The sequence below is a fragment of the Paenibacillus sp. JT22N1 genome (assembly GCF_059692155.1).
Map to the genome: position 1 here is coordinate 1 of NZ_JCAUAW010000017.1, position 115,343 is coordinate 115,343.

At 43.3% G+C, this 115,343-nt stretch carries 109 protein-coding genes, 1 tRNA gene, 1 rRNA gene and 2 pseudogenes (1 of these 113 running past the window's edge); 76 read left to right on the forward strand and 37 right to left on the reverse strand.

The genetic code is table 11. The features are described 5' to 3' along the window. The 9 genes from AC58UU_RS28335 to dnaA all read right to left on the reverse strand — a co-directional run. A 16S ribosomal RNA gene (locus AC58UU_RS28335) occupies positions 1–584 on the reverse strand; the annotation flags it as partial. Positions 585–933: 349 nt separating this feature from the next. Beyond that, positions 934–2,001: an HD-GYP domain-containing protein gene (locus tag AC58UU_RS28340; RefSeq protein WP_497320768.1), complete on the reverse strand. Its 1,068-nt coding sequence runs from the start codon at positions 1,999–2,001 to the stop codon at positions 934–936. 82 nt (positions 2,002–2,083) lie between these two features. After that, positions 2,084–4,597, reverse strand: coding sequence for a DNA gyrase subunit A (gene gyrA / locus AC58UU_RS28345; protein ID WP_497320584.1), 2,514 nt, complete (start codon positions 4,595–4,597; stop codon positions 2,084–2,086). A 45-nt stretch (positions 4,598–4,642) separates the two neighbouring features. Then, positions 4,643–6,559 (reverse strand): DNA topoisomerase (ATP-hydrolyzing) subunit B, encoded by a 1,917-nt coding sequence (gene gyrB / locus AC58UU_RS28350; RefSeq protein ID WP_497320586.1) that lies wholly within the window; start codon positions 6,557–6,559, stop codon positions 4,643–4,645. 152 nt (positions 6,560–6,711) lie between these two features. Continuing rightward, complete coding sequence (remB, locus tag AC58UU_RS28355) at positions 6,712–6,960, reverse strand: extracellular matrix regulator RemB (protein ID WP_047683999.1); 249 nt, start codon at positions 6,958–6,960, stop codon at positions 6,712–6,714. 5 nt (positions 6,961–6,965) lie between these two features. Then, the gene (gene recF / locus AC58UU_RS28360; RefSeq protein WP_047684002.1) at positions 6,966–8,084 is read right to left on the reverse strand and encodes a DNA replication/repair protein RecF; all 1,119 of its coding nucleotides are present in this window, start codon (positions 8,082–8,084) and stop codon (positions 6,966–6,968) included. Between the two features lie 28 nt (positions 8,085–8,112). Further along, positions 8,113–8,328, reverse strand: a complete 216-nt coding sequence (yaaA, locus tag AC58UU_RS28365; protein ID WP_047684005.1) for a S4 domain-containing protein YaaA — start codon at positions 8,326–8,328, stop codon at positions 8,113–8,115. A gap of 12 nt (positions 8,329–8,340) precedes the next feature. Beyond that, positions 8,341–9,483, reverse strand: a complete 1,143-nt coding sequence (gene dnaN, locus AC58UU_RS28370) for a DNA polymerase III subunit beta (protein ID WP_497320589.1) — start codon at positions 9,481–9,483, stop codon at positions 8,341–8,343. 179 nt (positions 9,484–9,662) lie between these two features. After that, positions 9,663–11,027, reverse strand: coding sequence for a chromosomal replication initiator protein DnaA (dnaA, locus tag AC58UU_RS28375; protein WP_497320591.1), 1,365 nt, complete (start codon positions 11,025–11,027; stop codon positions 9,663–9,665). Positions 11,028–11,657: 630 nt separating this feature from the next. On the opposite strand from dnaA, the gene rpmH reads away from it, so the two are divergent. The 12 genes from rpmH (at position 11,658) to AC58UU_RS28435 (ending at position 22,655) form a co-directional block, all read left to right on the forward strand. Further along, the gene (rpmH, locus tag AC58UU_RS28380; protein WP_029196162.1) at positions 11,658–11,792 is read left to right on the forward strand and encodes a 50S ribosomal protein L34; all 135 of its coding nucleotides are present in this window, start codon (positions 11,658–11,660) and stop codon (positions 11,790–11,792) included. A gap of 147 nt (positions 11,793–11,939) precedes the next feature. Continuing rightward, positions 11,940–12,299 (forward strand): ribonuclease P protein component, encoded by a 360-nt coding sequence (gene rnpA, locus AC58UU_RS28385; RefSeq protein WP_171644228.1) that lies wholly within the window; start codon positions 11,940–11,942, stop codon positions 12,297–12,299. 71 nt (positions 12,300–12,370) lie between these two features. Then, on the forward strand, positions 12,371–13,138 hold the full coding sequence (gene yidC, locus AC58UU_RS28390) for a membrane protein insertase YidC (RefSeq protein WP_497320593.1): 768 nt from the start codon (positions 12,371–12,373) through the stop codon (positions 13,136–13,138). Continuing rightward, the gene (gene jag, locus AC58UU_RS28395; RefSeq protein WP_497320595.1) at positions 13,135–13,752 is read left to right on the forward strand and encodes an RNA-binding cell elongation regulator Jag/EloR; all 618 of its coding nucleotides are present in this window, start codon (positions 13,135–13,137) and stop codon (positions 13,750–13,752) included. Before yidC ends, jag begins: the two co-directional genes overlap by 4 nt. A 71-nt stretch (positions 13,753–13,823) precedes the next feature. Then, complete coding sequence (gene mnmE, locus AC58UU_RS28400) at positions 13,824–15,200, forward strand: tRNA uridine-5-carboxymethylaminomethyl(34) synthesis GTPase MnmE (protein ID WP_497320596.1); 1,377 nt, start codon at positions 13,824–13,826, stop codon at positions 15,198–15,200. Between the two features lie 46 nt (positions 15,201–15,246). Beyond that, complete coding sequence (mnmG, locus tag AC58UU_RS28405; protein WP_497320597.1) at positions 15,247–17,142, forward strand: tRNA uridine-5-carboxymethylaminomethyl(34) synthesis enzyme MnmG; 1,896 nt, start codon at positions 15,247–15,249, stop codon at positions 17,140–17,142. A 3-nt stretch (positions 17,143–17,145) separates the two neighbouring features. Continuing rightward, positions 17,146–17,868, forward strand: a complete 723-nt coding sequence (rsmG, locus tag AC58UU_RS28410) for a 16S rRNA (guanine(527)-N(7))-methyltransferase RsmG (RefSeq protein ID WP_497320598.1) — start codon at positions 17,146–17,148, stop codon at positions 17,866–17,868. Between the two features lie 341 nt (positions 17,869–18,209). Next, the gene (gene noc, locus AC58UU_RS28415) at positions 18,210–19,025 is read left to right on the forward strand and encodes a nucleoid occlusion protein (RefSeq protein WP_307550993.1); all 816 of its coding nucleotides are present in this window, start codon (positions 18,210–18,212) and stop codon (positions 19,023–19,025) included. A 161-nt stretch (positions 19,026–19,186) separates the two neighbouring features. Further along, a complete protein-coding gene (locus AC58UU_RS28420) occupies positions 19,187–19,945 on the forward strand; it encodes a ParA family protein (protein WP_029196154.1) in 759 nt (252 codons plus the stop codon). Continuing rightward, the gene (locus AC58UU_RS28425; protein WP_497320600.1) at positions 19,942–20,814 is read left to right on the forward strand and encodes a ParB/RepB/Spo0J family partition protein; all 873 of its coding nucleotides are present in this window, start codon (positions 19,942–19,944) and stop codon (positions 20,812–20,814) included. The genes AC58UU_RS28420 and AC58UU_RS28425 overlap by 4 nt, the downstream gene beginning before the upstream one ends. Positions 20,815–20,987: 173 nt before the next feature. Continuing rightward, positions 20,988–22,148, forward strand: coding sequence for an aminotransferase class V-fold PLP-dependent enzyme (locus AC58UU_RS28430; protein WP_497320602.1), 1,161 nt, complete (start codon positions 20,988–20,990; stop codon positions 22,146–22,148). A 15-nt stretch (positions 22,149–22,163) separates the two neighbouring features. Next, positions 22,164–22,655, forward strand: coding sequence for a DUF4446 family protein (locus AC58UU_RS28435; RefSeq protein ID WP_497320604.1), 492 nt, complete (start codon positions 22,164–22,166; stop codon positions 22,653–22,655). Here the strand turns inward: AC58UU_RS28435 and yyaC are convergent. After that, positions 22,630–23,253: a spore protease YyaC gene (gene yyaC, locus AC58UU_RS28440; protein WP_497320605.1), complete on the reverse strand. Its 624-nt coding sequence runs from the start codon at positions 23,251–23,253 to the stop codon at positions 22,630–22,632. The two genes, AC58UU_RS28435 and yyaC, sit on opposite strands and share 26 nt — an antisense overlap. Positions 23,254–23,350: 97 nt before the next feature. Here yyaC and AC58UU_RS28445 point away from each other — a divergent pair, with 97 nt between their 5' ends. From AC58UU_RS28445 to AC58UU_RS28465, 5 genes are all read left to right on the forward strand, one after another. Further along, positions 23,351–23,587 (forward strand): putative Se/S carrier protein, encoded by a 237-nt coding sequence (locus AC58UU_RS28445; RefSeq protein WP_497320770.1) that lies wholly within the window; start codon positions 23,351–23,353, stop codon positions 23,585–23,587. Positions 23,588–23,605: 18 nt separating this feature from the next. After that, the gene (locus tag AC58UU_RS28450) at positions 23,606–24,445 is read left to right on the forward strand and encodes a mechanosensitive ion channel family protein (RefSeq protein ID WP_497320606.1); all 840 of its coding nucleotides are present in this window, start codon (positions 23,606–23,608) and stop codon (positions 24,443–24,445) included. 48 nt (positions 24,446–24,493) lie between these two features. Next, positions 24,494–24,709, forward strand: a complete 216-nt coding sequence (locus AC58UU_RS28455) for a DUF951 domain-containing protein (RefSeq protein ID WP_029196148.1) — start codon at positions 24,494–24,496, stop codon at positions 24,707–24,709. A gap of 69 nt (positions 24,710–24,778) precedes the next feature. Beyond that, positions 24,779–24,866 (forward strand) — tRNA-Ser (locus tag AC58UU_RS28460). A gap of 160 nt (positions 24,867–25,026) precedes the next feature. Then, positions 25,027–25,458: a hypothetical protein gene (locus tag AC58UU_RS28465; RefSeq protein WP_497320607.1), complete on the forward strand. Its 432-nt coding sequence runs from the start codon at positions 25,027–25,029 to the stop codon at positions 25,456–25,458. A 48-nt stretch (positions 25,459–25,506) separates the two neighbouring features. On the opposite strand, the gene AC58UU_RS28470 is transcribed toward AC58UU_RS28465, so the two are convergent. From AC58UU_RS28470 to AC58UU_RS28480, 3 genes are all read right to left on the reverse strand, one after another. Further along, positions 25,507–26,865 (reverse strand): right-handed parallel beta-helix repeat-containing protein, encoded by a 1,359-nt coding sequence (locus AC58UU_RS28470; protein ID WP_497320609.1) that lies wholly within the window; start codon positions 26,863–26,865, stop codon positions 25,507–25,509. A gap of 142 nt (positions 26,866–27,007) precedes the next feature. Continuing rightward, positions 27,008–27,280, reverse strand: coding sequence for a hypothetical protein (locus AC58UU_RS28475; RefSeq protein ID WP_171644215.1), 273 nt, complete (start codon positions 27,278–27,280; stop codon positions 27,008–27,010). A gap of 27 nt (positions 27,281–27,307) precedes the next feature. Beyond that, on the reverse strand, positions 27,308–27,499 hold the full coding sequence (locus AC58UU_RS28480) for a YjzC family protein (protein ID WP_497320610.1): 192 nt from the start codon (positions 27,497–27,499) through the stop codon (positions 27,308–27,310). 240 nt (positions 27,500–27,739) lie between these two features. On the opposite strand from AC58UU_RS28480, the gene rpsF reads away from it, so the two are divergent. From rpsF to AC58UU_RS28535, 11 genes are all read left to right on the forward strand, one after another. Next, positions 27,740–28,027, forward strand: coding sequence for a 30S ribosomal protein S6 (rpsF, locus tag AC58UU_RS28485; protein ID WP_028557223.1), 288 nt, complete (start codon positions 27,740–27,742; stop codon positions 28,025–28,027). A 34-nt stretch (positions 28,028–28,061) separates the two neighbouring features. Next, entirely contained in the window at positions 28,062–28,547 is a 486-nt protein-coding gene (gene ssb / locus AC58UU_RS28490; protein ID WP_029196140.1) for a single-stranded DNA-binding protein, read from the forward strand. Positions 28,548–28,570: 23 nt separating this feature from the next. Beyond that, positions 28,571–28,858: a 30S ribosomal protein S18 gene (gene rpsR, locus AC58UU_RS28495; protein ID WP_029196139.1), complete on the forward strand. Its 288-nt coding sequence runs from the start codon at positions 28,571–28,573 to the stop codon at positions 28,856–28,858. Positions 28,859–28,939: 81 nt separating this feature from the next. Beyond that, positions 28,940–29,278, forward strand: a complete 339-nt coding sequence (locus AC58UU_RS28500) for a cupin domain-containing protein (RefSeq protein ID WP_497320612.1) — start codon at positions 28,940–28,942, stop codon at positions 29,276–29,278. 73 nt (positions 29,279–29,351) lie between these two features. After that, positions 29,352–29,663: a MazG-like family protein gene (locus tag AC58UU_RS28505; RefSeq protein ID WP_029196137.1), complete on the forward strand. Its 312-nt coding sequence runs from the start codon at positions 29,352–29,354 to the stop codon at positions 29,661–29,663. A 6-nt stretch (positions 29,664–29,669) separates the two neighbouring features. Continuing rightward, positions 29,670–30,584, forward strand: coding sequence for a DUF2232 domain-containing protein (locus tag AC58UU_RS28510; RefSeq protein ID WP_497320615.1), 915 nt, complete (start codon positions 29,670–29,672; stop codon positions 30,582–30,584). Between the two features lie 18 nt (positions 30,585–30,602). Continuing rightward, positions 30,603–32,573 carry a DHH family phosphoesterase gene (locus AC58UU_RS28515; RefSeq protein WP_497320616.1) on the forward strand — a complete coding sequence of 657 codons (1,971 nt, stop codon included), beginning with the start codon at positions 30,603–30,605 and terminating at the stop codon, positions 32,571–32,573. Further along, positions 32,570–33,019 carry a 50S ribosomal protein L9 gene (gene rplI, locus AC58UU_RS28520; protein WP_056838752.1) on the forward strand — a complete coding sequence of 150 codons (450 nt, stop codon included), beginning with the start codon at positions 32,570–32,572 and terminating at the stop codon, positions 33,017–33,019. The genes AC58UU_RS28515 and rplI overlap by 4 nt, the downstream gene beginning before the upstream one ends. 640 nt (positions 33,020–33,659) lie before the next feature. Beyond that, positions 33,660–35,024, forward strand: coding sequence for a replicative DNA helicase (dnaB, locus tag AC58UU_RS28525; RefSeq protein ID WP_029196133.1), 1,365 nt, complete (start codon positions 33,660–33,662; stop codon positions 35,022–35,024). 442 nt (positions 35,025–35,466) lie between these two features. Further along, positions 35,467–36,753 (forward strand): adenylosuccinate synthase, encoded by a 1,287-nt coding sequence (locus AC58UU_RS28530; protein WP_497320618.1) that lies wholly within the window; start codon positions 35,467–35,469, stop codon positions 36,751–36,753. A gap of 171 nt (positions 36,754–36,924) precedes the next feature. Further along, complete coding sequence (locus AC58UU_RS28535; protein ID WP_497320619.1) at positions 36,925–37,587, forward strand: hypothetical protein; 663 nt, start codon at positions 36,925–36,927, stop codon at positions 37,585–37,587. On the opposite strand, the gene AC58UU_RS28540 is transcribed toward AC58UU_RS28535, so the two are convergent. Then, positions 37,584–37,844, reverse strand: a complete 261-nt coding sequence (locus AC58UU_RS28540) for a hypothetical protein (RefSeq protein ID WP_497320620.1) — start codon at positions 37,842–37,844, stop codon at positions 37,584–37,586. The two genes, AC58UU_RS28535 and AC58UU_RS28540, sit on opposite strands and share 4 nt — an antisense overlap. 272 nt (positions 37,845–38,116) lie before the next feature. Here AC58UU_RS28540 and AC58UU_RS28545 point away from each other — a divergent pair, with 272 nt between their 5' ends. From AC58UU_RS28545 to AC58UU_RS28570, 6 genes are all read left to right on the forward strand, one after another. Further along, entirely contained in the window at positions 38,117–39,661 is a 1,545-nt protein-coding gene (locus AC58UU_RS28545) for a peptidoglycan DD-metalloendopeptidase family protein (protein WP_497320622.1), read from the forward strand. Positions 39,662–39,873: 212 nt separating this feature from the next. After that, positions 39,874–40,593, forward strand: coding sequence for a response regulator YycF (yycF, locus tag AC58UU_RS28550; RefSeq protein ID WP_029196128.1), 720 nt, complete (start codon positions 39,874–39,876; stop codon positions 40,591–40,593). Positions 40,594–40,595: 2 nt separating this feature from the next. Next, entirely contained in the window at positions 40,596–42,428 is a 1,833-nt protein-coding gene (gene walK, locus AC58UU_RS28555; RefSeq protein WP_497320623.1) for a cell wall metabolism sensor histidine kinase WalK, read from the forward strand. Further along, positions 42,425–43,714: a YycH family regulatory protein gene (locus tag AC58UU_RS28560; protein ID WP_497320624.1), complete on the forward strand. Its 1,290-nt coding sequence runs from the start codon at positions 42,425–42,427 to the stop codon at positions 43,712–43,714. Before walK ends, AC58UU_RS28560 begins: the two co-directional genes overlap by 4 nt. A 79-nt stretch (positions 43,715–43,793) precedes the next feature. Then, positions 43,794–44,576: a two-component system regulatory protein YycI gene (gene yycI / locus AC58UU_RS28565; RefSeq protein ID WP_497320625.1), complete on the forward strand. Its 783-nt coding sequence runs from the start codon at positions 43,794–43,796 to the stop codon at positions 44,574–44,576. A gap of 65 nt (positions 44,577–44,641) precedes the next feature. Further along, on the forward strand, positions 44,642–45,442 hold the full coding sequence (locus tag AC58UU_RS28570) for an MBL fold metallo-hydrolase (RefSeq protein WP_497320627.1): 801 nt from the start codon (positions 44,642–44,644) through the stop codon (positions 45,440–45,442). Here AC58UU_RS28570 and AC58UU_RS28575 read toward each other — a convergent pair. Continuing rightward, complete coding sequence (locus AC58UU_RS28575) at positions 45,411–45,620, reverse strand: hypothetical protein (RefSeq protein ID WP_497320628.1); 210 nt, start codon at positions 45,618–45,620, stop codon at positions 45,411–45,413. The two genes, AC58UU_RS28570 and AC58UU_RS28575, sit on opposite strands and share 32 nt — an antisense overlap. Before the next feature lie 203 nt (positions 45,621–45,823). Between AC58UU_RS28575 and AC58UU_RS28580 the strand changes: the two genes are divergently transcribed. The 6 genes from AC58UU_RS28580 (at position 45,824) to AC58UU_RS28605 (ending at position 53,158) form a co-directional block, all read left to right on the forward strand. Then, positions 45,824–47,047 (forward strand): S1C family serine protease, encoded by a 1,224-nt coding sequence (locus AC58UU_RS28580; protein WP_497320630.1) that lies wholly within the window; start codon positions 45,824–45,826, stop codon positions 47,045–47,047. Between the two features lie 67 nt (positions 47,048–47,114). Continuing rightward, on the forward strand, positions 47,115–47,282 hold the full coding sequence (locus tag AC58UU_RS28585) for a CxxH/CxxC protein (RefSeq protein ID WP_497320632.1): 168 nt from the start codon (positions 47,115–47,117) through the stop codon (positions 47,280–47,282). 217 nt (positions 47,283–47,499) lie between these two features. Then, positions 47,500–47,979, forward strand: coding sequence for a 23S rRNA (pseudouridine(1915)-N(3))-methyltransferase RlmH (gene rlmH / locus AC58UU_RS28590; RefSeq protein WP_029196122.1), 480 nt, complete (start codon positions 47,500–47,502; stop codon positions 47,977–47,979). 146 nt (positions 47,980–48,125) lie between these two features. After that, complete coding sequence (locus AC58UU_RS28595; protein WP_497320633.1) at positions 48,126–48,587, forward strand: DUF8821 family protein; 462 nt, start codon at positions 48,126–48,128, stop codon at positions 48,585–48,587. A 513-nt stretch (positions 48,588–49,100) separates the two neighbouring features. Continuing rightward, positions 49,101–52,265 carry an ATP-binding cassette domain-containing protein gene (locus tag AC58UU_RS28600; protein ID WP_497320635.1) on the forward strand — a complete coding sequence of 1,055 codons (3,165 nt, stop codon included), beginning with the start codon at positions 49,101–49,103 and terminating at the stop codon, positions 52,263–52,265. Between the two features lie 251 nt (positions 52,266–52,516). Continuing rightward, the gene (locus AC58UU_RS28605) at positions 52,517–53,158 is read left to right on the forward strand and encodes a MarC family protein (protein WP_497320636.1); all 642 of its coding nucleotides are present in this window, start codon (positions 52,517–52,519) and stop codon (positions 53,156–53,158) included. A gap of 97 nt (positions 53,159–53,255) precedes the next feature. Here AC58UU_RS28605 and AC58UU_RS28610 read toward each other — a convergent pair whose 3' ends face one another. The 6 genes from AC58UU_RS28610 to AC58UU_RS28635 form a co-directional block, all read right to left on the reverse strand. After that, entirely contained in the window at positions 53,256–54,392 is a 1,137-nt protein-coding gene (locus AC58UU_RS28610) for a glycosyltransferase family protein (RefSeq protein ID WP_497320638.1), read from the reverse strand. Beyond that, positions 54,389–55,468: a glycosyltransferase gene (locus tag AC58UU_RS28615; protein ID WP_497320640.1), complete on the reverse strand. Its 1,080-nt coding sequence runs from the start codon at positions 55,466–55,468 to the stop codon at positions 54,389–54,391. The genes AC58UU_RS28610 and AC58UU_RS28615 overlap by 4 nt, the downstream gene beginning before the upstream one ends. Positions 55,469–55,473: 5 nt before the next feature. Further along, on the reverse strand, positions 55,474–56,319 hold the full coding sequence (locus AC58UU_RS28620; RefSeq protein WP_497320642.1) for a glycosyltransferase family 2 protein: 846 nt from the start codon (positions 56,317–56,319) through the stop codon (positions 55,474–55,476). Positions 56,320–56,323: 4 nt separating this feature from the next. Next, positions 56,324–57,118 carry a hypothetical protein gene (locus AC58UU_RS28625; protein WP_497320644.1) on the reverse strand — a complete coding sequence of 265 codons (795 nt, stop codon included), beginning with the start codon at positions 57,116–57,118 and terminating at the stop codon, positions 56,324–56,326. A gap of 153 nt (positions 57,119–57,271) precedes the next feature. After that, on the reverse strand, positions 57,272–58,531 hold the full coding sequence (locus tag AC58UU_RS28630; protein WP_497320645.1) for a sensor histidine kinase: 1,260 nt from the start codon (positions 58,529–58,531) through the stop codon (positions 57,272–57,274). Continuing rightward, entirely contained in the window at positions 58,531–59,208 is a 678-nt protein-coding gene (locus AC58UU_RS28635; protein WP_497320647.1) for a response regulator transcription factor, read from the reverse strand. The genes AC58UU_RS28630 and AC58UU_RS28635 overlap by 1 nt, the downstream gene beginning before the upstream one ends. A 216-nt stretch (positions 59,209–59,424) precedes the next feature. Between AC58UU_RS28635 and AC58UU_RS28640 the strand changes: the two genes are divergently transcribed. The 5 genes from AC58UU_RS28640 to AC58UU_RS28660 all read left to right on the forward strand — a co-directional run bounded on the left by AC58UU_RS28640 (position 59,425) and on the right by AC58UU_RS28660 (position 66,811). Continuing rightward, positions 59,425–60,162: a polyphosphate polymerase domain-containing protein gene (locus AC58UU_RS28640; protein WP_497320648.1), complete on the forward strand. Its 738-nt coding sequence runs from the start codon at positions 59,425–59,427 to the stop codon at positions 60,160–60,162. Then, the gene (locus AC58UU_RS28645) at positions 60,159–60,839 is read left to right on the forward strand and encodes a DUF4956 domain-containing protein (RefSeq protein ID WP_497320650.1); all 681 of its coding nucleotides are present in this window, start codon (positions 60,159–60,161) and stop codon (positions 60,837–60,839) included. Before AC58UU_RS28640 ends, AC58UU_RS28645 begins: the two co-directional genes overlap by 4 nt. A 21-nt stretch (positions 60,840–60,860) precedes the next feature. Then, positions 60,861–62,624, forward strand: coding sequence for a carbohydrate-binding domain-containing protein (locus tag AC58UU_RS28650; protein WP_497320652.1), 1,764 nt, complete (start codon positions 60,861–60,863; stop codon positions 62,622–62,624). 252 nt (positions 62,625–62,876) lie between these two features. Beyond that, entirely contained in the window at positions 62,877–63,893 is a 1,017-nt protein-coding gene (locus tag AC58UU_RS28655) for an SDR family oxidoreductase (protein ID WP_497320772.1), read from the forward strand. A gap of 494 nt (positions 63,894–64,387) precedes the next feature. Beyond that, entirely contained in the window at positions 64,388–66,811 is a 2,424-nt protein-coding gene (locus AC58UU_RS28660; RefSeq protein ID WP_497320654.1) for an EAL domain-containing protein, read from the forward strand. A gap of 90 nt (positions 66,812–66,901) precedes the next feature. Here AC58UU_RS28660 and AC58UU_RS28665 read toward each other — a convergent pair whose 3' ends face one another. The 3 genes from AC58UU_RS28665 to AC58UU_RS28675 form a co-directional block, all read right to left on the reverse strand. Next, a complete protein-coding gene (locus tag AC58UU_RS28665; RefSeq protein WP_497320656.1) occupies positions 66,902–68,641 on the reverse strand; it encodes a glycine betaine ABC transporter substrate-binding protein in 1,740 nt (579 codons plus the stop codon). After that, positions 68,641–69,843 (reverse strand): quaternary amine ABC transporter ATP-binding protein, encoded by a 1,203-nt coding sequence (locus AC58UU_RS28670; protein ID WP_497320658.1) that lies wholly within the window; start codon positions 69,841–69,843, stop codon positions 68,641–68,643. Before AC58UU_RS28670 ends, AC58UU_RS28665 begins: the two co-directional genes overlap by 1 nt. A 287-nt stretch (positions 69,844–70,130) precedes the next feature. Beyond that, a complete protein-coding gene (locus AC58UU_RS28675) occupies positions 70,131–70,685 on the reverse strand; it encodes a DUF3231 family protein (RefSeq protein WP_497320660.1) in 555 nt (184 codons plus the stop codon). Between the two features lie 101 nt (positions 70,686–70,786). Here AC58UU_RS28675 and AC58UU_RS28680 point away from each other — a divergent pair, with 101 nt between their 5' ends. From AC58UU_RS28680 to AC58UU_RS28725, 10 genes are all read left to right on the forward strand, one after another. Continuing rightward, positions 70,787–71,494: a response regulator transcription factor gene (locus AC58UU_RS28680; protein ID WP_497320662.1), complete on the forward strand. Its 708-nt coding sequence runs from the start codon at positions 70,787–70,789 to the stop codon at positions 71,492–71,494. Then, positions 71,491–72,492, forward strand: coding sequence for a sensor histidine kinase (locus AC58UU_RS28685; protein WP_497320663.1), 1,002 nt, complete (start codon positions 71,491–71,493; stop codon positions 72,490–72,492). The genes AC58UU_RS28680 and AC58UU_RS28685 overlap by 4 nt, the downstream gene beginning before the upstream one ends. 91 nt (positions 72,493–72,583) lie before the next feature. Further along, positions 72,584–73,348, forward strand: coding sequence for an ABC transporter ATP-binding protein (locus AC58UU_RS28690; RefSeq protein ID WP_497320773.1), 765 nt, complete (start codon positions 72,584–72,586; stop codon positions 73,346–73,348). Next, positions 73,323–75,206: an ABC transporter permease gene (locus AC58UU_RS28695; RefSeq protein WP_497320665.1), complete on the forward strand. Its 1,884-nt coding sequence runs from the start codon at positions 73,323–73,325 to the stop codon at positions 75,204–75,206. Before AC58UU_RS28690 ends, AC58UU_RS28695 begins: the two co-directional genes overlap by 26 nt. Before the next feature lie 156 nt (positions 75,207–75,362). Then, the gene (locus AC58UU_RS28700; protein ID WP_497320667.1) at positions 75,363–76,676 is read left to right on the forward strand and encodes an ATP-binding protein; all 1,314 of its coding nucleotides are present in this window, start codon (positions 75,363–75,365) and stop codon (positions 76,674–76,676) included. Next, a complete protein-coding gene (locus AC58UU_RS28705) occupies positions 76,651–77,544 on the forward strand; it encodes a response regulator (RefSeq protein WP_497320668.1) in 894 nt (297 codons plus the stop codon). Before AC58UU_RS28700 ends, AC58UU_RS28705 begins: the two co-directional genes overlap by 26 nt. Before the next feature lie 290 nt (positions 77,545–77,834). Next, positions 77,835–78,644, forward strand: a complete 810-nt coding sequence (locus tag AC58UU_RS28710; RefSeq protein WP_497320669.1) for a transporter substrate-binding domain-containing protein — start codon at positions 77,835–77,837, stop codon at positions 78,642–78,644. A gap of 97 nt (positions 78,645–78,741) precedes the next feature. Further along, on the forward strand, positions 78,742–79,398 hold the full coding sequence (locus AC58UU_RS28715) for an amino acid ABC transporter permease (protein WP_497320671.1): 657 nt from the start codon (positions 78,742–78,744) through the stop codon (positions 79,396–79,398). Next, entirely contained in the window at positions 79,395–80,117 is a 723-nt protein-coding gene (locus AC58UU_RS28720) for an amino acid ABC transporter ATP-binding protein (protein WP_497320672.1), read from the forward strand. The genes AC58UU_RS28715 and AC58UU_RS28720 overlap by 4 nt, the downstream gene beginning before the upstream one ends. Positions 80,118–80,241: 124 nt before the next feature. After that, positions 80,242–81,231 (forward strand): asparaginase, encoded by a 990-nt coding sequence (locus AC58UU_RS28725; protein ID WP_497320673.1) that lies wholly within the window; start codon positions 80,242–80,244, stop codon positions 81,229–81,231. A gap of 28 nt (positions 81,232–81,259) precedes the next feature. Here the strand turns inward: AC58UU_RS28725 and AC58UU_RS28730 are convergent, their stop codons facing one another. From AC58UU_RS28730 to AC58UU_RS28745, 4 genes are all read right to left on the reverse strand, one after another. Next, positions 81,260–81,769 carry a DinB family protein gene (locus AC58UU_RS28730; protein WP_497320675.1) on the reverse strand — a complete coding sequence of 170 codons (510 nt, stop codon included), beginning with the start codon at positions 81,767–81,769 and terminating at the stop codon, positions 81,260–81,262. Positions 81,770–81,773: 4 nt separating this feature from the next. Beyond that, the gene (locus AC58UU_RS28735) at positions 81,774–82,169 is read right to left on the reverse strand and encodes a VOC family protein (RefSeq protein ID WP_497320676.1); all 396 of its coding nucleotides are present in this window, start codon (positions 82,167–82,169) and stop codon (positions 81,774–81,776) included. Between the two features lie 62 nt (positions 82,170–82,231). Continuing rightward, positions 82,232–83,206 (reverse strand): helix-turn-helix transcriptional regulator, encoded by a 975-nt coding sequence (locus AC58UU_RS28740; protein WP_497320677.1) that lies wholly within the window; start codon positions 83,204–83,206, stop codon positions 82,232–82,234. Positions 83,207–83,325: 119 nt separating this feature from the next. Continuing rightward, positions 83,326–85,077, reverse strand: coding sequence for a sigma-54-dependent Fis family transcriptional regulator (locus AC58UU_RS28745; RefSeq protein ID WP_497320678.1), 1,752 nt, complete (start codon positions 85,075–85,077; stop codon positions 83,326–83,328). Positions 85,078–85,316: 239 nt separating this feature from the next. Between AC58UU_RS28745 and adh the strand changes: the two genes are divergently transcribed. From adh to AC58UU_RS28770, 5 genes are all read left to right on the forward strand, one after another. Beyond that, positions 85,317–86,837 carry an aldehyde dehydrogenase gene (adh, locus tag AC58UU_RS28750; RefSeq protein ID WP_497320680.1) on the forward strand — a complete coding sequence of 507 codons (1,521 nt, stop codon included), beginning with the start codon at positions 85,317–85,319 and terminating at the stop codon, positions 86,835–86,837. A gap of 12 nt (positions 86,838–86,849) precedes the next feature. Continuing rightward, a complete protein-coding gene (locus AC58UU_RS28755; RefSeq protein WP_497320681.1) occupies positions 86,850–87,215 on the forward strand; it encodes a DUF779 domain-containing protein in 366 nt (121 codons plus the stop codon). Positions 87,216–87,765: 550 nt separating this feature from the next. Next, entirely contained in the window at positions 87,766–88,962 is a 1,197-nt protein-coding gene (locus AC58UU_RS28760; protein WP_497320683.1) for an Alp7A family actin-like protein, read from the forward strand. Next, a complete protein-coding gene (locus tag AC58UU_RS28765; protein ID WP_497320685.1) occupies positions 88,959–89,405 on the forward strand; it encodes a hypothetical protein in 447 nt (148 codons plus the stop codon). The genes AC58UU_RS28760 and AC58UU_RS28765 overlap by 4 nt, the downstream gene beginning before the upstream one ends. Positions 89,406–89,439: 34 nt before the next feature. Beyond that, entirely contained in the window at positions 89,440–89,898 is a 459-nt protein-coding gene (locus AC58UU_RS28770) for a hypothetical protein (protein ID WP_497320686.1), read from the forward strand. A 194-nt stretch (positions 89,899–90,092) separates the two neighbouring features. Here the strand turns inward: AC58UU_RS28770 and AC58UU_RS28775 are convergent. After that, positions 90,093–91,643 (reverse strand): annotated as a pseudogene (locus AC58UU_RS28775) (catalase); the annotation flags it as partial. Between the two features lie 166 nt (positions 91,644–91,809). Here AC58UU_RS28775 and AC58UU_RS28780 point away from each other — a divergent pair. The 6 genes from AC58UU_RS28780 (at position 91,810) to scpC (ending at position 100,335) form a co-directional block, all read left to right on the forward strand. Further along, positions 91,810–92,799 carry a sugar-binding protein gene (locus tag AC58UU_RS28780; protein WP_497320688.1) on the forward strand — a complete coding sequence of 330 codons (990 nt, stop codon included), beginning with the start codon at positions 91,810–91,812 and terminating at the stop codon, positions 92,797–92,799. Next, positions 92,796–94,259, forward strand: a complete 1,464-nt coding sequence (locus tag AC58UU_RS28785) for a sensor histidine kinase (RefSeq protein WP_497320689.1) — start codon at positions 92,796–92,798, stop codon at positions 94,257–94,259. The genes AC58UU_RS28780 and AC58UU_RS28785 overlap by 4 nt, the downstream gene beginning before the upstream one ends. Then, the gene (locus tag AC58UU_RS28790) at positions 94,234–95,604 is read left to right on the forward strand and encodes an AraC family transcriptional regulator (protein WP_497320691.1); all 1,371 of its coding nucleotides are present in this window, start codon (positions 94,234–94,236) and stop codon (positions 95,602–95,604) included. Before AC58UU_RS28785 ends, AC58UU_RS28790 begins: the two co-directional genes overlap by 26 nt. 254 nt (positions 95,605–95,858) lie before the next feature. Further along, positions 95,859–97,310, forward strand: a complete 1,452-nt coding sequence (locus tag AC58UU_RS28795; RefSeq protein ID WP_497320692.1) for a sugar porter family MFS transporter — start codon at positions 95,859–95,861, stop codon at positions 97,308–97,310. 727 nt (positions 97,311–98,037) lie between these two features. Beyond that, entirely contained in the window at positions 98,038–98,682 is a 645-nt protein-coding gene (locus AC58UU_RS28800) for a LytTR family DNA-binding domain-containing protein (protein WP_497320694.1), read from the forward strand. A 138-nt stretch (positions 98,683–98,820) separates the two neighbouring features. Then, a complete protein-coding gene (gene scpC, locus AC58UU_RS28805) occupies positions 98,821–100,335 on the forward strand; it encodes a succinyl-CoA:acetate CoA-transferase ScpC (RefSeq protein WP_497320696.1) in 1,515 nt (504 codons plus the stop codon). Positions 100,336–100,411: 76 nt separating this feature from the next. Here scpC and AC58UU_RS28810 read toward each other — a convergent pair whose 3' ends face one another. The 3 genes from AC58UU_RS28810 to AC58UU_RS28820 form a co-directional block, all read right to left on the reverse strand. Then, entirely contained in the window at positions 100,412–101,611 is a 1,200-nt protein-coding gene (locus AC58UU_RS28810) for an MFS transporter (RefSeq protein ID WP_497320697.1), read from the reverse strand. 121 nt (positions 101,612–101,732) lie between these two features. Then, entirely contained in the window at positions 101,733–102,896 is a 1,164-nt protein-coding gene (locus tag AC58UU_RS28815) for an MFS transporter (RefSeq protein WP_497320698.1), read from the reverse strand. Between the two features lie 166 nt (positions 102,897–103,062). Then, the gene (locus AC58UU_RS28820; protein ID WP_497320699.1) at positions 103,063–103,512 is read right to left on the reverse strand and encodes a VOC family protein; all 450 of its coding nucleotides are present in this window, start codon (positions 103,510–103,512) and stop codon (positions 103,063–103,065) included. 157 nt (positions 103,513–103,669) lie between these two features. Between AC58UU_RS28820 and AC58UU_RS28825 the strand changes: the two genes are divergently transcribed. Continuing rightward, positions 103,670–104,104, forward strand: a complete 435-nt coding sequence (locus tag AC58UU_RS28825; RefSeq protein WP_171643636.1) for an Lrp/AsnC family transcriptional regulator — start codon at positions 103,670–103,672, stop codon at positions 104,102–104,104. Positions 104,105–104,282: 178 nt separating this feature from the next. Here AC58UU_RS28825 and AC58UU_RS28830 read toward each other — a convergent pair whose 3' ends face one another. Further along, the gene (locus AC58UU_RS28830; RefSeq protein ID WP_497320700.1) at positions 104,283–105,311 is read right to left on the reverse strand and encodes an NADH:flavin oxidoreductase/NADH oxidase; all 1,029 of its coding nucleotides are present in this window, start codon (positions 105,309–105,311) and stop codon (positions 104,283–104,285) included. Positions 105,312–105,358: 47 nt separating this feature from the next. Next, positions 105,359–106,078, reverse strand: a complete 720-nt coding sequence (locus tag AC58UU_RS28835) for a 3-ketoacyl-ACP reductase (protein WP_497320701.1) — start codon at positions 106,076–106,078, stop codon at positions 105,359–105,361. Positions 106,079–106,238: 160 nt separating this feature from the next. Here AC58UU_RS28835 and AC58UU_RS28840 point away from each other — a divergent pair, with 160 nt between their 5' ends. The 5 genes from AC58UU_RS28840 (at position 106,239) to AC58UU_RS28860 (ending at position 110,326) form a co-directional block, all read left to right on the forward strand. Next, a complete protein-coding gene (locus AC58UU_RS28840; RefSeq protein WP_171643633.1) occupies positions 106,239–106,559 on the forward strand; it encodes a winged helix-turn-helix transcriptional regulator in 321 nt (106 codons plus the stop codon). A 188-nt stretch (positions 106,560–106,747) separates the two neighbouring features. Beyond that, positions 106,748–107,383: a 3-hexulose-6-phosphate synthase gene (gene hxlA / locus AC58UU_RS28845; protein ID WP_171643632.1), complete on the forward strand. Its 636-nt coding sequence runs from the start codon at positions 106,748–106,750 to the stop codon at positions 107,381–107,383. A gap of 5 nt (positions 107,384–107,388) precedes the next feature. Further along, positions 107,389–107,946: a 6-phospho-3-hexuloisomerase gene (hxlB, locus tag AC58UU_RS28850; protein ID WP_497320703.1), complete on the forward strand. Its 558-nt coding sequence runs from the start codon at positions 107,389–107,391 to the stop codon at positions 107,944–107,946. A 210-nt stretch (positions 107,947–108,156) separates the two neighbouring features. Then, on the forward strand, positions 108,157–108,864 hold the full coding sequence (locus AC58UU_RS28855; protein ID WP_497320705.1) for a DUF421 domain-containing protein: 708 nt from the start codon (positions 108,157–108,159) through the stop codon (positions 108,862–108,864). A gap of 91 nt (positions 108,865–108,955) precedes the next feature. After that, a complete protein-coding gene (locus tag AC58UU_RS28860) occupies positions 108,956–110,326 on the forward strand; it encodes a sodium-dependent transporter (protein ID WP_497320707.1) in 1,371 nt (456 codons plus the stop codon). Between the two features lie 130 nt (positions 110,327–110,456). Here AC58UU_RS28860 and AC58UU_RS28865 read toward each other — a convergent pair. Then, positions 110,457–110,630 (reverse strand): annotated as a pseudogene (locus AC58UU_RS28865) (small acid-soluble spore protein H); the annotation flags it as partial. A gap of 224 nt (positions 110,631–110,854) precedes the next feature. Here AC58UU_RS28865 and rlmN point away from each other — a divergent pair. The 3 genes from rlmN to AC58UU_RS28880 all read left to right on the forward strand — a co-directional run bounded on the left by rlmN (position 110,855) and on the right by AC58UU_RS28880 (position 113,482). Beyond that, on the forward strand, positions 110,855–111,952 hold the full coding sequence (gene rlmN, locus AC58UU_RS28870; protein WP_497320708.1) for a dual-specificity RNA methyltransferase RlmN: 1,098 nt from the start codon (positions 110,855–110,857) through the stop codon (positions 111,950–111,952). Between the two features lie 73 nt (positions 111,953–112,025). Continuing rightward, positions 112,026–112,628 (forward strand): DNA-3-methyladenine glycosylase, encoded by a 603-nt coding sequence (locus AC58UU_RS28875; RefSeq protein WP_497320709.1) that lies wholly within the window; start codon positions 112,026–112,028, stop codon positions 112,626–112,628. A gap of 146 nt (positions 112,629–112,774) precedes the next feature. Further along, complete coding sequence (locus AC58UU_RS28880) at positions 112,775–113,482, forward strand: dioxygenase family protein (protein WP_497320710.1); 708 nt, start codon at positions 112,775–112,777, stop codon at positions 113,480–113,482. A 139-nt stretch (positions 113,483–113,621) separates the two neighbouring features. Here AC58UU_RS28880 and AC58UU_RS28885 read toward each other — a convergent pair whose 3' ends face one another. Beyond that, complete coding sequence (locus AC58UU_RS28885) at positions 113,622–114,128, reverse strand: hypothetical protein (protein WP_497320775.1); 507 nt, start codon at positions 114,126–114,128, stop codon at positions 113,622–113,624. Between the two features lie 220 nt (positions 114,129–114,348). On the opposite strand from AC58UU_RS28885, the gene AC58UU_RS28890 reads away from it, so the two are divergent. Beyond that, the gene (locus AC58UU_RS28890; protein WP_497320777.1) at positions 114,349–115,011 is read left to right on the forward strand and encodes a glycosyltransferase; all 663 of its coding nucleotides are present in this window, start codon (positions 114,349–114,351) and stop codon (positions 115,009–115,011) included. A gap of 49 nt (positions 115,012–115,060) precedes the next feature. On the opposite strand, the gene thrC is transcribed toward AC58UU_RS28890, so the two are convergent. Further along, positions 115,061–115,343, reverse strand: partial view of a threonine synthase gene (thrC, locus tag AC58UU_RS28895; RefSeq protein ID WP_497320712.1) — the 3' end only. 1,106 nt of this gene lie beyond the right edge of the window; 283 of the gene's 1,389 nt are visible here — the last part of the coding sequence; its start codon lies beyond the right edge, outside the window; it ends in the stop codon at positions 115,061–115,063.

A 115,343-nucleotide genomic window follows, 5' to 3' on the forward strand; every position in this document is an offset into this window, starting at 1 on the left:
CTGCGCGCGCTTTACGCCCAATAATTCCGGACAACGCTTGCCCCCTACGTATTACCGCGGCTGCTGGCACGTAGTTAGCCGGGGCTTTCTTCTCCTATACCGTCACACAAAGAGCAGTTACTCTCCTTGCTGTTCGTCTAGGGCAACAGAGCTTTACGATCCGAAAACCTTCATCACTCACGCGGCGTTGCTCCGTCAGACTTGCGTCCATTGCGGAAGATTCCCTACTGCTGCCTCCCGTAGGAGTCTGGGCCGTGTCTCAGTCCCAGTGTGGCCGTTCACCCTCTCAGGTCGGCTACGCATCGTCGCCTTGGTAGGCCGTTACCCTACCAACTAGCTAATGCGCCGCAGGCCCATCTATAAGCCACAGATTGCTCCGTGTTTCATAATTCTCTCATGCGAGAAAATCAGTTATCCGGTCTTAGCTATCGTTTCCGATAGTTATCCCAGTCTTATAGGCAGGTTACCTACGTGTTACTCACCCGTCCGCCGCTAACTTACCCCGAAGGATAAATCCGCTCGACTTGCATGTATTAGGCACGCCGCCAGCGTTCGTCCTGAGCCAGGATCAAACTCTCCATAATAGTAAAACTATCTGAAAGCTTAATTGCTCATTTGCGTTGCTAGCGAGATTTTGCAATCTCTTTTTTGAACGATTTCTCGTTCGTGCTTACTCACTCGTTGTTCAGTTTTCAAAGATCAATTTCTTTCGTTTTAATCCTTCGCCCCTCAAAGGCGACTTGATTAATATACCACATCAGCCTATTCGATTGCAAGAACTTTTTTTAATTTCTTTCGTTCTTTCGTTCGACCGCCGAAGCGACAAGGAGTAATATAACAAATCTAAAAGCGGAATGCAAGCTTTTCTTTATCCTTTCTTAATAATAAAGAAAACCCCCTATAGTAGGGGGTTAACATTACTCTCTATGTCTTTTAAATATGACCAATAACATCTTGAATGAATAGGCTTCTTTCTAATGTTAAATTTACAATCGTTCCATTAACGTTAATCCAAGGTCTGGTAGGATGAGAGCGATCGGAGAAAATAATCTCACCCACACGATTATCACTTAGTTTTACGATTGTTCCATTGCTTATTTGTGTGGACTTGTTCATAAATACTTGAACCAGGGTTGGATCTACTTTACCGAATGACTCTGTGAAGAGCTGCTCAAGTACAACATACGGTGACAAAGCCGTTTTATAGTAACGCTCATTGGTCATGGCGTTATAAATATCAGCAATCGCTACTATTTTGGCATACATGTGAATCTTGTCACCTTTAACTCCTAAAGGATAACCCGACCCATCCTCACGTTCATGATGCTGAATGGCCGTTAATTTGACACCTTCGTTAATACCGGAAATATTTTTAAGAATCTGATACCCGATTAGCGTGTGTTGTTTAATCTCATCCATTTCAGATGCTGTTAGGGAACTCTTCTTCTCAAGAATGCCAGGATCAACTTTGGATATACCAATGTCATGTAAGAGACCAGCTAACGCTATTTGCATCAGATCTTTCTGAGGAAGACCATGCCATCTAGCTAATGAATAAGCGGTTAAGCTGACCTGAATACTTTTGTGATAAATGTAATCTTGCAAACTGCGATTTTTCGGTGTGAAGGTAAGTACTTTATAGGCATCAATATGTTGAATGAGTGCTTCAAGACCGTTTCGAAGATCTAAGATGGGAAGCGGTTGTCCACCATTAGCGAGATAAAAGACGCGTTTAAGCAGCTTCAACATATTCTGATATTCCAAATAAAAAGGATGAACGGTTGCAACTTCATTCGGTTTCGTTTCTTCACTCGTGGCTTCGGATTCTATACCATTCTTAGACTCAATAAAGACAGATGAAATGAGAAATGCTTTTAGAATCTCAATCTCTCTTTCACTAATGACTTTTCCTTTGTTGAAAAGTACATTCCCCAATTTGGTTATAACGTTATCGCCTAATCTTTCACCATATTTTAAATGAGAAACGGCTACTGTCGGCACAATCATTCACTCACCTTAACTTATCGTATACTTCTTATTGTAAAGTAAAAGGGATGGGTTTGTAAGCCCCATCCCGAACATTTTATTCTTCTGTTTCTGTTGTTTCTGTATCTGTTGCTTCTGTTGCTTCTGATTCTTCCCAATCGCCGTCTTCCTCATTCTCGCTTTGCTCTTCATTTTTCTGCACGCGAGCTAAGGTTCCAACTTCATCGTCTTCACGAATATTGATTAAGCGTACACCCTGCGTGTTACGACCCATCATGGAAATCCCGTCCATACTTGTACGAATAACAGTACCCGATGCTGTAATAATCATAAGATCCTCATCATTTTGCACCACTTTAAGACCGACAATAGGGCCGTTCTTATCTGTGACGTTCAAGGTCTTAATCCCTTTACCACCGCGTGACTGGATCCGATATTCAGCAACAGGCGTTCTCTTACCAAAACCTTTGGTCGTAACAATGAGTACACTATTATCTTCATGGACAACGTCCATATCAATAACCGTATCTTCTGGATCCAGGTGTATCCCTTTAACCCCAGTAGCAGACCTACCCATGGACCGAACATCTTGTTCTGGGAAGTGGATGGACATCCCAAGCTTGGTTCCCATAATAATGCCTTGGTTACCGTCAGTCAGTTTAACGCCAATGAGATCGTCATCTTCCCGTAAATTAATGGCGATTAGGCCGCCTTTACGAATGTTTGAATAATCGTCAATCGGGGTTTTCTTCACAACACCTTGCTTCGTTGCAAAGAATAAGTACTGCTCTGTTTCGAAGCTTTCTACCGGAATCACCGCGTTAACCGTCTCACCTTGCTCGATCTGGATTAAGTTAATGATTGGTGTTCCACGAGCTGTCCGGCTCAAATCCGGAATCTCATAAGCTTTAAGACGGTACACTTTACCTTTATTCGTAAAGAACATCAAATAATGATGAGTATTCGTCACGAATAAATGTTCGACGAAGTCATTGTCTTTGGTATCCATTCCGACAATACCGCGTCCTCCACGCTTCTGGTTCCGATACGTTGTAACCGGAAGACGCTTAATGTAACCCGTATGCGTAATCGTGATAACGACATCTTCACGCGGGATGAGGTCTTCATCTTCGATGCTTTCCTCACCAACCGTAATTTCGGAACGTCGCTCATCGCCGAATTTCTCTTTAATTTCATTCAATTCTTCGCTAATGATGGCTAGAATCAGATTCTCATCAGCAAGAATCGCTTTAAGCTCAGCGATTTTCTTCATAAGTTCGGCATATTCAGCTTCGATCTTCTCACGTTCTAAGCCAGTTAAACGCTGTAAACGCATGTCGAGAATAGCTTGAGCTTGATCGAGGCTCAAATTAAATGTTGTCATGAGCCCTTCTCTAGCTTCATCCGTTGTACGGGAAGCACGAATCAAGGCAATAACTTGATCCAAGTGATCAAGTGCGATGCGTAAGCCTTCTAAAATGTGAGCGCGCGCTTCCGCTTTGCGCAGATCATACTCTGTTCTACGGCGAATGACTTCTTGCTGATGCTTGAGATAATAATGCAGCATCTCGCGAAGATTTAGAACCCTTGGTTCGCCGTTGACGAGTGCAAGCATTATAATACCGAAGTTCGATTGCATCGCCGTATGTTTAAATAAGTTATTCAGAACAACGTGAGGATTGACGTCGCGACGAAGCTCGATGACAACTCGCATACCGTTGCGGTCGGACTCATCTCGAAGATCCGTGATACCATCAATCTTTTTCTCACGAACAAGCTCTGCGATTTTTTCAACTAATCTAGCTTTATTTACTTGATAAGGCAGCTCATTAACAATGATTCTAGCTTTATTATTGTTTTCTTCAATAACAGTTCTAGCACGCATCGTAACTGAACCTCTGCCTGTTTGATAGGCTTGTCTAATCCCCTCACGGCCTAGGATAAAGCCAGCTGTTGGGAAATCCGGACCTTTGATTGCTTGCATCAGTTCAAGAGGTGTAATATCCGGATTTTCAATCATCATTTGGATACCTTCGATAACCTCACGAAGGTTATGAGGAGGAATGTTCGTAGCCATCCCTACCGCAATCCCGGAGCTTCCGTTCACAAGTAAGTTGGGAAAACGAGAAGGCATAACAACCGGTTCATTTTCTTCGCCATCATAATTTGGTTTATAGTCAATTGTCTCTTTGTTAATATCACGAAGAAGCTCCATCGCGATCTTCGACAAGCGAGCTTCGGTATAACGCATGGCCGCTGCCATATCACCGTCGATCGATCCAAAGTTACCATGACCATCTACCAGCATATAGCGAAGTGAGAAATCTTGCGCCATTCGAACCATCGTCTCATATACCGCAGTGTCTCCGTGCGGATGGTACTTACCGATGACTTCACCGACGATTCTCGCCGATTTCTTATGTGGTTTATCTGGAGACATGCCTAGCTCAGACATCGCAAACAAGATACGACGATGAACAGGCTTCAGACCGTCTCTTACATCTGGCAGTGCACGACTGACAATGATACTCATCGCATAGTCTAAGAAAGATGTGCGCATTTCGGTAGAAATGTCAATTTCTTTGACTTGCGAATGTAATTCTTCGCTCATGAATGTTCCTCCTGAAAGCTTACATCGTTAGCAACGTCTAGGACGTTAGATATCTAGATTTTTCACGTACTTCGCATGTTCCTCGATGAAATCTCTTCTAGGTTCTACGTTATCTCCCATCAATGAATCAAAGAGCGTATCTGCTTCAATCGCATCTTCGATCGTCACTTGCAGGAATGTACGGCTTTCCGGATCCATCGTCGTTTCCCACAATTGTTCTGGATTCATCTCGCCAAGTCCTTTATAACGCTGTACATTGACTTTGGCACCTTCACCGAACTCCTGCATGATGACTTCTCTTTGCTTTTCGTTATACGCATAGCGAACCGTTTTATTTCTTTCGAGCTTGAAAAGTGGAGGTTGTGCAATATACACATAACCGGATTCAATTAATTTTTTCATGTACCTGTAGAAGAAAGTAAGCAGAAGTGTACGAATATGCGCTCCGTCAACGTCAGCATCGGTCATGATAATAATTTTGTGATAACGTGCCTTAGTGATATCGAAATCGTCACTGATCCCTGTACCAAAGGCTGTAATCATCGCACGAATTTCTGTATTGGATAGAATTCGATCCAATCTAGCTTTCTCTACATTCAAAATTTTTCCGCGAAGTGGAAGAATCGCTTGGAAATGACGATCACGTCCTTGCTTAGCTGATCCACCTGCAGAGTCACCTTCTACGATGTAAATCTCACTGATAGAAGCATCCTTGGATGAGCAATCTGCTAGTTTACCTGGCAGTGCGCTTACTTCCAATGCGCTTTTACGACGAGTCAATTCTCTCGCTTTACGCGCAGCTTCTCTTGCTCTTGCCGCTTGAATCCCTTTTTCGAGAATCTTCTTCGCAACCGAGGGGTTCTCTTCCATAAATGTTTGCAGCTTCTCGGCAAATAGAGATTCTACAATACCACGGACTTCACTATTTCCTAGTTTGGTCTTCGTTTGACCCTCAAATTGAGGCTCTGGAATTTTCACGGAAATAATGGCTGCAAGACCTTCGCGCACATCATCCCCCGATAGGTTGGAGTCACTTTCTTTCAACGAATTACTTTTGCGGGCATAGTCATTCAAGATCCGCGTTAGCGCGCTTTTAAAACCGGACTCGTGAGTACCACCCTCATGTGTATTGATGTTATTCGCGAAGGAGTAAATATTTTCCGTATAGCTATCGTTGTACTGAAGGGCAATCTCGATGGAAATATTGTCCTTGGAGCCTTCCACATAGATTGGCATTTCATTGACGACTTCACGGTTACGGTTCAAATGCTGAACGAAGGAAACAATCCCACCCTCGTACCTATGTGTATTTACCGTGTCCGTACGCTCATCAATTAAATTAATTTCAAGCCCTTTATTCAAGAAAGCTAGCTCACGAATTCTGGATTGAAGCGTATCGTAATCATATTCAACTGTTTCCTTGAAGATCTCCGGATCTGGTTGGAACGTAACTTGTGTTCCTGTTTCATCGGTTTCGCCAATGACTTTCACATCATACTGAGGCACACCGCGGCGATATTCTTGTTGATGAATTTCGCCTTTGTACTTAACTTGAACCGTTAGCAGCTCAGACAAAGCATTTACGACGGAAATACCTACGCCATGCAGGCCGCCTGAAACTTTATAACCGGAATCATCTCCACCGAACTTACCGCCGGCATGAAGTACCGTAAGAACGACTTCTAACGTCGGTCTCTTTAACTTTACATTTTCACCTACAGGGATTCCACGGCCATTATCAATAACGGTCACACTATTATTCTTATGAACGATAACATCAATTTTCGTACAGAAGCCGGCCAAAGCCTCATCGATACTATTATCGACAACTTCCCATACGAGATGATGAAGTCCACGGGCACTGGTTGAACCAATGTACATACCCGGACGTTTACGAACGGCCTCTAAACCTTCCAGAACCTGAATCTGACTTTCATCGTACGAGTTTTGATTCACAGACATGTTAATCTTCACCTGCTTTTTTATAGTGAGAGAAACCTCTATCGCAGTCATTCGAAAATGAGCGACCGCGCTTAGAGGACAGTATATTCGCCAATAAGTAAGCTGATTTCGGAATTCCGAAATCCTATACTTTCTTATGTGGGGAGAAAAGGTTAATTCGTTAACAATTGATGCGCTCTTTTCTTGAGCGTGGTAGAGGAAATTGGAGAATAATACACTTTACTCTTCGTAACAACGAGTGATTTGCAATCTTCTTCGCCGATTTGCTCTGTTTTTTTATCTTTTAATGCTTGCTGTATGAATTGTTTCGATATTTTGGAAGATTTCTCTATCGAGATATCGAAAATAGCAATCAGTTCGGATGCCCTAATAATTTTCTCTCCACCCAAATGAATAAACATGCTCCTCAGCTCCTGCCGCTTACATTTCCTTTCAAAACATGAAACACGGAAGCATGATCCAGTTGATCCAAATGGACACTCTCTAGACCTGTTGTTGTAATAAAAGTTTGGACTTTCTGCTGAAACGTTCGGATCAGTTGTGTCTGTCTATACTCATCAAGCTCGGATAGCACATCATCCAGCAATAATAGGGGATACTCGCCAACTTCCTCATGAATAAGCTCTATTTCTGCAAGCTTAAGTGATAACGCTGTTGTTCGCTGCTGACCCTGTGATCCATACGTTTGGACTTCTTTGTCGTTGATGTAAAAAAGAAGATCGTCACGATGAGGGCCCACTAGCGTAACACCTCTTCGGAATTCCTGATCTCTAACCAATGATAACTTTATCATAAATTGGTCTAATAAAACAGATTCATCTTCAAACGGTGTCATGTCAAAAGAGGGGGAATAGCGAATAAGAAGCTCCTCACTATCATTCGTAATCCCTCTATGGATCGTTTCTGCCCATTGTTGTAGCTTCTTAATAAAGCTTTGACGTTTTTTCATAATTTTAACACCATACTGTGCTAATTGTTCATTCCAAATGTCTAACATCGCGTCTGGCGCGGTTTTTCCTGGGAAAGATTGCTTTAAATAATTGTTCCGCTGCACCAATATTTTCTGATATTGCGATAAATCATGCAGATAGGAGGGTTGTACTTGACCAATCTCCATATCGAGGAAACGCCTTCTAATACCAGGAGTTCCTTTGACGATCTCTAAATCTTCCGGAGCAAACATGACCACATTCAAAGCACCGATAAAGTTACTAAGCTTCTTTTGTTCGAGGCCATTTATTTTCGCTTTTTTACCTTTCGTCGAAATGGAGAGATCTAGTTTGCAGCTGCCATATCGCTTCTGAATTTCCGCATGGAGCTGCGTCTGCTCACCGTTCCAGCCAATTAATTCTTTATCCTGATGGGTGCGATGTGATTTCGTCATGGCCATTACATAGATTGATTCCAACAAATTTGTTTTGCCCTGGGCGTTAGGCCCCACGAATATATTCACATTGCTATCCGTTGTTAGCTCAATCTGGTCGTAATTTCTGTAATGACTGAGTACGAGTCTGTTCAAAAACATGGGTGGCCATCCTCCTGGGTTAATCCGATCAGGAGCTAACGACTTCGAATTGTCCGAAACCCTCCACGGTTACCACATCTTGCGGCACGAGTTTCCGGCCTCTACGATTTTCAGCTTGTCCGTTCACTTCGATTTTTGTATCCACAACAAAAAATTTGGCTTGTCCACCTGTGGATATACAGTCCGATAATTTCAGAAACTGTCCAAGTGTAATATAGTCCGTATTTATGGGGATCTGTTTCATATAGCGCACTCCTTAATTCGTTGTTCGATACGGCAAAATAAGCTGCAGAATGTTTGTGGAATCTTGAGGCTTCATGATGATTGGCTGCATAGCTCCAGTAAATCCGATGTGAATGAACTCGGAATCAAGAACTTTAAGCGCATCGAGCATATATTTGGAGTTAAAAGAGATTTTGAGTAACTCACCAGCAATATGCTGCAGGTTAATTTGCTCAGTTACTTTTCCAAGCTCGGAAGAACTTGAAGAAATCTCAATCGTCTGGTCTTCAAGCATCATCATTTTCACAATGTTCGTCTTATCTTCTCTGGAAAGTAAGTAAGCACGGTCGATGGCTTCAGCCAATTCTTTGGTTGGTACGACCATTTCGGTTTGAAAAGATTGCGGAATCAGCTTTGATGTATCCGGGTAAGTTCCGTCTAAAATGCGAGAATAGAACAAAATTGAATGAATTTTGAATAAAACTTGGTTGTCTGAAATAACTATATCTATAAGGGAGTTTTGATCAGGCAAAATTTTGCTTAGTTCATTCAGAGTTCGGCCTGCGATAACAATGTTCGGAAGTTGATGGGCATTATCATTATCAACCGTTACTTCTCTGCTAGCAAGTCGATGGCGATCACAAGCAATAAATTTCAGTTTATCGCCTGAGATGTTCCAGAGCACACCCGTGAGAATAGGCGTCGATTCATTCGTTGATACGGCATAAGAAGTTTGCTTAATCATCGTTTTCAGTAAATCGCTGGGCAAACGAAGCATTTTACTTTCTTCGATTTCGGGCAGCAGCGGATATTCATCGGGATCGAGCCCCATGATTTGAATCTCAGAAGAACCTGAACGAATAATGGTTTGAAAGTTATTTCTTACTTCGATTTCGATTAATTGTGCAGGTAGTTTACGAATAATTTCGACGAAGAATTTGGCTGGAAGAACGACACTACCGGCTTGAAATAGTTCAATAATTTTAATCTTCTCATTTTCACTAGGGGTAAAGCTTTGAATGGAAATATCCGTATCGCTTGCTGTAAGGGTTACACCGCTTAAGGTTGCATCTATTTTGATCCCTGTAAGGATAGGTATGGTTGTACGAGAGGATATGGCTTTGGAAACGTGACCAATGGATTCAATTAGATGGTCTTTTAGGATGGTTAATTTCATGATTTCACTCCTGTGGTTCTTTTTTTCATTGCGTTAGCATAATCATTATATAATAACATTCTTTATTAGTAATAGCAGTAGGGGCTCTGGATATGTGGATATGTGGATGAACCTTATATAAATCAAGCCTATCCACATGTGAATAGATTGTGCATAGGCTTACCCAAAATTAAATGTTATCAAGAGGGGTTCTTGATGCGTTCTGTCAGATTATGAACGATCTTGTAAAGATCCTGATCTACTTTTAATTGTTGTAATATTTTATCATGGGCATGGATAACCGTTGTATGGTCACGGCCACCAAAATTATCTCCGATTTTCGGCAAAGAGAAGTCCGTCAGCTCACGTGCCAGGTACATCGCGACCTGTCTAGGGAATGCGACGGCTTTTGTTCGTTTACGGGCTTTGAAATCCTCTAGCTTTAATCCATAGAATTCTCCAACCCGCTGCTGAATATCCTGTATCGTGATTACCCGTGGTCGATTCGATGGAATAATATCTTTCAATGCTTCGGCTGTTAGATGCACGCTAATATCCTGATTAATAAGGGATGAGTACGCAACAACTCGAATCAAAGCACCTTCAAGCTCACGAATATTCGTATCGATTTGGTTCGCGATATAGATCATCGCTTCATTCGGAATCTCCAGATTCTCTGCTTTCGCTTTCTTGCGGAGAATGGCTATGCGTGTTTCTAAATCAGGGGGCTGAATGTCTGTAATTAATCCCCACTCAAATCTCGAGCGTAACCGATCTTCCAGGGTTGGGATTTCTTTGGGCGGCCGGTCACTAGAGATAATAATTTGTTTACCTTCTTCATGAAGCGCATTAAATGTATGGAAAAACTCCTCCTGCGTACCTTCTTTACCAGCGAGGAATTGAATATCATCAATCAATAATACATCGATCGTTCTATATTTATTACGAAATCCTTCGCCGCGGTTATCACGGACCGCATTAATAAATTCATTCGTGAACTTTTCTGATGAAATATATAAAACACGTGCCCCAGGGTTATGTTCTAACACATAGTGGCCGATGGCATGCATTAAATGGGTCTTACCTAAACCAACTCCTCCATAAAGAAAGAGGGGATTATAAGCTTTAGCAGGTGCTTCGGCAACAGCTAAGGATGCAGCATGAGCGAATCGATTGCCGGATCCGATAACGAACGTGTCAAAGGTATACCTAGCATTCATCATATTGGTGAAATTTTCTTCACCTGTAACGATCGCAGGACCTTTAGGTGGGAAAACAGCTGGCTGAACCGCTGTTGACTGAGATTTCTGCTCTTCCGTTTCAATGATGAATTTCACAGAAACCTGTTTACCCGTAAAGTCATAAATGGTTCCTTCAATTAGCTTGGTATAGCGGCTTTCGAGCCATTCCTGAGCAAAATTGTTGGGCGCACAAATGACGACAGTTGAATCATTGAATACTGTCGCTTTGGTTGATTTAAGCCAAGTGTCGAAGCTTGGTTTACTGAGCTTAGTTTGAATAATCGTTAAAATTTGCTGCCATAAGTCCGTAGAATGGCCTTCCACAGTAATTCACTCCTTTGAAATCAAACATGTGGCATAAGGCCAGTAAAGATATGTTCGGTTTATAATGCTTTATTGTAAAATCTCGAATATAAGCAATTCACATTAAACGTTCGGCTTAATCGAAATCTGTATATAGTTTGTGCGGTTAACAACGAAAAGAACCTTTATGTCTGATGCGGTCAAGAAAGGACGAATTTTGTCGATTTTATCCACATTATTAAGGATCGGCTGAAATGACTTATTCTTGTAGAGGGAAAATTGTGCACATTGTTATCCACAGGTTGTTGATAAGTCGGAGAGTTAGTGGTGTCTATCCACAACAGAAACATTATCATCTTATCAAAAGATTACTTGTTAATCAACGGATTGTTTGATATTATCCACATTTACAACAAGTTGTGCATAGATTTTGTTCACAACACAAGATATTGTTGATATTATGTTAATTTTCGACAAGCTTCTCTGTGGAGAGGTGAAATTTTATACACAGGTTATTCTTTTTTTATATTTATGGAGAAAATGTCTTCTTCACCTGTACACTCGGGTATGTTGACTTTCTGCTGTAGAAATGATTTAATGAGTAGTAGAAATTTTGTAGGATGGATATCCTCAGGTAGGGAGGTGCTATAGATGGGTCCGACGTTTAACCCGAATACGAGAAAGCGTAAGAAGAATCATGGTTTTCGTAAAAGAATGAGCACGAAGAACGGTCGTAAAGTTCTGCAAGCTCGTCGTCTTAAAGGAAGAAAAATTCTTAGCGCGTAAAAAATGAGGCTCCGGAAGGGGCTTTTTTTTTTGCATTTTGAGGGATTGGTTTATATGGGGATAATTCTGTTAAAACTATATAAGCTAACTAATATTGTATTGAAACTAATTTAATCACGGAGTCATCTGTCTGGAGCGTACATAAACGTGGAAAAAATATATAGATTAGCTAAAAGAGAAGACTTCAATAAGGTATATCGATATGGGAAGTCGATGGCGAACCATCAATTCGTACTATATTATTTACCCCAACCTAAATTGGAACAATTTCGCCTTGGCGTGTCTGTGAGTAAAAAGGTAGGCAATGCTGTCGTTCGAAACCGGCTCAGACGAATGATGAAGGAAATTATCCGTTTGAAAAAAGAGAATATGACTCCACATTATGACTACATCTTATTGGCTAGAAAACCAGTGACTGAAATGGACTATGCCGAGATGGAGAAAAGTATCTGGCATGTGATTCGCAAAGCTTCTTTATTAAAAAGAAATGATGTCATTAAAAAGTAACGTAATATTTCCTTGCGAGCTGAAGATGTGTTATAGTTTATGATGGAAAAGATATTTAGGAGGATCTCATTTTGACTCGTCGAATTTATATGCTAGCTTCACTCTCTGCGTTGATCTTATTACTGTCCGGATGTAGTCCGTCAAGTGCAGCTATGGCACCTATTGATCCGAATACCGCAAGTTTTTTCGTTAAATATTTTGTGTACCCGCTTTCCATGACACTAGACTGGTTCGCTGATCATCTATGGGGTCAATACGGATTATCCATCATGGTCGTTACCTTGATCATTCGTTTAATTATTTTGCCGCTTACACTTAAGCAGTACAAAAGTTCCAAACGGATGCAGGATCTACAGCCAGAGATGAAGAAGCTCAAAGAAAAGTATAAAGATGATGCGAAGAAACAGCAGGAAGAAACAATGAAGCTGTTTCAGCAAAATGGTGTGAATCCATTAGCAGGATGTTTCCCAATCATTGTTCAAATGCCAATTCTAATTGCTCTTTATCAAGCGATTATGCGTAATGATCACATCCGTGAACATACTTTCCTATGGATGAATCTTGGACAACCGGATCACCTGTACATTCTTCCACTGATTGCCGCGGCAACGACATTCGTTCAACAAATGTTTATGTCTTCCCAAATGAATCAACAAATGAAAAGCTTATTATATATTTTCCCAGTTATGATTTTCGTGATGTCCATGAATTTCGCAGCTGCGCTTCCGCTTTACTGGATTTACGGTAACATCTTCACAATCATTCAGTCTTACTTTATTTACGGTTCTCCTGCATCGCAAAAGGCGGCGCAAAAAAATAAGGGTGGCCTGTCCAAATGAAAAAAATTGTGGTGACTGGAAAGACTATTGAGCTAGCGGTTAAATCCGGTTTATCTCAATGGCAAGTTTCCGAGGATCGTGTAAACATTCATATTTTGGAGAAACCCTCGAGAGGGTTTCTTGGATTTATTGGTTCCAAAGAAGCTAAAGTAGAGCTTGAATTGATTCCAGATCCACTTGAGGAAGCCATTGCTTTCTTACAAGATATGTTCGCAGCGATGCAGATTTCCATCACCATAGATAAGCGTAAAGATCGTGAAGGCTATATCTTGAACATGAGTGGCTCTGAATTAGGTATTCTGATCGGTAAAAGAGGACAAACACTGGATGCTTTGCAGTATTTGGTGAATATCGTTGCAAACCGGTATGCGAATTCTCATTTTCGTATTATCTTAGATGCGGAAAGTTTCAGAGATAGACGTAAGAAAACGTTGGAGGAGCTCGCAGTTAGGCTTGCCAATCGTGTGATTAAGTCGAAAAAAGAAGTGATTCTTGAACCCATGAATTCTCAGGAACGAAAGATTATTCATGCTGAATTACAGGGTCATCCAGTTGTAAAAACATACAGTAAAGGCGAAGAACCGAACCGTCGGGTGGTTATCGCTGTCAAATAATGCTACCGCAATGACTTTGATCATGTCATTGCTTTTTCTTTAAGATGAGGTAAATTCGAGGTGTAAATACTATGTTAAATGATACGATTGCTGCTATTTCTACACCGCTTGGAGAGGGTGGGATAGCGGTTATTCGTGTGAGCGGAGACGAAGCTGTTCCTCTTGTGGAACGTATTTTTCGCTCTAAAACGAAATTATCTGTTGCTGAGACGCATACGGTACATTATGGATTCATAATAGAACCTGCTTCTGCCCAAAAGGTAGAGGAGGTTCTAGTTACGTTAATGAAAGCTCCGCGTTCATTTACGATGGAAGATGTCGTGGAGGTCAGTTGTCACGGAGGCATTGTCTCTGTGAAGAAAGTGCTCGATTTATTGCTGCAGCAGGGGATTCGGTTAGCTGAACCAGGTGAGTTCACGAAGCGAGCATTCTTGAATGGTCGGATTGATCTGACCCAGGCTGAAGCGGTAATCGATTTAATCCGGGCCAAATCGGATAGAGCTTTCAAAGTAGCTTTGAAGCAAGTAGAAGGAAATCTGTCAAAGCAAATCAAGCATTTACGCTATATATTAGTGGAATTGATGGCTCACGTGGAAGTGAATATTGATTATCCTGAGCATGATGTAGAAGAAATGACGAACACTTTCATAAAGAGCAAGTGTGATACGGTAATGCTTGAAATTGACCGTCTTTTGATAACCGCGGAGCAAGGTAAGATATTGCGAGAAGGTATTGAAACGGCTATTGTCGGGAAGCCAAATGTCGGCAAATCATCGCTTCTCAATGAATTAGCACAGGAGAATCGTGCAATTGTAACGGATATTCCTGGTACAACAAGGGATGTTATTGAGGAATTCGTGAATATTGGTGGTATTCCTTTGAAGCTGCTTGATACTGCGGGCATTAGGGAAACGTCAGATCTCGTTGAACAAATCGGAGTTGAGCGTTCGAAGACTGCTTTAGCAGAAGCAGATCTTATTTTGTTAGTGCTGAATAGTAATGAAGAGCTTGAATTTGATGAAATCGCACTGATGAAACAATTAGCGGATAAGCAAACGATTGTCATTTTAAATAAGACGGATTTAACTAGAAAGCTGAATGTCGAACAGGTTCTGAGTTACTTTCCACAGGAACGTATTGTTGAGTTATCACTGATTGAGAATAAAGGTATTGAAGATTTAGAAAAAGCGATCGCGGCAATTTTCTTTGAGGGTAAACTAGAATCAAGTGATTTGACGTATGTTAGTAATGTTCGACATATTTCACTATTGAAGCAAGCTAAACGTTCGTTACAAGATGCACTTGATGCTAATGAACAATATGTACCTATTGATATGATACAAATTGATATTCGAGCAGCTTGGGAGCAGCTTGGAGAGATTATTGGCGATTCCGTAGGAGAATCATTGATCGATCAAATATTTACACAATTTTGCTTAGGAAAATGAAAACGACAGCATTTGCGTTTTCATAAAAGAGGGAGGGACGTTTACTATGGGATATCATGCAGGTGATTATGATGTTATTGTCATCGGCGCTGGACACGCAGGTTGTGAATCAGCACTGGCCTCAGCACGCATGGGTTGCAATACGCTTTTATTAACAATTAATTTAGATATGGTCGCATTCATGCCTTGCAATCCATCTATTGGTGGTCCTGCGAAGGGCCACGTTGTTCGTGAGATTGACGCGCTTGGTGGCGAAATGGGTCGTAATATCGACAGAACGTATATTCAGATGCGAATGCTGAATACAGGGAAGGGCCCTGCGGTACATGCACTGCGCGCACAAGCGGACAAATTTGCGTATCAACATAAAATGAAAGAAACAATTGAAGCGACTCCAAACTTGACGTTACGTCAAGGTATGGCGGAAGAGCTCATTGTTGAAGGCGGCGTATGTAAGGGTGTTATCACTAAAACAGGCGCTGAATATTACTCCAAAGCGATCGTGTTAACGACAGGGACTTATTTAAGAGGGAAAGTTATTATGGGCGAGCTGATGTATGAGAGCGGCCCAAATAATCAACAGCCTTCTGTTAAATTATCGGAATCCTTGCGTAAACTTGGATTTGACCTTGTTCGCTTCAAAACAGGGACACCGCCGCGCGTTCACAAGGATTCAATTGATTTTAGCAAAACGGAAATTCAACCGGGTGATGATGAGCCTAAATTTTTCTCATTTGAGACAAAAGCTGAGATTGGTGGAAATGAACAGCTACCTTGTTGGTTAACGTACACGTCTGAGGAAACGCACAACATTATTAATTCTAATTTGCATCGTGCTCCGATGTTCTCGGGGGCTATTGAAGGAACTGGTCCAAGATATTGCCCATCCATTGAGGATAAAATAGTTCGATTCGCTGATAAACCTAAGCATCAAATCTTTCTAGAGCCAGAGGGACGTCATACTTCGGAATATTATGTTCAAGGGTTATCAACTAGCATGCCTGAAGATGTTCAATTGGGTATTCTTCGCTCAATCCCTGGATTAGAGAAAGTGGAAATGATGCGTACCGGATATGCGATTGAATATGATGCGGTAGTTCCTACTCAGCTAAAACCTTCTTTGGAGACGAAGTTGGTAAGTGGACTATTCACTGCTGGACAAATTAATGGAACATCGGGATATGAGGAAGCTGCAGGTCAAGGGGTTATGGCTGGGATTAATGCGGCTCGTAAAGTTCAAGAGAAAGAAGCTATTGTTCTAGATAGATCGGAAGGATATATCGGCGTTTTAATTGATGATCTTGTAACAAAAGGTACGAATGAACCCTACCGTCTATTAACCTCACGCGCAGAGTACCGTTTACTTCTTCGCCATGATAATGCTGACCTAAGGCTAACGCCAATTGGGCATGAAATTGGGCTTATTTCAGACGAACGATATGCTGCATTCTTAAATAAGAAGGCTTTGATTGATCAAGAAATTGAGCGTTTGACTAACGTTAAGGTGAAACCAGAACCTCATGTACAGGAATTACTAGAGAGTTTGGAAAGTGTGCAGTTGAACAATTCTGTTCCAGCCATTTCGCTGCTTCGTCGTCCTGAGATTGAATATAAGCACATTGAACAGATGACTCCTTCTCCACTTGAGCTTGACGATGAAATGAAAGAACAAGTAGGGATTCAAGTGAAATATGCTGGCTACATCGAAAAACAAAGCAATCAAGTTGAACGTTTGCGTAAGATGGAAAAGAAGAAAATTCCGGATGACATTGAGTATAGCGAAATACACGGGATTGCGACGGAAGCTAAGCAGAAGTTAGCTAAAATTCGTCCGATATCTATTGGTCAAGCATCTCGTATCGGAGGCGTTACACCTTCGGATATTTCTATCCTGCTTGTTTATTTGGAACATTACAACAGAGTCATTGCGGCTAGAGGTTAATTCATGGATCCTATTCAACATCAATTTGTTCAATTATTAGAAAAACAACAAATTTCTCTTTCTACAGATCAACTTGATCAATTTGAGTTGTATTACAAGACACTTGTAGAGTGGAATGAGAAAATGAATTTAACGGGTATTACAGAGAGAGATCAAGTTTACTTAAAACATTTCTATGATTCTCTTTCTGTTTCTTTTAATTATAATGTGAGCCAAATATCATCCGTAGCAGATATAGGCTCTGGAGCTGGATTTCCGAGTATTCCTTTGAAAATTGCTTTTCCACATCTTAAAATCACGATCGTTGATTCTTTGAATAAACGTATTTTGTTTTTAAGAGAGTTAGTTACGCAACTCGGGCTTACGGATACGGAATGTGTTCATGGTAGAGCAGAAGACATTGCTAGATTACCTAAATATCGAGATCAATTTGATTTGGTTACGGCTAGAGCTGTAGCACGATTGCAGGTTCTAAATGAATTTTGTCTTCCTTTTGTTAAGAAAGGTGGAACGTTCATTGCGATGAAAGGTTCAGAGATTGATGAGGAACTAAGCGAGGCTTCATTCAGTTTAGCAGAGTTAAGAGGGAAGGTAGTCAAGGTGAATCGTATGCAGCTACCAATCGAGGAATCGATCCGGCATTTTGTAGAGATTCATAAACTAGCATCGACTCCCGCTAAGTATCCTAGGAAAGCAGGTATCCCGCTTAAAGAGCCTTTGGTCTAATTGTGAATTTGTTCCACGTGAAACATTTACATGGATTCGAGTGTCAAATAGAAGGAAATAAGAACTCTATGTTGAATTAATAATAGAGTGAATTTAACCTAATAGGTAAGTAATTTTAAGAGATTGCACTTGTCATACTTCGACGTAATATTGGCAAAATGTTTTCGTTCGTTGAAAAGAAAGTATAGGTATATACTTTTGCTTCGCATCAACCTTGACAAACGCACTCATCCGTTTAAGGATGAAGTTGCCGTTTATCCTTGTGTAGGACGAAGAGGTCGTCTATCTTTGGATCATTTTGGTCGCTTAAACTACGGGAAGAGTTGGTGGTAAGTTTTCCTATGAAAGAACAAATTTCAAAGCTATTTGGCCTATCAGATCGATCAACGACTGACGAGGTCAAGAACATATCGGTGAATAGTATTATTCCAAGTCCGTATCAGCCAAGGTTGCTATTTGATGATGATCGAATTGATGAGCTTATGCAAACTATTCGAACTCATGGTATCATTCAGCCTATCGTTGTCAGAGTTAAGAACAACACATTCGAACTAATTGCAGGTGAACGACGTCTAAGAGCTGTTAAAAAGTTGGGTCTCGATACAATCCCTGCAATCGTACGTGATTTCAACGATTCACAAGCAGCATCTATTGCTCTTATTGAAAATTTACAGCGTGAAGGACTAACTGCAATAGAAGAGGCTGCTGCTTACCAACAATTAATAGAGATGCATGATTTAACGCAGGAAAGCTTAGCTCAGCGTCTTGGTAAAAGCCAATCCACGATTGCAAATAAGATTCGATTATTACATCTAAGCGAACCTGTTAAGATGGCATTAATGGAACGAAAAATTACTGAACGTCATGCCAGGGCGTTGTTGGCGCTTGATCAAGAGGAACTACAAGTTAAAGTGCTTGAAGAAATCATCGCTAAAGAGTTGAATGTAAAGCAAACCGAAATTAAGATTAATTTTTTGAAGGAAGCTACTAAAATCAAGAAATCTCGTCGCGTCTCTTTTTCGAAGGATGTTCGGTTAGCACTAAATACGATTCGTCAATCTGTTGAGATGGTTTCGAGTTCAGGTTTAAATATTAATACGTCTGAGCAAGATCATGATGATCATTACGAAATTATAATTAAGATTCCTAAACGATAATAAGGCATTTATTGCTACCTTAAACGGCGCAAGCCGTTTTTTTGCATCTTATGGACATAAACTATCAAATATTGATAAGGTAACTCGCTCATAGATATGTTAAGATAGTAATACTGCTTTAGTATGGCATTTGAAACATAAGCGATTGAGGTGAAATGGTTTTGTCTAAAATAATTGCAATAACAAATCAGAAGGGTGGCGTCGGCAAGACGACAACTTCTGTGAATTTAGGTGCTTCCCTAGCCTCTTTAGGGAAAAGGGTGCTTCTCGTTGACATCGACCCACAAGGCAATACAACAAGTGGCATAGGTGTAAACAAAGCGGATGTTGTTAATTGTATTTATGATGTACTAATTAATGATGTTCATCCCAAAGATGCAACGGTTGATACCAATGTTCCGAATCTCAAAATAGTACCTGCAACTATTCAGTTAGCAGGAGCTGAAATAGAACTTGTACCAACGATTTCAAGGGAAGTACGATTAAAGAAATCCCTCCAGTTAGTGAAACATTTATATGATTACATCCTTATTGATTGTCCTCCGTCACTAGGCCTTCTAACCATTAACTCATTAACTGCTGCCGATTCTGTCATTATCCCAATTCAATGTGAATACTATGCGCTTGAAGGATTAAGCCAGCTGCTCAATACCGTTCGCTTAGTTCAAAAGCATCTTAATACAGGGCTTCAAATTGAAGGTGTTTTGTTGACTATGTTCGATGCAAGAACCAACCTTGGTATACAAGTTATTGAAGAAGTAAAGAAATACTTCCAAACGAAAGTATACCAAACGATTATTCCAAGAAATGTTCGCTTAAGTGAAGCGCCCAGTCATGGACAATCTATTATTACGTATGATCCTAGATCAAAAGGCGCGGAAGTGTATTTAGAGCTTGCGAAGGAAGTGATCTCTGTATGACCAAAGGCCTTTCTAAAGGTTTAGGTAAGGGATTGGATGCTTTAATTACTTCTTTACATATCGATGATAGTGATAAAGTTATTCAAATCCCATTATCTCAATTGAGAGCAAACCCTTATCAACCTAGAAAAAACTTTAATGAAGATAGTATTAGAGAATTAGCTGATTCAATCAAAGAACACGGTGTTATTCAACCGATTATCGTCCGTAAAGTTCTCAAGGGTTTTGAGATTATTGCAGGTGAACGAAGGTTCCGTGCTTCTCAATTAACAGGGATCCCGACGATTCCTGCTGTTGAAAGAAACTTTTCGGATCAACAAGTTATGGAAATCGCTTTGATTGAGAATGTACAACGTGAAGATCTCAATGCGATGGAAATTGCTTTCGCTTATCAAGGTATTATTGACCAGTTTTCTCTTACACAAGAAGAGCTTTCTGCAAAGGTTGGAAAGAGTAGATCGCATATTGCTAACTTTCTGAGATTGCTGCAACTGCCTGAATCCATTAAACAATATGTTTCACGTGGAACATTATCAATGGGACATGCTAGAGCTATTGTGGGTGTGAAGGACGATAAGGTGAAGAAAGAACTCGCAGAAACGACCATCAGTAAACAATGGAGTGTACGTGAGCTAGAAGAAGCTGTGAAAACGTTGGAAGAGACACCAGGGCAAGAGAAGGAAAGAAGTAAGCAAAAAGAAAAGAATAGAGATCCATATATTAATCAAGCCGAAGATCAGTTGAGAGATATCTACCGTACGACGGTGAAAATTAAACATCAGCAGGATAAAGGTAAGATTGAACTTCTCTACTATTCCAAAGACGATTTAAACCGTCTACTAGAATTACTTCAAGGAAAAATCTCTTAAAATTAGATAGCATACCGATGGTTTTCTTTCGAACTGAAAGATCAAACTAAGGTATGCTATATTTATGAGTTGATGAGTAACTATACAACTTAAAGTGCTTCGCACCAACCTTATCAACCGTGCTCGTCTTTAAGGACGGCGTAAGCTGTTTATCCATGAGAGAGGGTGACAATATGAAGGGTGTTATGTATTTTGATCAAGCGGCATCATCGTGGCCAAAGCCGCCTGCCGTTATGGATGCCATGATGCAATGTATGCAGGAGTTTGCAGCCAATCCAGGCAGAGGTAGTCATCAGATGGCAGTGAAAGCCAGTAGGGTATTATTTGAGACGCGAAAAAATACGGCACGTTTATTCGGGATTAGAAACCCTAATGATATATCGTTTGCATTGAATACAACCCATGCGCTGAATCAAGCGATCAAAGGCTTCGTAAAAGCTGGGGACCACGTGATATGCACCAATATCGAGCACAACTCCGTACGTAGACCGCTTGAATATTTGAAGGCTTCGGCTCAGGTTGAACTTACGTATATCCCTAGTGATGAACAAGGTAATATTCGATTAGATGAATTGAAGAAGGCGTTTCAACCCAACACAACACTAGTTGTTGTCAATCATAGTTCAAATCTGTTGGGAACAATTATGCCAGTTGGTGAAATAGGAGACATCTGTCGTGCTCAAGGCGTTAGGCTGCTCGTAGACGCGGCTCAGAGTGCCGGCATATTACCAATTGATGTAGTGGGTATGAATATTGATATGTTGGCATTTCCGGGCCACAAGGGGCTCCTGGGGCCTCAGGGAACAGGTGGTTTATACATTCATCCGGACATTGATTTAGAGCCGCTATTACATGGAGGCACGGGGAGTCAATCGGAGGCCATACACCAACCTACCGTGCGACCAGATCGCTATGAAGCTGGGACGCAAAACACAGTTGGAATAGCGGGTTTGAATGAAGGCGTGAAATTTGTCTTGGCTGAAACGGTAGAAAAGATTCATGAAAAAGAGTGGCGTCAAACTCAGCTCCTGATGGAAGGGTTACTGGGAATTGAAGGAGTCACGGTTCTTGGGCCGATGCTTGGACAAAATAAAACAGGAATTGTTTCCTTTAATATCAACGATGCGGATTCATCGGAGGTGGCTTTTATCCTGGATCAATCTTTTCAGATTGCCGTTCGTTCAGGCTATCATTGTACGCCACTTGCGCATGAAGCTGCTGGAACTTTAGCTATAGGTGCGGTAAGAGCGAGCATTGGCTATTTTACAACGGATAATGAAGTGGTTGCCTTGATTGATGCTGTAAAAGAGATTCAAACGCAGTATGCGAAGTAGAAAGAGGGATAAATCATGGGGGAACTGTTTGGCCTTGATGGTGAGGTCATCGTATTAACTTGTTTCTTATTAATCGTTGTGCTGTTTATTTTCATATTAGTTGTATCAATTAAATTAGCTTCCTTGCGTAAACAATATACACAAATGATGAACGGCTCAAAAGCAGAGAATATAGAACAGCTCATAATTGAAATGCAAAAAGGATTGAACGAGCAAAAGGCCGAATCAATAGCGACTTCAGCCAAGGTTGAAACGATTCGTCAAGCATTGATGAAGACGAAGTCAAAAATCGCGATCCATCGCTATAATGCCTTCAATGAAGGTGGAAGTGATTTAAGTTTTACAATTGCTATATTAGATGATTATCAAGATGGGGTCATTCTAACGGGAATACATAGTCGCGAGCAAATGTATTTATATGCTAAGCCAATTCAGAATGCACAATCAACGTATACGCTAAGCTCAGAAGAAAAAGAAACGATTAATCAAACTTTAAAGCAGCCGTAGCATTAGGTGTATAAGATTGCGTGCGACGCAAAGCTGAATGAAGAGCATCACCAATAATATTGGCCATATTCATAACTAAGCTAAGCCGCGTGTTCTGCAGGACGAAATACTCCATAAATCCACCGACATTTACAATTCCGGTTACATGGATGTTTCCAACTGGAGGCAAATCTTTATTAACACCGGCGCCAGGTTTAAGAGGTCCATCGGCAACCTGAATGCAACCGACGCTGGATACTTGACCAAGGCAAGCATCGATGGCAACGATGAATGGATTTTGAAATTGGTTATGGATTTTATCAACAGTTTCAGCTAAATTCATGGCATGGACAGGCTCATCTAAAGTACCAAAAAGATGGAGGTTGTGGAGGTTGGTCGTTCGATTCAAATGAGAACCAACTAATGGTCCTAAGGAATCACCAGTAGAACGATCAGTCCCTACACATATGACAACGATAGGTTGATAGGTTGGTAGTTTGCTGAAGATGGTGTGTAAATGCTTTGAGAGAAGATAAGGAGTATCGGCATCTGTATGTTGAATCTTCAGTGGTTCTAGAACCGTATTTTTCACTCCATCGAAACCAAATTGGAATTTCATCGTATCCCTCCAAATGTTACTACTTTTTTTACTAGTATATGGAGAGATAGGGACATTTATACGTAGAAGAGGGGGACTTTCCCTGAAACTTTCAATTATGTTGCTAGCGTTTGATTCTACTCAACAAGCACTGAGAGCAGAAATGCTGCTAGAGTATGCAGATATCGAGATCGACATAAGACCAACTCCGAAAGAAATCACTGCAGGCTGTGCACTGTCTATCGAATTTCCGGGAGAGAGTTTAGAACAAGTAAGAGAGATTATTCATTCAGAGAATGTGGAAATAAGAGGCATCTATTTTAAAAATGAGGATAAATATGTTACGATAGAATGAAATTAAGGGGGGCTGCACATGGCCTTTGTAACTAAGTTTTTTGCAGATTTAGTTCAATGGATACACGAACATATAACGAAACCGGAAATGATAGCTTCGATATTTTGGATTATCGTTAAAATTATATTAATCTATGTAGTAGCTAAAATTTGCATAAAAATAGCTGATAAAACAATTGCTCATATGATTTCAGCAAGAGATAAGTCTCCGTTGAAATTTGATAGAAGAAGAACGAACACAATAGGAAGTCTTATACATAATCTAATAGCTTACACGATCAATCTCATATGCATTATGCTGATACTAGGGCAAGTGGGGTTGAATATAGGTCCATTACTTGCGGGAGCAGGTGTCCTTGGTTTAGCGATTGGTTTCGGGGCACAGAGTTTGGTGAAAGATGTAATAACAGGTTTCTTCATCATATTTGAGGATCAATTCGGGGTGGGAGATGTCATTCAGATTGATTCATTCAAAGGTACTGTGGAAGAAATCGGGATTAGAGTGACCCGGATTAAGAGTTGGACCGGTGAAGTGCATATTATTCCAAATGGGAATATCAAACAGGTCACCAATTTTTCTACCTACAATTCACTTGCTGTAGTTGATGTAACGATTCCACTTCATTTGGATATTGATAAAGCGACAGAAATCCTCAAGGAAACGGTGAAGCAAGTTCAGCTGTTAACCGATGATATTGTGAAAGAACCTGAGGTGCTTGGTGTTCAGATGGTGGGTACAACGGATTTGAAAATTCGCATTATCGCGGAGTGCAAGCCGACTAGACAATTTAATGTGACTAGACTTTTGAATATCGAGATTAAGAAGCAACTCAATATCACACAAATAGAAGTGCTATAACCCAAGAAGATCATGTCCATAAAATTCGGAAAAGGCGGTGGCAGACGAATGGAGAAGAAGCAGTATCAACTTGGCGATATTGTGCAAATGAAAAAGCCCCATCCGTGTGGCACCAATGAAATGGAAATCATTCGGATGGGCATGGATATTCGGATCAAATGTGTAGGCTGTAAACACAGTGTGTTAGTGCCGAGAACGAAGTTCGAAAGTAAGCTAAAAAAAGTACTTCGATCGAATACAGAGATACAAGAAGAGTCCTCCTAAGGGGTTCAAGAAAAACACTTGCGAGAGCCTGACTTTTTTGATACAATAAGTCCTGTTCTCGCTTTTCATGGAAAGGTACCCAAGTGGTCCAAGGGGGCTGACTCGAAATCAGTTAGGCGTCGCGAGGCGTGCGTGGGTTCGACTCCCACTCTTTCCGTACTCTAGTGGAACCAACATATTGAAACAAATTAAGAGCTTTTTACGTCTATGAAGACGTAGAGGGCTCTTTTGCTTTTGCAGGTAGGGAATAAAGGGCAAGGAAAGGAAGCAAAATAACCCCATATCTAGGCATAGGTAAAATGAGGAGGTAGAACGATATGAGAATTTGGGTGATGATGCTTCTGGTGCTGGCTATGGTCGTCACAGGGTGCTCCAAGAAGAATGTGGGAGGTACGGCAAGTCCAACTCCTGGAGTGACGGTACAGCCTTCTGCAGGGGCTTCTGCGACGCCTGGCGGGACAAGTAGTCCAACTGGTGGGACTACTGCTACTGCGACACCAAAGGCTAGCGACAATGCGACGAAGGATGAGCCGCTTCCTAAGATAACGAAGGAACAGGCCGATAAAATAAGTATGACAGGCACCTACGATGACGTGGTGAAGCTGACAGGATCCAAAGGTAAGCTGGTTAAAGATGAGAATGGAAAGAAAACGTATGAATTCGAGATATCGAATCAACCTGGTTATTACGTGCAGCTCGTTTTCTTTGCGGATGGTAAGATATCGGAGAAACGAGTTTATCAGAAATAACGAGAGCAAAAGGCCGCACACTCAAATGGGTTGTGTGGCCTTTTTTTCTCATAGAGTAGAAGTGATTGTATTTGTGCCTTTATCGAAAGTTTTCTCACCATTGCCGGAACCCACATTGCCAAAGAGGATGGTTTCTCGGCAATTGGCATCCGAGATACGGATCGGTGCTTTGGTACAGCTGTTTAGGCTATTACCCGTCAACTGATTACTATCCGAGTACGAACCGCTATCTTTGCCTTCGGCAGCGAGTAAAATGCCGTCTGCTTTACAACTACGAATAGAATTCTGAAGAATCTGATTATCATAAGCATTAATGAGGACAATACCGTTATTACCTATAGCTTGGAGCTGGTTATTGGATATGGTATTGCGATGAGGGCGTTTTTGTTGGATGTCTGCTTGTCCCACCAACTGAATACCAATATCATCGATATCATTTAGAATATTAGCAGTAATCATATTGGAGATGCAGTGACCCTTGAGGCGGATTCCATAGGTATATCCTTTATTTCCGCTTGAATTCACAAAATTCTCAATGATGTTATCGGAAAGGGTATTAAACTGACACGGTTCTTCTTTGGGACCGGATATAAGGTCAATCCCAGACTGATAGCACTTCTGCATGCGATTTCTCGCGATGACAGAACGACTGCTGCCATTGGTCAAAGTGATACACGTTTGAAAGAGCATGTAGAATTGGTTTTGCACAAAATGATGATTCTTAACATTGCTGCACCAGATGCCATAACCTTGGGTATCGTAATCCAGCGTTCCGATGATGTTATCGAAGGTACAGTTCTCGACAACAACTCGGTTAGAATCGACGGATTTAACGCCATTATCGATCGTGGAAAAGGTGCAGTCTGTGATGGTAATGTCGGTAGCTTGATCGAGTGCAATTCCGCATTCAACTCGCGGAACCGAAGCATTTCCGAACGATCCAATACCTTGAAAGGACAACCCCTGGATATGTACATGCTGAACCGCAGATAAGTTAAGGAGACCGAATTTATGTGTGGATGATCGAAGGATGCTGCTGCTGCCGGCCCCCATTAAAGTAATGTTCGAGCCCACGCGTAAGGGTATCTTAAGGAAGTACATGCCTGGCGGGATGTAAACAATGCCACCTGATAGGGCAGCAGTATCGATTGCGCTTTGGATATAAGGAGCGTCGTCTTCATCATAACGTCGGTTGCCACGGGCTCCGAAATCTTTGACATTATAGAAGAGAGTGGAAGTGGTTGCCGCATTCGCTTTATTGCTAGGCATGAACAAGTCCCCGGCTGCTAAGGCTATGCCCGCGGCACCTAGTGTAGATAAAAGCTTTCTACGAGTAATAGAGGATGTGGGAGTTCGGGCTAGATCAATTGAGTGAGACTCACGCTGCGTATGTCTATTTTCGTCCAAAAAGTTCACCTCATACATAGATTGGTAGATATAGTAAATTATAAAGCAAAGCAAGCTGGCCGGAAAGAGCAGCATACAAAAATACAAAAAACCCCTGAACATATCGTTCAGAGGTACTTACAATACACAAGAGTCGGTACGTTTAATGACTCCTATCCCGCCGTCTGTAGCTGACAGAGAAACGGTCAATGATATACCCAACAAGGGCCCATGAGGCGATCGTTAACGCATAAATGATTAGCATTCGAAACATGGAAATTTCATAGATGTTCGTAAATGTTGATGCAAACCATGCTGGTACACTGAGAGCGTAAAACAACATATAGAAGGCATCATGATCATGAAATAAATAATGAACCAAGCACAAGGCAGCACCTAGAAAGGTGAACAGCCAGGTAAACGTGGTAGTTCTCATAGCTCATTCTCCTAGTCATGGTGAAACTTATTTTAGCGTCAATTTTTTTCGATGCCATTTTCGATTGTGGTTACTATTTTCCGGGAAAGTGTCACCTTTTCTCAACGTAACCGTTTTGGGATTGGAAATGCCCATATGAAAGGCATTCTCGCCGATTTCCATATACTCGCCGTCGTTAGGAACATGATCGCCTGCATTGAATTGTGTCCATTCACCCATGATGATCACCTCTTCTTAAGAATAACATCGTATTTAGATTACCCCTTTGGAGGGGAAGCATGTATGAATCCCATTACCAGCTTCCTCCTTCGCAGTTTATTAGAGAAAAACTTGTAATCTGTCGCTCGATTTGCTATAGTATTCAGGTGCGAGTTTTGAATAAGAATCCTCGCTCCTTGCTCCTTCGCTTGTCTGACAAGCTTAAAGAGGAGCCGCTTAGTCCAAAAGGAGGTGAAATACATGCGCAAATATGAACTGATGTACATCATTCGTACAGACGTTGAACAAGAAGTTGTTCAATCTACGGTAGAAAAGTTCCAAGGCATCATCACGAACGGTGGGGGAGAAATCTCCAAACATGACCTGATGGGCAAACGCCGTCTTGCGTATGAGATCAAGAAGTTCCGTGACGGGCACTATGTGCTGGTACACTTCAACGCAGAACCTGCTGTTGTAACTGAACTTGATCGCGTACTTAAGATTTCGGACGAAGTTATTCGTCACTTAATCGTAAACGACGTAGCTTAATTCATGCCAGTATTTTCGTCAGGAGGGTTGTTCCATGTTGAACCGTGTTATTCTTATCGGTCGATTGACCAAAGATCCAGAACTTCGATATACACCAGCTGGCGTAGCTGTTACACAATTTACACTTGCAGTAGACCGCCCTTTCACGAATTCACAGTCGAAAGAACGGGAAGCGGACTTTATCAATATCGTGACGTGGAGGCAGCTTGCTGAAACATGTGCGAACTATTTGCGTAAAGGTCGTTTAACAGCAGTGGAAGGACGTATTCAGGTACGGAATTACGACAACAATGAGGGCAAGCGCGTTTATGTGACCGAAGTTATTGCCGATAATGTACGTTTCCTTGAATCCAGCAACAGCGGCGGTAATCGCGAAGAAGGCGGATCATCTAACGCAAACGCAAGCTACGGCGGCGGAAGCGGCAGTGGCAATCGTGGCGGTGGATCGCGCGAGCAGCAGGATCCTTTCATAGATGACGGAAAACCGATCGATATTTCCGATGATGACTTGCCATTCTAAAGTAGAAAGGACTGAACAAACTAATGGCTTTCCAAAAAAGAGATAACAACAGTGAAGATCGCGGCGACCGCAAATTTGCTCCTCGTGGTAAAGGCGGTAAAGGTAAACGTCGTAAGGTTTGTTACTTCACAGTAAACAAAATCAAGCACATTGACTATAAAGATATTGAAACTCTTAAAAAGTTCATCAGTGAGCGCGGGAAGATTCTTCCTAGACGTGTAACTGGTACTTCCGCTAAGTACCAACGTGCATTGACGATCGCTATCAAGCGCTCCCGTACAATCGCATTGTTGCCTTACACAACGGAATAGGGTTAAACCAAGAAGGCAGCTGTATCTAACGGCTGTCTTTTTTGTATGCCAAGAAGTAAACGACGAGGGGAGCAACCAATCGTGAAAATCCACAAAGAGCAGGCAGAACACTACAAATGGGGCGATGATTGCGACGGATGGTACCTGGAACGGGATAGGGATAGGACGATTATCCAAGAGAGAATGCCAGCGGGCACAAGTGAAGTTAAACATGTGCATCAAAAGTCAAAGCAGTTTTTCTTCATTTTAAGTGGAGAAGCTAAGATGTGGATCGATGGTACGGTCATCACCCTGAAGTCGCAGGAAGGTTGTACGATCTTGCCCGGTATTCCGCACCAAATTCGTAACGAATCCTTCGAAACTGTCGAATTTCTAGTGATTTCAACACCATCAACGCAGGGGGATCGGACAGCTCTGTAGAGGCTTTCTTTTCTTGTGCCTATTTGTGGTATAATTGACACAATAGTCATTGCTGAATGAGGAGAGATGACGGTTGCTGAATAGGGAAAAGGATGTTGACCTAGCCAGACGGGCCAAAGTCATTGAATGGCTCAAGACAGAAGTCGTAGATCATGTGGCTCATCTGCTCAAAGGCATATGGGAAGGCAGCCATGTGAAAATTGTAGATGGATTAGCCAGCTTAATTTCGAGCGGTTACATCCTAGGCAGAAGACTAGGCATTTCCTTTCACAGTTTAGACGAAGCTATTGTAGAGAAAATGAAGAAGCACCGCCAAGAGGGCCATCAACTTGAGGACTGGTACGGCGACATTTCATCGCTAGAAGAACATTTACGTAAGAGGTGAGCCCGGTTGGGGAAACGAAGTTGGCAAAGCATCATATGGAGCGCAGTGACTATCGTCTCATTGCTATCTTTAATGACGCCTTTTATTATTTTCACATTTAGTTTTCTCATGATTCCTGTTCTAATGTTATATGTAAAATCAAGCACAAGACGTTTCGTCATTAGCTATGTGCTCAGCTTGCTCGTTGTGTATATACTTACCCAATGGCAAGGGGTATTCCTCATGTCGGTTTCTCTGTTCTTCTTACCGCCTGTTCTGGTCATGGGTAACTTATATAAACGTAAAGCGGCGGCAAGATCAGTGTTAACAGCAGGGATTATCACGATTCTGGCAGAGTCTCTGATGAGTCTTGTTATCGGGTATGCGCTGGGATTTGATCCGGTTGCGAAGTTCAAGCAATTCATGATGGAAAGTATATCGAGTATGCCTCCAGGAATTCGCGATATTTTGCCGAAAGATCAGGATTGGTATGTCAATTTCATCGTGCAAGTGATTCCTCTTTATTTAATTTTCGTAGCCCTATTCTACACGTTTGTGTCCCACGGCATTAGCCGCTGGCTGCTCAACAAAACAGGGGAAGGGATTCCAGGATTGCGCCCGATGAGGGAGTGGATGCTGCAGAAATCTCTCGTCTGGATATATCTAGTCGTATTTGTTTTAGATTTATTTACTAATCCAGCTTCAATTTCGCTGATTTCTACGTTACTCATGAATGCGATGCCACTGCTTATGCTAGCCTTCGCTATTCAGGCAATTTGTTTTCTATTCTTTGTTGCCCATGCGAACAAGTGGAAGCCTATATTGCCAATCGTGGCGATTGTATTAGTTTGCTTCATGCCTCCTTTATTTATTGTATACAGCTTATTAGGGGTATTTGATGTTGCGTTTCCAATCCGAGAACGGTTCAAGAAAAATATATAGGATTAGGAGCTAGTTCGAATGCCGAAGTTCCTTTTAAAGCGGTGGCACGGTCAACATATCGTGTGGATTTTCGTCCTACTCATCATTTTGACAGCCATTATTTATATGTTCAAATGGTGGCTGGGCCTAACAGCCTTCCTGATTTGCGGTGTATTAGCATACTTTACGCTGCAAGCGGAGACTGCTTTTCGTAGAGAGTTAAATACGTACGTCGGAACGATTACACATCGAGTGAAAAAAGCGGGCAATGAAGTCATGAGTGGCCTTCCCATCGGAATTATTTTATATAATGAAGAGAAGCGCATCGAGTGGCACAACCCATTTGTGGCAAAAATGCTTGAGAAGGATTCGGTCATTGGCGAGTCGCTATTTGAATTCTTCCCTGATTTGAAAAGCAAAAAGGACAAAAGTGATAAAAGTGACAAGCTGGAATTGTCGATTGGAAAGTTTATTTATCAAGTATGGATTAAACCTGAGGAGCGGCTGCTTTATTTCCGAGAAATAACGGAGCAAGCGATTTTGGCGAAGAAGTATGAAGATGAGAAAACGGCGATCGGTATCGTAATGATGGATAATCTAGAGGAGTCGACGCAAGGTCTCGATGATCAGACCCGCAGTATTATGTTGGCTAAGGTGACTGGTGAGATTACCGAATGGGCTCAGAAGTACCAGATATATTTGCGCCGGACGTCGTCGGATCGTTTCCTCATTCTGATGGATCAGAAGGCTTTGCGCCAACTGGAGCAAACGCGTTTTGAAATCCTGGACGAAGTGCGGGATTTGACGATTGAAAATAAGCTTCCTTTGACGCTTAGTATTGGGATCGCTTCAGGAGCTGAACAGCTCATGGAACTTGGTCAAATGGCACAGATGGGACTAGATATGTCACTCGGCCGCGGCGGCGATCAGGTCACGGTCAAAGTCGGACAGCGACTTTCCTTCTATGGCGGAAGAACGAATGCGGTTGAGAAGCGTACGCGGGTTAGAGCTAGAGTCATTTCTCACGCCTTGCGTGATCTAATGAAGGATAGCGATAAAGTGATCATCATGGGTCATCGGTTCCCTGATATGGACTCGGTTGGCGCAGCGATTGGTGTCTTGAAGGCTGTACAGGTTGTCGGCAAGGAAGGCTACATTGTACTGGAGGGCGTTAATCCCTCTATTCAGAAGGTCATGGAGACGATTGCTGCCGATGAGCGGCTGCATCGTTGGTTCATTACACCGGAACAGGCGATGCAGATTACGACACAGCGCTCGCTGGCGGTTGTTTTGGACACACATAAGGCGTCCATGGTAGCCGAGCCTAAGCTGCTGCAGCAGACGCACAGGGTCGTGGTGGTCGATCACCATCGCCGTAGTGAGGAATTCATCCATGATGCGACGCTCGTCTATATGGAGCCGTATGCGTCCTCAACGTGCGAGCTTGTGACGGAGCTGCTTCAATATATCAATGAAAAGCTAACCATGGAAGTGTTGGAGGCAACGATGCTGCTGGCTGGGATCGTGGTCGATACGAAGAGTTTTAGCCTCCGTACAGGAGCAAGAACCTTCGAAGCGGCATCCTATTTGCGCCGAAATGGTGCTGATTCCTCTTTAATCCAGCGATTGCTGAAGGAAGATCTCGATTCGTATATCGAGAGAGCAGAGGTCATTAAACTAACAGAAACGATTTACGAACATGTCGCATTGGCAGTTGCTGAGCCAAATCGCAAATATTCTCAGTTGATGATTGCGCAAGTAGCTGATACATTGTTGAATATGACGAATATTATGGCATCCTTTGTCATCGCCGAACGACCGGACGGATTGATCGGGATTAGCGCAAGATCGCTAGGACAGATGAACGTTCAGATCGTTATGGAGCGTCTGGGTGGAGGCGGGCATTTAACGAATGCAGCTACGCAGATAGATGGCACCTTAGAGGAAGCAACGAAACGATTGAAGAAAGTACTTGAGGAAATGCAGGAAGAGGAGGGACTTTTCGAATGAAAGTCATTTTGCTAAAAGACGTAAAAGGACAAGGTAAGAAGGGCGAAGTGAAAGAAGTATCTGAGGGTTACGCACAGAATTTCCTAATCGCGCAGGGACTTGCTGCTCCAGCTACACAAGGAACCGTTAAGGTGCTGGATAATCAGAAAAAAGCCGAGCAGCGCCGCAAGGATCAAGAGAAAGCCGATGCTCAGGCACTCGGTGAGAAGCTTGGTGAAATGACCGTTCAAATCAAGGCGAAAGCCGGTGAAGGTGGACGTCTATTCGGAGCCATCCCTAGCAAGCAAATCGCAGAAATTTTAGAGAAGCAGTACAAGATCGTAATCGATAAGCGCAAAATCGTGCTGGAAGATCCAATTCGTACGCTTGGTGTGACTAAGGTTGCTGTTAAACTGCACAGTGAAGTAACTGCTAGCTTGAACGTACACGTGACGGAAGAGAAGTAAGAAGCGGAGCGACGGAACGTGGGTAGTGGCGTTCCGGAGCAAGGGAAGACAGCGTCCCAGAGCAAGAGAAAACAGCGTTACGGAGAAAGAACATGGATGAAGGTAAGAGTCCCTTGTAGGGGCTCTTATCTATTGTGAGGTTATTCCGCGGTCGGTGAATCTACGAGGTAGTTCTCGTAGTTTTGCTGCGGGGAAAAGAGTCTAAAGTACTCTATAGACTTTAAAATTATTTGATAATTTTTTGAAATGATAGATTAGTAGTTTGTCCGAAATGTGGATGTACGAAATGCATGATTTTTGCTCAAAATGTGAAATAAACGGTGATTTACTGCTTTTTGCTGCAGAATGGATGAATGATAGCCCAAAGTTTAGAGTACTTGGAGTAGCCAGCTTTATGACCTTGCGGCGGGAACTTAGCAATTATGAGGTTCCTAGCGTATGCAGTTGCTGAAATAGGACGAATAACGGTCTTTAGAGCACTAGGTTGTTGAGAAGATAGAAATGAAAGAAAAGATTAGCAGTTTAAGTAGAAAAGTAAAAGAAGAACCATGCTTGATAGATAGCGAGTCGAGAGATTCTCATCCATTTGTGATGCATGGCTAGTAAACTAACTAACGAAAAGAAAGGCGGGTACAGCAGCATGAGCGGAGATAATATGTTTATGGATCGTGTACCCCCACAAAATATAGAAGCCGAGCAAGCCGTACTCGGTGCTATTTTGATTCACGGCGAAGCCTTGATTACCGCCATGGAGCGGATATCAAGCGACGACTTCTATCGTGGTACACATCAACGCATCTTCGAGGCGATCGTAGAACTCGCAGAGGAGCAGGAGCCTGTCGACCTAATCACGCTTACGTCGCGGTTACAGAATAAGCAGCAGCTTGAAGAGATCGGCGGCGTAACGTATCTCTCTGAGTTGGCTAATGCGGTGCCAACAGCAGCAAACATTGACTACTACGCAGCTATCGTCGAGGAGAAGTCAATGTTACGCCGGCTTATCCGCACAGCGACCCAGATCGTCTCCAATGGCTATGCCAATGAGGACGATGTAGGGTCGATGCTCAGCGAGGCGGAGGCGAAGATCCTTGAGATCTCGCAGCGCCGCAGTTCAAGCGGCTTCGTGGTCATTCGCGATGTGCTCATGGAAGTATTCGAGAAAGTTGAGCAGCTTTACTCGAATAAGGGAGGGTCAACGGGGATCCCTTCGGGCTTCATTGACCTCGACAAGATGACGTCCGGCTTCCAGCGCTCAGACCTTGTTATCTTGGCTGCCCGTCCTTCCGTAGGTAAGACCGCGTTCGCGCTGAACGTTGCGCAGAACGTAGGAGTGCGGGCCAAGGAAACCGTCGCCATCTTCTCCCTGGAGATGGGCGCAGCGCAGCTCGTACAACGTATGATCTGCGCGGAAGCGAACGTCGACGCGAACCGTATGCGGACGGGTTATCTCGAGGGCGACGACTGGGAGAAGCTGACGATGGCGATTGGCGCCTTGTCCGAGGCAAACATCTACATCGATGATTCTCCATCGATTACGGTCGCGGACATCCGTGCGAAGTGTCGTCGTCTGCAGCAGGAGAAGGGGCTCGGCATGATCCTAATCGACTACCTGCAGCTGATTGCCGGCCGCGGCAAAGGCGATAACCGTCAGCAGGAGGTCTCTGAGATCTCCCGTACGCTGAAGCAAATTGCGCGTGAGCTCAACGTTCCGGTCATCGCGCTCTCGCAGCTGAGCCGGGGTGTTGAGCAGCGGCAAGACAAGCGTCCGATGATGTCTGACCTTAGGGAATCGGGATCGATCGAGCAAGATGCCGACATCGTAGCGTTCCTTTATCGGGACGATTACTACGATAAGGAATCCGAGAAGAAGAACATTATCGAGATTATTATTGCTAAGCAGCGGAACGGTCCTGTAGGAACCGTAGAGCTGGCCTTCTTGAAGCAATTTAATAAGTTCGTGAATATGGATCGAAGTCATCAGGAAGCAGCAGCCGCGCAGTATTGACGGCTGCTTTTTTTAATTTTCAAAGGGCTAACCTATTAGTTTGCGCAATATCCGAACGATTATACGGGCACCTGTGTAATCGTTCGTTTTTAATTGACTTTGCTCAGGGGGACTGCTACACTAGAGACGGTGAAAAAACCTTGGTCGAATGCCTGCTTATTGCAAGGCAACTTCGAAATAAGGTCGTTTTTCATGCCGTAAGGTAGGTTCCCTTCCTGCAGATAACTGCCGAAGAAACCTGGATGTTCCTTTGCGGTGAGTAAGCCCTCTGAACCGGTTCACCAGAAGTGTAACGGTGTATAGAGGTATTTGCATCGCCAGAGGGAAAGTATGATGGACGCTAGACGCTTTAGCGCTTTAATGAAGTCCAACTTCTCTCTGTGGTACTAAAGCCATAACGGCTCATTATGGGTGATTCGTCACCGTACGGAGGTAAGTGCATATGTCAACGGTTGTTGTTGTCGGTACGCAATGGGGAGATGAAGGGAAAGGGAAAATCACGGATTTCTTAGCGGAATCTGCTGAGGTTGTTGCTCGTTATCAAGGTGGTAACAATGCTGGCCATACGATCATTATTAGCGGGAAGAAATATAAGCTAACGATGATTCCTTCAGGTATTTTTTACAAAGATAAAGCTTGTGTAATCGGGAATGGAATGGTTATTAACCCGGCTGCGCTCATTGAAGAAATTAACTACATTCATGATAATGGTTTTACGACGACGAACCTTAACATCAGTGACCGCGCGCATGTCATTATGCCGTATCATTTGTTGATGGATGGTCTGGAAGAAGATCGCAAAGGTGATAGCAAAATTGGTACGACCCGCAAAGGAATCGGACCTTGTTATATGGATAAAGCAGCTCGTAACGGTATTCGTATCGCTGATTTGATGGATGCGGAAGAGTTCGAATTGAAGCTTAGAAGCATCGTTGCTGAGAAAAACGTTGTGATTGAGCAAGTTTACGGTTCACAGGGTCTTGATGTAGAACCAATTCTCAAAGAATATCTCGAGTACGCTGAAGTCATTCGTCCCTATGTAACGGATACGTCGGTTGTATTGAACCAATACATTGATCAAGGGCGCAGAGTATTGTTCGAAGGCGCACAAGGCGTTATGTTGGATATCGACCAAGGTACATACCCGTATGTTACCTCCTCGAACCCAACCGCAGGCGGTGTATGTATCGGTTCAGGCGTAGGCCCAACGAAAATCCACAACATCATTGGTGTGGCAAAAGCTTACACGACGCGTGTTGGTGATGGCCCGTTCCCTACGGAGCTGGATAACGAAATCGGCGCTTGGATTCGTGAAAAAGGCTTTGAATACGGTACTGTAACGGGTCGTCCACGTCGTGTAGGTTGGTTCGACAGCGTTGTTGTTCGTCACGCAAGACGCGTTAGCGGAATCACGGGCTTGTCCCTTAACTCCATTGACGTCCTGACTGGTCTTGAAACGGTAAAAATTTGCACAGGCTACATGTACCGCGGTGAGTTGATTGAGCACTACCCAGCTAGCCTGAAAGCTATCTCCGAGTGTGAAGCTGTATATGAAGAGCTTCCAGGTTGGACAGAAGACGTATCCGGCGCACGTACGCTGAGTGATCTGCCTGAGAATGCCAGACATTATGTGGAGCGTGTTTCCCAGCTGACAGGTATTCCAATCGCGATCTTCTCCGTAGGTCGTAACCGTGAGCAAACGAACCTAGTTCGTCCAATCTACGCATAATCATAACCAAATGAGGCGTAATGTTCGCTTCTTTCCTAAATAACTTAAGAAATCCTCTAGGCTGTTTGCAGCTTAGAGGATTTCTTTTTTATCAAAAAGGGATTTAATGGAGATGATTTCGTCAATACTGGGAGGGAGGAACATGATTATGCGCCAGGAGTGATAACGAGAATGAAATTAATAGCATGGTTAAGTAAGGTCGTCATTGGAACAGTCCTGATTACATCGATTACCATGTTTACGACATGGTATGTTGTAAACATGTACGTGGAGGATATATTTCGACAATATCAGATCCCAGCTTTGGGTAAAAAGGTTCAATTTAACGAATTTGCTGCAAGATTGGCGGGGGAGCTGAATATAGTTATGCGTAGAGACGGGGGGAAGCAAGCTGCCCCATCGGAAAGCCCTGCACCTACGAAGCCTGTTCCTAGTCTCAACCCGTCTGGAAGCCTATCTAGCTCTAGTCCAAACGATCAACTTCCCACAAGTGGAGTTAGTTCTAATGACGGTGGAGATGCTTCCCAAGGAGCCAAGGATGATGCCGTAGCCGTTATGGGAAGAGCGCGAAGTGAAGCGAACGAGCAGAAAAAGGAACTCGTCATGTCGACTGAGGATTTTGCCAAAAAGAAAGAAGCACTCTCAAGCGACGATAAGATGAAAATATTTTCTCTAGTTGTTGCCAAGCTGCCGCAAAGTGACGTGCAGAATCTATCCGTTTTGCTCGAAGATGGGATTACCACAGAGGAGTTAAAGCAGGTCAATGACACGCTTAAAAAGTACTTGAGTGAGAAGGAATTGAAGCAGCTTACTGATATCCTAAGCAAGTATTAATGGAGTTGTCCGCCGTATTTGATAATCGTATCCTCAGCTTGGCGATAGCGTGACTTCTCAACACTTACCATGAGTGCAAAGGAGGACTCAGCAGCAAAGCTGTCTACGGATTGAATGAAGCTGTCAGCATGTTGATCAGAATTAGGCACTACGCTATTATCGAATTTGATATCTAGTACACCTTGCAATTTAAGAACTTCCGCCGCTTGCTCTAAATTATCTCTATTATGGAATGTAGCCGCCAAATTAACTTCCATCGTTGATGTCCCCTTTCAATTTTTCATGCTAATTCGTCAATCCTTGTAGCTGTGCGCATAATCTCTTGGATTTTCATACAAAAAATTGAATTTATAGTGCCTTCTTTTGGTGATGGACACGAATCTATCACATGGATTTCGAGTATTTTGTTGAAATAGGCAGAGAAAGTGTGTTAAATTTAACAAAAGGCTGACATCCTTTATGGATATTATGTCTAATCAAGGTTTATTTATGTATCTACGGATGCAAAACCGTTCAAAGGGAGAAGATCATGACAGGTTTCAGGGGAATGCGCTTTGTCATGGATCTCATCAAGAGATTCACGCCTAAGCGAGAAAGCTTGACCGGAAATGAATCAATATCAGACAAGCAGCTGGAAGAATCAACGACAACAACGACGCTAACGGTAATGAAACGACATAAATGGTCCCTTGCTCTGGGAGTTAGTGCAATCGCTCTAACTGGGATAATTACGTTTACTGGACATCAATATGTAGAGGCAGGCATGGTGAATGTGTATCATGTGAAGCTGGATGGCCAAGAAATAGGTATTGTAAGTGACAATAAGATTATTGATGAATATAAGCAAAAAAAACCGCAAGAAGTTCAACAAAAATTCCCAGATGTGCATGTCGTGCTAAAAACAAACGGAGTTACCTATGAGCCTGAAAGGGCTTACAACGTAGAATCTGATGATTCAGCTGTTTTGGCAACACTTGATAAGCTGCTTGTGCCGCAACCGGTCGGCATTGAATTGAAGGTAGATGGGAAAGCCATCGCAATTGTGAAGGATCAGCAGACGGCTGACCGGATTCTTGAACAAGTAAGTGCACCCTTCGCGCCTAAAGCCAAGGAAACCGCTAAGGTAGCTGTTCTATCAACAGGGTTGGGTGAGGATATCACAACAGCACCATCGGAACTCGAGAAAGTAGAATTTATTCAGCAGGTCGATACCAAGGAAGTTCCAATCGAACCTGATGATTTGGCTAAACCGGATGATGTCGTTAAGAAGCTCAAGACCGGTGATGTACAGCCTGCCAAGTATACGGTTGTCGAAGGAGATTGTGTCTCCTGTATCGCGAAGAAATTAGGGATTACGAAGCAATTCATTTATGATAATAACCCCGGCCTTCAAGATGATAAGCTGAAAATTGGCAACCAACTTGATGTGACGGTGCTCAAACCAACGCTCTCTGTTAAGACAACAGAACGGGTTGTACAGAATCAGGAGATTCAATACGACACTGAGTATGTGAAAGATGATTCACTTCGTGTAGGTGTAGTTCAACCGATAACAGCTGGAAAGAATGGGCTGAAGAAGGTTACGATTCAAGTGACGAAGGTCGACGGTTTAATGACCGAAGAGAAGCTTGTGAATGAAGAGATCGTTGATAAACCTGTTATGGCTAAGGTGAAAAAAGGAACTAAAGTGATTCAAGGCGAAGGCTCAGGGAAGTTCGCCTGGCCTGTCATTTCCCCAAGTATTTCAAGTACGTTCGGCGTGCGTTGGGGCAAGCTTCACAAAGGGATTGATATCACAGGCAACAAGAATATCATGACGGCCGATAACGGCAAAGTCACGGAAACCGGCTATAAATCCGATTACGGCAATTATATTATCATTAATCATTTGAACGGTTACGAGACGTTATATGGTCATTTGAGCAAAATCACCACCACCGAGGGTACAATCGTCGAAAAGGGCGATAAAATCGGTATTATGGGAAGTACAGGCGACTCCACGGGTGTTCACTTGCATTTTGAGATTCACAAAAGTGGTAGTTTAGAAAATCCGTTAAAGTATTTAAACCGCTAATCATAGATAGAGGCAAGGTCAAACCGGACAACTCGGGGGGGCCTTGTCTCTTTTTTCCACAATAGAAAGAATAAGTTTCAATTTGCATCGGGTAGAGGGTTTCTCACTTGAATGTATGATAAAATAGAGGGTAGTATGCAGAAAATAGACTGACTTTACATGCTCGTCCTTGTAGGACGTAGTCATTTATCCTTGAGTAGGCGGTGGTAGGTTTGTTTGGTAAAATTCTCGTGGTGGATGACGAACAACCGATTGCAGATATTTTGAAATTTAATTTGGAAAAAGAGGGCTACCAGGTCATCTGTGCTTACGATGGCGGAAGCGCTGTAGAGCTTGCTTTCTCAGAGCAGCCTGATCTGATATTGCTGGATCTCATGCTGCCTGTGAAGGATGGGATGGATGTGTGCCGAGAGGTTCGCTCGAAGCTGAATACTCCTATCATTATGCTCACAGCGAAAGATACAGAACTGGATAAAGTGCTTGGCCTAGAGATGGGTGCAGACGACTATGTGACCAAGCCGTTCGGCACTAGGGAGCTGCTTGCCCGAGTGAAGGCGCACCTGCGCAGACAGACGAAAGCGCAGTCGGCTCCAAGCGAGTCTGACACGCAGCGGAATGGGATGCGTATTCATGCCCTGTTTATCGATAACGACATGTACATGGTGTATAAAGATGGCACACCGCTCGATTTGACGCATCGGGAGTTCGAGCTTATTCAGTATTTAGCCAAAAATTCAGGCAAAGTGATGACACGCGAACACCTGCTGCAGGCTGTGTGGGGCTTTGAATATTTCGGCGACGTACGAACCGTCGATGTAACGATTCGGCGCTTACGCGAGAAGCTGGAGACGGACCCGAGCCGTCCGGAGTACATTATGACGCGCAGGGGCCTCGGCTACTTAATGCGCAGTCCTAAGGCCGGAGGCTTCTGAGCATGAAGGGCATCCGCTTCTTTCAATCGATTCAAGCGAAGCTGATTATTATTTATGTCTTACTCATTCTGATCGCGATGCAGCTCATCGGCGTGTATTTCTATAAGACGGTGGAGACGTATTTCAAGAATGATTTTTTGGCTTCACGCAACAGTCAGGTGACGCTGCTGGCCGGCTTTGTGGGGCCCTACCTCACTGGGGATCAGGACAGCAAGAACGCTGCGGAAGGCAAGAAGACGTATGCGGATTTGAACGAATTCGTTAGCAATTTATTTTCCATTAATAATGCGGAAATTCAAATTATAGATGTGAATGGAAATGTCATTAGCACGTCGGTTCCCAATCATTTGAAACAAAAAAACACGCAGCCGGAAGTTATTAGGGCGCTGCAGGGGATTAAGGATAACCAACGGATCTTCACGGATGGGGATGGTTATCGGAAGGTCATTATCGCCAAGCCGGTAGGCAGCGGTGCCCGTGTACTAGGTGCGGTATACATTATCGCTTCCATGGAAGATGTTTATAAAACGATCCGATCGATTAACCGCATTCTCATCTCGGGAACCTTGATCGCTCTGGGGCTAACCGCTATTCTTGGTGTGCTACTTACCAGCACGATAACGAATCCGATCAAAGAGATTACGAAGCAGGCGACAGCTGTCGCAGAAGGCAACTTTGATCAACAGGTTATTATTCAAGGGACCGATGAGATTGGGCAGCTCGGTCATACATTTAATTTTATGATGAATAGGCTCAAAGAAGCGCTCTCGCTGAATGAAGAAGAGAAGGAGAAGCTCGCTTCGATCTTAACGAATATGAATGACGGGATCATTGCTACGGACGATAGAGGCCATGTCATCGTGCTTAACCGCAGGGCGAAGCAAATTCTACAAACGGAAGAGGAGTCGACGCTGGGTCTGGACATATCCGAGGTGCTCGGTATTCCGATGGATACGATTCGCGGTTTCCTCCAAGGTCATGTTAGTACGACGCTGCTGGATATTAATCTCCCCGATGACGATGAGCAGCTATCTGTACGTATCACGTTCACGCCGATTCACCGCCGAGGTGAAGGGCAGAACGGGATTATTGCGGTGCTGCAGGACGTAACGGATCAGGAGAAGCTGGAGCAGGCGAGGCGCGAGTTCGTAGCGAACGTTTCGCATGAGCTGCGTACGCCGCTGACGACGATCAAGAGCTATCTGGAAGCGCTCGATGATGGAGCGATCGAGGAGCCTCAGCTGGCTTCACGCTTCATTAGCGTTACCCGCAGTGAGACGGAGAGGATGATTCGCTTAGTGACGGATCTCTTGCATCTATCGAGGCTTGATTCCAAGCAATCGATGATGAGTAAATCCTCGACGCTTGTGAGCGAGATGCTGGAGGAAGTAGCCGATCGCTTCTCTTTCCAGCTGCAGCAGCGGAAGATTCAAATTCTAATTCATGTGGAGCAGGGCGTGACCAGCTTACTGCTCGATCGGGATAAAATTGATCAAGTACTCGACAATCTCGTGTCGAATGCGATTAAGTATACGGGTGATGAAGGGGCCATACGACTAGAAGCGAGGAAGATCGAGAAGGATGTATTGGAAATTTCGGTTCAGGATAACGGAATTGGCATCCCGAAGAAAGATCTATCCCGCATTTTTGACCGATTCTATCGTGTGGATAAAGCGCGCTCCCGCAATATGGGCGGTACGGGGTTAGGTCTTTCAATTGCCCGGGAAATAGTAAAAGCGCATGGCGGCTCTATCATATTGGAATCGGAGCTGGGACAAGGTACTCGTGTTGTATTCACACTGCCGATTCAGCAAGAGGAGGAAGATGAGCTATGATCGAGAGTCTGAAATCCATCCTTCTTGTTGTCCTGATTGGGACAAGCTTGTACCAAAGCTTTTATCTGGCTTCGTACACCCCGCCGAAGATTGAGCCTATTCAACAAAGTAATTATGTTCAGACGGAGACATTAGGGAAGCAATTGGAACTGCATGACATGCTGTTCCCTGATCAAATCATCGTACACTTAGGCAATCAGCAGCACTCTGTTCTGTACCCTAGCAATTACTACTACACACGACTGCTCGAAAATATTAAGCAGCGAAGCTTTAAAGGATTTCGCAAAACGTCGATGTATTTGGTCAATGTGAACTGGGAAGAAGTTCGAACGAAACAGCAAGGGGTTGAGATTCGCTTTCGCGACGGGATTCCTTTTACGATTCTGCAACAGCTGCTGCGGATTGAAGGTGAAATGCCAATTGATAATGATAAAATCACGCGGATTTGGATTTACTCCAAGGGCAATAACGAGGATGTTCGTGCCTTCTTCTTTACGGATTCCCCGGGCGTTGGGTACGAAGTCATCGGGGCCGATTTTACAAGTAAAGATGTGGAAAATTTCGCGGCATTTGGTGACCTGACGAACCTATACAAAACGACAAACAGCGGGGATTACTATCTCCCAATAAAGCCGCTTCGACTGCCGAACTATATATTTAATTATAGCTTATTGACGGCAGATCAATTGAAACAAAGCCTGTTCGTTGATCCGGGTATTACACGATATCTCAAAGAGCGTGACGGTTCTGAAATTTATACAGACAGTAAGCGCGGTTTTCAGCTAAATCGAGATCTGCGTTGGGTCACGTATTCGGATCCTGTAGCGCCAGTAGAAAGTAAAACAGAGGTATTGGATGACTTGCAGGCGGGCATTAAATTTATTAATCAGCATATTGGCTGGGATGGGAAATATATAGTTTCTCGCACGCCACAGAAGCAGTTAATCGATAATCACTCGTTCACGTTCCGACAGTACTATGAATCTTTGCCAATTATTACGCCGCAGGCTGAGGGCTATGGTTCCATGAAAATGCAAGTTCAGAAGGGAATTATTTCTGGATTCGAGAGGTCGATGATTATTCCCGATCTGAAGACGGTACAGCGGCGTGATTTCGAAATCATGTCCGGTGACGCTTTGGAAGAAAGGCTGCAATCTTATCAGAAGCGTTCTAGTATTGTGTCTATTTTCCCAGCGTATCGTCCGGTAATAACGGATAAGACGCTTGTATTGACGGCAACATGGGCTATTGAGCTGCGTGATGGCACGTACGACTTTATGGAGTAAGCAGTTCTATTTCTGAGGAAAGGTTGGTGAGATCATGAATTGGAGTCGGGCTAAAACGATTTTAATTTGTTCCTTTTTGATGTTGAATTTGATTCTTGGTTTCCAACTTTGGTCCACCAATCGTTCCAATCAGACGGAAATCGCTTTGGATACATCAGGTACTGTTGAAGAGCTGAATAACGCGCTCCGAAACAAAAATATACGGCTAATGGATGAGTTACCGACGGATCAACCGAAGATGAAAGTCATAACGGTGAAGTACGACGACAATATGAAGCCCACTGAGCCCAAGACGCTGAAAACTCCTATTAACATGAGCAATCTGCTTGGTAAAGGGGCTAGTAAAGAAGTTCAAGCGCAATCGGAGATTCCGAATTTCGGTTTGTACCAATTGGATTCGGCGATCAGTCGAAAAGGTGTTTATGTGTTTACTCAGCTATATGGCAAGATTCCGCTCTTCGATGTGAAGGTGGAGCTGAGTGAGGAAAATGGAGAAATTACCAGTTACCGTCAAGCTTACGTTGAAGTAGAATCAGGAGTAGAGCAGACGGAGCAGAAGCTGATCCCCGCCCAGTTAGCTGTTCGCAGCTTAGTGGACAATTATTTGAGTGATGGTGCCATTATTACGGAAGTCAGACTGGGGTATCACGGACAGCCATATAACTCAGAAACGCAACCGATGTTTCCGCACTGGCGGATTACGATCGATAACGGAGATATTTATTATTTACAAGCTTTCAATGGAGCTGTTGAGTCTCCGCAAAAAGGGTCTGAATTGGCTCCATTTGGTACGCAAGTGGATGGTGCGAAAACAACTGAGAAGCCTGATAAAAACGGGGATAAGAGCACCGATAAGAAGTAGTCAAGTGGGATAGTCAACAATGGACGGCTAGATGGATGACATGTAAGCATAGAGGAGTAGGGAAGATGGGTATGAGGTTTACGGTACTGTCGAGTGGTTCGACGGGTAATGCAACGGTGGTTGACAATGGTGAAATCAAGCTGCTGATTGATGTGGGATTTAGCGCCAAGAAGATGGAGCTGTTAATGAAGGAACGTGAGCTCGAGGCGAGCAGTATTGATGCCATTCTGGTCACACATGAGCATTCGGATCATATTAAAGGGTTGGGAGCACTGGCTCGCAAATATGATTTGCCTATCTATGCGAATGAGAAGACTTGGGAAGAGCTGGACCGTCAAATCGGTGTGATCGCGGAAGGCAACAAGAGGGTGATGGAAACCGGAGGTATCGAGGAATTCGGTACGCTGCGTGTTGAATCATTCGGAATATCGCATGATGCAGCGGAGCCGGTGGGGTACTGCTTTTATGAAGGGGAACAGAAGTTAAGCGTTGTAACGGACTTGGGCTACATGAGTGAGAAAGTCAAAGAAAAGATTACGGATTCAGATAGTTTGGTACTCGAGACGAATCACGATGTGGACATGCTGCGCGTGGGGCACTATCCATGGAGTATTAAGCGTCGTATTCTTGGGGATAAGGGTCATTTATCCAATGAAGCCGCAGGGGAAGCGCTCTGTGACGTGTTGACGAACAAGACGAAGTCCGTCTATATGGCGCATTTGAGCCGTGACCATAATTTAATGGATTTGGCCAGGCTAACGGTGAATAACATAGTACAAGAGCGTGCCCCTGAAGCTAAACAGCTGCGACTGATGGATACATATTTTGACCGCTCTACGAAATGGGATGTATTGGATTCGGAGTAAGCGCGGCGTCGAGTTCTTTGGATTTGAGCTGGATCTCCTGCGCGGTGATGAGACCCTTATCGATCAGAACTTGAATGAGAGATGAGAGGATAAGGGACTGGTGGTAGTGGCTATCTTTGAGGTCAGCGAGCTTACCAATCATGTTTATTTCATCAAAATGGGAAGGAATACGGTTCATTCTGAGCATTCTCCTTTATTTGTCTGATTTAAAATTTCAGTTAACTCTAGTATTTCGTTAAGAGATTTGGTTTACTATTATTGTAGGCAAGAAGTGAACGAAACATTCCTGTTTTTTGAAAAATAACAATCCAAGGTTAGTTGAAATACAATGCAAGGCGAGAGCGGCACAGCTTAACCCCCATCAGCGAGGAGGGACCCGATATGAGTTTGTTTGATGATGATTTTTATTCCACCAAAAGGTCCAGGCAGCGCCAGGATTCTTGGCGTCCCAAAGGGACAGGGGCATTCGCAAGCTTCGCGGGTCGCAGACGGAATGTGGCCCTCATTGCTGGAGTAGGCGGAGCGCTAGCCATGCTTTTGCTGGTCGGGATATTTGGCGGCTTCGGGAAAAGTGACTCATCTGGGGCAGCGCTAGCGATACCTGCTTCTGCGGCAAAAGCCGAGGCCCATCCGATGAACAGTAACGATTCAGTCGTGGCGGCAACGGAGAAAATAAAGCCTGCCGTGGTCAGCGTTATTTCCTCGAAGAAGGATGATAAAGGGCAAGAGACCGGACTCGGGATCGGCTCGGGTGTTATTTTCGCACGGAATGGTGATAAAGTTCGAATTGTGACGAATAGTCACGTTGTTGAGAACGGGAACCAGTTCGAAATCGTTAATTTTCAAGGTGAGCATCGCAAAGCAACCCTAATCGGCCGCGATCGGATTACAGATCTGGCAGTGCTAGAAGCAGATGGAAAAGACATTAAAGTGCTTGCTGAATTCGGTGACTCCGAAACGCTGCGAGCAGGAGAGATGGCGATAGCGGTAGGCAACCCGCTTGGACTTGGATTCTCGCCAACCGTTACCCAAGGTATCATTTCTTCGCCAAAACGAACGTTACCAGTTTCGCTGTCACGTGAAGGCACGGATTACGACTGGGAGATGGATGTTATCCAAACGGATGCGGCTATCAACCAAGGGAACAGCGGCGGACCGTTGGTGAATATCGAAGGTAAGGTTATCGGAATCAATTCTATGAAGATATCGGATACGGGTGTGGAAGGGTTAGGTTTTGCCATTCCTATTAATAGCGTGAAGCCGATTATTGATAGCTTGATCAAGGACCACAAGGTGAAAAGACCGTTGATGGGTGTTTCGACGCAGGAACTGCAAGCTTTTAAAGGGACTGATGTATTAAAGCTCCCTGCAGATGTTAAGACTGGAGTTATCGTCTTCGATGTCTCGGGACCTGCCAAAGAAGCGGGCCTCAAAGCGCAGGATGTCATTGTCCAATTGGATGATCGCAAGATTGATAGCACGATCTCGCTGCGGAAATATTTGTACAACGAGAAGAAGATTGGCGATAAGGTCAACGTGGTGTACTACCGCGGCGGTAAGAAGCTGAATGCGGTGGTTACGTTGGTTGAAGCGATGGATAAGTGATAAAAGATGAATGATAAGCTTGTTAAGATATGCGTGGATAGAAACATTGCGGATGAGAGGTACTTGCATGCATGTAGTTTGTAAAGATCATGTCGAAATCGCGATAGATGAGTTTGTTGATGAGTATGAGGAGGCTCCGGACATTGTGGATCTGCAGAAGACTCACTTCGCTAGTTGGGAGCCACCGACGTACTGCGAGCATTGCAAGGAGTTAGCGCGATTTCTAGTTGTATGAGGGAGGCGGAGGCCTTCCTTTTTTGTTTGGGTTGGAAGCGGGTCGATCAACTCGGGATGGACGGGTTTGATTGGATTATATCCAATGATGTCTCATGACATCGGCGGTTGGGATTAGTTCCGTTGGATTAACTCCAATGAAAGCGGGCAAATAAGGTGAATGAGCTTGATTGGATTGTATTTTATCCAATGGAGCAAATGAGGGGAGAATATCGGTTATGCATATACAGATATTAACCGTAGGGAAATTGAAGGAGCGCTATCTCGTGGACGGGATCGCGGAGTATGTGAAGCGCCTTGGGCCGTATGCCAAGGTGCAGATGATAGAGGTGCCGGATGAGAAGGCACCGGAGAACATGAGCCCTGCTGAGGAACAGCAGGTGCGGGTGAAAGAGGGCGAGCGGCTGCTAGCCAAGCTCGCCGCGGACGTGTACGTCGTGGCGCTGGCCATCGACGGCGAGATGTGGACGAGCGAGCAGCTGGCAGGCTCGCTCGATAAGTTGGCCACCTATGGGCGGAGCCAGGTGGCCTTCGTGATCGGCGGCTCGCTGGGGCTGTCAAGCGAGGTGCTGCGCCGTGCGGATATGCGGCTGTCTTTTGGCCGCATGACGCTGCCGCACCAGCTGATGCGGCTGGTGCTGGTGGAGCAGATTTATCGCGCGATGCGGATAAATCGAGGGGAGCCTTATCATAAATGAGGCAAATTTTATTGGCGGGAAACAACGGGGTTTATCATATCCAAAACGTGAACGTTTATATTAAATCATTTTTGGTATAATATTTGGTAGATAAAGAAGATTAATTTCTGTTGTTAGGAAATAATAAGAGAAAACGAGGGATGGAAATGTCGTATATCGTTGATTTTAAAAATGTGTCTACGGTAGGTTTAGAGTCTTCACCTGTAGCAGAAGCGCTTGCTGGTCTACGTGCCAATGAAGCCCGTTATTTTATGAACAAATACAAACATGAGTTTACGGTTGTACCAGCTAGCGAAAGTCAGGAAAACCTTGATTATGTGAACTTCATTTTGAAAGAACGTGATATTGCGTTTGCAGCCAAACCTTTAGAAACGTCGCGTTTTCAAGTGGAAAATATCCAATTTACCTACGTCTTTTATGAGGATGGTCTTGGAATCAATGTCATGTATACGGTTGATGACCCTAAGAAGCGGGCCGTTGGTTTTAAGCTTTCTGAGGGGATGGAGGTACCAAAGGAGTTAGAAGGGAAGTTTAAGTTTGCTAGGCAGAAGTCTAAACTAGCTGGAACAATTCGGGGCTCGTTTTTTGTTATTAAAGGACAATATTAAAGTAAGCCAAAGCGCAAGTGGAGGAATCCAGCCATTCACGGATTTAATGTAATCTTATTAATGATGGAATGTAGCAAATCTTTTTGTTTTTCAGGTGACACTCGCGGCATCACCTTCCATAGTGGTAAAGCAGAGTGTTGAAGTAGTAGTTGATTTTAATGCCAATGAAAAAAGTCTTCTTCTTAAAAACTAACGATACGATAACTGATTAAGATGTTGAAAAGCCCTTTTAAAAGGGCTTTTTTGCGTTAGAGACTAATATCCTGAATTTGTAAATTGATGATATAATAAGGCGATAGCAGAGAACACTCCATAAGTCTCTGAGTTAAATAAAAGAGAGGTTTGAATAAAGCCACTCCGATTAAGAAGCGGTTTTTATTTCAGACAGTGATATAACCATTTTGATGTTTTTTAGAAAGAGTTCTTTAATTCGATAAAAAAAGCAATTCATAGATTTAACACTATGCTAACATGGAAAGACTAAGTTTATAAGAATAGAGAGAGGATGTACATATGAAAATAAATCGATTAATTTCGAACAATATTAACCTATTAGATGCAGAACTACCGGTAGATAAATCGTTAGGAATTGCTGGTTTATCTGGATCTGGTAAAACAACTTTTTGTCAAACCATTGGTGAAGAATCCAAGAAGCGTCTCGTTTCTTTATTGCCAAAGGCTGAATATCAGTATTTATTTCCTGAAATTATGGAAACTAATTTCAGTGCCATCAAGATGGAAGAAATGCCTTTAGTCCTTTTTCTCGGAAAATCATCGATTTCATCCAATCCTCGTTCAACCATTGGCACACATACGGGCGTGTTTAAAGAGATTCGTGTAACGCTTGCTGAAAAATTTAATCTTTCTCCAGAAGTTTTTTCCTTTAATAATGCCTTAGGCTGGTGTCCAGATTGTAAAGGGCGCAGTATGACCCAAAATGTCGATTGTCCAAAGTGCAAGGGTAGGCGCTACAATCAAGAAGTTGAGCAATATAAGATGGAATTATTGAATCAACCACATAGTATTTCCGATATCAATAATTTAAGCATTGAAACGATTCTTTCTCTAGCAGAGGAAATACAAGTTAGTGAAGCGAAGCAGCATATTCTCCAAAATATAATCAATATGAATATGGGTTACTTAACATTAAATCGCATTATGGGTACATTGTCAGGTGGAGAAATAACAAGACTGTACTTGGCAGAATTCATGGCAACTAGTGAAAATACGGTTATTATCATTGATGAAATCTCCGTGGGTCTTGATCACCAAACATTATTGAAAATTTTAGATGAGATTAAACAATTGGGGTATAAGAATCAAATTTGGCTCATTGACCATTCTGACACGGTGCTGGGCACAGCGGATGAGCAATTGTTCTTTGGACCTGGTAGTGGTAAATACGGTGGGAAAATTGTTGAAGAATCACCACGTCCAAAACCAATCCATTGTGAACTAAATAAGGCAATGCCAATAGAATACTATCAATTTCATGATCTTTACTGTCGTAATATTCAAATGGCTGAAATTCAGATTCCCCAAAATAGACTTGTAACCTTTACGGGTGAATCGGGTTGCGGTAAATCTACACTTGTCAATGAGTGTATGGTCAAAGATTTTCAGAAGCGTTATCCAAAAGATAAACTGGTCGTGGTTGGACAAGATCGAAACCAGTCGATTTCCAGTCGGTCAACCGTTGCGACGTTTCTTGATATTAAAAAGAAACTCACAAAATATAGCGAGGATATTGATGATATTTTTCAGCGCTCGATTGAAGATATTATTGATGAACTGCCGAATGAAGACATCGCTCATAAACGCTTGAGCTTATTGATCAAACTTGGACTTGGTTATTTGACGCTGGAAAGAAAAACGCAGTCCTTATCGACTGGTGAATTTCAATGTGTTCATTTAGTTTCTGAGCTGTTTACTAATTCAAGAAACCCACACACACTTTTTATTTTTGACGAGCCTTCTAAAGGTTTATCTCAAAATATTTTAAACCAATTCATTGATAGTGTTAGGGATATTCTGCAAGATGAATCTGTCTCCATCCTGATGATTGAACATAATGCCTATATGCTGGAAAGCTCTGATTTTATCATTGATTTTGGAAAAAGGCAGCCTGAACCTGTTGAGCATCTGGATGTTGTCAGTCATGATGATTATTATCGTCAAACGCATAAGGAAGATAGCAAGGCCCTCATGCATATCTCTTCCACACTCAAGCCCCAAAACGGTATTCACTACTTACAAGAAAATCATATGGGCTATTTTAAAAAGGCAGAAAACGTCTATAAGGGTGGTATCTTAAAGAGCTTATCGCCAATTGCCCATGTAATTTATGGTGAATATGAATCTGAAAAGATTGCACCTGTCATCGCCATTGATCTTGAACGACACCTGTATAGTCAATATAGTTTTCTCTATGAGGTGGGTGGACTGATCAACCATATTGTGGCTGCTCATCCGACCAATAAAGATACAAGAAGCTTCGATTTCTATTATCAAGACAATCATTGTCCGAGTTGTTCGGGTCGTCGAGTCATTGAACGATTTGATATGGATGTTCTCATTCAAGACAAAACAGTGCCATTCTGGGACGGCATGTTACTTCCAGAAGTCATGGATGTATTGAAATATTATCAACATGCCAAATTGCACTTCTTATTTGAAGAGATCAAGAACGAACTTGGTCACGATATGAGTAAAAGCTTTAATGAGATGTCAGAAGCGAAAAAAGATACTTTCTTATATGGTTATTGGGAAAAGTCATTTTATGATAAAGCAGGGAAGGCTTCGAGAACATGGGAAGGCTTTAATCTCATCCTTGGGCGTTATATGGTTATTTCGAAGAACATTCCTCTTAAAGAGCAAATGAAAGCCTCAAAAGAAATGATTACCTGCCCAGTTTGTCAAGGAACCGTGTTAAACCATCATAAAAAGCTAAAATTTGGTGACACGGATATTCGTGAGATTATTCAGCAATCGATTGATCAGATCATTAAAATAGTAGGGAAGTTGCCAGAACTAGAAAAACTAAAATCAATTGTTGGCGGCGATCTTACACTTACGGAAGATGTTTCCCTACTTCCTAGGGAAAAACAAGTTGCGCTGAAAATGCTTGAACTTGACCTTGCGAGCTTTGTGGGCTATGAAGTGGTTTTACAAAATGCCGTACCATTTTGGGACAAGATTAAAGGTAACCTCGAGGCAATCAGCAGTAAAAACTTGATTACCATCTGTGATTTTGCCAATATTGCTGAAACTAGAGAAACCATTATTGATAAGTATTTCACCAATGGGAAATATAAAAAACTAACTTATGTATATGAAGCGTTTGGTTACAATAAAATTGTTACCCAAATTAATAAGATTAAAGCAAGTCATCCATGTCCATTCTGTAATGGGAAGAAAGTAATTTCAGAAGATGGTCTCCATGACGGCGTATACAAGTTATCGGTGCCATGTGTTAGCTGTTATGTAAGTGGCATCAATGATGAAGGGCGCAAGGAAATCGTCGATGGCATAGACGTACAAACATGGCTAACTGGCAAAGCAAGTGATGTTGTTGCTGAAAGCTTACTTACTGAGGCAGTTGCAGATATTCCTATCTTCAATCGTATTCGTGAGTTGAATAAACGAGATATGATGGCGATTTATCAATGCCTGAAGTAAACCTTTGAAGAAAAACATCAAACCCCATACCAAATCGATAGGGGTATTTGATGTTTTTAACTTCGAGTTTTAATTCAATTGGCTTGGGGTGACTTTATTACCCATAGTTGATATGATGTATGACTGGGGAACCAAAAGAATGGAAGCCAATAAGCAGGAAATTCATTCTTTGGAAAAGGACACTACCGATACAGATTAAGAACTATTAAAACTGCAACAAGGAAACAGAGCATACAAATAGGAGATACTACATGGAACTGTACACATCATTTTTATTGCTGAGCCTCACTTCATTCTTTACACTCATTAATCCACTTGCCATCATGCCAATCTTTATGTCGATGACAGCCGATCTTGAATCACAGAAGAAAGTCCATACTGCTCGTAAAGCAGTAGTTGTTTCATTTTTTACATTGCTCATTTTTTCAACCACTGGCGAATGGGTATTTCACTTTTTCAACATTTCAATTAACAGTTTAAAGATTGTCGGTGGGATTATTTTCATTTTGATGGGACAGGATATGCTTCAGGCACGACTTGTTCGTACAAAGGTTGATAAAGCGGATGTTGATACATATGTAAATGATATTTCCATTACACCATTGGCTATTCCAATGATTTGTGGTCCTGGTGCAATTACTAATGGAATTGTTCTTATGGAATCTACGACTAATGTTATGGAGAAGATTATATTAATAGTTGTGATTGCGGTTGTACTTATGCTTACATACATTGTCCTTGTTAACTCAGCTAAAATTTATCGATGGATTGGCCCAACAGGCAATAATGTGCTAATGCGTTTAATGGGTCTAATTGTTATGGTGATTGCCATTGAGTTTATGGTAAGTGGAATTACGCCGATTATTCGGCAAATTCTGAAAATTTCGCCCTAGAGATGTTAGGTTGAACCGTTTTTGTTAATTGAAGCGTCGAAGAACATCTTTATGTCTCTTGACGCTTCTTTGGTGTGTCTAATTTCGCTAGGTAAATTCATTTTCCATCCTTTAGATTACTTTTCAAAATAAACCAAAAATCTTCAATAGCAGCTTCCGATTCAAACTTTCGTCCAATGCTGCGGACAATGCTACTCATCTCTTGATAAAATTCAGGATCGGTCAGCTTTTGATAACAGTCAAGAATATCATGCTCATCTTGAACAAAGAGTTGATATTTTTCTCCTAATAAATGCTCGTTTCCTATGGTTTTTGTTGTGATTACAGGCACTCCAAGTGATGCATATTCAAGAATTCTAGTAAGGTATGAATACGTAGGATTCTGATTTTCTGTATTGTCATATATCAAGGCTAATCCAATGCCCGACTGTAGAATTAATTTTTTGGTTTCCCCCATGGACAGTAGACCATAATTTTTAATCTCTCGAGCATTTATGAAACTCTGAGCTTGATCTAAGATATCATCTGCTATTGATGGATATGCAATGTGCAGATACACCAGCGGGTAAATCTCTCTTATTAATTTCATTCCATCAATGGCGACGGGCAATCCATATCTTGCTCGAATTACACCTGTTTGAACAAGATGAGGCGGCGGATTAAATCTTGAAGGTATTGGATCTACAATTTGATTTGATTCTATGAATTGCGGTAATATTTTCAGTTTCTCGTCGAGCGTCATCTGACTGAAACCATGTTGAAGTAAATATGATTTCAACCTCTCCATCCAAGGTTGCGTTTGCAAAAAAATCATCCGAGAATTTTCGAAAACTTGGATAATATCTTTCATATTATTGGGATCATCCAGCTTATAATGAAGAATCAATACTAAAAGCTTACTCGCAATTTGCTGATTTTCTTTAATTAGGTCTAGTGCGTCCTTTGAATTTTCTCTGCAGCGAATAAAGATATAATCATAGTCTACTTTCTTATCTAACTCAACAATCGTTTTGGCCAACTGCGTAGATTTAATAAAACGAACATGTTGAAATAAAAATCCATCCTGTCCATTTTGAAAATCATAAGGCAATACACAATCAATCTGAAAATGTCTATTTTGTATCAAAAATAATTCTGCCATTTTCTTCTCTAATGCTTTTAGTAGAATTAAAAATTGAAGGACATCGCCTTTGGGTTTATATTTGGGAAAATAATAAGAAAAGCACACCTTCATTCCCTGTCATTCCCTAGCAATTCAAGATATATATCCCTTAATTCTTCTGCTTGCTTTTCCGCATTGAAATGTTGTAAAACACACTCACGTCCTGCCAAACCGAACCCCAGCCATTTCTCTGGTTGAGACATCATTTCGAGCAGCTTATTTGCCAAATCCGTCGAATTGTTTTCTTCAGCGAGAAATGCGCTTTTCCCTTCAACTACTCCTTCAGGTATTCCGCTATGACGCGTGGATACAATTGGTAGCCCTAACGCCTGTGATTCCAGAATGGAAACCGGAAGCCCCTCCATATTTCCATCTTTTCCAGTTACACTTGCTAAGCAAAAGATATGAGCTTTGTTCAATACGTTCTTAACTTCCGCGTGATGAAGTTTCCCTGCAAGATGAATGTAATCATTGAGCTTCAAACGATCAATTTGGTCTACTAAATGTTGATGATCCATACCTTCGCCAACAATGGTTAAATGAAAATTACTCATCTTTTTTTTCACTATAGAAAGCGCTTCTATTAATATGTGATGCCCTTTCTTCTCAATCAGGCGCCCGACGGATACAATTCGGATTGATTTTCCCTTGTCTTCTAACGTACGGGGCTGAAAGCGAAACTGATCCATATCGATTCCCAAGTGAGAGACCCTAACTTTATTCTCCGGGCATCCCATGGATAGTAGTTCTTTTTTAATTGCATTTGAGGGTACAAGAAACAATTCTCCAATTGTAAACAATCTTTGATACTCTTTCACTTTATTATTCAGAAAGGGATATTTTCGAGCATCATACCCGTGGAAAAAGGTTAGCATAGGGATTCCCAAAGTTTCTTTCCCTTGTAAAGCAAATAAGGCACTCGGACCAAAATGAGCATGCAACATGTCAACTCGATATTTTCTTAACGTATTCGTTAAGTGAACTTCTTTGTTGATTTGTACTAGATGATCGATAGGGAATACTTGCTCATTTGTCACCTTTGGTGTAAAAACCACATTTCGAAAATGTGAGTTTCGTACAATTTGATGATAAACAAACGTTTCTGTGATAGGAAGATATTCTGTCGTAATATGCCCGATCGTTTTCATGCTATTTAATCTCCCTTTTGATTCGGAATAAGTTTAATTCTGAGCCATCCTTGTCCTTGATTATAATTATTTTCACTGAAAAATTCAGGAGTGTACTCGTTACCCCACTTTATTAACGTAAGATGCACTAATTCTTTTTTTAATTCGCCATATTTATAAATATTTTCTTGAGCTGTTAGTCTCTTCAAATTAAATCGAGAGAGATTATATAGATGTTCATCCACACATCGAAAATTATATTTTTCAATCAGCTTATATAAGATACGACGATCTTCCATATAACGTCCGTTATACTTGTCATTTGTATCCCAGCCCCCCATTTCACGAAGACATGCCATCCGGTAAAATCTTGGATACACCATGGGTACATAGCTGATCAAATCATATTTTTCCGAAGAACGAAACCCTCTGACTTTCACCAGTTTTCCTTGATCTTCAGACTTCCATAATTTGTAATTACCATAAATCAGCGCTGTAGAATCGGGCTCGTTTTCCATCGTTATGAGTAAACGTTCCAAAGAATTATTCTCCAACCAGTCATCACTATCGAGTTGAACCATATATTTGGTATCCACTAATTGCAATGCCTGATTCAAGACATGACATATTCCCAGGTTTTGCTTAATTCGAAAATAAGAAAATCTAGTATCGCTTTTCATGACCTCTTCAATGACTTCATGCGTATGATCGGTGGATCCATCATCCAGAATGATCGCTTTCCATTCTTTGAGGCTTTGTTTTTTCAGGCTATTGACGGCTCTATAGATAATATCTGCACGATTATATGTGGGAATGATGACTGTAACCTTGGGAAGTACTTGTAATCTATTTTTATTTTCCAATTTCTCCACTCCACTAATTTAATAATTGGTTAAGATCAACTGTTTTTTCCCATTCACAAAGTTGATTAGGATCGAGTTCCTTTGAATGTTCAAAAAAAACATGTAATAGACCTAATTTCTTTAGATCTGCAAACAATTCATTGGGATACGGCTGAATGTAAGAAAATGCATCTGCGTGATCTATGAACTTAAGTACTTCTCCTTCAGAAACAATAAAATGCCCCAATTTACTCTCAATACGTTTAAACCCAACTTCCTTCAATTTTCTTTGTATCATTAAAATTTGCTGCGAAATTGACTTTTTTAAATTTTTTGTTTTCTCTAAGTAATGAAACAAAGTTGGACCTTCAATGAATTCCATAACGATATAGTTTGAGCCACGTTCGAAAATCTTAGGAATAAAAGAAATGCCTTCTACTAGACGATAGGCTTTCATCTCTGTATCAAAAAAACTTTTCTTAACATAAAATTTTACACACCGTTCATGATCTAACTGGAATACCGCACCCTGAACCCCCTTACCAATCAATCTGTAGTTTGTTGGATTATTGATGATCATCTTCTTTTTTCCATTCTCATCTATGAATCTTTTTAAGGAAATCAATTTATAATTTTCCTTTTTAACTTTTTCCATATTCGGCTTTTCAACCGGCTCACGCGAACAATTGAACTTTTCTTCCCATTCAGAACACATGACGGGATCCATTTTTTTGAGATATTCTTTCAACTGAATACCTTTAAAAAATTCCGCAACGGTATAGTTTGAGCCTACCTCAAACACCTTTGGAACAAATTTAAAATCTTTCATCCCATTCCTCATCCCTCATGTACCATGTTATTAATTCATATTATGAAACCTTTTACTTTTTGTATGGGAACCTGCCCTTCTGCCCCAAAAAAAAGGTGATCTTTTTCGATCTATGATCCTCAAGATGAATAAATAATGCCCGATACACTCCCCCTATGGAAGCTGAACATAAAACGACGTAGTCTCATTCAGCACGCTTTTCGCGTAAAGCTTTCCTTTATGCTGCTCGACAATTGATGTGGCTATGGCTAGTCCGAGACCATAGCCGCCATGCTTACGTGAACGAGAGGGGTCAGCGCGGTAGAAGCGGTCGAAGATTCTTTCAAGATGCTGGGGCGAGATGCCTTCGCCTGTATTGGTCACCTTTAGAAGATAATCGTTATGACGCTTCTTGAAGATAAGCGAGATAGATCCCTTAGGATTGGTGTATTTGATGGCATTATCCAAGAGTATCATGACCACCTGCTTAATTTGCTCGCTGTTTCCGTGTAGGGTCATGTTAGGTTCAATCTCATAATTTAGTGAAATATTTTTCTCGAACATAACGGCTTCCATTGTTAGAATGACGCTTTCTACGGATTCGCTCACGTTGAAGTTCGTGAAAATCATACTTGCCCTAGAATCGTCCATTTCGGTTAGGTACAGGAGATCATTAGTCAGCGTCTTCATTCTTTCCGTTTCCGATTTGATACGGTGCAGCCACTTCGATTGATTTTGAATCGTGTCTTCGCTATTGGACAAGAGAACGTCCGCATTGGTGTTAATAACAGCTAGTGGCGTTTTCAATTCATGGGAAGCGTCGGCGATAAATTGCTTCTGTTTATTAAAGGCTTCTCGGACAGGAGCAATGGAGCGGTTCGCGAAAAATCGGCTCGTAAAGAAGATGACGATGAGCATAACCAATCCCACGATGGAGAATGTATAGACGAGATTCTTAAGGATGTTCTGCTGAGCAGTGACGTCAAGATAGACGACGGAGTTTCCCGTTTCGTTTTTCTGTACGATATAAGCCCATGTATTGCCATCTAGGTTAAATTGGCCGTTATCCGAGTTATTGGAGGCGGCTTTCTTTATCGCCAGATCGTAGAAGTCGGTGTCCATGTCAAATCGGGAACTGGTGGCTGTGATCTTCCACTGTGCGTCCGTTTGCAGCAAGAAAGAGACTGAGCGTTCCGGCGACGGGTTGACATTTACCTTGGACTCTTGCGGGGGATGATCCCCGGCTGGTCGAGGCTCTCCCTTTTTTCCGCCAGGCTTGAGGTAAAAATCGGATACTCTATGCAGCTCCATATCGATATCGCGCCGTACGTTCTGAAAGGTAATCGTATAAATGGCAGTAAAGGCCAAGAGCATGATGAAGGAGATAATGACCAAGTTAGCGATTAGAAATCGATTTCGGAGCTTACTGAACATTAGGAGGTCACCTCCAATACATATCCTACGCCTCTAATGGTGTTTATTCGGACGGATGAATTTAGAAAAGCAATTTTTTTCCGCAAAAAAGAGATGTAGACTTCCACGTTGTTATGTTCAACCTCGGAATCGAAGCCCCAAAGCTTTTCGATGATCTGTTCTTTAGATGTTACCGAAAGCTTCCTCGACATCAGCAGCTCCAATAATTCGCTTTCTTTTAAAATCAGCTTGAGTTCCTTCCCTTTGCACGTAAGCTTGAGATTCCCTGTATGCAATTCGATATCTCCGAATTTCAACGCATCCTCCGGCACAACCTCGCCTTTGCGCCTTAAAGCCGCTCTAATTCTCGCGAGCAGCTCCTCGGTCGAGAATGGTTTGGCTACATAGTCATCTGCGCCGTAATCCAGACCTGAAATCTTATCGGATATCTCCCCCCTAGCTGTAAGCAGGATAACGGGAGTCGAGATCCCTTGGCTGCGAATCTTCTTCAATAGAGTGATGCCGTCCATCTCAGGTAGCATAATGTCGAGTAATAACAGATCATATATGCCGCTTAAAGCATTATCCAGCCCCGATTGGCCATCATGGACGGCGTCGACAGAGTAATTGTGTTTTTTTAAGATTTGGGTTAAAGCCTCCGCTAGATGAATCTCATCTTCTACAATTAATATTCTCATGATTGCTTCCCCTTTTTGTGTCAGTTTAGTAAAGCCGCGCTGCATGACTTCATTATAGGGATCGAACCTTTAATCAAACTTAATCTTAACACTTGCCTAGAGCTTAATAAAAAATTTACATGACATCCGATATTTAAGTTTCACTAAAGGTTCGAGGGCTAATATACAGACATGAAGCAGCAAGCACTCGCAAAGGAGAAAGAGGGGGGCATCACCATGGCGATTGAAGTGTTCAACCGATATGAAAACAAGTATCTGATGGATAGCAAAGCCTTTTACGTTATATATAACCGATTGCTTGAATATATGGAGCTCGATGAATACAACAAGAACGATAAGTTCTATTCGATAAGCAACATGTATTACGATACTGAACATGATTCTTTAATCAGGAACAGCTTGGCGAAGCCAAAGTACAGGGAGAAACTCCGAATAAGAGCCTACGGCATTCCTGAAGAAGATGGCAAGGTGTATTTGGAGCTTAAGAAGAAGGTATTCGGTTTAGTGAACAAAAGAAGGACAGCGCTAATGCTGAACGAGGCTTATGATTTTGTCCGCTCTGGTGTTGAGCCGGAATTCAAGACTTATATGAACAAGCAAGTCATCCAGGAAATCAAATACTTCCTTCAGCGATATGATCTGCAGCCCAAAGTGTATCTGGCTTATGACCGAATTGCGATGTTTTGCAAAAATAACCGAGATCTGCGGATTACTTTTGATACGAATATCCGATCTAGGCGGTATGACCTCAAGCTTGAAAATGGGGATCAAGGGGAATCGCTGATCAGCCGCGGGCAATGGTTGATGGAAGTTAAGGCGGAGAAAACGATACCCATCTGGCTGTCGAAAATGCTGTCCGAACACCAAATGTTTCGAACAAGCTTCTCCAAGTACGGTAATGAATACAAAAAAATGCGAAATGAAAGATTCGCGGAGGAGAGAGTTCAATTATGATAGAATCCATTTTGGCGTCGTCACAGGTAAGTTCGGATTTAACCTTAGTCAATGCGTTATTAACCATCTTGATTTCTTTCGCACTAGGTGCGATTATCAGCTTCACTTATATGAAAACTCAACCTATGTACAATCAGAGTTTCACTTTGACGATGATTGTGCTGCCTGCGATCATAGCGGTTATCATCCTGTTAATCGGCAGCAACATCGCTAGAGCCTTTAGTCTTGCCGGAGCCTTCTCCATTATTCGCTTCAGAAGCGCTCCCGGAGATCCGAAGGATATCGCGTTCGTCTTGTTCACAATGGCAGCAGGACTAGCTTGTGGCGTCGGATCATTCGGTTACGCTGTACTGTTCACGGTTGCTCTTTGCTTACTGATGTTCTTTCTAAAAGCTATTAAATTTGGGGCTAAAAAATCGGCGCAGAAATTGCTAAAAGTCACGATCCCAGAAAATCTCGGGTACGAAGAAGCATTTGATGAGATCTTCAAGACATTCAAGATTGATTATGAGTTGAGAAAGGTTAGAACGACCGAGTTGGGCAGTTTGTATGAGCTTGTATACCTGGTTACGATCGATCATCTCACGAACCAGAAAGAATTCCTCGATGCCGTCAGGTGCAGGAATGGAAACTTGGATATTACACTAACGATGAGTCCAACCGTATCAGAATACTAAAATGAGAGAGGTAGATGAGATATGAAAAAACTTTTAATAACAAAACAAGCCGGTGTAGTTCTATTATGTGCTGTTATAGCATCAGCATGCAGCAATCAAACCGCCACAACAAATTCCAATGCGGAGGCTTCTTCGACAGCATCGACTCAGTCTACGGCAGCCGCGTCAAGTACGAAAGCAGCCAGCACCGATCTAATCCAGAAGGTCGAGTATGCTGATGATGACAAGTACACAGACTGGAGCTCGTCAAATCCGACCGAAATCAAGCTGAATGGTACCGGTGCAAGCATTAACGGTTCAGGGGCAGAGGTGAAGGAAAGTACGGTCTCGATCACAGCGGCCGGAACCTATGTGGTGAGCGGGAAACTAGATAACGGTCAAATCGCTGTTAACGTCAAGGATGAAGGAATCGTTCGTTTGGTGTTAAACGGAGCGGAGATTTATAACAGCAGTACCTCGGCTATCTTCGTCGAAGAAGCAGGAAAGACGATTATCTCGTTGCAAGAGGGAACAACTAATCTAGTATCGGACGGAAAAACTTACGTCTACCCTGATGCGTCAACAGACGAACCCAATTCGGCTATCTTCAGTAAAGACGATCTTACGATCAATGGTACCGGAAAGCTCGTCGTTCAAGGAAATTATAACAATGGTATCACGAGTAAGGATAAGCTGAAAATAACGGGAGGAACGCTTGATATTCAAGCGGTTGACGATGCACTGATGGGGCGCGACTTGGTAGCTGTTCAAGAAGGCAATATAACCATCGAAGCGGGCGGACACGGAATCAAAACGTCAAACGATACAGAGGGTTCTGAAGGTTACATTGACATTGCCGGCGGTTCGTTCAACATCAATTCCGGCGAAGATGCCTTACACAGCAGCGGCGGCCTTCACGTAAATGGGGGAGATGTGCATATTAATGCCGGCGACGATGGAATCCACGCGGAAGTCTCGATCGCAATCGCGGGAGGTACGATTGATATTGCCAAAAGCAATGAAGGGATCGAAGCCCCTACGGTCGTGATTTCAGAGGGTAAAACAAGTGTTGTCGCAAGTGACGACGGCGTGAATATCTCATCGGGAGATGCCGAAGCCGCTGGTGGAGGTGGGCCCAGTGAACCTGGTGGAAATCAATCCGGTGCGGCTTCAACTAACAAACTCACGATTAGCGGAGGGAATCTAACTGTTGATTCCAAAGGCGATGGTTTAGATTCGAACGGTTCGATTGCAATGACCGGCGGTACCGTTATCGTAAACGGTCCAATCGAGAACAACAACGGTTCCCTTGATTATGACGGGACGTTCGAAATGACGGGCGGATTCCTCGTTGCCGCAGGCAGCTCCGGCATGGCTCAAGCCACGTCCGAGAAATCAACACAATCCGGCGTACTGATGACGTATACGAAGACCCAACAAGCAGGCGCGATCGTTCATCTGGAAGATAGCGAAGGGAATACGATCATCACCTTTGCGCCATCGAAAAATTATCAGTCTGTGTTCGTCAGCTCACCAACGATCAAGAAGGATGCAGCGTACACGCTTAGCTCGGGAGGAACATCGACTGGTAGTCAAGTGAACGGTCTCTATGACGGGGGCGAGTATCAAGGCGGGACGAAGGTGGTCGACTTCACAACTTCGACTGTCATAACCTGGTTGTCCGAATCGGGTGTGACCGCGGCAAGAAGCGGGATGGGAGGGCCCGGCGGCAATCCAGGACAGGGAGGGGGCAGAGGTGGAATGCCACCAGCAGGTGGTGGAGAACCGCCGCAAAAGACGCAGTAATTGATCAAGTTAGCTCATGAAGTTCAAAGTATCGTCATAATTCTATTAGCTGTGTACACAGATTTAGAAGCGTTTAATTACTTCATGATCGAATTAAAGGAATAGATATTAATAGCTTGTAAAAGCGCAACCCTATCTTATGAGATAGGGTTTTGTGTTTTGGAGGTTTTGTGATAGCAACGTCGAATGATTGTGTTACAAGATATGTAAAATCATATGGAAGATATCAACATTATCGGAGGTGGATTTGATATGAGAGCGCTATTTATCGGAGGTACTGGGACGATCAGCTCTGCAATCACCAAGCAGTTGTTAGAAAAAGGATGCGAGCTTTATCTTCTCAATAGAGGCACAAGGAATGAGAACTTGCCAGCGGGCGTAAACATTTTGAAAGCGGATATTAATGATGAAGATCAAGTAGCTAAGCTTATTGAAAACTTGGAGTTTGATGTCGTTGCAGATTTTATAGCATTTGAACCGGTTCAGGTGGAAAGAGATTATCACTTATTTAAGGATAAAACGAAACAATTTATGTTTATTAGCTCAGCTTCTGCGTATCAAACGCCGTTGTCCGATTATAGAGTTACGGAGGGAACTCCTTTATCAAATCCATATTGGGAGTATTCCAGAAATAAGATTGCGTGTGAAGAATATTTAGTGAAGCAGTATCGTGAGAATGGCTTTCCGATAACGATCGTAAGACCAAGCCACACTTATAGTGAACGTTCGATTCCACTTGGCGTACATGGAAGTAAGGGTACCTGGCAGGTTGCTAAGCGAATGTTGGAGAATAAACCCGTGATCATTCATGGAGATGGTACTTCCCTCTGGACAATGACACACAATAGTGATTTTGCAAAAGGTTTTATTGGTTTAATGGGCAATATTCATGCGATTGGTGAGTCCGTTCATATCACATCAGATGAGACGGTTACCTGGAATCAAATTTATGAGGTAATTGCGGATGCCCTTGGAGTGAAACTCAAAGCTGTCCATGTTTCATCTGAATTTCTGGCTGCATGCAGTAAGGAGGATTACAGAGGTGGGTTGCTAGGAGATAAAGCTAATTCGGTCGTATTTGATAATTCAAAGCTGAAAAGACTTGTTCCCGAATTTGTTGCAAGTACGCGATTTGATCAAGGAATTAGGCAAACGATCGCATACATTTTAGCCCATCCTGAACATCAAACAGAGGATAAGGAATTTGATAGTTGGTGTGATAAGGTTATCCATGCATTAGATGCTGCTTTAAGGAATATAACTGAATAGGTCATTCCAAAGGTAGGGATCAGCTATGTATTGGTCATTTTTAATAATTATTTTGATATGCGTTCTAATTTTTTTGTTCCTGCTTGCACGCAAGGCTAGAGATAAACTTGAGACAAGTAAAGTAGTTCAACTATCACTTAAACAAAAAAAGAATTCGGTGAATAAACAAACTTGTAGTTTTTGTCGAAAAAAAGCCAAACGTCTTCATTTTTATTCTTCAGAAAACGGTCAGGTAATAGGAGTATGTGACCAATGTAAACCGCAAGCAGAGCGGCGAGCTTTGATGAGAATATAATCAAGTATGAAGGCATTCGTTGGTGACAATAGTTAAAAAACAGGTCGGGAGAGTTTTTGTCCTGGCCTGTTCTTTTTGTGTTGATTAAAGATACTTCTTCCATAATGCTGGAATTATTCATGCAGGTAATAGCAGGAAACTAGTCGAATATAATTGGAAATTGTCGTTTTCTGAGGCAAATAAGGAGAATTAAAATTTCATGATGGAGACACTCTCAAATACCTATGACTTCCCCCTAGTCCTTCTTTCGATTATTATCGCAATAATTGCTTCGTTTGCTGCATTGGATCTAGGAATTCGTATACATAAAGCAAAAGGTTATGCACGTTACATCTGGTTATCTGGAGGAGCATTTGCGATGGGAATGGGCATTTGGTCCATGCATTTTATAGCTATGCTTGCTTTCCATTTGTCTATTCCTGTCACGTATAATTTAATGCTGGTCATTGTTTCTATTATTCCTGCCATTTTTTCATCGGGGTTAGCACTGCATATTGTAAGCCAACCTTCTATGCGTAAATTCCAAGTGATCACGGGTGCCCTTTTCATTGGGACTGGAATTGTTTCTATGCATTATATCGGTATGGAAGCCATGGTGATGGAAGCAACAATTACGTACAATCGTTTTTTATGGGCTCTTTCTGCCATCATTGCTGTTGTCGTATCATTAGTAGCCTTGCTTCTATTGTTTTTGGCGAAACGGAATTCGAGTAAACCGGGTTTTGGGTGGAGAAAAGTAGGAAGTGCCCTCATTATGGGAGTAGCTATATCTGGCATGCATTTCACTGGGATGTCGGCAGCAACGTTCAAACACGATCATCAACATATCAGCTTGTCGGGATCATCGTTCGATAATACGCTTCTAGCGTATTCGATTGGAATTGGCATGCTGATCATTTTGGGGCTGGTGTTTATCAGCACTTTTGTTGAAAACCGTTTTGAATCCCAATCTTTAGGGTCAGAAAGAAAATTCCGATCCGTGATCGAGTCCGCTAACGACGCCATTATTTTAGCCGACAGCAAAGGTACCATTATTTTATGGAACACCGGAGCCCAGCTCATTTTTGGGTATCAAGAAAAAGATGTTTTAGGTAAAAAGCTACAAATCATAATACCTGAACGATACAGAGAAGCTCATCAAAAAGGAATGGAACGTTACCTTACCACAGGCAAACCTCACGTTATTGGGAAAACCGTCGAATTACAAGGACTGAGAGAAGACGGAAGTGAATTTCCAATCGAACTTTCTATTGCCGATTGGGTAGAGGAAGGAAATACCTACTTCAGCAGCATCATTCGAGATATTACGGAACGCAAAAAAGCCGAAGAAAAAATCAACCAAATGGTATATCTTGATCCTTTGACGGGACTACCGAATCGACGCTTACTAAATGATCGCCTGACGCAAGCGTTGGATCAGGCAAGTGAAAATAAACAGATCATAGGGATTATGTTTATCGATTTGGATCGTTTCAAATATATTAACGACACGTTAGGACATGCCATGGGTGATCGTTTATTGATTGAAGTTGCCAAGCGACTTCGAGACTGCATGGGTAAAATGGATACCGTTTCACGCCAAGGTGGAGATGAGTTTATTGTGCTCCTCCCTAATACGACTTCTGATGAGATTACGAAAAAAGCCCAAAATATAGTCCATTTATTCACGAAATCGGTTGTGTTAAGTGAACACGAGATGTTTGTAACCCCATCGATTGGGATTAGCTTGTATCCATCCGATGGCAGGGATATAGAGACCTTGATCAAGAATGCAGATACAGCCATGTACCGTGTAAAAGAGCAAGGAAAAAATAATTTTCAGTTTTATACACCGGATATGAATGAAGCGGTGTCCCAAAAAATGAAGTTAGAGATGGGACTGCGCAAAGGATTGGAACGCGGTGAGTTTAAGGTTTACTATCAACCGCAGATTGATGTCATTTCCGGTAAAGTGATTGGGGTAGAAGCCTTGATCCGCTGGCAGCATCCGGAGTGGGGAAATATCCCTCCCGATGAGTTTATACCTTTAGCGGAGGAAACTGGATTAATCATCCCAATAGGCGAATGGGTGCTTTATGAGGCATGCCACCAAAATAAAATTTGGCAAAATACAGGCTATCCTCCTTTACGAATCGCTGTAAATATTTCTTCCCGTCAATTTCAACAGAATAATTTAGTTGAGATGGTCAGTAAAACTTTAAAAGAAACGGAACTAGACCCTCAATATCTTGAGCTTGAACTAACGGAAAGCATCATCCAAGATTCGAAGTATGCTATTACTACGATGCAAAAACTAAAAGCAATGGGTATTCATCTATCCATTGACGATTTTGGAACAGGATATTCTTCTTTAAGTTATTTGAAGCTTTTCCCCATCGACAGCTTAAAAATCGATCGCTCTTTTACAAGTAATATTTTTGCGGATTCAAAGGATGCAGCACTTGTTCATACCATAATCGCTATGGCACACAATCTGGATTTAAAAGTGATTGCGGAAGGCGTTGAAACGCAGGAGCAGTTACATTTCCTTAGGCAAAGACAATGTAATGAAGCGCAAGGATACTTTTTTAGCCGACCAGTATCTGGTGAAGAACTCTCCATTTTCTTAAAGAACCGTTTGTAATAGTAGACACTCCCTTGAGAAGGTTACCCCCATACAAAAAAGACTGGACAAGTATATACTTATCCAGTCATTTTGCGTATTACGTCCCAGCTATCTTTTAACTAGATCCTCAATGGAAGTAATGGTCATGTATTTCGGAACGACTAGACCGAGCTTGGTTCCAATCAGGTTGGGCCCTAGGTCCTCGAATTTACCTTTAAACTTCTCATAATAATCTTTATGCGTGGTTGGCAGCCAAGCTGCCACCATGGCGTCAGCGTCACCGCTAGCGATGCCAGCCCACATGGGTCCTGCCTCCACCTGAAGCATGTCCACTTGGTATCCTAGCTTGCTTTCCAGCACGTATTTAACCACATTTGTACTCGCGATTTCAGAATCCCATGCTACATAGGCAAGCTTTAACTTCTTCCCATTCGCTTTGGGAATACCGCTAATCCATGCATTCACTTTATCCGGATTAGTCTCCACCCACTGCGAAGCCGATTCCTCGGGTTTCTGACCCTCTTGGATTTTGGCCATCACTTGTTCCATATCAGCAGGTTTCCACTGAAATTTATCGAGGAATTGGTAGGCTGAAGGATGATCGGCTTGCAAATGGAGACGCACAATCGTGTGAATCTCCTCATCTCCACCGAATACGTTTTTTGGATCCGCCAAATATTTCAGATCATACTTAGAAAACATCCAGTGTGGTGTCCAGCCGGTCACAATAATGGGCTTGCCTTCCTTATACGCTCTGTCCAAGGCAATTGTCATAGCTGTACTGGACCCTTCAATTAGCTTCCATGAGGTAAGATTATAAGCCTTAAGCGCTTTTTCAGAAGCATTCATTAAGCCAGAACCGGGGTCAATGCCAATAATGCTGTAATTCACCTGGTCTCCGACAAAAGTACTCGTTGAAACAGGAGATTTCTTTCCTATTCCTATAAAGATAGCAACGACACATAAAGCGGCTACGGCCGCGATTATCAGGGGCTTCTTTAATGCGAAAGACTTTTTCCCTTTTCTCTTCTTTCCAATGACGCTCTGTGTTAATCGGTCCAGTAGGATAGCCAAAACGACAACAGCAAGTCCTGCCTCAAACCCCTGTCCTGTCTTCAATTGAGTCACAGCCCGGTATACGTCTGCTCCGACACCCTGTGCTCCGATCATTGAAGCAATGACCACCATCGATAGAGACAGCATAATGGTCTGGTTGATCCCGGCTAATATGGTCGGCAGTGCCAATGGAAACTGTACTTTGAAAAGCTTCTGAGCCGGGGTTGACCCGAATGCATCGGCAGCTTCCACTAAATCGGCAGGTACCTGCAGGATACCGAGGTTCGTTAAGCGAATGGTAGGCGGGATAGAGAAAATAACCGAGGCGATAACGCCTGGAACCACGCCAAGACCGAAGAAAGTAACCGCAGGAATGAGGTATACAAACGCCGGCATCGTCTGCATAAAATCCAGCATCGGGGTCAGTGTACTCCTCACCGAGCGGTTTCTGGCACACCAAATCCCGAGTGGCAGTCCAAGAACGATGGAAATAAGGGCGGAGGTTAATACCAAAGCCAATGTGTCCATTGTGGAGTCCCAGTATCCGAGATTAAGGATAAGCAGCAATCCGAGCACTGTAAATAACGCCAGCCGCCACTTGCCGAAATAGTAAGCAACGAGCGTTAGAAGTACGATAACAACGATAGCGGGGAAGGCATGAAATAGGAAAGTAAATCCGCCTACGATCCCACTAATGATAGATGAGAAGAAATCAAAGAGGAAGGCAAAATGGGTATTGAACCAACTGATGATGGATTCGACCCAGCGGTCCAAAGGAATTTTCGTGAACATTATGGGTTCACCTTCTTGTCAGTAGTATCATGGGTGCCTGCGATGGCAGCTAGGACTGCGCCACGAACTATAATGCCTAGTAAACGGCCTTTTTCGTCTACCACAGTAACCGGAATTTTGGCACTACTAATAAGCTCGAAGCATTCATTCAAATGGATGTCAGGCGGGACGGTAGGCACATCACGGATAACGATATCCCCAATTGATTTACCACCTTGAACAGCCATAGCGGCATCTTCTGCCGTAATGGCGCCAATGAGCCGTTTTGCTTTGTCCACAACGTACAGGTTCGAAATCCCACTATCCTGCATCAACTGCAAGGCAACCCTTGGTCCTCTTTCCAGAGTGATCGTTTCTGGCCTGCGCATCACGTATGCTGCCGTTAATACTTTGGACAGATCGACATCCTCTACGAATCGTTGCACATACTTGTTCGCTGGATTCATTAATATTTCTTCCGGAGTCCCAATCTGCACAATAGATCCGTCTCGCATCAGAGCGATCCTGTCACCGATTCGCAATGCTTCATCCAAATCATGCGTAATGAAAATAATTGTTTTTTTCATTTTATCCTGGAGCTCCAGCAGTTCATCCTGCATATCCTTACGAATTAAAGGATCCAGTGCGCTGAATGCCTCATCCATGAGCAGAACATCTGGATCATTCGCTAGAGCGCGCGCCAGTCCAACCCGCTGCTGCATGCCTCCGCTCAGCTGATCGGGACTGCTGTCCTCCAATCCTTTTAAACCGACAAGCTCCAATGATTCCAGTGCTTTCTGCCGATTGGCCTGTTTGGATCCCCCTTGAATCTCCAGTCCAAACTCCACATTCTCAATGATTGTTTTATGTGGAAACAAGGCGAATTTCTGGAAAACCATGCTGATCTTTCTACGCCTAACTTGACGGAGCTGTTCATGGTTCATCGTTACAATGTTCTCCCCATCAATGAGAATCGTTCCAGAGGTGGGTTCAATAAGACGATTCAGTAGACGGACCAGAGTAGATTTACCGCTTCCCGACAGTCCCATAATTACGAAGATTTCTCCCGATTGTATGCTGAAACTGACCTTGTTGACACCAACTGTATGCTTCGTTTCTTCATGTATTTTCTTTTTGGACCATCCTTTATCAAGAAGCAAGAGAGCCTTTTGAGGATCATGTCCGAATACCTTCGTCAAATTATTGACTTCAACAATATGCATAGCTACCTCCCGTTGTTTAGTTGAAATCAGACTATCCTTAAATCAGAAATTCCCTATCCGATCAAAAAAGTCGTAATAATTATATAAACATAATAACGAGAATTGAAACACGAGGTCCAAAAAGGGATAAGAAGTGCGAGAGGTTTTTTTAATTCTGGATTCCTTGACAGGTGAAACAGGCGAGCTGTATTTGAGTATGGTGTAATCATTGACGAACCGGGGTTCTGAGGTTTTTGAAAAGGGGCTTTCCTAAGAGTTTAAGACTTAAAAGGTAGCCCCATAAAGTTTTAAGTTGAAGTTTGTTGGGAGTCGGGTGGAATGAAAAACGGCGGTATTTTAAGCCACCCGCGTTTCATCATTAATTGTTTTAATTTCCCCCCCAACATCACTTTTTCAGCTTGGAATTGAAGAAATATTAAACCGAAATCGGTCCGGATCGATTCTGCATAGGCACCTGCAGCACGGAGAATCAAACTAACGATTTTAAAGGATAATTCGTTGGCAAGCACTTCATCCGTCAATTTAACACCAAGCGGAATACTGTTAGGATCTGATTGAGGCATATCTTCATGAGCAGGCGGTAAAGTTATTCCTTCCTTGAGCATGAAATCATAGAGACGTTCCCGTTGACCATGGTTGAGTTCCAAATCTTCCTTGAGCACTGCTCTTAGATCTTCATCATTAGTGGTGTTTATACCCGCTTGAACAGTTGCTTTGGATACTTCAAGACCTGCTAAGTAAATCCAACAAGCCATCACCTCACCTACATGAAGAGGGTGGGGTTTTTCTTCATCTGTCAAAGATTTAATTGTAGTAATTGCTGCTTCCAATATGCTAACCATGATGATTCCTCCCGGCATTGTCATTTATTTGCATATTGTTTACTTGGAAGTCTTTTTTATTCATACTAAAAGTGTGCCGCCAATCGGAAGGAGAGACAGATGTGCAAACCATTATGATAGTTGAAGACGATCCCAAAATTGCTGAGCTCTTACAGTCTTACATAAAAAAATACGGCTATAACGTAACATCAGTAACTGATTTTGATCACGTAATGGATGATTTTCATAAAAACAGGCCGGATCTTGTGCTTCTCGATATCAATCTACCCAGCTATGATGGGTATTATTGGTGCCGGCAGATTCGTACGCAATCGATATGTCCTGTCCTATTTATATCAGCGCGAACCGGTGAAATGGATCAGGTCATGGCGCTGGAAAATGGCGGAGATGATTTTATTACAAAGCCGTTTCATGCTGAAATTGTCTTAGCGAAAATTCGCAGTCATCTTCGGCGTGCTTACGGGGAATACGCGGTGAAGGTTGGCGAGCGAGTATTGGAAAGAGACGGGCTGAAGCTTTATCCAGAACGGCTGGAATTCATATTCGGTACAAAAGCTGCTTCCCTGACCAAAAAAGAAGCCGACATCATCGAAAGTCTGATGGAGCGCTATCCGCGTGTATCTGGTCGTGAAGATTTACTTGAAAAGCTATGGGACGATCAAGCGTACGTAGATGAAAATACGCTCAATGTAAACATTACACGCGTAAGGAAAAAATTTCTTGAGCTAGGCATAGAAGATGCAGTGGAAACGGTAAGGGGCGCCGGATATCGTCTGAACGTTACATGGACGAAGGCGGGAGATCAATGAAGTTATTTATCAAAGAGCATTCTCTATTGTTGGTCTTGCAGATTATTCAATTTATCACGATCCTAGGCATTTACTGGCTTGATGGATATCGCAATACGGCACCGGCTATTTATGCCATTTTCCTCGGATTCTTCTTTCTTGGATGCTATCTGTTATATCAATACTATAGCCGTCGCAGTTTCTATCAACGCCTCAGCAACCCACTCGAGTCACTGGATGATTCCTTCCAGAAAACGGAGCAAACCCCTGTGTCGGAAGCTTTTAATAAGCTGTTGAGAAATCAGTATAAGCATTACCAGCAACAAATCAAAACGGCAGAGCATCGACAAGAGGAGCATCTGAAGTTTATGGACCAATGGGTACACCAGATGAAAACACCTCTGTCAGTCATCGAACTCACAGCTCGAAATTTGGATGAACCGGAATCTTCTTATATTCGCGAAGAGACGGAGCGAATGAAGACGGGGTTAAATACGATTCTGTACATGGCGCGCCTTCGAACCATTGAGCAGGATTTTCATGTCAAACCTGTCGTTCTGTCCAAAATCGTGAATGAAGTGAATCAGGAAAATAAACGGTTCTATATCCGTAATCAGGTTTATCCTCAACTGCAAGAGATAAAGGAAGGAATCGTCGTAGAGACGGATGAAAAATGGCTGTTTTTTATGCTTTCACAACTTGTAAATAATGCGGTGAAGTATTCAGCAGGAAAAAGCAAAAAAATGAACATTTCCCTATATGAGAAAGATAATGAAGCGGTATTGGAGGTAACTGACTTCGGAGTGGGCATCCCGGATACCGATAAAATCCGTATTTTCAACCCTTTTTACACAGGGGAAAATGGGCGTAAATTCAGAGAATCGACCGGAATGGGTCTTTATTTAACGAAGGAGGCAGCCGAACATCTGGGACATCGCATAGAACTTGATTCGGAAGTTTACGTAGGTACAACCTTTCGAATTATTTTCGCGTCATCGCAAAACCTTACATCCGTGTAAGGAAAGTGAAAGGAGAATCAATAGTTGGATTCGGTCGATAGCGGTACACTAATCACAGATCGAATGATGACTATTTGAAAGGGGCTTCGTGATGCTGAATGTGAAGCAAGCTAGTAAAATCTATGAGGGGAAGATCGCCTACCGCGCTTTATCGGATATAGATTTAACCATTGAATCAGGTGAATTTGTTGGCATTATGGGTCCGTCTGGAAGCGGGAAAACAACTTTGCTTAATATGATCGCAACCATAGACGAACCGACAACTGGCGAAATCTTAATCGCTGGCAATAATCCGCATCATCTAAGTAAAAACGACTTAGCTAAATTCCGCCGGCGTGAGCTGGGATTTGTGTTTCAAGACTTTAATCTCCTACACACGTTAACCGTTGAAGAAAACATCGTTCTGCCTTTGACATTGGACGGAAAAAAAGTCAGCGAGATGAAGCAAAAGGCAAATGAAATTGCCAAGAAACTTGGGATTACAGATATTATGAAAAAGCGCACGTACGAGATATCTGGTGGACAGGCGCAGAGAGCGGCCGTTGCAAGGGCGATGATTCATACGCCTAAGCTATTGCTTGCAGATGAACCGACTGGAAATCTGGATTCAAAGGCATCGAAGGATGTTATGGAAATGCTTGAATCCATCAATCAAACAGATCAAACAACGATGATGCTCGTAACGCATGACCCTCAAGCAGCGAGTTATTGCAACAGAGTCGTCTTCATCCGAGATGGCAGGTTTTATTCCGAAATTCATCGCGGCGATAATCGTCAAGTCTTCTTCCAGAAGATTATCGATACACTCTCTTTATTGGGAGGTAACGCAAATGACCTTTCGTCAATTCGCGTTTAATAACGTCACACGCAATAAAAGACTGTATGCGGCCTATTTTCTAAGCAGTATGTTCATGGTGATGGTATTTTTCACTTTTGCTATTTTTGCTTTCCATCCGGCGCTGAACGGAGGAGCTGTGAATGGCAAAGCAACCTTTGGTCTTAATATAGCTTCAGGAATCATTTATGTCTTTTCCTTTTTCTTCGTCTTATATTCGATGAGCTCTTTTTTGCAGTCTCGTAAGAAAGAATTTGGGCTATTGATGATGCTAGGTATGTCCACCAGACAAATCCGTTCGATGGTATTTTGTGAAAATATGTTAATCGGATTTTTCGCAACAATAGGGGGCATTGGTCTAGGATTAGTCTTTGCAAAAGGAATCTTGCTAACAGCTGAAAACGTTCTGATTATCGGAACGGAGTTGAACTTCTATATTCCGTTGAAGGCCATTATCTTAACGTTTGTTTCCTTTACCATTTTGTTTCTGTTCATTTCTTTTGTTGTTTCTTTTGTTCTGCGAAGCGGAAAGTTAATCAACTTGATTAAAGGAGATAAGAAGTCCAAAGGAGAACCCAAGGCATCTGTTTTTTTAACCATAACAGCCATTGCATTGCTAGGGATTGGGTACTTCACTGCTTTGATCGCGAAAGGATCCCTTGTATTCATGGTCATGCTGCCAGTTATTATTGTGGTGATCATAGGCACCTACCTGTTGTTTACCCAATTAAGTGTTTATGTGATTCGCAGTCTAAAGAACAGGGAGTCCATCTTCTGGCGGAATACAAATATGCTTCTGTTTGCTGATCTTTCGTTTCGAATGAAGGATAATGCAAGGACGTTTTTCATGGTTGCCATCATTTCGACCGTAGCCTTTAGCGCCATTGGGTCACTTTATGGATTTCAATCGTTAACCACAGGTTCAACGAAATCACAAAATCCCTACACATTAACCTATACGGCAGACAAGGACAAAAGTAAGGATAAAGAAGAGAAGGATATTGCATTAATCGATGAACAGTTAGGCAGCAAGCAAATCGAGACCGTGAAGGCTCAGGCCATACTCAGTTACTTTCGAGTAAATGATCAAAAGACTCTTATATTGATCGCTAAGCAGTCTGATTATAATCGCTTTGCAAGTATAATTGGAGCGGGTAAAATTAACCTGCAAGACGGGCAGTCGGCAGTCGTTCATACTGAAAGATTCGGGAATAACCGAGATGATAACCAGCTGAAGCAGCCTATTAAGCTGCAATCAGACATAACTTTACAGCCTAATATCATTGTCAGTTCAAGAGTATTTACGGAATTTAGTGATTATTATGTCGTCAAAGATGATGCCTATGAGCAGCTTCCAAATGCAAATGAACAAAGAAGGTTTCATATATGGCAGGCAAAAGGAAGCCAGCAGCAGGCCATTATTCAAGCAGGAGAGATTTTAACCAAACAGGTTGGAAGGCATGAACTGTTTGCTGTTGATTACGAAGTATATGACTTAAATAGAACCTATGGACCGGTGTTGTTCATTGGATTGTTTATTGGAATTGTCTTTTTCGTCTCGGCTGGGAGTTTTCTATATTTCCGCCTCTATACAGATTTAGACGACGACAAACAAAAATTTAAAGCAATAGCCAAAATGGGTTTGACTGAAACCGAATTGAAAAAAGTGCTTAATAGGCAAACAGCGATTCTCTTCTTCGCACCTATTGTTGTAGCGCTTATCCACGGGGGCGTGGCCCTTACGGCATTATCCCATATGTTTAACTATAATTTGTTTACAGAGTCCGCCAGTGTACTATGCGTCTTTGCCGCCATACAAGTTGTCTACTTCTTCATCGTTCGCTTTTTCTATACGAAACAAATTAAAGCTGCAATTTAAAATTTAGCCGTCATTTGCGTGCAGGGTGAACCGCAGCATAAATGACGGCTAGGCTTTTATATAAATGAGGGGTCATGTATGTTAGTATAAAGCATTAGAATTTTAGTTCATGGGTAGCGGATAAAATCTGACCCCCAAGAAGGTGCAAATCGAAAGATGCAGAATTTAGTCAAAAACGAAAGATTGCAAATGATCGTAATCGCTATTGCTACGGCCACGGGCGCACAATTCAAGATAAATCCCTTTAGCAACGATTATTTCCGCATCGGTCTTGGGGTTAGTATCTTTTTGTTTTTTTTATTGCTTATGCCGCATCTACCCTATGTGAAAACGGGTATCCTAACGGGGATTGTTAGCATGATCGTTCAGTCTGGAGATTGGATCACTCACGTTCATTCATTTACAATCATAGAGAGTTTACAGAATAATGCAGCAGCAGGTTGTTACTATGTCGTATTTGCATTTGGAATGAGTAAGCTTCGAAAAAGATTGAACGAATTTCACCCCCTCATTTTAGGTGGATATATAGCGTTAATTGACTTCGTTTCTAATGAAACGGAGCTCTTACTGCGTGGGGTATTCCTCGGTACGAATACCTTTTATTTTAAAGAATGGTTGCTTATAATGGTCATAGCTGTAGTACGCAGTTATTTTACAATCGGACTGTACAACAGTATCGCTATTAGTCAGATGCGGTTACTCCATACTGAACAGGAAAAGCGGATGGAGCAGATGCTGAACATCAACTCTGGTTTATATGGAGAAGCTTTTTATTTGAAAAAAGCCATGGATACCATAGAGGGGATTACCGCGGATAGCTATGACCTCTATCGGAAATTAAATGAGGATAATCTCAAAGGCTATAGTCAGCGTACGTTAGGAATTGCCCAACAAATCCATGAGGTAAAGAAGGATTCCCAACGTATTCTGGCAGGTTTACTGAAATTATTCGATAGTGAAGTTGTTGTTCATATGAGTCTTTCGGAGATCATGCACTTTGTCGTAAAGGGAAATCAAGAATATAGTGAAATGCTAAAGAAAAAGGTTATCATTGAAAAAGAACTGGCATTTAATCTGAACACGACGCACTATGTACCTTTGCTGACGATCATAAATAACTTAGTTGCCAATGCGGTAGAAGCTATAGAGAAAAATGGAACCATACATATTCGGGTCTTTGAAAAAGAAGACGACGTATATTTTATCGTCATAGATTCTGGAAAAGGAATTCCTGATCATAAGAAGGAGCTTATTTTCGAACCAGGTTACACGACAAAATACAATGAAGAAGGGATAGCAGCAACAGGGATCGGTCTTTCTCATGTACGCGATATTGTTCATTCCTTTGGGGGTAGTATCACAGTAGCATCATCGGAGAAAGCAAACGGTACTCAGTTTGTTGTTCGTCTCCCACTAACAAGTCTAATTAAAGAGGGTAGAGTCGATGGCACTTTCAATTATGATCGTTGATGATGATGTCGTTTGCAGAAGTATGCTGCAAGATATTATTGATGAATGCGGCATTGGCGAGGTGATGGGGACGGCGGAAGGTGGAATTGAGGGGGCTCGAATGATCCTTAAATCGAAACCGGATGTCGTGTTGATTGATTTATTAATGCCTGATCAGGATGGTATTGAGACAATCACGCAATTAAAAAATAGTGGGTATGAAGGAAAATTTATTATGATTTCACAAATTGAAAATAAGGACATGGTAGGGGAAGCTTATCAAAAAGGAATCGAGTTCTTCATTCATAAGCCGATTAATCGCGTGGAAGTAGAGCACGTATTGAGCAAAGTCAACGAGCAGTGGAAATATGAGCGGTATGTTTCTGAGATCAAGCAATCTTTAGCTAAATTAGATATCGCCGGACCGTCCTCTCCCCGCAAAGAACGAAAAGTTCGTGATGTGGTGAAGACCATTCTAATGGATTTGGGAATCATCGGTGAGATTGGCAGTAAGGACATTATAGCCTTAATGGAGAATGCCATCGAACATAGAGAGGCAACTAGTTTCCCTCCTTTAAAAGAAATGTACGAGTCTGTCGCCCACACCTATAAACAAGGCCAAAAAGATATTGAGAAAGAAAGCAAGGCGATTGAACAACGCATTCGACGGACAATTATGGCTGCTTTAAATAACATGGCTTCCATTGGTTTAACCGATTATAGTAATCCTAAGTTCGAATATTATGCGCCGCTGTACTTTGATTTCCAGGATATTCGTATGAGGATGAAAGTCATGGACGAAGAACTGCAACCCGATAAAGGAAAAGTAAACATCAAAAAGTTTTTACAAGTATTTTATATGGAGACATTAGAAAAATTAAATAATTGAGTAAGGAATTCAACCTCTCAAGTCTGGAGATAGTAAGGACTAGAGGTTTGGATTCCTTTTTTTTATTTCACTGTGATATATCATCACATGAAAAAGGAGTCGATACGAAATGTAATCGGATACAATTTTTTCTAGTTAAATTACTCGTCGAGCATGTAAACTTTATTTTCATGTCGTGTAATTGTTTTTGTAGGATTCTGTATGTTGCTGTAGAGCAGAAGTTAGTATGTAAATACAAAGTTGATCCAATCAATCGATCTTAAATTTAATAGAAGAAAAGGGGTTCTTACATGAAAAAAGGTTTATCAGTAGTACTTGGAACGGTTATAGCTTTAACACTTAGTGCTTGTGGAAATGGTACAGCTACAGATAATAAGTCTACGCAGACTACACAACCTGCACAAACAGCAGCGGCAGTTAAGAAATACACGTTCGGTACAGATGCGACGTATCCCCCTTTCGAGTTTCAAAAAGATGGCAAGTACATTGGAATAGATATTGATTTAATCAACGCAATTGCCAAAGAAGAGGGATTTGAAGTTGAATTAAAACCTATGAATTTTAAAGGAATTATACCTGCTATTACATCCAAACAATTGGACGGCGCTATAGCTGGTATCAGTATTACGGACGAACGTAAACAGGTTGTTGCCCTTTCGGATCCGTATTACACAGCCGGACTTTCACTAATCGTCCGAGAAGATAATACAACAATCAAAACGCCTGAAGACTTGAAGGGGAAAGTCATTGCTATTAAAAAAGGTACTTCCGGAGCAAAACTAGCAGATGAATATGGTAAAAAATATGGTGCTACAGTTAAGTATTTCGATGATAGTCCGGCCATGTATCAAGAAGTCGCCAATAAAAACGCCGATGTAACGATTGAAGACTTTCCGGTGATCTCGTACAAGATTGCAGTTGATCCGAATTCCAAGCTGAAAATTGTTGGGGATCGTTTGAACGGCGATAACTATGGTATTGCGGTGAGTAAGGAAAACGAAGAATTGATGAAAAAAATTAATGATGGAATCAAAAAGGTAAAAGCTAACGGAAAATACGATGAAATTATCAGCACTTATATGGGAAAATCCACTAAATAGATAACACAAGCGCTAACCTTTTGTCACCCAATGTTCGATGGGCCTCAGAAGGTTAGCGTCATTATGAATTCCATTAAAAAGGAAGGGTTGGGATCTGGTGACTTCCTCGTTGCAGGTTATTTTAGATGCATTACCCATGTTGATGAAAGGCGCTCTAATTACCTTTAAAATTGTTATCATCTCTTTACCGATCGCTTTTCTTATAGGTTTAATTACGGGTTTGATGAATGTTTCTTCTAGTAAAATTCTTCGGGGTATTGCTACTTCTTATGTTGATATCATTCGGGGAACACCGCTGTTAGTGCAGGTCTTCTTTGAGTATTTTGGTATACCCGCTTTCTTTGATATTCGGATACCGGCAGAGACTGCAGGTATTATTGCCATTAGCTTAAATGCTGGTGCTTATATCGCTGAGATTTTCCGTGGGGGCATTAACTCAATTAACAAGGGACAGATGGAAGCGGCACGCTCGTTGGGGCTTAGTAAATGGTTGACGATGCGATTGGTTATTTTACCACAAGCCATTCGCCGGATGATACCTGCTTTTGTCAATCAATTCATTGTAAGTATTAAGGATACTTCCCTTTTGTCCGTCATCGGAATTAGCGAGTTGACACAAAGCGGGGAGATTATTATCTCTGCCAACTATCGTGCTTTTGAGATATGGGGAGTCGTAGGTGTCATCTATTTTATTATCATCTATGCGTTATCCCGCTTAGCTCGCGTATTTGAGAGGAGGTATGCTTCCAAATGATCGTCGTACAAAACTTGAAAAAGAAATTCGGTACGAACGAAGTACTGAAAGATATTTCAACTACGATCCAAGAGAAAGAAGTGGTTTGTGTTATTGGACCTTCTGGATCAGGAAAGAGTACATTCCTACGTTGTCTAAATCTTCTTGAGGATGTGACGTCTGGAAAAGTTGTGATCGGCGATGTCGAAGTGACTTCACCTAACACGAATATTGATCAATTACGCCAAAATGTAGGCATGGTTTTTCAGCTCTTTAACTTATTTCCTCATCTAACCGTATTGGAAAATATCATGCTAGCCCCGAAACACATTAAAAAGATAGATAAGCAGCAAAATGAACAAAAATCCATGGAACTACTGAACAAAGTGGGCTTGGCTGGGAAGCGGGATGCGTACCCTGATCAACTGTCTGGTGGACAACAGCAGCGTGTAGCCATTGCCCGTGCACTGGCTATGAATCCGCGTGTGATGTTATTCGATGAACCGACTTCGGCCTTAGACCCAGAAATGGTAGGCGAAGTACTGCAAGTAATGAAGGATTTGGCCCATGAGGGAATCACCATGATTGTCGTCACGCATGAAATGGGCTTCGCTCGCGAGGTGGCAGATCGTGTAATCTTCATGGATGGAGGGTACATCGTAGAAGAAGGAACACCTTCCGAACTATTCGATTCCCCCAAACACGAACGTACCCAAGCATTTCTTAGCAAAATCCTATAGATGGATTTATAATGGTTATATAAACTCACCTCTAGCAGGTCGCTCATTTTTGAACGACCTTGATAGAGGTTTTCTACATGTTGTCTATTTATGTAACCGGAAACCACGCGAAAGGAACGTTTCTATGAAAAAGATACTTTTGTTAGCTACGGGGGGAACGATCGCGTCTGTGGTTGGGGAAGATGGATTGACCCCGGGGATGACGGCCGATGAACTGATAAGCTATTTGCCGGCACAAAATCACCTGTATCAGGTAGACAGTAACGTACTGATGGAAATTGACAGCACGAATATGCAGCCTGAATTTTGGGTCCGCATCGCGGAAGCCGTTTATAAGAATTATGATGATTATGATGGATTTGTGATCACACATGGGACGGACACGATGAGTTATACGTCAGCCGCGCTTTCCTATATGCTGCAAAACTTGAGTAAGCCGGTTGTTATTACGGGCTCTCAGGTTCCTATCCGAAGCAACCACACTGATGCCATTCATAACATGCGTAACGCTGCCCAGTTTGCCTGTGAAGACATTGGTGGAGTGTTTATTGTTTTTGATGGCAAGGTGATTAACGGAACAAGAGCCGTGAAAGTGAGAACCCGCAGTTACGATGCCTTTGAAAGCATAAATCATCCTTATGTGGCTTACTTTGAAGGCGATGAAATCAAGTACACGAAGCCAGTTGTACCTGCACAAAATAAAGAGATAAAGCTAGACATATCGCTATGTCCCGATGTTTTTTTATTAAAGCTGCATCCAGGTACGAAGCCTGAACTTTTTGACTATCTGAAACAGCACTATAGAGGTGTGATTATCGAAGGCTTTGGTTTAGGAGGGGTTCCTACCCAAGGTCGCAACCTTCTTCCGAAAATCATTGAGCTTATAGAAGCTGGAGTCGCTATTGTTATAACGACACAATGTCTGGAAGAAGGCGGCGATCTGACGCTTTATGAAGTTGGGCGAAGAGTAGGCAGAGAACAGATTATTTCGTCGAAGGACATGAATAAAGAAGCGATCGTTCCGAAACTAATGTGGGCATTAGGCAAGACCAGTGACCTCAAAGAGGTAAAGGAATTGATGGAAACATCGATCGCCGATGATACCACTCTATAAGAGAGATGTTTCGATAGCGGATCTTATTTCACTTATTTACATCATACAAGTAAAACACATAATCACTAGATACACCTGCATGTCCGAGCTGGCGGAGCATAGAAGTGATGTTGCCGCGGTGGTAAGTGCCGTGATTAACAACGTGCTGGACAAGCTCTTCATTGCTGGCATGCAGGACGCCATAGGTTGGATGCGGAAACTCTTTCCTAGCTTGCCAATCGGCATCACTATTCAGAAAGGTTTTGTAAGTCTCGGCTAACTCCGAGAAGGCGGCCTCAAGTTGTTTCAAGCTTTTCCCTTTGGTCTTTTCTTCAGCAGTGACGATCAGCTCTCTGGTTTGCTCATAGCTGCTTCCCTTCATGCCGGACAACCAGACAGTATCCACTCTGTAGATATGCACAAGGCCGGCATGTATGGTTGGAAATACATCGCTCATCTCCTGGAGCAAAATCTCCTCCGGCAGTTCCTCTAAACGAGCGAAAACCCGCTTATTAGCCCATACATGATATTCGTAATTTTTGAGGATTTGACTAGACACCGGATCAAACCTCCTTCTTATTTGCTTGATAGAGTTCTATTAATGTGCCATCTACATCCCGAAAATGGGCAAGTCGTCCATTCCATGTCGGATGATTAAATGGTTCTTTGACGAATTCGATGCCTTTATCGGATAAACGATGGTAAGTATCATCTATATTTTCAACTTCAATATTGAGTACAAAATTCGTTGCATAGCTGCCGCTTTGCCCCAAATCTTCTCCCAGTGCTTCGCCCATGGCTTTGCGGGACAGCAGCTCGATACGAGCAGCGCCTGTGTTAAACAACGCGTACTCCATCGACTCCTCGTACCAGTCAGCTTTCAATTCTAATAGATCCCTATAAAAAGCTGCGCTTTTGTGAAAATCATCTACCAATATACGAACTTGTAATAAATTCATGATCATTCCTCCTTAGGTTTCACCTAAGACCCATTGTAGCCCATCTTCACTGACAGAAACGGTCAGTCAAGCTGCGCCGCCGCATAATAATTGTGTAAATTTTTAGTTACCTGAATCATTTGGTTTTGGAGCAGCTGCGGCTCTTTAATGCGAAGGGTCCCTCCATAAGTCAGAAGAAAGTAGGGAAGGTCATACAGAATGTATCGCTCTTCTAGTTTAAAATGAGCTTCAAGCTGCGAACGTTCTACCAATGCATGGGCCAGGAACCAATGACCACATAGATCATCTAGTGCTTGTTCTCTTCCTGTAATTTTGACAGATATGAGCTCATCCAACTTATCCGAATCAGGCAGCACACCTGAAAGGATAAATTTGCGCGCTGAGAAATCAGCAGGCCGTTCAAAAGTCTTCTCCGTCGTATCCAATTTTCGAATACGATCGATACGAAAGCTTCGAATTTCTTTACGAAGATGACAATGACCTACCACATACCATTTGCTTTTCCAGCAAACAAGTCCGTAAGGATCCAAATGACGAGCTTCTGTTACAGATCCGTAGCCTTTTTGATAATGCATAAATATCGATACGCTCTGAGCCACCGCCATTTCCACTTCTTGAAGCAGGGATACTTGCGAAGCATCAGCCTGGGGAAGAATGACGTCAAGACCTTGCTCATGTAGATTGATTTGATGGCGTTGTGCTTCATTGGTATACATTTTCAGCTTGGTGACGGCCTGACTTAATTTCTCTCCAAACGGATACCCCGCCTCCTGGGCAAAAGCAGCTGCGTGAATCAACGCTTTTTGCTCATCAAGATCAAATACAAGCGGAGCTTCATTGAACTGACCAAGCAAGCTATAACCGCCATAATGCCCGGAATCGGAAATAATCGGGACTCCGCTGGCACATAAAGCATCGATGTATCGATAGACGGTTCGGATGTTAATCTCCAGCTTCTCAGCAAGCTGCTTAGCTGTTATCCGCTTCTGAGATTTGAGCAACCAGAGGATAGAAAGCATATGATCTGCTTTTGACATAACCCATATTCCTTTCCTAGGAAATGCTTTCCATATGCCTCAATCATACCATTGACAGACCGATGAAAAAAACACCCAATCTCAAAGAGATAGGGTGCTAGGTTTATAAAAATATATCGTTAAAATAACGTTATGCCGTACTCCTCAATTTTACGATATAGCGTCGTTCTTCCAATTTTCAATTGTCCGGCTGCCTTGCTAAGGTTCCATTCCGAGGCCTTCAGCGCCTTCTTGATCGCCGTGATTTCCGCGTCCTTCAATGTGAGTGGATGATCTTTGCCTGATCCTGCTTGCACAGCCTCATCGGATTCTTCGAACGATAGATGCTCAGCGTCAATCGCCTGTCCTCCAGCTAGGAAGACCGCTTGCATAAGAATGCCGTTAAGCTCCCGTATATTGCCCGGCCAGCTGTAGGCTAACAGCTTTTGCTGCGCTGCTTCCGTTATGAAGGGACAGGGCAAAGCATGCTTTTGGAGTAAATGCACGGCTAATGTCAAAATATCGCTTCTTTCTCGTAAGGACGGCAGCGTAATATGTATCCCTTTCAACCGGTAATACAGATCGGCCCGAAATCGGCCCGCCTTAATCTCCGTGGCCAAGTCCTTATTCGTTGCTGCAATGACTCTAATGTCAATTGCTTTGCTCTTCGCGCTTCCTACCGGAGTAATTATGCCCTCCTGGAGTACTCTTAATAAAGCAGCCTGCGCACGAAGAGGCATGTCGCCTATCTCATCGAGAAAGATAGTACCCTTGTGCGCGGCCTCGAATTTCCCGGCATTGCCGTCTTTGTTCGCTCCCGTGAAAGCGCCGCGAGCATATCCGAACAATTCACTCTCGATCAGGCTGTCCGGGATGGCGCTGCAATTCAGTGCAATGAAAGGCTCCGCCGACCGGGTGCTAGAGGTATGAATGGATTGCGCGAACAATTCTTTCCCCACACCGCTTTCACCCAATAACAAGACAGGAAAATCAGTCGCAGCCGCCTTCTTGGCCAGTTCTTTCTTCTGTATGATGGTAGGACACGTGCCGACAATATCTCTAAACGCATACAAATGCTGCTCGTTTGCCGCATGCTTCTGAATGGAGACGGACTGCCACAGCTTCTGATGCTCATTATGAATCGTTTCGACCGAAAAGCCTTCCAACTTCGTAAACACTTTGCCAATTGCGTCACTCCCAACAATGCGGATGGCGGCATGATTAGCACGAAGGATGCGGTTATCCCGGCTTAGAGAGAGCAGCGGTAAAGGATGATTTTGTGAGGAATGCTCGAGTTCTCTGAGGGTAATGAGATGCTCCTTCTTCGACTCTTCCAGCAGAATTTTGTTCTGCAGGGAAAGGGCTGCCATACAGGCAAGTGTATATGTATAGGCGTGATAATTCTCTTGTTTGCCGCTAATATTGATGATACCAATCAGCTCGCCGATTGAATTGAAGACGGGTGCCGAGGCGCAGGTCAAGAAGTGATTGGAGTTGAAATAATGCTCTTCGGCATGCACGCGTACGGGTTTTTTCTCTGCGAGGGCGACACCAATGGCATTTGTTCCTTTTCTTCTCTCGGCCCAATTTGCTCCTACTTGCAGCTGAACCGCTAACGCCCGGCGGGAGAAATCGATATCTCCGACCGTGTGAATAATGGTTCCCTCCGAATCGATAAGCAGCGCCATCTGGCCGGATTGCTTGATGCCTGTGTGCATTTGCTCGAATATTTGCTCCGTGTAATGTATGGTTTGCTCGTTTTGCCTTAATAGAGATTGAATGTGGCTTCCGGTTAAGATGTCATCGTCAATGGGGTCGGTGGGCATTAAACCAAGTTCGTGACAGCGCTTCCAAGATGACGCCGCCGATTCTGATAAAAAGCTATTTTCCACGGATAGCAAAAATAAACACCTCCATTGCAATCGGTTTCCTAACCCGATCATATCATAGTTGCTTTTATTAATGGAGTGCTGAAAGAAAGAATGTCCCAAAATGGAACACTTCCGTTGTTTCAGAGCGGAACAAAAACTAGTAAGCACTCCTCATATTGCCTTATTGGACGGCTTTCAATATGTTGGCACGATCCTTGCTTATATATTTCACGTATTCCATTTTAAGGAGGCTGAGCTAAATGATTTATGCACAACCTGGACAAAACGGATCAAAGGTTACATTTAAAAAACGGTACGAAAATTTTATCGGAGGACAGTGGACTGCGCCCATTAAGGGCCAATACTTTGACAATCCTTCACCTGTAAATAACCGCGTTTTCTGCGAGGTTCCACGCTCATCTTCAGAGGATATCGAGCTGGCTTTAGATGCTGCGCATGCTGCAAAGGACGCATGGGGGCGCACGTCCGTTGCGGAGCGTGCCGTCATTTTAAATAAAATTGCCGATCGCATGGAAGCGAATTTGGAAATGCTCGCGGTTGCCGAAACCTGGGATAATGGGAAGCCGGTTCGGGAAACGCTTGCGGCTGATCTGCCACTGGCAATTGATCATTTTCGCTATTTTGCAGGATGCATTCGCGCCCAGGAGGGCTCGCTCAGCCAATTGGATGACAATATGGTGGCTTACCATTTTAATGAGCCTCTTGGCGTCGTCGGTCAGATTATACCGTGGAACTTTCCATTGCTTATGGCAACATGGAAGCTTGCTCCGGCACTTGCGGCCGGAAATGCGGTCGTTCTGAAGCCCGCTGAGCAAACGCCGGCATCCATACTGGTGCTGATAGAGCTCATCCAAGATTTGCTGCCGCCGGGTGTTCTTAATATCGTCAACGGCTTCGGACTTGAAGCCGGCAAACCGCTTGCCTCGAGCAGCCGGATCGCGAAAATCGCCTTTACCGGCGAGACGACGACAGGCCGCTTAATTATGCAGTATGCTTCGCAAAACCTGATACCGGTCACCTTGGAGCTGGGTGGCAAGTCGCCGAACATTTTCTTTGAGGATGTGGTCGCACGTGATGACGCTTTCTTCAATAAAGCGCTCGAAGGCTTTGCGATGTTCGCTCTGAATCAAGGGGAAGTTTGTACCAGCCCATCACGCGCATTAATTCAGGAATCGATTTATGATCAATTTATGGAAAGAGCCTTGAAGCGAGTCGCTGCCATCAAACAGGGCAACCCTCTGGACACGGATACGATGATTGGCGCACAAGCCTCTACCGAGCAGGTTGAGAAAATTATGAGCTATATCCATATCGGTGCAGAGGAAGGTGCTGAATGTCTGATCGGCGGAGGTCGAGCAAAGGTGGAAGGAGATATTTCCGAAGGCTACTACATTCAGCCGACAGTTCTGAAGGGGCATAACAAAATGAGAATCTTCCAAGAGGAGATTTTCGGACCGGTTCTTTCCGTTACGACGTTCAAGGATCAGGAAGAGGCGCTGGCGATCGCGAATGACACGCTCTATGGTCTTGGCTCCGGCGTATGGACGCGCGACATGAACACGGCCTACCGGATGGGGCGCAGCATTCAAGCCGGCCGCGTATGGACGAATTGCTACCATGCGTATCCTGCCCATGCGGCTTTCGGCGGCTATAAGAGCTCGGGCATTGGCCGTGAGAATCACAAAATGATGCTCTCCCATTACCAGCAAACCAAAAATCTACTCGTCAGCTACAGCCCCGACGCACTGGGCTTCTTCTAAGAGAGCCGAACGATGACGATAGAAGTGAGCAAGGTTGTTGCTACCGATGCCGCTCTAGAGCTAATCGAAATCGTAAAGGCCAAGCATGGCCCTGTCATGTTCCATCAATCCGGCGGCTGCTGCGATGGCAGCTCTCCGATGTGCTACGCGCAAGGGGAGTTCTTTATCGGCGACAGCGACGTATGGCTAGGGGATATAGGCGGCGCACCCTTCTATATGAGCAAGTCGCAATACGATTATTGGAAGAATACGATGCTCATCATCGATGTGGTGCCCGGTAGAGGCGGGATGTTCTCGCTTGAGGGGCCGGAAGGGCGACGTTTTCTGACTCGCTCGAGGATGTTCTCGGATGAGGAGCGGCGTGTGTTGGGTCTCTAAGTTTTTTTATAGGATTGAATCAAAACCCTGTTTTCTTCCTTGACGAAGGGAGCAGGGTTTTTGGGCTGCCGGAAACCTTTCACAAGAAAGGCTCCTCCCAAATTGTACAACGTGCAACAATTTCTTTGATTTCTTCCTGGCAAGCTAAGGAGGTTGTACAACATTTTAGCCTCTTTCATATGCTTTAGAGCTACTTTTTGCTGGAATTGTTGTATTTTTTGCAACATTCGCGTGGAAATGGTGTTATTTGTTTGCCAAAAGTTGTACAAAATACAAGAGTCCCCGGACAAGCAAACGAATGTCTAAACCTTTACTAAAGACCATAAACAAAGTTTAAACTTTACATTTAAATCTTAAACTTTAAAGTTTAAATCTTAACGTTTAAATCGTACAGTTTAAAGCTTTAATTTTGAATCTTAAACTTTAAACTTTAAAGTTCATTCCAACTACCTGCTAAAAATACCAATTACTCCAAACACCCTCTCAATTGGCCATAGTTACGCGAATCTTTATATAAACTCAAATAAGGCCACCGGAGAGGGGAATAGACTTGACAAAGAACGAAGTCTTAACCACTACCATCACGCTGTCAATTGATAATGGCAGCAGTCACGTTAAAGTGATTTACGACCATTTGGACAATAACTTTATTTTCCCTAATGTGCTAGCACAACCGTTTGGTGAACGATTTCTTTTGATGGAACAAGGTGATCCCTTGGATTTTCTTGACGTACAGATTACATCGCCTTCGATTGAGAGCGATCAGTACCGACATGTTTACGTGGGTAACTTAGCGATCGGTGACGAAGGGATTATTCATGAAATAGTAGGGGATAAAGCGGTGCAAAAGAAGGCCCAGAGACCGGAAACGATGGTGACTCTCCTTACGGCTGCGGCGTATGCCATTGCCAAGAAACATGAGGATGCCATCAAGCGGGGGAAAAAGCGGATTAAAGCCGCTGTCAACTTGGGTACGGGTCTGCCTATACGTGAAATAACGAAATTCCGCGAGGAATTTGCTCATAAGATTACAGGAGGCGTTCATTCCGTTACATTTGGGACGACCCCCGTATTTAAAGGGATAACGGTGGAAATGGAATTTTCGCTTCCTACCGATATCAGCATAGACGATGTATCCGGTGTTTACGATCTTGAGGCCACTTCCAAATCGCATCTATCCCACAAAGGCTTCGGCATTGCGGATGTAGGTGGTGTTGACATGGACATTGCGTTCTTCAAAGCCGGTCTCGATCTGGATCAGCGGCACTCTACCGGCGCTAAGATCTACCTCAATGATGCATTAGAGAGCATTCGCAACGAGGTTAACTCGCAAGGCGAGGAATTGATCGCAAGCACGGCGGAATTGACCCTCATGCTGGTCAACAAAGAGTATGAGATTTATGCGGAGGGTAAGGTTGTGTTTGACATGACAAGCCTAATTAATCGGCATATGCGCATATTAGCGGAGAAAGTGCTGAAATACGCCCGCAACTCTTGGAAGCATGTTCGCTACGCCAACGAATTTTGGTTTATCGGCGGTGGAGCGGTCGTTTTGCAGCCTTGGATTGAGAAATTAAACGCCGAGCTGGGCTTGCCCATTAAGTTTGATACCGTGGAACACAGCCAATTCCGAAACGTGCGAGGCACCTTTCTTATGCTTGACCACGCGCTGAAACATGAGGACGAAACTGCAGCGGCCAGTGTTGATTCTAAAGGAGTATCCGAGAGCAGGAGCGGTTCGGATTGAAAAAGCGGAGATCCACCGTTTACGTTCGTTCAGGTAAGGATGTTACCCTGTATATTCCGTCAGATACTCCGACAGAGGTCATCGACTATTTAAACCAATTGAAAATGGAAGGCATTTTCAGTCAAGGAATCATGGATATCTTGACAAGATATGTTCGTGAAGAGCAATCGAATAAGCGACCGGTTGTAGAATTATTTCCCGGGAAAGAAATGGTCTCGGACATGGATGATACCGTTTCTCTAGTAGACAGCTATAGTGACATGGAGTCGGCAGAGCCTATTGAACCTGCTCATGATGCGAATGATGATTTCAACCAGCCAATGAAAGAGATCCCGGGTGCCAATGATCAGAAAAAATTCAGCTTGGCGCAAATATTCCGGCAATCTCGGCACAATTCGGGAAAGCTAGTACAACCCTCGGATCATGGCAACAATAATGAGTAGGTGAACTCCATGATAATGAAAAGGAGGACATCAGATGGACAACGGACAAGCTAAGGACGCAGCGCGTCATTTTAATCTTTCAGATGAAGTTTTTCACCATCCCGGTATGGATATTTATACACAAATGACCTTTATCGTCTTGAAATGTTTTTCTTCGGAATCGAACATGCCAGGATTATCTGATATCGCTAAGCTCGGTCGCATGAATATCAAGCAGGCGACCAAATCTTTGCAGCAACTCGTGGAGCTGAGAATTGTCTCGCACAAAATATTCCGCCGTATGGTTGGAGATTTCCAAGATGATCGACTTTCATGGGCTGCTAAGGGCTTGCTTACGTTTTGCAAAGAGAACCCGAACATCGACCTAGACGATCTAGTGGAACTATCCAGTGAATCGGGCGAGGATGAACATAGCATACGAAAGGCTCTTAAGGAATTGAGCGAATATGGGTACTTGGAAGAGTATCCTGTATGGAGCAGAATCGCTAACTAAGGTATAGATGACATAAGAATCAACTAAAAGGCATCCAGTCTAGGATGCCTTTTTATCGATTTCTCCTTTGAGATCAAATGAGCTCAATGGACGATATCTCTGAGGATAGCGAGGGAAACGAAAAAGTGACCGAAAGGCTGTGGGCCTTACCGGTCATTTCCTGAAACAAGTGTTTCGTCTTTATTTATTAATATTTAATATCCATCTGTTCGTTTTCCTGAGTTCTTGGCAATTTCAGCGCCATCTCTTTCAGTAGCGGAACCAAGGTGTGCCGAATCGACGTTAGCTTGAGCAAGACCTTCAGAAATACGTCGACCGTAATCAGAATCGGCATTCGTGAAATATTCGATCATTTTATTCTGGATAATGGGCTTACATATCTTCAGCGCATCTACTAAATTCGCAATTAATTCATCGCGTTCCCAATCTTCAAATTTGCGATAGGTATCTCCGGCTTGTTTGAAATCGTTGGTTCGGCTAATTTTTTCACGGACTAATTTGTCATTATACATTGGCTGATGTTCTTTACCGGAAGGAACCGCTTCTTGTAACCCGCCAAGCGAGGAGGGCTCGTAATTCACATGCGGATTCTGCCCGGGAGCTCGATCAACCATGATGGCCATTTGCCCATCTCGTTGGTTCGTGGCTACACGTGTTTTGGGGGCATTAATCGGCAGTTGAAGGTAGTTCGTTCCCACGCGGTATCGCTGGGTATCGGAGTAGGAGAATGTTCGGCCCTGGAGCAGCTTGTCATCGGAAAAATCAAGACCATCTACCAGAACCCCCGTACCGAAAGCGACCTGCTCGACTTCAGCAAAGTAATTTTCGGGGTTTTTATTCAGCACCATTTTGCCCACAGGTAAAAAAGGGAATTGTTCATGATCCCAAAGTTTAGTCGGATCAAGCGGGTCGAAGTCGAGCTCAGGATGCTCGTCATCACTCAAGATTTGAACACAGAGCTCCCACTCCGGGTACTCGCCACGCTCGATGGCTTCATACAAGTCTTGCGTGGCATGACTTACATTTTTACCCTGTATGCCTTCAGCTTCCTTTTGAGTCAGGTTCTTCATTCCTTGCTTCAGCGGTTCCCAGTGGTACTTGACTAATACGGCTTGCCCGTCTTGGTTGACCCATTTGTAGGTATTCACGCCAGACCCTTGCATTTGTCTATAGTTGGCTGGAATCCCCCATGGAGAGAAAAGGAATGTGATCATGTGAGTGGCCTCAGGAGAGTTCGATACAAAATCGAACATTTTCTCTGGGTTTTGCAGGTTGGTAACGGGGTCTGGTTTGAAGGCATGAACCATGTCCGGGAACTTCAACGGATCGCGAATAAAAAATATCTTCAAGTTGTTGCCGACTAAGTCCCAGTTACCGTCCTCGGTATAAAACTTTGTGGCGAATCCACGGGGATCGCGAAATGTTTCTGGAGAGTAATTGCCGTGAACGACTGTAGAAAATCGGACAAATACAGGGGTCTGTTTACCTGCCTCTTGAAAAAGCTTGGCCCGAGTATAGGTAGATATAGGATCATTCCCCACTTTGCCATAAGCCTCAAAATATCCATGGGCACCGGCACCGCGTGCATGTACAACACGTTCTGGAATGCGCTCCCGATCAAAATGGGATATTTTCTCGATGTAGTGGTAGTTTTCGAGCGTTGAAGGTCCTCTATTTCCAATTGTTCGTATGTTTTGATTATCTGAAATCGGATGACCTTGCCGATTCGTTAAGGTCATCTCTTGATTTTCTTTGTCCATTGTCTTCACTCATCCTTCCTTAAATTGTCAGTAGTACCTTTTGCCATGTATAGGAAAATTATTCATCATCGAATACTAAGCGTGATTTCCGTTTTATCTGCAGGCTCTGTATAATAAATCTATATTTTTTAGTAAACTTCGGGGGTGCTCCATGTCAAAGAAAAAGTGGACTGTGGGGCTGATAGGCATATTTCTTGTTTTCTGCTATTTTTTATTCCAGTTTTTATCTTCCACGCTTAAGATCGATCACCTGGTCGGGCAAATGGAACAGAGCAAGGTAGAGGATAAAGGTATCAAGCACGTTGTGCTTATAGCTCAAGAGATCGACAATCCATTCTGGAGAACGGTGGAGCTGGGAGCGAAAGATGCCGCGGCGCAGCTGGGTATGAAGATTGATTACATGGGACCGATTCGTATAAATCCTGCTGAACAAATGAATCTTCTAGAGAAATCGATTGCTGCCAAGCCGGATGCCATTATCGTGCAAGGGATAAAAGAGCAGCGCTACGATCTTCTAATTAGCAAGGCAATAGATCAAGGTATTCCCGTGATCACAGTAGATGCGGATGAGCCGGAGAGCCGGAGACTTGCCTACGTGGGAACAGATAATTGGGAAGCAGGCAAACGCATGGGAGAGCTTGTGGTGAAGGATGCTGGCGGTAAAGGCCGTATCGGTGTCATGATCGGTAGCGAATTGGCGGATAATCAACAGCTTCGTTTAGAGGGATTCCGTTCAATCATTCGAAATACACCTGGCTTTGAAATCGTAGCTGTCCGCTCATCGAATATTTCACGGATTCAAGCCGCTAAGCAGACAGAAGCTATGTTGAACCAATACGCAAATATTCAAACGATGGTGGGATTTAGCTCCTTAGATGCTGTTGGTATCGTGGAAGGACTGAAGGCAACCAATCGAGCAGATGTAAGCGTCTACGGATTTGATGACTTGGAGGAAACCAAGCAGGGTATCGCCCAAGGAGCAATCCTAGCGTCCATCGTTCAGCAGCCCAAAGAGATTGGATTCAAATCCGTTAATTTGCTAGCGGAAATTTTCAAAGGAGGTTCCATTCCAGTCCAGCACTTCACCACTACGGATATTCTGGATAGAAACCAATTGAAGTTAAGTGTGGGCAGCCCATGAATATACGCAGAATGCTATTTATTGTCATCCCAGTGCTTTTTATATTGAATAACGCGGTCGCTTATTTCATCTTTGAAAGCGGAAGAACGGTGCAGCAAAGCTATAATGTGATGCTGGATCGGGTATTATTGTACAAGCAAATTGCCGGACAAACGCAGGGAAATCTTCGTGCTCTGAATGTTTACTTAATGGATCGAACAGAGAACAGTCGCAAGGCATATATAAGTCAGAGGGATGAGCTCAATCTTCTGCGGGAAAGCTTGTCTGCACAGGGGACGACTATTCCAACTACTGATCTTACAGTCCGCAGCTATCGCAACATGATCGATACTTTTATAGGGCAAGAAGCGGGTGTAATAGATGCTTTAAATAGCCAAGGTTCTTTGGCTTATGTGGCTTTCTACGAAGAGGCTGAGCAGACAGCAGCGTTTATCCAAACAGAAGGACATCATCTTATTGATTTGGAACTGAGTTATTATCAACCCTTCTACAGACAAATTCTTATCCAAACAGAAGTTATGAATCACTGGGGAGTCGCTATCTTTGTCTTGAATACGCTGATAAGCGTCTTGTTTGCTTATTGGATCTCCCTAGGTATTACCCGACCGATCAAGCAGTTAGCCTTAACGGCTCAACAAATTTCAGACGGGAATTTGCAAGCTCTACCTCCTCAGATTAGTGAGCATAATGAGTTTGGTATGTTATCTAAAGCCTTTGGGCGCATGCAGGACAATTTAAAGGAACTTATTATGAAAGAGAAAGAAAGCTTGGAAAAGGACAAGCTGGTCAAAGAATTGGAGCTGGAAGTTTTGCAAAATCAGATCAACCCGCACTTTCTCTTTAATTCCTTGAATGTCATATCCAAGCTTGCTCTGCTCGAGGGTGCTGAGAAAACAAGCGATCTCACGGTATCCATGTCGAATCTTCTTCGGTATAATCTTCGGAAATTGGATCGTCCGGTGACGCTTAGGGATGAGGTTGAGCATGCCAAGGAGTACTTTACTATCCAACAGGCCCGCTTTCGTGACCGGATTCAGTTTGTAACAGAAATTGACGAGAGCGGACTGGACGTTTATGTTCCCATGCTAACCCTTCAACCGATACTTGAGAACGTCTTCGTCCACGGTATTGAGGGAATGGAAGTAGGGGCGAAGATTAAGCTGGTCATTGCATGCGGGCCTGATGAGGTAAGGGTTGCCATATCGGATAATGGGATCGGTATGAGCGAGGAGGTTCGTGAGTCTCTGCTTCACTTCGAATCGGAACCGCTGCTTGGCCAAGAAAAGGGACAATCAACGGGGTTAGGGACACGCAATGTGTTTAGACGACTTGAATTATTTTATGGAAAAAAGAATCTTGTAGATATTCACAGTGAGCCGGGCCGAGGGACGACTGTCCTCATCCGGATTCCTACTGCAGGAAAGGAGGATGGAGATGTATCGCCTACTGATCGCAGATGACGAAGCCTTAGAGAGAGAAGGCATTGAATGGATTGTGACCCGAATGATGCCGAATACCTTTGAAATTATTCATGCAGAGAATGGTCGCGTGGCTATTCAAAAGGCAGATGAATTTCGGCCGCATATCGTGCTGATGGATATTCGGATGCCGGGCATTCAAGGCCTTGAAGCGTTAAAGGAAATTAAGGCTCATAGTCCGCAGATCAAGATAGTTCTGGTTACAGCCTATGAACATTTTGAATACGCCAAAGAAGCCCTTTCCTTGGGAGTAAAAGAGTATCTGATCAAACCGGCTAAACGCGATCAAATCGTCGCACTTCTCCAGCGACTGGCAGCTGAAATAGATCAGGACCAAAGAAAGCGCGACGAGGAATTCGCAATGCGCGATAAGTACTTCCATCTGCTCCCGTTGGCAGAAACAGAAATGGCTCTGGTCTTTATGTCAGATCAAGTGAATGAAACCGAGGTGGGGTATCTGGCCGATATCCTCGAGCTTTCCATAGATAAAGGGTGTGCGCTTGTGCTCGCCCTGCCGGAACTCGGACATACCTCGGAACAGGAATTAGGCTTCGAAAAGAAAAAGCTTTACGATACGGTAAAAAACTTCGCCAAAGGATTTATCAAGAATAGGGTCGGTTGTGTGGTCAGTTCCATGGTCCATAGGCACATGGTCATCTTTCTTCTCGAGAAGGCGGAAATCAAGGATGAGGTATTGCGAGAGGAAGCTCATTTCCTAGGCGATAAGCTGGTCGAGACACTCTACCAACAGCGTAGTATAGACGCTAATGTAGGCATCGGGTCTGTTCAAATGGATATTGAAGGAATAAGGCGATCGTATTTTGAAGCCGTCTTCGCATCCACGTATCCCAAAAAGTGGGGTAACCTTTGCTCTTTTGAGGATCTGAAAATGCTCTCCCTAGAGGGAGAGCGTGAAACGGCTGATAAGTTTATTGCAGACAATGCTTCAGAACGTACTTATGTGGAATTGGCTATCAAACGAATCCGTGAGGAACGTGAACAGCGAACATGGAGTGTCCTAGACAACGCCATCACGTTCATTCAAGATAAATTTCGCGAGGAGCTTTCCCTTGAAGATGTGGCAGAGCATGTCCACTTGAATACGTATTATTTCAGTAAAGTATTCAAGCAGCAAACAGGTGAAACCTTCATTGATTATGTGACAAGGCTGCGGATCGAAAGGGCCAAAGAATTCATAAGGGACGGGCAATTCAGCTTAAAGGAAGTCTGCTATATGGTGGGTTATAAAGACCCTAATTATTTCAGTAGAGTATTTAAAAAGGTAACAGGGGAAACGCCTACTGAATACCGCAATCAGCTTTATTAAACTAAGGTTCATGCAGAGATGCATGGACTTTTTTGTTATTCCCGAACAAAAATATGCTAGTCTGCCGCCCTACATCCGACGGAGAATTGCAGGCATCAATATTATGCTTGTAAACAACAAATTAGTGAAGGGAATTGGCCCCTAGCGAGAACAAAGCGCATGGTATAATGAGTCTCGCATTAGACGGATTTACGATTTATTCATGATAAAAGACCCGCATAAAGGTGCGGATAAGTCAGAAGGGATAATCGCTTATGAGCTCACATATAAACAATCAAGACCAACAAGTAAGCATGAAGTTTGTCACACTAGTTTCGATGGTTGCCGCTTTGGGCGGTTTATTATTTGGATTTGATACAGCTGTTGTGTCGGGTGCAATCGGTTTTATGAAAGAACGTTTCGACCTAAGCCAGGTGGAAGTGGGTTGGGCGGTCTCCAGCTTAATCATTGGGTGTATCGTTGGAGCAGCAGGATCGGGTATGCTGGGGGACAGGTTCGGTCGGAAAAAAGTGCTGATTATAGCTGCGATCCTATTCATTATCGGGTCCATCGGATCTGCCATTCCAAATACGTTCACCGCTTATATTATTGCCCGGATTATTGGCGGACTTGGGATTGGTATTACCTCTACGCTATGTCCTCTTTATAACGCGGAAATAGCGCCTGCCAAGTATCGCGGCCGTCTTGTAGCCCTCAATCAGTTCGCAACGGTGACCGGTATCTTCCTCGTATATTTCATTAATATGGGCATTGCGGGGTATGGCGACGACGCGTGGGATATTTCATCAGCTTGGCGATGGATGTTTGGTTTCGGGGTTCTTCCGGGCTTGTTGTTCTTAATACTGCTTTTCTTTGTACCTGAAAGTCCGAGATGGTTGATCAAGCAGGGGAGAGCAGCAGAATCTCTTCCGATTTTACTTAAGATTCACGGCGACGAACTGGCCAGACAGGAAGTGCTGGATATCAAGGAATCGTTCCAACAGGAAAGCGGATCGATCCGCCAACTGTTCAGCCCAGCTTTACGGCTTGCTTTAATCGTAGGTGTGGGGCTAGCCGTTCTCCAGCAGGTTACGGGAATTAACGCGATTATGTACTATGCCCCGGAAATTTTTAAGGAAACGGGTGTTGGCACGAATGCTTCGCTGATTCAGACCATTCTGGTCGGTTTGATTAATTTCCTCTTCACCATTCTTGCAATATGGCTCATCGATAAAGTGGGACGCAAGGCTCTTTTACTCGTTGGATCTGCCTCAATGACAGTGTGCCTAGTCGTTATAGGCGCCGCCTTTCACACGGGACAACCTTCAGGGCCTTTGGTGCTAATCTTTATTTTACTGTACGTGGCTTCCTTTGCTGTATCGCTTGGGCCTGTCGTGTGGGTGATTATGTCCGAAATTTTCCCGAACCGTATTCGTGGAAAAGCAACGGCGATAGCTTCTATGGCGCTATGGACAGCGGATTATATCGTATCACAAACCTTTCCTCCGATGCTTGGTTCTGCAGGACCAGCGGTGACATTCTGGATTTTCGGTTTCATGTCCTTGCTTACTTTCTTTTTCACTTGGCGCCTTGTGCCCGAGACAAAGGGGAAATCGCTGGAGGAAATCGAAGCCTTGTGGTCTTCGAGAAAAGCTTCTAATTTGAATAAATCCAAAGAAGAAGAGGGCGTCCCATTTAGAACAATTCCTAATACACCCGAATCTTGAACCCACGTTGTGATGCGATATGGCGGTTGTCGAACCCCATTTACCATGAAAAGGAACGACGATTCGCTATTTTGAGCAAATGAGTGCTAAACAGACATCTCGCGGAACGAGAATACCTTATTTGTTCAAAAAACACGCTGTAGACGCAAAAATGGCCAAATAACGCCTCCTCGTTCCGCATGAACACGAATTTAAGCAAATCTCAGTGAAATAACGCCTCCTCGTTCCGTTTAGATGGCTGCTAATAGGAACGGGGCCCACCATGAAAAGAACCTCAACTCCACAAAAAGGAGCTCGAGGTTCTTTTTTACGTATCACATTTAGGTTAAGCCAGGTCTCTATTATGAAAAATTGACTTTTGAGACAGTCCCTTCTTTATCATGCCTTGGCTGCTGTGTGGATAACGCGGATCAGCTTGCTTAAAGCGAGAGTAAGGATTTCGCCTCTTGGGCGTACCTTGCTTTGGCGTAAGCCGTTTATTTTATGTGTGTCAGAAATGCATAAGCGGCAGGCCTATCCTTCGTATTCCAACGCGACAAGTCATCCCCATGCAGCACCTCAATACCAGTATCCCCCTCAAAACAATTATAATTATGGGATTCGCTAGCGTTGATTATATTAAGTTATAGATAATGAAGTGCTGCCCGCTTAGCGGGTAGTATTTTTGTGTTCAGAGATTCCAAAAGTATAATGGATTAACGGTTATTAATAGAAGGCGGTGCAAAGAATGACACAAATTAAAATGCAGGCCATGTTTGATGCTATTGGGGAGTTATTTTCAGATGAAGCCTCCATCGCAGTTTCGAATACGGAGACCTATATTTATTATCGCGCAAGTAAAAGAATTGACCTGAAAATTAAAGAAGGCGATCCCGTCAAAGAAGGGACGATAACACATAAAGCATTAACCGGAAAACAGAAAATTTCCGAGTTTATCGATCGTGATTTATTTGGCGTTCCCTACTACGGCATGGCGGTACCGCTGATCCATGAAGGGAGACTGGAGGGATGTGTTTCTGCGATCTTTCCCACGCTGACGACCGGGAAATCCGTAGTGACGGTTAAATACCAGGAGGGATGGGTTCCGGTTCCTTTTCCGGAAGTGATGTATCTGGAAGCAAGTGATCGCAAAACGCATGTGATTACCGAAAAGTTGACGGGCACGCATAAATATACGCTAAATGAGTTTGATTTTCTTTTGCCGAAAGATTACTTTGTGCGCTGCCATCGTTCCTTCATCGTTAACGTTAACTATATCAAGGAGATTTATCCCGATACACATTCAACATTGGTATTAATCATGAAAAATGAAACCAAAATTACGGTCAGTCAATCCTATACCAGTTACTTTCGAAAATTACTTGGTTTCTGAATGAATAATTTCATGGTTTCAGGCTCAAATTTGCATGGTTCGTCCTGATTTCACCCATTTTCATCCGAAAAATCATTCCTCCTCTTTGCCGTTTGTTAAAATGGTGTAAACGACACAAATAGGTTGGGGGAAAGCCTTATGGAAAACGTTTTCGATCGCATTCAAAACCACCACCTCCATGAGAAGGTAGTATCTGCACAAGAAGCTGCTTCCTGGATTAAAAATGGAATGACGCTAGGGCTAAGCGGGTTTACTCGGGCTGGAGATGCAAAAGCGGTTCCCATGGCGCTCGTTGAGCGTGCCAAATATGAAAAGATGAAAGTGAATGTATATACCGGGGCTTCTCTCGGATCAGATATTGATCGAATGTTTGCTGAAGTTGGCTTGCTGAATAAGCGCCTTCCTTTTCAAGCGGATCCTACAATGCGTAAGAAAATTAATCAAGGTGAATTTTATTTTATAGATCAGCATTTATCCAAAACGTCGGAGATGGTGCGTGCTCAGGTGCTTGAACCTATAGATTTTGCTATCGTGGAAGCGATTGCAATAACGAAAGACAATATGATCATCCCGTCAACCTCCGTTGGGAACTCGATGGTGTTCGCGCAGCATGCTAAGTCCATTATTGTTGAAATCAACATGGCGCAACCGCAGTTATTGGAAGGACTCCATGATTTGTACGAACCCGGTAAACAGGGGGAACGTTCTCCGATTCCAATAACGAAGCCGGATGATCGGATCGGTACCATTGGCATTCCGGTCGACATGGGGAAAGTGCGAGGCATTGTACTCACAAACCAGAATGATTCTCCTTCAACCATTACACCACCCGATAATGAAACGGAAACGATTGCGCAGCATTTAATAGCGTTTCTACGACAAGAGGTTCAAGAGGGGCGTTTAACGAACCGCCTGGCCCCCTTACAGTCCGGCATCGGAACGGTTTCCAATGCAGTCTTTCACGGTTTGTTAGATTCGGAATTCACCGATCTGGAGGTATATTCTGAAGTATTGCAAGACGCCGTGTTCGAGTTAATGGATGCAGGCAAAGTCCGCTATGCTTCCTGCTGCTCCATTACGCTTTCGGGTCCGAAGATGGAACAAGTTTATCCGAATTTGGAGAAATATCGCGATAAACTTATACTAAGGCCTCAAGAGATTTCGAACCACCCGGAAGTCATTCGCCGTATGGGATTGATTGCGATAAATACGGCGTTGGAGTTTGATATTTATGGCAACGTGAACTCTACGCATGTGTTGGGCACCCAAATGATGAACGGTATTGGTGGCTCGGGTGATTTTGCGCGAAACTCCCGTATCTCCATCTTCGTCACGAAATCGATTGCGAAAGACGGAAAAATCTCGAGTATTGTGCCGTTTATTTCTCATGTGGACCATACAGAGCACGATGTGGATGTGGTCGTCACCGAGCAAGGATACGCCGACTTGCGGGGATTGGCGCCGAGAGAACGCGCGGAGCTTATTATTCAGCGCTGTGCGCATCCCATGTACCGCGAGCAATTAAAGGATTACTACAAAGAAGCCCTGACCAGGGGAGGGCAAACCCCTCATGTCTTGGAGAAGGCGCTGTCGTGGCATACGAATTACGCACAGACCGGGACGATGCTTCAAAAAGTTTTGCAACGAGGGTAGCTGCAGCGAAAATAGTGGATTTTCCCAAAAAAGTAAGGCACCCCATGTAGGGTGCCTTTTTTGTATCATTATAGGATTACGCGTTAGCAGGCTTACGTTCTGCTAGATAGCAAGCAAATCCTAAGATCAGTGCCAGACCTACGAGTATGGCACCGACCCAAGGGAGGGCTGTTATGGCTAGATGTGTAATGACCCATCCCCCAATGAAAGCGCCAGCGGCATTTCCTAAATTACCGGCTGAATGACTGGAGGTAGAGGCAAGTGCTGGCGCCGCCTGTGCTAGGCTCATAATTCGTACTTGCAGCCCAGGGAACACAGCGAAGGAAGCAGCTCCCCACAGAAAAATAGTCAAAACGGCAGCGATCGGACTATAAATAGTAAAGGTGAAAAGGGTAAGAATGACACATATCGAAAGGTAAAGTCCCAGTATGGAAGGCATCAACTTCCAGTCTGCAAGCTTCCCACCTACGATATTGCCGATGGTTACTCCACAGCCGAAGAGGACTAGAATCCAAGTTACGCTATGTTCAGCAAAACCAGTGACTTGCACAAGCAGTGGCGTAATATAAGTAAATACGGCAAATAGGCCAGCATTGCCTAGTGCCCCGATCAACAGGTATATAAGAAGCTTGGGCTTGGCGAGAGCGCTAATCTGCTTAACGATACTCGCTGGTTTGTCATGCCGAATTTGCGGTATAAAGATAAGAATGCCGATTAAAGCAATGATTCCCATGATCGCAATCGCGCCAAATGAGGATCGCCACCCCATGTTTTGACCTATGAATGTCCCCAGAGGAACACCGATAATATTGGCAATGGTTAGACCGGCCATCATAATAGATACGGCCCCGGCACGCTTGTCCGGACGTACAAGATTGGAGGCGATAACAGCCCCAACGCCAAAGAATGTCCCGTGTGTCAACGCGGTTATCATACGGGCTCCCATCAGAATGGCATAGCTTGGAGCGAATACAGAGATTCCGTTACCGAGAATAAATAAAACCATAAGCAGACATAACAGTTTCTTTTGCGGGATTCTGTGGGTGAGGACCGTCAGTATCGGCGCGCCGATAGCTACCCCGAGTGCATACATCGTAATGAGTTGTCCTGCGGATGAGATGCTGACATGCAAATCATTCGCGACATTAGGCAGAAGCCCCATGATGACAAATTCAGTCATTCCAATGGCAAAGGCACCAACGGTAAGAGAAAGTATAGAGATGGGGAACGGTTCTTTGATTGATTGTTCCTTGGTAATGCGGTGTGATAACTCCATGATGTCAATGTCAACCTTTCTGTTGTGTAAACTAAAGCTCCAATCGTAATCAAGTCATGCCGATCAATAAGACCTTTTTCATATTATTTAGTTTTCTAAGCTTATAATCAAGACATTTCTTTTAAAAAATATGTAAAGAGGTGCGTTTTTTTGTCGGGCGATTGGACATTTTATTAGAAATAATGAATAAAATGGCTGCCGTCAAGCACAGCACAAACAATATGAAATAAAGGGAAGGTGCGCCCATATGGTCAATGAAGATACCTCCAAAGGCACCGCCAATAATCCCGCCCAACCCTGTGGTGATCGCAGCGAATACCGTTTGGAAGGTAGCCTGCGTCTCGTCTTTGGAATAACTCTTCACCATTTCAACGGATGCGCTTGCGAAAAAGGCATAAGCCATTCCGTCTAAAAGCTGCGAAGCTAGCACCAGATAAATATCGTGAGTGAAGGCCAATGTCAAACACTTTGCCGCATAGCAAACAGCAGCCATGCAGAGGACAGGCAAGCGTCCAATTTTGTTATTCAGCTTGGCTGATACCCAGAACATCGGAACTTCAATAATCGCGGCTATCGCATAAGTGGTGCCAATCCAGGCTTTATTAAAGCCCATTTCTTTAAAATAAATGGGAAGAAACGAAAAGTTGATGGCAATCGATAAATTCACCAGCAAGCAAATCCCGATAAAACCCAGAAACCGTTTATGGCTAATTACCTCTTTAGCCTGATCAAACATCGACAGCTTATGTTCTGATGGCTTGATTTTTGGAAATAGAAATAAAACACCGAGGACGGCTGCGTTGATGATTAGGAAATAGAAAAAACTACTTCCATAACCGCTGCGTTCATAAATAATACCTGTGGCAAAACTAGCCAAGGAGAAACTCAGGGCTCCCCAGAGACGAATACTGCCAAAAGAAATACCCGCATTACTGCCAATTTCAACAGCCAAAGCGTCGCTTAACGAGGCAGATGAAGATTGAAACCACGGGAAGAGAACTGAGAAGATTAATAAGGCAAAGTAGCCGTCAAAAAAGTAGAAGCCAAATGCGAAAATAGGGGATAGGATCGTGCACAGCATCAATATTTGTCGGCGATCGTTCAGCCGGTCATTCAGCATGCCCATAATGGGTTGAGCAATAACACTCGTAAAAGCCCAAAGAGATAGAAGCAGCCCGATTAGGGTAGAGCTTATCCCCTTATCGCTTAGATATAGGCTAAGATAGGGCATTAACGCTGCCTGTCCGAGATAATATAGGAAATAGTAGGACGCAAGACTTTTCATACAAGAATCCCCTCTCAAAGGTCCAAACCAAATAAAAGGGCACAAACGTATGAATTGACCGGAATCTTCGCCCATTTAACATCTTATTCTTTTACCGTCGCCTTGGCAATCAACTGAAATAGATCAGGCCAAATTCACCTTCGAGCGCAAATTATAATATAGAACTTCAGATAGACATATCAAAATTGACATCTTCAATAAATTCGATAACTTCTCCGTTTGGACTGTGCACCAAGGCATTTCTCACCACAAGGGGTGGTTCGCCAAGTGACAGTTCATCTGGTTCGATAAAAGCCTTTGCTCCATGAGCAAGGGCTTTATGATACACTTCCTCGACATTATCCACGTAAAAGGCGAGATGTAATAACGCTCCGTGTGCAATATCTTCCTCCAACAGGGCTTTTTTTCCTTGAGCGGGGATGACCGCTTCGTTATCAAAGATTTCAATACAGGTTCTTTGGTCAGGTGAAATCAGCATGGCTGCTTCTTTGATTTGGAAGGAAGGCAGACTCCAATGATGGCCTATTTTAAACCCTAAGACTTGTGTATAAAATGTAATAGTGGCTTGATAATCTTTGGCTTGTATGGCCACATGCGCAAGGCCTTTCACGCTCATCTAAATCACTCCTAATGTAATTTATTCATATTATAGTCATATAAAATATCAAATTACATACAAAATCTGAGTTATATGTTGTAAGGTTATTACTATATCTAAGTTAATTCATACATAACACCTTATTATATAAGGTCAAATTAGGAGGGCGCTTGATATGGATCATCAAATCGATGACATTGATAAAAAGATCATGCAATTACTTCAACATCATGCACGAATGCCTATTTCTCAAATCAGTAAAGAAATCTCCATGTCCCAACCTTCTGTTAAAGATAGGATACTAAAGCTGGAGGATAAGAAGATTATTTCCGAATATAGTACCGTATTTAATTTGCGGGATCTGAATCGAGGTACGACCTCTTTTATTCTAATAAAGACAGAACATTGCCAAGAGTTGGTTGATTTTTGTGAAGGGGCAAGGGAAGTAACTGATTTATTTCGCATAAGCGGAGAATTTAATTATCTCATCAAGGTACAAACGGCCTCGGTAGAGGAGCTTGCTGAATTTCAAGACTCACTTGTACGGATTGGCCCTTCGAAGTCTCACATTTGTTTGAAAAATATACTTGAGAACAGAGTGTTACTCTAATCTACTAGAAGAATAGCTGAAGCAAACAAAGTGTGGCTGTCCCAACACCTTGGGGCACAGAAAACAAAAAAATGAGAAGGCAAGGTTATTCTTGCCCACTCATTTTTTGTTTTGCCGATTGTTAAGGAAAGCCACCCGACCACTAGTACTAGTCCTTTGGGACAGCCCCTATTCCATATTAGTAAGCTCGAACATATTGTTCTGGGATATTGTTCGGTTCATTGCGGAGCGTAATGGCGGCATGCGTAGCCCAGTACGGATCACGCAGCATTCCTCGGGCAATCGCTACGAAGTCTGCGTCTTCACTGCCGATAACGGATTCAGCAAGCGCTGGATCTTCGAGCATACCTACAGCAATGACGGGTACATTCAGCGCCTCGCGGATTTTACGTGCGAACGGAACCTGATAGCCCGGGTAATTGCCTGGTTTTCTCTCTCCAGCGGGTCCTTCTCCGCCAGAACTCACATGAAAAGCATCTACACCTGCAGCTTGGTAAGCTTTGGACAGCTCGATGGCATGATCAATATCATATCCGCCATCGGCATACTCCACTGCGGAGATGCGGAAGATGAGCGGCATGTCAGCAGGCATTTCTTTTTTGACGGCTTGAATGACTTCTACGCCAAAACGGGTAAGGTCTTGACCATAAATATCATCTCGTTTATTGGTTAGAGGTGATTGGAACTGATGGATCAAATAACCGTGTGCTCCATGAAGCTCGATCGTATCCACACCAGCTTGTACCGCGCGGCGGGCAGCATCACCGAATTTTTGAACCACGTCTTGAACCTCTTCGGTTGTAAGGGCGCGAGGCATTTTGTAAGCTGAGCCTGGAAACTTTATTGCAGATGGGGCAATGGGGACTGCCGCGTCTTCTGCTTTACGTCCCGCATGAGCGATCTGAATTCCGATTTTGCCATTATGCGAGTGTACACCGTCGATGATTTTGGCAAATGCCGGAATATGATCATCTGACCATATGCCTAGGTCGAAATCGGTAATGCGGCCATCGGGGTCAACATCCGTCATTTCCATGATAATGAGGCCAGTACCGCCAATAGCGCGGCTAAGATAGTGAACGTAGTGCCAATCGTTTGGCTTCCCGTCTTTGGCCGTAACCGAATATTGACACATTGGCGCCATGACAATGCGATTATTTATGTGTAAACCTTTCAGATCATACGAAGCAAATAATTTCTGAGACATATTAGTAACCTCCAAAGATATATTTATACGTCTGTCTAAATTGGCGGTTATTGTGGGTTCGTTGTCCAAATTCCAGCGGTTTTCAAGAAAACGCGTGGTGGCAATTTCAGTGCAGCCAGTATGAGCTCCGCTACATCTTCCGCTTGCATCATGCGATCCTCATCGCCTATGGGAAGACCAGCGTTCACTGCTAGGTCTGTATTCACGGTAGATGGTGTGAGCGCGGTCACACGGATGTTCGATTTGCGAACTTCCTGCATAAGTGCTTCCGTTAAGCCGATCACAGCGTGCTTCGAAGCGCAATAAGCAGAACCGGTCGCAAAGCCACGTTCCCCTGCGGTTGACGCGATGTTAATGATAGTTCCGCCATTTTGCTTCAACATGGTTGGAAGCGCGACGCGAGTTACATAATACGTGCCCATCAGATTCGTTCGGATGACCTGTTCCCATTGTTCAGGATCCATATCGGCTAACGTGCCAAATTGCGCCACACCGGCATTATTGAGTAGAATATCGAGGGAACCCAGTTCTCCGATCAACGTTTCCACTGCACGCTCTGCTTCTGCTCTCTTAGATACATCCGCTGTAGCGATGCTCACTTTAATACGATATGCGCTTGTTAATTCTTGTTGAAGGGACTCAAGGTCGGCACGGTTACGTGCAAGTAATCCGAGATTAACGCCCTCTTTGGCCAAGGCAATAGCGGTAGCTTTGCCGATTCCTTTTCCGGCACCCGTAATTATCGCAGTTTGATTCTCTAAGGTCATAGTCATCTCTCCTTTAAGCTATTTATGAAGACAACCCTTATGAGGGTTCCTATTTGCAACTGACAGTCACGCCATTTATTATTAATGGTATTGCAATTAAAAGCAAGTACCTACTTTTAAGTACTATAGTATCAAAAAGTATACTAAAGGAGTCGTTACCATGGGCGATCAACTATTTAAGAACTCGGTAGAAATGACCTTGAAAGTCATTGGCGGCAAATGGAAGCTGGTCATTCTGTGTCATCTGATGGACGGCGTCAAACGCTTTGGCGAGTTAAAAAGGGGGATGCCTGACATTACGCAAAAAATGTTAACCCAACAACTACGCGAATTAGAGGATGACGGCATTATCCATCGGGAAGTTTTTGTTCAAGTGCCTCCGAAAGTCGAATATTCTTTGACTCAATATGGCCGAACCATGGAAGAAGTGCTCAATGTAATGGCTGATTGGGGGCAGAACCACCAAGAGCGGATTAACTGAAGCTCAAACGATACAAAAATCCAAGTTGTAGGGACCTTTAACTTCGTGTTAAGGGTCTTTTTTTCGTCCATGGTTTCAAAATGGGTACTACGTCACCGAATAGTGCGTACTTCCTTTTCGAAAAGTATCATCGTACAATAGGTCCCGTGAACAACAAAAACATAAATTACATGAGGAGTGACTTATCCATGGAACTTCAATTAGCGTTAGATCTTGTCGACATCCCACAAGCCAAGAAATTGGTGAAAGAAGTGGAAGCATATATAGATATCGTTGAAATTGGCACACCAGTTGTCATTAATGAAGGGCTCCGCGCCGTCAAAGAAATCAAAGAAGCTTTTCCCAATCTGAGAGTGCTGGCTGACCTCAAAATTATGGACGCCGCTGGTTACGAAGTCATGAAAGCATCGGAAGCAGGAGCAGACATCGTTACCGTATTAGGTGCCTCGGAGGACATGACGATCAAAGGTGCTGTAGAAGAAGCTAGAAAACAAGGTAAACAAATTCTAGTTGACATGATCTCTGTGAAAAACCTTGAGCAGCGTGCGCAAGAAATCGACGCACTCGGCGTTGATTATATCTGTGTGCATACAGGATATGATCTTCAAGCTGTCGGCAAAAATTCATTTGAGGATCTTCTGACGATCAAACGTGTTGTGAAGCAGGCCAAAACAGCGATTGCCGGAGGCATTAAATTAAGTACACTTCCGGAAGTTATCAAAGCGAACCCTGATCTTGTTATTGTCGGCGGAGGTATTACCGGACAAGAAGACCAGCAAGCTGCAGCCGCTGAAATGCAAAAATTGATCAAACAAGGATCTTAATTCGTATGGAAACGAATCTGTATTTAGCTGAAATCCTTCATGAGCTGCAGCAGGGTGCCAACCAGTTGAACGATGAGCAAGCTGATCGTTTCGTAGAGCGTATTATGGCGTCCAACAAGGTTTTTGTAGCTGGTGCCGGTCGATCCGGCTTGATGGCCAAAGCTTTCGCGATGAGGCTGATGCATATGGGCATTGATGCTTATGTTGTGGGTGAGTCGATTACGCCGAATGTCACCGAAAAAGACATGCTGATCATTGGATCAGGTTCGGGGGAAACCAAGAGCCTCCTATCGATGGCGGAGAAGGCCAAAAGCTTGCAAGCTTCTGTCGCGTTAGTGACGATATTCCCTGAATCAAAGATCGGACAGCTGGCGGATATAGCCGTTAAGCTTCCTGGCTCGCCTAAAGATAAGTCGTCTAGCAATTACTTCACCATACAACCGATGGGCTCACTATTTGAGCAAACTCTCTTGTTATTCTTTGACGCTGTCATCCTGCGGTTAATGGAGAAAAAAGGTTTTGACTCAACGACCATGTTTGGCAGGCATGCCAATTTGGAATAAACGTAAGTCTTATGTAAAGCAAAATGTATAGCTAATCAAGCTTCTGTCAGCCATGGGTAATGCTTCCCATTGCACAGAGGCTTTTTTTGTACATATAAAAGTGAAAAATTCTCCTTATACGGAGGTTGTCGATAAATCTCGAGCCTCACCCGTGCTTGGTTTTTTCTTTTCCGTTTAGGAGATAATGACAGGAGAGGAGGGTGCATAAGTATGATTGTCTATGTGGAAATTCTGATTCGGACCGTTCTAGCTATTTTACTGCTACTGTTTATAGCCAAAATACTTGGTAAACAGACGATTTCCAATATGACGTTTCATGATTTTGTGACTGGTATTACATTAGGGGCTATTGCAGCTAATTTGGCATTCAATGAAAAATTAAGTCTTTGGCATATGATTTTATCGCTGATTGTCATTGCCATTACGTCCTATTTGTTATCCATAATTGCATTGAAAAGTCGCAAAATGAGAAACTGGATTTCAGGTTCCCCAACGGTGCTTATTGAAGGCGGGAAAATTCTTGAAGATAACATGAGAAAAGTAAGATACACCCTGGATTCATTGGACCAAGCCTTGAGGGAAAAAGGGATTTTTAACTTAGAGGAAGTGGACTATGCTGTACTTGAGGATAACGGCGAGGTATCGGTATTAAAAAAAGACGAGTACCAATATGTAACTAAAAAGGATTTGAAGCTTCATTCAAACGCCCAGGTTTTTCCCATTGAATTAATTATGGATGGAAAAATAATGGAGAAAAACCTGGAGAATAACGGACTGACTAAGGAATGGTTAGAACAGGAGGTAAAACGCAAGGGAAAACAGATATCGGACGTGTTTTACGCGGTAAGTGGTACGAAACAACAGCTCGTCTTTGATTATTATGAAGATGGTATCCATCAAACGATTGATAAAGAATAAACGGATTTTGTGAAATTTTACAAGGTGACGTGAGAAGGATTTTCCAGTAACATTATTGCATCAAAATAACGTTAGGAGTTTATCATTCATCATGAGTAACGATCAGACATCAGGACAAGCAGCAGGCAAGAAAACAGGAACGGTTGAACGGTTTACGTCTACAGGTTTTATTTTGGCCGCGATCGGCAGCTCGGTAGGGTTAGGCAACATGTGGAAGTTTCCCTACATTACGGGTAAACATGGCGGTGCCGCCTTTTTCCTGCTATTTATCATTTGTTTAATTATTGTAGGCTTACCGATTTTGCTTGCAGAGATGACGATTGGCCGCGGTGGTAGAGGTAACGCATCGGTATCTTTCTTTAATCTGACGGGCAAAAAATATTGGGGAGCATTCGGGTTATTGTCGATTCTTACCGCTTTCATGATCATGTCCTACTACGCGGTAGTCGCGGGATGGACACTCCATTATACGGTAGAGTCATTTACTGGCATCTTGTTCCAAGAGGGCTCCGACTATAAAAACAAGTTTTTATCGTTTGCTTCGGGCTACTGGCCAATCTTCTGGCAGGCTGTTGTTATGGTGGTTACGGGCTGGGTTCTTGCCAAAGGGGTTTCTGGTGGTATTGAGAAATTCAACAAAGTTCTGATTCCTGGATTTCTCATCATCCTACTAATTCTTATGGTCCGTTCGCTTACGCTCCCAGGAGCAGCAGAAGGGGTATCCTTCTTCTTGAAACCTGACTTCTCCAAGCTAGACGCGGAGTCTGCCCTAGTTGCTTTGGGACATGCGTTCTTTTCCTTATCGTTAGGGATGGGCTGTATGTTAACCTATGGATCTTATGTGGAAAAAAGACAATCACTCGGCACGGCGACGCTCGCCATTGGTTTCGGTGATTTGGTATATGCTTTCATCGCGGGTCTAGTCATTTTCCCTACGGTGTTCTCCTACGGGCTTCAGCCTGGTGAAGGCGTAGGCTTGGCGTTCATGGCGCTGCCTGCAGCGTTCTCGCAAATGCCATTTGGTTTCTTCTTTGGTGGTCTATTTTTCTTGTTACTAGCCATTGCCGCCTTGACTTCTGCGATTTCCATCTTGGAAGTTCCAGTCGCTTATGCCATGCAAAAATGGCAGTGGAGCCGCAAGAAATCAGCGATTATCTTATCCATTCTTTGCTTCTTGGTAGGTGTTCCTTCTGGGCTCTCTGTTGGAGGTGTACTAGGGGATTTCCATCCTGGAGGTAAAAGCATTTTTGATTGGATGGACTTCATTACTTCCTATGTTCTTATGCCATTCGGTGGGTTAGTCGTTACCTTGTTTACTGGATACGCGTGGAAAAAAGCTGGAGAAGAAGCGGGTTTGAAAGGTTTTTGGTATAAAGCTTGGATGTTCTTGCTGCGCGTGGTAGCTCCCATACTCATCGTTTGTGTATTCTTGCATTCGGTAGGTATAATTAAATTTTCATAGACCTTCACCAAATATCATTAGTAAAGAGGACACCGTAAAGGTATCCTCTTTCTTTTTTCTTGCTTCTTTTCAATCATTCGGGCAATGGGCATATCATTTTAATATCTTCCATATCCAACATTTGAGAACTCTCGACTAGACTGCTCAATGGGACACTTTGCTCGTTTTCCGGTTGATCCAAAGGATAAATTCTGGCGGTTTCATTCTTTTCGTCAACATGTTGGATGTAGATTGGCGTCCCATTATACGTAACATCAACCATGACAGGTGATACTGCAATCTGTTGAGCGCGTTGATTGTTCATTTTTTGGCCTCCTTCACGTACTAGTTACATTATTTGTGTATGTGAATGGATGTATTCATAGAGTGGCTGTCGAAATGGACATAAGAGGTAGATAAAGGAACGGTTCTGCCTTCTCACTCCCCTTGTGTTCATGAAGGATTTTTGGCACAATAATAAACAGATGGTACGCTTCGGCTGCTTAGTAGAATAGGACTGTAAGTGAAAGTCTTGAAAAGAGGATAACGATGAATAAAGAATCCATCTATGGATTAACGTTGGATCAATTGATTGCATGGCTTGAGCAAAATGGACACAAAAAATCGCGGGCATTACAAGTCTGGGATTGGCTATATCGGAAGCGGGTGACCGACTTCTCAGAGATGACGGATGTGAAGCAGGATTGTATTCAGAGTCTGGAAAAGCATTTCGTCATTCAGACGTTGACTGAACATACGAGGCAAGAATCAGCGGACGGCACGATGAAGTTCCTTTTCAAGCTGCAGGATGGTAATTTGATCGAGACCGTGTTGATGAGACATAAATTCGGGTTGTCCGTGTGTGTCACGACGCAGGTCGGCTGTAACATTGGGTGCAGCTTCTGTGCGAGTGGGCTTTTGGCCAAAAGTCGCGATCTATCCAGCGCTGAAGTCGTAGAACAAATTATGAAGGTTCAGTTTCATTTGGACAAAGCGGATAAAAACGAACGTGTCAGCCACATTGTTGTGATGGGCATTGGCGAGCCATTTGATAATTTTGAAAATATGGTTGATTTCATCCGCGTTGTGAAAGATCAAAAAGGCCTAGACATTGCCGCTAGACATATTACGGTATCAACTAGTGGTCTTGCTAATAAAATTATCGAATTCGCGGACTCGGATTTGAAGGTAAATCTGGCGATTTCTCTGCATGCCCCGACGAACGAGCTTCGTACCCGGATCATGAAAATAAACAAGGCGATTCCGATCGAGAAATTAATGCAGGCGATCGAGTACTATTTGGAGAAAACGAACCGGAGAATTACATTGGAGTACATTCTGCTGAAGGATGTTAACGACGGTAGAGAGCATGCGCTGCAATTAGCTGAGCTCATTGGGCATATTCGCCACCTTGCCAATGTGAACTTGATTCCTTACAATCCTGTGGATGAGCATAGTCAATATCAACGGAGTGAGCGGGAATCGGTGCGGGCTTTCTATGATACATTGAAAAAGCAGGGCATTAGCTGTAGTGTTCGCCTTGAGCATGGAACGGATATTGATGCCGCTTGTGGACAATTAAGAAGTAAACAGATCAAACAATCCACAGGGGATAACCTTGGTCAAGATAATTTGGTTGTAGGATAATAAATAGGAACCCATTAGCTGCGGCTGATCGGGTTTCTTTTGCTGTAAGACGAAGACCTGAATTCATGAAAGAATGGAGATGAATGTTCTGTCTTCCCAACCCGTAGCTGCTGCATTTTTTGAGCAACCCACACTGATCTTGGCTCGTTCGCTGCTCGGCAAACTGCTTGTGAAAGAAACCGAATTAGGCATAGCCGCAGGCTGGATTGTAGAAACTGAAGCCTACATAGGTCCGGGGGACCGTGCCGCTCATAGCTTTGGCAATCGCAGGACACCGAGAACGGAAATCATGTTTGGCCCTCCGGGCTATGTCTATACCTACGTGATGCATACCCATTGTTTAGTGAATATAGTAAGCGGGGAGCCTAGCCATCCAGAGGCTGTCTTAATTCGTGCTGTGGAGCCCTGCATAGGAATTGATCTCATGTATGATCGCCGCGGCCACGATAAAAAGCTAAAGGAGCTCACTAACGGTCCCGGCAAACTAACAAAAGCCCTTGGCATTGTAAAAGAGGATTATGGAAGACCTATTTTTGAGCGTCCTCTCTACATTGCTGAAGGAAGAACAGTAGAATCCATCGCCGATGGACCGAGAATCGGCATCGACAATAGTGGGGAAGCCAGAGAATATCCGTGGCGGTTCTGGGTCGAAGGGAATTCTTTTGTTTCGAAATAGCTAAGTATCTAAGGAGCTGCATGTTTTTCGTCTATCCTGCACCTATTTTCAGTAAACTTTAAGCCATTCTTAGGCTAAATTTCAGGGAATTTCCCCCAGTTCCATGCTATTCTATTCGTACAAGAGGTTGAAATGGGGGAACGACAATGGAAGAGAAGCAAACTGAGTTGAAATCTTCGAGTGCGAAAATAACGCGTCGCCGGTTCTTGGTATCCAGCGTTCTAATGGTTACCAGTGCGGCGTTAGCAGCCTGCGGAATCAATTTGGGCGGCGGAGCGACGACTGGCGGAGCAACGACTCAGCCTGATGGTAACCAGGCAAAGGAAGCAGCGAGCGAATCACCAAAAGCTGCGAATCTGGAGCCAACACCTGCGTGCGGTTCACCAGAGGAGATGACGCCAGCTGTCACCGAAGGTCCGTATTTTACACCTAACTCACCGGAGAAAAGTTCTTTGTTAGAGCAAGGAATGATGGGGACGAAACTTACGCTCGTAGGCTACGTTGTATCCACGACGTGTAAACCGGTTGCACATGCGTTACTGGACTTCTGGCAGGCAGATGCCGACGGTCAATATGATAACAAAGGCTTCACCCTTCGGGGGCATCAATATACGGACGATAAAGGCAAGTTTACGTTGGAAACGATTGTGCCGGGCTTGTACCCAGGGCGAACGCGCCATATTCATGTGAAGGTGCAGGCGCCGAATGGTCAGGTACTGACGAGTCAGCTTTTCTTCCCGAACGAAGCGGGCAATGCGAAGGATGGCATCTACAACAAGGCACTGCTGATGGATACTAAAAGCAATGCGGATGGCAGCCAGTCGGGCGCCTATCAATTCGTTGTAAAGGTATAAGTGAAAAGGAGCTCATGAGAGGCTCCTTTTTCATCTTAATTTGTCTTTGTCCCGGTCTTTTCCCTGCTTAAGTTGTACAACGTACAACAATTTTATTGGTTTTTTCTCATTAAGCATGTAATCCGTACTTTTGATAGTATTACATTGATTTCCGATTACGCGTAAACATCATCAAGCCGCCTACAATAATGAGAACGATGGCAATTATCGGTTGGTTGTGGAAAAATTTGCTGAAGATAGAGCCTATGGAGAAAATAGCGAAGAACAAAAGGGACATGACGGTTAGAATGTTAATCGGGATGAGCAACCATTTATTTCGTCCTCCGAACCAATACAGTTCGAATAAACCGACGGCAACAGCCAGCATGAATCCTGGCCACATAAGGTGCCAGATATCGAACAGCATGGAGATTTGGCAGATGATGCCTGTCGTTAACATAATCCCTCCTGGGACAAGCACGCCAACACCCCGCCGCTGAAGGATGAAGAAGTATAACCAGTGGAAAAATACGCCCACGGGTATGACAAACAAGGTTGGCCAGAAATACTCAAATATGGTACCGGTATTGAACGTACTATCACCTTTTAGAAACATAAAAATACCTAAAATAATCAATATTGGGCCAAGAAAGGCGCTGCGATTCATATTCAACATGCTCACTCCTAAACGTTATTATCCATTCTCAATTACTTTAAGGATATCATGACAAGGTAAAAGTGTCTTCCTACCTGGGGGAGGATAGGTATCGGTCGGAGGACTGATTTTTTTACTGGGGTAACAATCAATCTCTTTTCATGAATGAAAATAGTCCACAAGCACACAATAAACGGACTGTACACCTATTTATGTCAAAGTAGAGATGTTGATGCAAGGCAAGTTTCTAAAGTTAACGCTGCTATCGATGTCCATTGCCTTAAGTGTTGTTCCGCTCAGAGCAGAGGCTAAGGTAGTGGACGAACACGCCGTCGTAAAAATGCAATGCTACAGCCAATCAATGGTTAAGCTGAAAGGCGATTTAAGAAAGTTATGGATCGATCATGTTTTGTGGACGAGAAGCTACCTCGTAAGCGCGCTTGCTGGTCTAGAAGATCAAGAGAAAGTGCTGGCTAGGCTGCTCAAGAACCAGACGGATATCGGAAATGCGATAAAACCTTATTATGGGGAAGCGGCGGGTAATAAGTTAGGAGAACTGTTGACGGAGCACATCGTCTTAGCGGGCAAAGTTATAGCTGCAGCCAAAAGCGGTAATGCGTCTGATTTCGAAAAGTATAATAAGGAATGGTATCGGAATGCCGATGATATCGCTGCATTCCTCAGCAATGCAAACCCGAATTGGTCGATGAAAACTCTGCAAGATATGTTATATGTGCACTTGCAATTACTCACAAACAATGTGTCGGCTAGGCTCAAAAAGGACTGGGAAGCAGATATTCACACATTCGATCAAGGCGAGGATCATATAATTATGTTTGCGGATGTTCTTTCGGACGGGATCATTAAACAATTTCCTAAACAGTTTAAGAAATAGGGATAAAAAAAGCCTCGAAGACAATTGTCTTCGGGGCTTCTTCACATCATTAGAAAAACTTAACGAGTTGATCCTTGATCTCGTCGTTCGTACCACCAACGATCGTTTGGAATTGCGGCTTATCGAATAGCGCTTGAATTTGCTGCGGATAAGTCTGCTCAATGCTGCGCAAACGGATCGACTCATCGAATTTAGCCGGATGAGCGGTCGAAAGGGCAACCGTCACTTCACCGTCTACGGCGAGTTTGTCAGCAGCAGCTACTCCGCAAGCTGTATGCGGATCTAGCAGATAAGCGTACTTTTCATAGTACTCACTGATTGTGTCGAGGCAC

What these genes read in the sequence shown, in the direction of transcription:
- AC58UU_RS28700 (WP_497320667.1), top strand. Translation starts at nt 75,363, where the DNA reads ATGCAGAATTTAGTCAAAAACGAAAGATTGCAAATGATCGTAATCGCT.
- AC58UU_RS28655 (WP_497320772.1), top strand. Translation starts at nt 62,877, where the DNA reads ATGAGAGCGCTATTTATCGGAGGTACTGGGACGATCAGCTCTGCAATC.
- rlmN (WP_497320708.1), top strand. Translation starts at nt 110,855, where the DNA reads ATGAATAAAGAATCCATCTATGGATTAACGTTGGATCAATTGATTGCA.
- hxlB (WP_497320703.1), top strand. Translation starts at nt 107,389, where the DNA reads ATGGAAACGAATCTGTATTTAGCTGAAATCCTTCATGAGCTGCAGCAG.
- AC58UU_RS28790 (WP_497320691.1), top strand. Translation starts at nt 94,234, where the DNA reads ATGTATCGCCTACTGATCGCAGATGACGAAGCCTTAGAGAGAGAAGGC.
- AC58UU_RS28545 (WP_497320622.1), top strand. Translation starts at nt 38,117, where the DNA reads ATGACAGGTTTCAGGGGAATGCGCTTTGTCATGGATCTCATCAAGAGA.
- yycI (WP_497320625.1), top strand. Translation starts at nt 43,794, where the DNA reads ATGTTGAATTTGATTCTTGGTTTCCAACTTTGGTCCACCAATCGTTCC.
- AC58UU_RS28800 (WP_497320694.1), top strand. Translation starts at nt 98,038, where the DNA reads ATGACACAAATTAAAATGCAGGCCATGTTTGATGCTATTGGGGAGTTA.
- AC58UU_RS28575 (WP_497320628.1), bottom strand. Translation starts at nt 45,620, where the DNA reads ATGAACCGTATTCCTTCCCATTTTGATGAAATAAACATGATTGGTAAG.
- dnaB (WP_029196133.1), top strand. Translation starts at nt 33,660, where the DNA reads ATGAGCGGAGATAATATGTTTATGGATCGTGTACCCCCACAAAATATA.
- scpC (WP_497320696.1), top strand. Translation starts at nt 98,821, where the DNA reads ATGGAAAACGTTTTCGATCGCATTCAAAACCACCACCTCCATGAGAAG.
- hxlA (WP_171643632.1), top strand. Translation starts at nt 106,748, where the DNA reads ATGGAACTTCAATTAGCGTTAGATCTTGTCGACATCCCACAAGCCAAG.
- AC58UU_RS28695 (WP_497320665.1), top strand. Translation starts at nt 73,323, where the DNA reads ATGACCTTTCGTCAATTCGCGTTTAATAACGTCACACGCAATAAAAGA.
- walK (WP_497320623.1), top strand. Translation starts at nt 40,596, where the DNA reads ATGAAGGGCATCCGCTTCTTTCAATCGATTCAAGCGAAGCTGATTATT.
- AC58UU_RS28885 (WP_497320775.1), bottom strand. Translation starts at nt 114,128, where the DNA reads ATGAATCGCAGCGCCTTTCTTGGCCCAATATTGATTATTTTAGGTATT.
- jag (WP_497320595.1), top strand. Translation starts at nt 13,135, where the DNA reads ATGAAAAAAATTGTGGTGACTGGAAAGACTATTGAGCTAGCGGTTAAA.
- AC58UU_RS28755 (WP_497320681.1), top strand. Translation starts at nt 86,850, where the DNA reads ATGACGATAGAAGTGAGCAAGGTTGTTGCTACCGATGCCGCTCTAGAG.
- gyrA (WP_497320584.1), bottom strand. Translation starts at nt 4,597, where the DNA reads ATGAGCGAAGAATTACATTCGCAAGTCAAAGAAATTGACATTTCTACC.
- AC58UU_RS28830 (WP_497320700.1), bottom strand. Translation starts at nt 105,311, where the DNA reads ATGTCTCAGAAATTATTTGCTTCGTATGATCTGAAAGGTTTACACATA.
- AC58UU_RS28445 (WP_497320770.1), top strand. Translation starts at nt 23,351, where the DNA reads ATGTTGCTAGCGTTTGATTCTACTCAACAAGCACTGAGAGCAGAAATG.
- AC58UU_RS28455 (WP_029196148.1), top strand. Translation starts at nt 24,494, where the DNA reads ATGGAGAAGAAGCAGTATCAACTTGGCGATATTGTGCAAATGAAAAAG.
- AC58UU_RS28535 (WP_497320619.1), top strand. Translation starts at nt 36,925, where the DNA reads ATGAAATTAATAGCATGGTTAAGTAAGGTCGTCATTGGAACAGTCCTG.
- AC58UU_RS28875 (WP_497320709.1), top strand. Translation starts at nt 112,026, where the DNA reads ATGGAGATGAATGTTCTGTCTTCCCAACCCGTAGCTGCTGCATTTTTT.
- AC58UU_RS28720 (WP_497320672.1), top strand. Translation starts at nt 79,395, where the DNA reads ATGATCGTCGTACAAAACTTGAAAAAGAAATTCGGTACGAACGAAGTA.
- AC58UU_RS28650 (WP_497320652.1), top strand. Translation starts at nt 60,861, where the DNA reads ATGAAAAAACTTTTAATAACAAAACAAGCCGGTGTAGTTCTATTATGT.
- yyaC (WP_497320605.1), bottom strand. Translation starts at nt 23,253, where the DNA reads ATGAAATTCCAATTTGGTTTCGATGGAGTGAAAAATACGGTTCTAGAA.
- AC58UU_RS28475 (WP_171644215.1), bottom strand. Translation starts at nt 27,280, where the DNA reads ATGAGAACTACCACGTTTACCTGGCTGTTCACCTTTCTAGGTGCTGCC.
- AC58UU_RS28595 (WP_497320633.1), top strand. Translation starts at nt 48,126, where the DNA reads ATGTCGTATATCGTTGATTTTAAAAATGTGTCTACGGTAGGTTTAGAG.
- AC58UU_RS28810 (WP_497320697.1), bottom strand. Translation starts at nt 101,611, where the DNA reads ATGGAGTTATCACACCGCATTACCAAGGAACAATCAATCAAAGAACCG.
- AC58UU_RS28530 (WP_497320618.1), top strand. Translation starts at nt 35,467, where the DNA reads ATGTCAACGGTTGTTGTTGTCGGTACGCAATGGGGAGATGAAGGGAAA.
- yaaA (WP_047684005.1), bottom strand. Translation starts at nt 8,328, where the DNA reads ATGAAACAGATCCCCATAAATACGGACTATATTACACTTGGACAGTTT.
- AC58UU_RS28515 (WP_497320616.1), top strand. Translation starts at nt 30,603, where the DNA reads ATGCCGAAGTTCCTTTTAAAGCGGTGGCACGGTCAACATATCGTGTGG.
- mnmE (WP_497320596.1), top strand. Translation starts at nt 13,824, where the DNA reads ATGTTAAATGATACGATTGCTGCTATTTCTACACCGCTTGGAGAGGGT.
- AC58UU_RS28725 (WP_497320673.1), top strand. Translation starts at nt 80,242, where the DNA reads ATGAAAAAGATACTTTTGTTAGCTACGGGGGGAACGATCGCGTCTGTG.
- AC58UU_RS28860 (WP_497320707.1), top strand. Translation starts at nt 108,956, where the DNA reads ATGAGTAACGATCAGACATCAGGACAAGCAGCAGGCAAGAAAACAGGA.
- AC58UU_RS28705 (WP_497320668.1), top strand. Translation starts at nt 76,651, where the DNA reads ATGGCACTTTCAATTATGATCGTTGATGATGATGTCGTTTGCAGAAGT.
- AC58UU_RS28635 (WP_497320647.1), bottom strand. Translation starts at nt 59,208, where the DNA reads ATGAGAATATTAATTGTAGAAGATGAGATTCATCTAGCGGAGGCTTTA.
- AC58UU_RS28785 (WP_497320689.1), top strand. Translation starts at nt 92,796, where the DNA reads ATGAATATACGCAGAATGCTATTTATTGTCATCCCAGTGCTTTTTATA.
- adh (WP_497320680.1), top strand. Translation starts at nt 85,317, where the DNA reads ATGATTTATGCACAACCTGGACAAAACGGATCAAAGGTTACATTTAAA.
- AC58UU_RS28835 (WP_497320701.1), bottom strand. Translation starts at nt 106,078, where the DNA reads ATGACCTTAGAGAATCAAACTGCGATAATTACGGGTGCCGGAAAAGGA.
- AC58UU_RS28465 (WP_497320607.1), top strand. Translation starts at nt 25,027, where the DNA reads ATGAGAATTTGGGTGATGATGCTTCTGGTGCTGGCTATGGTCGTCACA.
- AC58UU_RS28430 (WP_497320602.1), top strand. Translation starts at nt 20,988, where the DNA reads ATGAAGGGTGTTATGTATTTTGATCAAGCGGCATCATCGTGGCCAAAG.
- AC58UU_RS28610 (WP_497320638.1), bottom strand. Translation starts at nt 54,392, where the DNA reads ATGAAGGTGTGCTTTTCTTATTATTTTCCCAAATATAAACCCAAAGGC.
- AC58UU_RS28645 (WP_497320650.1), top strand. Translation starts at nt 60,159, where the DNA reads ATGATAGAATCCATTTTGGCGTCGTCACAGGTAAGTTCGGATTTAACC.
- AC58UU_RS28560 (WP_497320624.1), top strand. Translation starts at nt 42,425, where the DNA reads ATGATCGAGAGTCTGAAATCCATCCTTCTTGTTGTCCTGATTGGGACA.
- recF (WP_047684002.1), bottom strand. Translation starts at nt 8,084, where the DNA reads ATGTTTTTGAACAGACTCGTACTCAGTCATTACAGAAATTACGACCAG.
- AC58UU_RS28605 (WP_497320636.1), top strand. Translation starts at nt 52,517, where the DNA reads ATGGAACTGTACACATCATTTTTATTGCTGAGCCTCACTTCATTCTTT.
- AC58UU_RS28815 (WP_497320698.1), bottom strand. Translation starts at nt 102,896, where the DNA reads ATGAAAAGTCTTGCGTCCTACTATTTCCTATATTATCTCGGACAGGCA.
- rpsR (WP_029196139.1), top strand. Translation starts at nt 28,571, where the DNA reads ATGGCTTTCCAAAAAAGAGATAACAACAGTGAAGATCGCGGCGACCGC.
- AC58UU_RS28740 (WP_497320677.1), bottom strand. Translation starts at nt 83,206, where the DNA reads ATGTCAAAAGCAGATCATATGCTTTCTATCCTCTGGTTGCTCAAATCT.
- AC58UU_RS28840 (WP_171643633.1), top strand. Translation starts at nt 106,239, where the DNA reads ATGGGCGATCAACTATTTAAGAACTCGGTAGAAATGACCTTGAAAGTC.
- gyrB (WP_497320586.1), bottom strand. Translation starts at nt 6,559, where the DNA reads ATGTCTGTGAATCAAAACTCGTACGATGAAAGTCAGATTCAGGTTCTG.
- rplI (WP_056838752.1), top strand. Translation starts at nt 32,570, where the DNA reads ATGAAAGTCATTTTGCTAAAAGACGTAAAAGGACAAGGTAAGAAGGGC.
- AC58UU_RS28670 (WP_497320658.1), bottom strand. Translation starts at nt 69,843, where the DNA reads ATGCATATTGTTGAAGTCAATAATTTGACGAAGGTATTCGGACATGAT.
- mnmG (WP_497320597.1), top strand. Translation starts at nt 15,247, where the DNA reads ATGGGATATCATGCAGGTGATTATGATGTTATTGTCATCGGCGCTGGA.
- AC58UU_RS28660 (WP_497320654.1), top strand. Translation starts at nt 64,388, where the DNA reads ATGATGGAGACACTCTCAAATACCTATGACTTCCCCCTAGTCCTTCTT.
- rlmH (WP_029196122.1), top strand. Translation starts at nt 47,500, where the DNA reads ATGCATATACAGATATTAACCGTAGGGAAATTGAAGGAGCGCTATCTC.
- AC58UU_RS28880 (WP_497320710.1), top strand. Translation starts at nt 112,775, where the DNA reads ATGGAAGAGAAGCAAACTGAGTTGAAATCTTCGAGTGCGAAAATAACG.
- AC58UU_RS28450 (WP_497320606.1), top strand. Translation starts at nt 23,606, where the DNA reads ATGGCCTTTGTAACTAAGTTTTTTGCAGATTTAGTTCAATGGATACAC.
- AC58UU_RS28855 (WP_497320705.1), top strand. Translation starts at nt 108,157, where the DNA reads ATGATTGTCTATGTGGAAATTCTGATTCGGACCGTTCTAGCTATTTTA.
- AC58UU_RS28685 (WP_497320663.1), top strand. Translation starts at nt 71,491, where the DNA reads ATGAAGTTATTTATCAAAGAGCATTCTCTATTGTTGGTCTTGCAGATT.
- AC58UU_RS28435 (WP_497320604.1), top strand. Translation starts at nt 22,164, where the DNA reads ATGGGGGAACTGTTTGGCCTTGATGGTGAGGTCATCGTATTAACTTGT.
- AC58UU_RS28600 (WP_497320635.1), top strand. Translation starts at nt 49,101, where the DNA reads ATGAAAATAAATCGATTAATTTCGAACAATATTAACCTATTAGATGCA.
- AC58UU_RS28710 (WP_497320669.1), top strand. Translation starts at nt 77,835, where the DNA reads ATGAAAAAAGGTTTATCAGTAGTACTTGGAACGGTTATAGCTTTAACA.
- AC58UU_RS28540 (WP_497320620.1), bottom strand. Translation starts at nt 37,844, where the DNA reads ATGGAAGTTAATTTGGCGGCTACATTCCATAATAGAGATAATTTAGAG.
- AC58UU_RS28735 (WP_497320676.1), bottom strand. Translation starts at nt 82,169, where the DNA reads ATGAATTTATTACAAGTTCGTATATTGGTAGATGATTTTCACAAAAGC.
- AC58UU_RS28570 (WP_497320627.1), top strand. Translation starts at nt 44,642, where the DNA reads ATGGGTATGAGGTTTACGGTACTGTCGAGTGGTTCGACGGGTAATGCA.
- AC58UU_RS28625 (WP_497320644.1), bottom strand. Translation starts at nt 57,118, where the DNA reads ATGAAAGATTTTAAATTTGTTCCAAAGGTGTTTGAGGTAGGCTCAAAC.
- ssb (WP_029196140.1), top strand. Translation starts at nt 28,062, where the DNA reads ATGTTGAACCGTGTTATTCTTATCGGTCGATTGACCAAAGATCCAGAA.
- rpsF (WP_028557223.1), top strand. Translation starts at nt 27,740, where the DNA reads ATGCGCAAATATGAACTGATGTACATCATTCGTACAGACGTTGAACAA.
- AC58UU_RS28425 (WP_497320600.1), top strand. Translation starts at nt 19,942, where the DNA reads ATGACCAAAGGCCTTTCTAAAGGTTTAGGTAAGGGATTGGATGCTTTA.
- AC58UU_RS28615 (WP_497320640.1), bottom strand. Translation starts at nt 55,468, where the DNA reads ATGAAAACGATCGGGCATATTACGACAGAATATCTTCCTATCACAGAA.
- AC58UU_RS28820 (WP_497320699.1), bottom strand. Translation starts at nt 103,512, where the DNA reads ATGAGCGTGAAAGGCCTTGCGCATGTGGCCATACAAGCCAAAGATTAT.
- AC58UU_RS28770 (WP_497320686.1), top strand. Translation starts at nt 89,440, where the DNA reads ATGGACAACGGACAAGCTAAGGACGCAGCGCGTCATTTTAATCTTTCA.
- AC58UU_RS28630 (WP_497320645.1), bottom strand. Translation starts at nt 58,531, where the DNA reads ATGTTCAGTAAGCTCCGAAATCGATTTCTAATCGCTAACTTGGTCATT.
- AC58UU_RS28580 (WP_497320630.1), top strand. Translation starts at nt 45,824, where the DNA reads ATGAGTTTGTTTGATGATGATTTTTATTCCACCAAAAGGTCCAGGCAG.
- AC58UU_RS28890 (WP_497320777.1), top strand. Translation starts at nt 114,349, where the DNA reads ATGCAAGGCAAGTTTCTAAAGTTAACGCTGCTATCGATGTCCATTGCC.
- AC58UU_RS28665 (WP_497320656.1), bottom strand. Translation starts at nt 68,641, where the DNA reads ATGTTCACGAAAATTCCTTTGGACCGCTGGGTCGAATCCATCATCAGT.
- noc (WP_307550993.1), top strand. Translation starts at nt 18,210, where the DNA reads ATGAAAGAACAAATTTCAAAGCTATTTGGCCTATCAGATCGATCAACG.
- AC58UU_RS28825 (WP_171643636.1), top strand. Translation starts at nt 103,670, where the DNA reads ATGGATCATCAAATCGATGACATTGATAAAAAGATCATGCAATTACTT.
- remB (WP_047683999.1), bottom strand. Translation starts at nt 6,960, where the DNA reads ATGTTTATTCATTTGGGTGGAGAGAAAATTATTAGGGCATCCGAACTG.
- rsmG (WP_497320598.1), top strand. Translation starts at nt 17,146, where the DNA reads ATGGATCCTATTCAACATCAATTTGTTCAATTATTAGAAAAACAACAA.
- dnaN (WP_497320589.1), bottom strand. Translation starts at nt 9,483, where the DNA reads ATGAAATTAACCATCCTAAAAGACCATCTAATTGAATCCATTGGTCAC.
- AC58UU_RS28690 (WP_497320773.1), top strand. Translation starts at nt 72,584, where the DNA reads ATGCTGAATGTGAAGCAAGCTAGTAAAATCTATGAGGGGAAGATCGCC.
- AC58UU_RS28795 (WP_497320692.1), top strand. Translation starts at nt 95,859, where the DNA reads ATGAGCTCACATATAAACAATCAAGACCAACAAGTAAGCATGAAGTTT.
- rpmH (WP_029196162.1), top strand. Translation starts at nt 11,658, where the DNA reads ATGGGTCCGACGTTTAACCCGAATACGAGAAAGCGTAAGAAGAATCAT.
- AC58UU_RS28780 (WP_497320688.1), top strand. Translation starts at nt 91,810, where the DNA reads ATGTCAAAGAAAAAGTGGACTGTGGGGCTGATAGGCATATTTCTTGTT.
- AC58UU_RS28640 (WP_497320648.1), top strand. Translation starts at nt 59,425, where the DNA reads ATGGCGATTGAAGTGTTCAACCGATATGAAAACAAGTATCTGATGGAT.
- AC58UU_RS28675 (WP_497320660.1), bottom strand. Translation starts at nt 70,685, where the DNA reads ATGGTTAGCATATTGGAAGCAGCAATTACTACAATTAAATCTTTGACA.
- AC58UU_RS28480 (WP_497320610.1), bottom strand. Translation starts at nt 27,499, where the DNA reads ATGGGTGAATGGACACAATTCAATGCAGGCGATCATGTTCCTAACGAC.
- AC58UU_RS28585 (WP_497320632.1), top strand. Translation starts at nt 47,115, where the DNA reads ATGCATGTAGTTTGTAAAGATCATGTCGAAATCGCGATAGATGAGTTT.